This window comes from Sphingobium xenophagum (genome assembly GCF_002288285.1).
GTDB classification, from domain to species: domain Bacteria; phylum Pseudomonadota; class Alphaproteobacteria; order Sphingomonadales; family Sphingomonadaceae; genus Sphingobium; species Sphingobium xenophagum.
The window spans coordinates 2,226,462-2,338,159 of the sequence record NZ_CP022745.1; the positions used below are offsets into that span (position 1 = coordinate 2,226,462).

A 111,698-nucleotide genomic window follows, 5' to 3' on the forward strand; every position below is an offset into this window, starting at 1 on the left:
CGCGCGATGGAGGTGGTCGTGGCGGCGGGCTGTCCCGTCATCCTGATGCACGCACCGTCGGCAGGCGATGATCCGCACGACAATCCTGACGGCTATGGCGATGTGGTGGCGGATGTGTTCGACCATCTGGAGGCGCGCGTCGCGGCCGCACTAGCCGCCGGGATTGCCCGCGACAGGATCATGGTCGATCCGGGGCTGGGCTTTGGCAAGGGGCTGGCGGACAATCTGGCGCTGGTCAACCGCCTTGCGACCTTCCAGGGGCTGGGCGTGCCCGTGCTGTTCGCGGGCAGTCGCAAGCGGCTGATCGGCGCGCTGTCGAACGAAGCGCCGGCGTCCGACCGGCTGGGCGGTTCGATCGCGCTGGCGTTCCGCGCGGCGGAGCAGGGCGCGCAGATGGTGCGGGTGCATGATGTGCGCGAAAGCGTGCAGGCGCTGCACCTGTGGCGCGGGCTGGCCGACGCGGGGTTGAGCGCGATTTAAGTCACAGGTGGGGTTTAAGGCGCGGTCGGCTTCGCTCCGGCGCTGTTGCCCGCTTCCGCTGGAGCCGCTTCCGCTTCGTCCTTGGGCGGGAAGATGCGCATGCTGTCCAGCGTCTTGTCGACGATCGGCAGATATTGTTCGCTCAGCATTTCGGGATAGACGAAGGTGGCGGTCACGATCGAACCGTTGGGCTGCTTGAGCAGGCGGACCGCGACATTATTGCCTTCGCCGTCATTGGCGGTGCCGCGATATTCATTTTCGCCGATATAATCGCCATCGACGCCTTCGGCCCCGCTGCTGACCGCTTCGACGATCTGCTTGAGCGTTTCGTCATTGTCATTCTTTTGCCAGAATACGCGCACGTCCGCGCCCGCACCCTTATCTTCATAGATTGCGCCGTCGGCGGTGCTGCCCTCCGCATTTTTCGTCCAGCCTTCAGGGAAGCTGATCGAAAAGCCGCGTTCCAGATTGACGTAATTGCGCGGCTCCGCCTCTTCAGCGGCCTGTTGGCTGGCCAGCGCGCTGGCAGCGGCGGCATTGGCGGCGGCGGCCAGCTCCTCCTGGCTTGGCATGTCGGCCACCGGTTCGGTGCGGCCGCAGGCGGCGAGGAGCAGGATGGGCAGGCAGGCGGTGAGGGCGGCGTGTTTCATGCGCCGATCCAAAGCATAGGCAGCATGAGAATACAACGGTCGAGCGATGGGGAGCAGGCGATGGCGCGTCGGTTTACGCCGCGCTGTCGATGCCCAGTTCGGCAAGCTTGCGGTAGAGGGTCGATCGCCCGATGCCCAGGCGACGGGCCACTTCGGTCATGCGGCCGCGATAATGACCGATGGCGAGGCGAATGACGTCGGCTTCGATCTCGGCGAGCTGGCGCACATGGCCATCGCCTTCGAACAGGGTGATGCCTGCGCCGTCGCGGTGCGGCTGGCTGGCGGCGCGCGGGCGGATGGTGAGGCGGTCGATCGGCTCGCCGGTCCTGATCTGGGCCGCGATCTGCGGAAAATCCTGCGGCGTCAGCGCGTCGCCATCGCACAGGACGGCGGCGCGGAAGAGCGCGTTCTGCAACTGGCGGACATTGCCCGGCCAGCCATGCTGCATCAGCAGCGCCAGCGCATCGTCGGTCAGGCCCAGGCTGCGCAGACCCGGCTGGGTCGCGATTCGCGCGAGCAGATGGCGGCAGAGCGCGGGAATATCCCCCATCCGTTCGCGCAGCGGCGGGATGGTCAACTGAACGACGTTCAGGCGGTAATAGAGATCCTCGCGGAAGCGACCGGCCTCTATTTCCTCGATCAGGCGCTTATTGGTGGCGGCGATGACGCGGACGTCGACATGGATCGGGCGGCGCGCGCCGATCGGCTGCATTTCGCCATCCTGCAGCACCCGCAACAGCTTGACCTGTGCGTCGAGCGGCATTTCGCTGACTTCATCCAGAAAGATGGTGCCGGTGTCGGCGCTGGCGAATTTGCCGACATGGCGGTCGAACGCGCCGGTAAAGGCGCCGCGTTCATGGCCGAACAGTTCGGATTCGACCAGATTGGCCGGAATCGCGCCGCAATTGACCGTGACCATCGCCTGTTTGTGGCGGGGGGATGCCGCATGGATGGCGCGCGCGATCACATCCTTGCCGACGCCGCTTTCGCCCTCGATGAGGACCGGCACGCGGGCGCGCGCCGCCTTGGCCGCGATGGCGAGCGCGGCGCGGAATTGCGGGGCGGAGCCGACCACATCCTCGAAAGAGAGGGGGGCGGTGATCTTTTCGGTGAGCGGGCGCAGCTCGCCATGGGACGCGCCTTCGCTGATCGTCGCGTTGAGCGCCGCGAGCAGCCGTTCGGGCGCGATCGGCTTCGACAGATAATCGGTCGCCCCCGCGCGCATCGCCTCTACGGCAACGGCGACATTATTGTGGGCGGTGAGAATCAGGATGGGCAAGGCAGGGCGACGTTCGCGAATCTCGCGGATCAGACCCGCGGGTTCATAGTCGGGGCTCCACTGGTCAAGAATGATTGCATCTAGCTGCATCCCGTCCTGGGTGCCCAATGTGGCTATTGCGGTTTCGCCGTCGCCCGCAAAGATCGTCCGCCATCCGGCACGCGCGGCCAGCGCCGAAACCAGCCGTCTTTGCGCCGGTTCGTCGTCGATCAGCATCAGCATCGGTATGCCGTCGCGCGCCATCTATACCCCTCAATAGAAACAGGTGACCTATGGTAAGGACGGGGGGTAAAGGCGGCCTTAACCGCGAAAGATTTTCTTGTGCCCGTGCGGGTTGAGGGGGTGCGCGGGACAGGATAAGAGGTTCGCCACAACCGCCACAGAAGGGGACCGGACATGGCGTCTGACGGAAATATTAAGAAAGCGACCGAAACCTATGCCGGATTTGTCGGCGTGATGAAGTGGGGCACGATCGCATCGATCGCGGTGGCCGCGCTCGTGGTGCTGCTGATCTCCAGCTAGGCCGATCACGCACGAACAGGAGGGGATGCCATAATAATGAAGATAGCGGTACTGAAGGAGCAAGCATCGGGCGAGCAGCGCGTTGCGGCGACACCGGAGACGGTGAAGAAATTTATTGGTCTTGGCGCGCAGGTTGCGGTGGAGGCAGGGGCTGGCGTGACGGCGTCTGTGGCCGATGCGGACTATGCCGCTGCCGGGGCAAGCGTTGGGGATCGGGCCGCGACGGTGGCGGGCGCGGACATTGTGCTGGGCGTGCAGGGGCCGGACGTGACCAGCATTGCCGGCGCCGGTACGGGTGCCTGGATCGTGGCGGGGCTCAACCCCTTTGGCGAGCGGGCGCGGGTCGATGCCTATGCGGCGGCGGGCTATGAAGCGCTGGCGATGGAATTCATGCCGCGCATCACCCGCGCGCAGTCGATGGACATATTGTCGTCCCAGTCGAACCTGTCGGGCTATAAGGCGGTGCTGGATGCCGCCAGCGAATATGGCAAGGCCTTTCCGATGATGATGACGGCGGCGGGCACGGTGTCTGCCGCGCGCGCCTTCATCATGGGCGTGGGCGTGGCGGGCCTTCAGGCGATCGCCACCGCGCGCCGCCTGGGCGCGCAGGTGAGCGCGACCGACGTGCGGGCCGCGACCAGGGAACAGATCGAATCGCTGGGCGCCAAGGCGATCTTCGTGGAGAAGGTCGCGGGCATCGAGGGCGAAGGGTCCGGCGGCTATGCGACGGAAATGTCGGATGAATATAAGGCGGCCCAGGCCGAGCTCATATCCTCGCACATTGCCAAGCAGGACATCGTCATCACCACCGCACTCATTCCGGGCCGCCCCGCGCCGCGCCTGATCAGCGACGCGCAGATCGCGTCGATGAAGCCGGGCAGCGTGATCGTCGATCTGGCGGTCGAGCAGGGCGGCAATGTCGAGGGCGCAGTGGCGGGTGAAGTGGTGATGCGCCACGGCGTCAAGATTGTGGGCCATCGCAACGTGCCTTCGCGGCTGGCCACCGATGCCTCGGCCCTGTTCTCGCGCAACCTGTTCAACTTTCTGTCTGCCTTCTGGGACAAGGACAAGGGCGCGCCGGTGCTGGACGAGGAAATCGGCAACGCCATCCGCCTGACGCAGGGCGGCAAGGTCGTGAACGAGCGATTGTTGGCCAGTTGATGGCGGATTTGGTCCCTGTCCTCCCCTGCAAGGGGAGGGGGACCGCCAGCTTGCTGGTGGTGGAGGGGTGTCACCCTCTCGATAGCGTGACACCCCTCCGTCTGGCTGCGCCAGCCACCTCCCCTTGCAGGGGAGGATGAGGGTGCTGCAAGGGCAGGTGAACAAGGCACGGCAGCTTCGCAAGGCCATGTCCTTGCCCGAAGTGAAGCTATGGCAGGGGCTTCGCGGACGTCCTGAAGGTTTCAAGTTTCGCCGCCAGCACCCCTCTGGTCCCTATGTCGCTGATTTTTATTGTCACGAAGCGCGGCTGGTGGTCGAGGTAGATGGCGAGGCACATGGCCGGGGCGATGCGCCGGTAAAGGATAAACAGCGTGATAGCTGGTTTGCGGCAAAAGGACTGACAGTCCTTCGCATACCGGCCATCGCAATTTTGAACGATCTTGACACAGCTGTCGCCGGGGTAGTCGCGATGGCGCAAGAGAGGATAGGGGAGGACTAGAATGGACTTTATTTCCATCCTGTCGGTTTTCGTGCTGGCATGTTTTGTCGGCTATTATGTGGTGTGGTCGGTGACGCCGGCGCTCCATACGCCGTTGATGGCGGTTACCAACGCCATTTCGTCGGTCATCATCGTGGGCGCGCTGGTCGCGTCGGCGGAGGCGGGGAGCGCTGCGGCCAAATATCTGGGCCTGCTGGCGGTCGTCTTTGCATCGGTCAACATCTTCGGCGGCTTTGCGGTCACCGAGCGGATGCTGGCGATGTACAAGAAGAAGGAGCGCAAGTGATGCATGAGATCGCACAGATCCCATGGGGCGTGAGCCTGGCCTATCTGGCCGCGGGCGTCCTGTTCATCCTGGCGCTGCGCGGGCTGTCCAGCCCGGCGACGAGCCGTCGTGGCAATCGCATGGGCATGATCGGCATGGCGATTGCGGTCGCCACCACACTCTACACCCATGATGTGGTGAGCCTGCCCGAAATCATCGGTGCCATCGTCATCGGCGGCGGCATCGGCTTCATCATCGCGCGGCGGATCGCGATGACGGACATGCCGCAGCTGGTGGCGGCGTTCCACAGCCTCGTCGGCATGGCCGCCGTCCTGGTCGGCGCGGCCGCCTTCCTCAATCCCGGTGCCTTCGGGATTTTGGACGTAGTGACCGGCGAAATCCACAATGCCAGCCGCATCGAAATGGGGCTGGGCGTGGCGATCGGCGCGATCACCTTCTCCGGCTCGGTCATCGCCTTCCTCAAGCTCAACGGCAATATGTCGGGCAAGCCGATCATGCTGCCCGCCCGCCACCTCATCAACCTTGGCACGCTGGCCGCGATCCTGGGGCTGATCGGCTATTTCGTGACCGACCAGAGCTCGTGGATATTCTGGACGGTGACGGCGCTGAGCTTCATCATCGGTTTCCTGCTGATCATCCCGATCGGCGGGGCAGACATGCCGGTCGTTGTGTCGATGCTCAACAGCTATTCGGGCTGGGCCGCCGCGGCGATGGGCTTTACGCTGGGCAACAGTGCGATGATCATCACCGGCGCGCTGGTGGGCTCTTCGGGTGCGATCCTGTCCTACATCATGTGCAAGGCGATGAACCGCAGCTTCATCAGCGTCATCGCGGGCGGCTTTGGCGCCGATGCGGGACCGGCGGGCGCAGGCGGGCCAGTGATCGACCGCGCCTACAAGCGTGGATCGGCCGAGGACGCCGCGTTCCTGATGAAGCAGGCCGACAGCGTCATCATCGTGCCGGGATACGGCATGGCGGTGAGCCAGGCGCAGCATGCGCTGCGCGAGATGGGCGACCTGCTGAAGGCCGAAGGGGTGAAGGTCAAATATGCGATCCACCCCGTCGCGGGCCGTATGCCGGGCCATATGAACGTGCTGCTGGCCGAAGCGAATGTCTCCTATGACGAGGTATTCGAACTGGAGGACATCAACAGCGAGTTCGCCCAGGCCGACGTCGCCTTCGTCATCGGCGCGAACGACGTCACCAACCCGGCGGCCAAGACCGACAAATCGTCGCCCATCTACGGCATGCCCATTCTGGACGTCGCCAACGCCAAGTCGGTGCTGTTCGTCAAGCGATCCATGGGCGGGGCTGGCTATGCCGGCGTCGACAATGAAGTCTTCTACATGGACAACACCATGATGCTGCTCGCCGACGCCAAGAAAATGGTCGAGGAAATCGTCAAGGGGCTGGCGCACTGATAGCGACCTTATTTCCCGTCATTCCAGCGAAGGCTGGAATCTCTCTTTTCTTTCGCTATCAGGCAGAAGAGAATTGAGATCCCGGTTTTCGCCGGGATGACGGGATAGGGGTGACAATGCACAAACTTGGCCTGATCGGCGGTCTTAGCTGGACGTCAACCGCCCGCTATTATGAGATCATCAACCAGGCGGTGCATCGTGCGCGTGGCGGGCAGCATAGCGCGCCGCTGCTGATCGAGAGCCTGGACTTTGCGACCGTTGCGGCCTGCACCAGCGATGAGGAATGGGACAGCGCGGCGGACGTGCTGATCGCGGCGGCGCGGCGGCTGGAGACGGCAGGCGCGGGCGCGCTGCTGATCTGCGCCAATTCGATGCACCGCGTCTATGACCGGGTGCAGGGCGCGGTGCATGTGCCCATCCTGCATATCGCCGAGCGCGTCGGCAAGAAGATGCAGGCCGACGGCGTCGAAAAAGCCGCGCTGATCGGTACGCGCAACGTGATGACCGAGAAATTCTACCGCCAGCGGCTGGTTGCGCATGGCGTGTCGCTGCTGCCCCCGACATGGAACTGGCCGACCGGATCGACCGCATCGTCTATGACGAGCTGACTGTCGGCAAGATCAGCCGCGAATCCGAACGCTATATGAAGTCGGAAATGACCGACATCGCCAAGCAGGATGTGCAGGCGGTGGTGCTGGCCTGCACCGAGCTGGAACTGATCGTCGACGTAAAGGCCAATGTGCTACCGATCTACGACTGCACGTCGATCCATGCCATGGCCGGGGTCGAGTTCATCCTGGGCTAGAGGGACAGCCTTCAGTCAGGCTGCCATCCTCCAACAGTCAGATCATCGCTGCGTCGGGATCGGTAAAGACCTGGACATGAGGGTGGGGCAAGGCGCTCCCTGTTGCCAGGGAGGCGCGCCGGCACTGCCTTAGCGAACCGCCGTCCATGTCTGCGTCTTGCAGAAGAAGGCGATGCAGCCCTGGACTTTCAGGGTGCCATCGGCGTTGCGGCTGATTTTGGACGTGTAGCTTTTGCCGCTTTCCGGGTCGTAGATCGTGCCTTTCCAATGACTGCCGGCGTCGCCAAAGCCGGTCAGCAGGGGCAGGCCCACCAGCGGGCGGGAGCGCAGCGCCGGGTCGGCATTTTCGACATCGGTATTCGGGCGGCCCGGCGTGGGTTTTAGGATTTTTTCGATTTTGCCGCAGAGGCTTTTGCCGCACTGGGCGATGTGGACGATGGCTTTGGCCTCGACCGTGGCCCAGCGACCTATGACGGGCTGCGCGGCATAAGCGGGCAGGGTGATGGCCGTGGTCAGGGCGGCAAGGGCGATGGTGGCAGCTTTCATGCGATCCGTTTCTCCATATCTTTTGCCCGAAGATATGCCGCAAATCGCGACGCCCGCCACCGCCTTTTTTGGCGGAAGCGGGCGTTTTGGTTGGGAACGCTACGGCAGCGGGCCGCGGCGCGCCTGAATTTTCAGAAGGCCGTGCTGATCGAGCAGGCCGCCGGACCCAGGATGACGACGAACAGGGTCGGCAGAATGAAGAGAATCAGCGGCACGGTCATGATCGCGGGCAGGCGCGCGGCCTTTTCTTCGGCGCGCATCATGCGCTCATGACGGAATTCGGCGGACAGCACGCGCAGCGCCGAAGCGAGCGGGGTGCCGTATTTTTCCGTTTGGATCATGGTGGTCACCACGCCCTTGACCGCGTCCAGCTTGACGCGGGTGGCGAGATTTTCGAACGCCATGCGCCGTTCGGTCAGGAAGCTGAGTTCAATCGCGGTCAACTGAAACTCGTCGCCAAGTTCAGGATAGGCCTTGCCCAGTTCGCGCGCCACGCGGTTGAAGGAGGCATCGACGGTCAGACCGGCTTCGGCGCAGATGACCAGGAGGTCGAGTGCGTCGGGCAACCCCTTGCGGATCGCGGCGGAGCGCTTCTGCACCTTGTTGTCGATGAAGATGTCAGGGGCTTTGTAGGAAAGCAGCAGCGCGATCGCGAAGGCGAAGAACCGCTTCACCGGCCCCCATTCCGGCTGGATGCCGACGCCATAGAGCAGCAAGGCCGCTGCGCCGCCGATGACGATCGGCATGATCATGCGGCCAAAGATGACGGCGACGGCCATGTCCTTTGACCGGATACCGGCCTGCGCCAGACGGATTTGCGCGTCCTTGAGCTGGTCGTCCTGCAGAACCTTCAGGCTCGACAGGAAGGAGCGCATATGGTCCGTCGTCTGGTTGCGCTGGACAAGCTTTGCGCGACGCTTGGCGGTCGATGCGGTGATGCCAGCCTTCAACTGTTCGCGGCGATCGTTAAGCGCCTTGACCCGCTTGGCCATCGGATCGCGCACGGTCATGATCGCATAAAGGGCGAACAGCATCGCAAGCGTCGCCAGCGCGGCGAGCAAGGTGCCAAAATCGGTGGCGGTCATGCCGAAAAGTGTGCCGGCAGGGGTAGGGGCGTCCATGTCTCTTATCCCCGATCAGATTTCAAAATTGACCATCTGGGCCATGATGAAGGCGCCAATCGCCATCCAGCACATGCCCCGATGCCGATCACCTGCATCAGCGAAAGCCCGAAAATGCCCGCCGGATCGGGCGTGAAGAAGGGGCTCATATAGTTGAAGTTGATGTAGCAGATCATGAAGAATACGAGGAAGGGCAGGCAGCCGATAATGTAGGCGGACGCCTTTGATTCCGACGACATGGCGCGGATCTTGAGCTTCATCTGCGCGCGCTGGCGCAGCACGGTGGCAAGGTTCGACAGGGTTTCAGCCAGGTTGCCGCCGGTTTCCCGCTGGATCGCGAGCGTGATGACGAAGAACTGGAATTCGGGCGTGCCGAGGCGATCGGCGGTTTCCTGAAGCGCCTGCTCCATCGTCTTGCCGATCTTGATCCGTTCCGTGATGAGCTTGAATTCCTCGCCTACTGGCCCAGGAATTTCGCTCGACACGATGCCCAGCGTTTCGGCGATGGGGAGACCGGAGCGCAGGCCGCGCGTCAGCAGTTCAAGCGCGTCGGGGAATTTGGCGTTGAAGCGGTTGATCCGCTGCTTGATCAGGCGGCTGACCCACCAGTGAGGCAGGAACAGAGCGGCGGCCATGCCGACCATGACAGCCATGAGGAACGGAAAGCCGCGCACCATAAGGAACGCCGACAGTACCAGGAATATGCCCGCGCTGGCGGTCATATACTGGCTGAGCGTCCATTTCTTGCCGGTCATCCTGATCCGCTTGGTCAGATTTTCCGGATTGGGGATCAGCGACACCAGCATCTTGGCTTCGGCGCCAGTCGAACGGTTCGAAATGGCCTTGCGCATCCGCGCTTCCAGCAGTGCTTCTGCCGAATCGCTGTGACGGCCGCGGATCATCGCGACCCGGCGCTTGCGCGCCTTTTCCGGCGACGGACCGGCGAACGCTATGATGGCCATGCCCAACATGGTTGCCACCAAAACCGTTATCAGGATGAAATTGCCGTCCATCTGTTCGCCTATTCCCCAGTCATCGCCGCCGCCCGGTCAGGCGGCAGACGCGATCAATCTTCCAGTGCGGCCGTCTTGGCCTTGCGGCGAGAGGGCATCATGTTGCGGAAGTCGCCGATCTTGCCGAGCAGGGAGTCGCCCTTCTTGCGCGGTGCCGCAGCGCCGGTGGCGCCATCGCCCGCATCGCCCGCGCCAAGCACCTGGTCGAGCAGGGCGGTGCAGGCTGCGCCGACCTTGCTGCCCTTGGCAGCTTCGGCCAATGTCTTGCCGAGCTTTGCCGCCTGCGCGCCGACCCGCAGGTCGAACGGGATGAGGACATCGACCTTGCGTTCGATCGAGGTTTCGAAATCCTTGCGGCTGATTTCGGGCGAGCCGGGATGGACGCGGTTGGCGACCACTAGCACGCGCGATTGCGGTGCGTTGCTCTTGAGCCAGGACAGGATGCGGATCGTGTCGCGTGCCGCCGCCAGCGTCAGTTCGGTCACGACCAGCGTGACTTGCGCGTCGGTCATGAGATGCGGATGCTGGATCAGCATGTTGCGCGGCAGATCGACGACGCTGCATTCAAACACCTGCCGGAATTCTTCCAGCAGTTGATAGAAGGCGCCGCCATCGGTCATCATCGGCTGGCTGATGGGGGCTTCGGCAGACAGGATCGCCAGCGTGTCGCTCGCCCGCACCATGGCGCGTTCGATGAACAGGCCGTCGATGCGGCTGGGATTGTCGATCGCGTCGGTCAGGCCACGCCCCGGTTCCAGGTCCATCGCCAGCGCATTGGTGCCGAAATGGACGTCGAGGTCGAGCAAGGCGGTCGGACGCTTCTTCTTGTCCGAGAGCATCCATGCCAGCGAGGTGGCGATGCTGGACGCGCCCACGCCGCCGCGCGTGCCGATGACCGCAACGGTCATGTGCGGGCGTTCGGGCGCAGCGTCGCGCGGGGCCATGAACACGGCCTGCGCATTGGCCAGCGCGTCGCGCAACTGGTCGGCGCCAAATGGCTTGAGCAGATAATCCTGAATGCCGCTGGCCACCAGATCGCGATAGAGGCGCACGTCATTGACCTGGCCCGCCGCGATCACGACGGTGCCGGGTTCGCACACTTCCGCCAGGCTGTTGATGTCGTTGAGCGGATCACCGCTTTCGGACATATCGACGAATAGGATTTGCGGCGATGCAGTGATCGACAGGCTCTGGACTGCGTTGCGCATCCCGCCCTTGTTCACCTTTTCCGGTGCCCAGCCCAGTTCGGCGCACACCGAACGGATCAGATCATAGCTGTGATCGTCGCAGACGAAGGCGTGAAACGGATCACGCTGACCAGTGAAACCGGGTTTCCATGGGGCGTTCATGTTACTGGCCTCCTGCTGACATCTGCTTGAGATCGCCAGCGCCCGTTGGCGGCTTGTCGCGATAGGTGGAAATGGCGCGGTTCGACGTGGCCGTACGCAGATTGCTGTCGGTGCCCTGACCCCGGACGAGGTCTTCGGGATTGGCGACCATCGCGGCCAGATTGCTGTTGGTGCCGCAGCCGAAATTGGACGTGGTGCCCAGATTCATGTCGGTTTCCTGCTTGCTGCTCCAGTCGGGGCAGCCAGGGACGCTGGCGGTGGCGCGGCGCACGATCAGGCGGACGCTGCCCTGGGGCGCATCGCCAGCGGCGGCGGAACTATCCTCTGCGACCAGCAGGCCGTGACGGGCGACGACATCGGCGATGCCCTCGCGAATGCCGGGACTGTAATAGCCAGCATCCGTGACGATCGCGACCTGATCGCCATAGCCAAGCCCGATCGAGGCGAACCAGTCGTTGAGACGACCTGCTTCATAGGCGGACAGCGAGTCGCCGCTGGCCTGCACGTCGAACGTGTAGGCGGCATAGCTGACAACCGGCTGATGCACCGATTCGACGCTGCGATTGGGGCTGTCAGTGACACATCCGGCGAGCGGCAGCGCCAATATGGCGAGGGCGGTGAGAGTCTTGGCGGACAGATAGGTCATGTCTTTGGTCCTTCCGTCAGAAGCTGAAACCGGGGGCAGCTTTGCCGGGCTTGCCCGGCTTTGCGACCGGCGCGGCGGCGGATGCCTGCGGGCCGGGGGTAACCGGCGTGGGCGATCCGGGCGCGCGGCGCGGCATTTCGCCCTGCTTGCCACTGATCCCGTCATTGCCCTGCTGGAGCAGCAGCCCCTGACCGATATTGGCGTTGCGGAAGCCGTCGGTCGGCAGGCGCACGTCCGATGCGTTCATCGGCTTCACCAGATAGGGGGTGACGACGATGACCAGTTCGGTTTCGCTGCGCTGGAACTGGCGCGACTTGAACAGGCTGCCCAGGATTGGCAGGTTGCCGATGCCCGGCACCTTGTTGATGCCGTTGCTGGTTTCATTGTTGAGCAGGCCCGCAATCATGAAGGCCTGACCCGAACCCAGCTCCACCGTGGTTTCGGCGGTGCGGCTTTTCAGCGCAGGGACGTTGGCGTTCAGCGTGAAATCCAGGCTCGACACCGTCGGGCGGACCCGCAGCGAAATGCGGCCGTCGGCCAGCACGGTCGGCGTGAAGGCCAACTGTACGCCATATTGCTTGAATTCGATGCTGTTGCCCTGCGTGCCATTGCTGACCGTGTAGGGATATTCGCCGCCCGCCAGGAAGCTGGCGGTTTCACCCGATAGCGCGGTCAGGTTGGGCTGCGCCAGCGTGGTGGCAAGGCCGCTCGATTCGGCGAGGTCCAGCGCACCGGCGATGTCCATGCCCAATATGCGAGCAACGCCGCCAAGGCTGTAGCTGCCGTCGCTAGGGTTGTTGAAAGTCCAGGTCTGGCCTGCAGCTGTCGTGGACTGAGTAACGAAGTTGCGTGTGCCGCCTCCGATACTGCCCAGCACCTTGCCACCAGACGTATCCAGGCTGGAGAAATTCGTGCCGATCTTGTGACCCACATCCTTGGCGACTTCGGAAATCTTGACCTGGAGCATCACCTGCAACGGCGTAGCCATGCGCAGGCGGCTGACCACGGTGGTTTCCTTGCCGACGAAGGCCTGCGTCAGCCGTTCGGCTTCGGCGGCATCTTCGGGCGCCTGGATGGTGCCGGTCAGCAGGACCATGCCGTTCATCTTGTTGACCGCGATGTTCGCGCCGGGCATCGCCAGGCGGAGCATGTCATCGATGCTGGTCAGGTTGTTGCCGACGCGAACCGTGCCGGAAAACAGCACCTTGCCGTTTGGGGCGGTGGCGAACACAGTGGTTTCGCCTGCCTTCTTGGCAATCAGGTAAAGCTGGTTCTGCGAGCGGACATGGACGTCGACCACTTCGGGATTGCCGATCACCACGTCGGACATCTTGGCGCCCAGGTTGACGACACGGCTGCCGCCGACCGACATGAGGATCGCATTGTCCTGTGCGCTGGACGGTGCGGCGTTGACGGCCGTTCCGGGCACGGCGGTCATGGCTACGGCCAGGCCGAGCGCGATCGCGGGTCCGGCGACCTTGCGCCCGGACATCTGGAGCATCGACTTCATCTTACTTCCCCCGACCGGAACTTCGGTCACGTTGGTGCCGCGGGCGACGCGGATGACCGGGCCGCTGACGGCAGCCGGTGCGGTAATCTGGGCGCCGGTGCCAGCCATTGCCGCGCCGTTTTCGGCCTTGGCCGGGACCGAGCTGCGCTGGTAGCGCGACACGTCGGCGCCGGTCGAATAGGTGGAGCCGCGATCAATGGGGCGCGACGCGATCTTGGCGATGATCGCCTTTTCCGCGTTCGGGCTGGCGCCATCGGGCAGATCGACATCGGCACCGGCGATGGCAGCGTCCAGATCAGACGCGGTATCGGCGATCGAGCGCAGCGACATCGACAGGGAGCCGATGGTCTGGGCAACCGCGATCTTTTCCGCGATCTTGGGCGTCACTTCGATCGTGACGTTGGAATAGGTACGTACTTCCGGCTTGCCGTCCGCGCCCATCGCATCCATCCGCTGGTCAGTGGCAAGGACGCGCAGGTTGCGCAGGATGGTTTCGGAGACTTTGAGCGCTTCGCCATCGCCACCGCCCGCAACGCTTTGCGTCAGGACCAGGTCGATGCGGTCGCCAGGAAACACGAAGCCCGCGACCGAGCTTTGCGCCGAGACGGGAACGGTGACCGCGCGCATCCCTGCGCCAAGCGCTGCGGCCAGGAAGCCGCGATCGCCGGGCTTGACCAGGCCGCCCTGGGTCAGCGGCTGTCCGGCGGAAATGGCGGTGCGCACGACGCTGCCTGCCAGTTTCGCCGGATCGGCCTGACCTTTGAGATAATAGGCCTGTTCGATCAGATCCTTGGGCCAGGGCTGGAAGCGGAAGCTTTCAGCGTCCAGAATGGTGCCAACCGGCAAAGCCTTGGTCGCGACCAGCACATGGGGCTGATCGGCCTCAACGGGCATCGACGCAGCATTGACCTGCGGTGCGCTGGAGGAGCTCAACATGCTGCGGGCAAGCAAGGCCGTAGTGACCGCTATGATAAGCGCTCCTACCAGCAGCACGATTTTCTTGGCATCCATGACGAAATTCGCCTCCCTGTAATGGGAGCACTGCCCCAGTGCTTCACTCATCACGTAAATTGGTTAAAATATCGTTGGCCACGGCAGCAGCCACAGCGCCGCGAGGGAAATCGCCACGCCATAGGGAATTTCAGGTTGTCCCAGCCTGTGGGTCATCTTGTGGTGGATGACGGTGACCAGCGTGACCACGCCGCCCAGCAGCGCCATGAGCACGACCAGCGACAATATCGCCTGCCACGGGAACCACAGCGCCAGCGCGGTCAGCAGCTTCACGTCGCCGCCGCCCATCATGCCTAGCGCGAACAGCGCGGCGAACAGGGTGAAGATGGCTGCGCCGACCAGCAGTTGCACCGCCATGTCGGGCCAGAGCGCATAGCCGTTTGCCAGCCACCAGAGCGGCGCGAGGGCCGCGACCGCCAGGTTGAGCCGGTTGGAGATGATGCGCGCACGCAAATCGGTAATCGCCGCAGCGATCAGCAGTGCGCCAAGGGCGCAGAGCAGTATGATTTTGAAATATTCCCCCGTCATGGGATTTGACCCTAGACCCGATGGCTTACCAAACCGTAACCATGGCCCGCATGGATTCGCCCCGCTTCACCTCGCCATCCTTTGACCGCCGCGCCTGGCCGATGGGCGGGCGGCTGGACTATTGGAGCGCGCCCGACGGCTGGCCGATCCGCCGCTATCAACTGGGCGATGGAACGCGGGGCCGGATGCTGGTGCTGGGCGGGCGCGGCGACATGATCGAAAAATATCTTGAGGTGGTCCTCCATTGGGCCGAACGCGGATGGGCGGTCACCACATTCGACTGGCGCGGGCAGGGTGGGTCGGGTCGGCTGACCGACGATCCGATGACTGGCCATATCGGCGATTTTGCCGACTGGATCACGGACCTGAAGGCGCTGGCGGTCGACTGGCGCGCGGAGGGAGATGGGCCATATGCGATGGTGGCGCACAGCATGGGCGGGCATTTGCTGCTGCGCGCGCTGGCCGAAGGGATGCCGGCGCCCGATGCGGCGGTGGCGGTCGCGCCGATGCTGGACGTGCATAGCGCGCCCTTGCCGCGATGGCTGGCCGTGGCCGTGGCGCGGGCGATGCTGTGTCTGGGCCAGGGCGCGCGGCAGGCCTGGACGCAGAAGGAAGGGTCCGAACGGCAGCGACGGATACGGCAGAAGCGGCTGACCCATGACCCGGACCGCTATGCCGACGAACTATGGTGGCGTGACCATAGCCGTGACATTGCGCTGGGGCCGCCAAGCTGGACCTGGGTCAGTCAGGCGCTGGAATCGACGCGGGCATTGGCCGAGAGTGATGCATTGGCGCGGCTTGCCGTGCCGCTGCTCATATTGGCGACTCGCGCCGACCAACTGGTGTCCACCCCGGCGATCCGACGCGTCGCCGCGCGGATTCCCGGTGCGCGACTGCATGTCTATGGGCGAGAGGCCGCGCATGAGATATTGCGCGAACTCGATCCTGTCCGGTTGGATGCGCTGCGGCGGATCGACGCCTTTCTGGACGAGATGGCGGCGTGAGCCATCCCGATATCGTTATTGTGGGTGGTGGCATGGCCGGGGCCAGCCTGGGCGCGGAACTGGCGGGAGAGGCGCGTGTCCTGCTGCTGGAGATGGAGGAGCGGGCCGGCTATCACGCCACTGGCCGATCCGTGGCGTTTTGGGAAGAAACCTATGGCGGCGCGGCGGTACAGCCTTTGACGACCGCGTCGGGGCCGTTGCTGAGCGTTCCCGACCCTGATTTTCATGACGGCAGCTTCCTGTCGCCGCGACGCACATTGCATGTCGGACGGGCCGGGGATGAAGGGCATCGCGATGCGCTGATGGCGGAATTTGCGGGCAAGGTGGTGCTGGAGCCTGTCGATCCTGCCGCGCTGGTGCCGGGGTTGCGGCCGGACTGGACCATGGGCGTCATGGAGGCGAGTTGTCAGGATATTGACGTGGCTGCGCTGCATCAGGCCTATTTGCGCCAGTTCCGGCGGCGCGGCGGCGAAGTGCGGCTGGCGACGCGGCTGAACGCGGCGCGCGCCGTGGGTGGTGGCTGGCAGGTGGAGACGCCGGACGGAGTGATCGCCTGCGCGATCCTGATCAATGCGGCGGGAGCATGGGCGGACGATGTAGCGCGCGCCAGCGGCGTCGCGCCGATCGGCTTGACGCCGTTGCGGCGGACGGTGGTGCAATTGGGCGTGCCATCCATGCCATCGCCCGACCTGCCGCTGATCATGGATCTGGCCGGGCAATTCTACTTCAAGCCGGAAGGGCAGGGGCGCGTCTGGCTGACCCCGCATGACGAGGCGCCATCGCCCCCGTGCGACGCTGCACCTGAAGAACTGGCGGTGGCGGAAGCGATCGCGCGGTTCGAAAAGGCGGTCGACTGGCCGATCGCGCGGGTCGAGCATGTCTGGGCGGGCCTGCGCAGCTTCGCGCCCGATCGTGCCCCGGTATATGGGTTCGACCCCGATAGGTCGGGCTTTTTCTGGTTCGCCGGGCAGGGCGGTTTCGGCATCCAGACCGCGCCCGCCGCCGCGTTGCTGGCGGCCGCCCGGCTGCGCGGGGAAGCCCCGCCGGAAAGCGTTGCAGGCATTGATGCGGATGCCTATTCTCCGACCCGGTTTCGCTGACGAAACGAATCTGGAGAACGGTACATGGCGCACAAGTTCGTGATCGAGAAGAACAAGGCCGGCGAGTTTGTCGCCAAGTTCAAATATAATAGCGAAACGATCTTCTGGACCGAAGGCTATAGCAGCAAGGCCGGCGCGAAAAACGCGATCGAGTCCGTGCTGAAGAACGGACCGGGCGCGCCGGTCGAAGAGGCGGAATAAGGCGGCTTTCGATTAGCCAGCAAGAGCGGTCATGCGCTTTGTCATTCCTCCCCTGCAAGGGGAGGGGGACCGCTGGCGTAGCCAGTGGTGGAGGGGTCTCTCTCTCGATAGCATGACACCCCTCCGTCTGGCCTGCGGCCAGCCACCTCCCCTGCAAGGGGAGGATCAGCTTCGGTCATCGCGCCAATATCCGGTCTGCAACTGGCGCGACCGCAACAAAAAAGCCGCCCGTTACGGGGCGGCTTTTCTGTTTGATCTCTGACGAAAGCTCAGGCTTCTTCTTCGGCCGGGGCTTCTTCGGTGAGCGCGGCGAGATCGCCGGGTTCAGCGTTGGGATCATAATCTTCGGTGAAGCCGGCTTCGTCCTTTTCGAACAGGTCGGCCATGACGTCGACGCCTTGGCTTTGCAGGTCGGCCTCTTCAGGCGAACGCGCCACGTTCACCTTGATGGTGACGGCGACTTCGGGGTGCAGCGCGACCTTGACGTCGAACACGCCGAGCGTCTTGATCGGGCGTTCCAGAACGACCATCGCCTTGGTGACGTTGGTGATGCCCTGTGCCTGCAGTGCTTCGATGATGTCGCGAACCGCAACCGAACCATAGAGCGCGCCAGCGTTGGATGACTGGCGGATCAGGATGATCTGCGTGCCATCAACGTTGCCGGCGGCTGCTTCGGCGTCCGAACGGCGAGCGGCGTTGTCGGCCTCGATCTTGGCGCGGTTGGCTTCGAACAGCTTCTTGTTGGCGCTGTTGGAACGCAGCGCCTTCTTGTTGGGCAGCAGGAAGTTGCGGGCGTAGCCGTCCTTGACGGTTACGACGTCGCCGATGGCGCCGAGCTTCTCGACACGTTCGAGCAGAATGATTTCCATGGGGCTTACTCCCTTACTTCACGATGTAGGGCAGCAGGCCCAGATGACGGGCGCGCTTGATGGCCTGGGACAGTTCGCGCTGCTTCTTGGCCGAAACGGCCGTGATGCGGCTGGGGACGATCTTGCCGCGTTCGGACACGAAGCCCTGGAGCAGACGAACGTCCTTATAGTCAATCTTCGGCGCATCCTTCGCAGCGAAGGGGCAGCTCTTGCGGCGGCGGAAAAATGGGCGTGCCATGATCTAGATCTCCTTATTCGCCAGCGGCTTCTTCGCGGCGCGGGCCACGGTCGCCACGATCTTCGCGCGGACCACGATCGCCGCGGTCACCACGGGGGCCGCGATCGCCACGGTCGGGGCGGTCCTGCTTGCGCATCATGACCGACTGGCCAGCTTCCAGCTCATCGACCTTGACGGTCATGTAGCGGATGATGTCTTCGTTGATCTGCGTCTGGCGCTCCAGTTCCGCGATCACGCCGCCGGGGGCGTCGATGTTCAGCATCACATAGTGAGCCTTGCGGTTCTTGGCGATCTTGTAGGCGAGCGAACGCAGGCCCCAAGTTTCGATCTTGGTAACCTTGCCGTTATTTTCTTCCACGATCTTGGTGGCGTTTTCCGCCAGAGCGTCCACCTGCGCCTGTGCCAGATCCTGGCGCGCAAGGAACACATGCTCGTAAAGAGCCATGATGCTACCTTCTTCTGTTGGCCGATTGCTGACGCCCACCCCATGTGGAACGCCCCTCCGGCTATCGTCTTTCATGCTCCGCAAGCGGGCCGAGTCACCTCTGGTCCGATGCGAAGGCGCGCCTATGGCGGAAAGGCGGGGGAAAGGCAAGGGCGTGTGAGGTAAATCCATCCGTTCGGGCTGAGCTTGTCGAAGCCTTGTCCTTTCTTCTATCCCCGTAGAGAAGAACGACAGCACTTCGACAGGCTCAGTGCGAACGGTTGAGAGGTTAGCTTATGGCGGTCGGAATTGCAGCACTATCCCTGATCCTGCTGATGATCGCCGCCTATCGGGGGATGAGCGTCATCATCATGGCGCCATTGCTGGCGATGCTGGCGGTGTTGCTGACCGATCCCGCGGCTGTCCCCGCCGCCTTTTCCGGGCTGTTCATGGAAAAGGTGGCGAGTTTCCTCAAACTCTATTTTCCCGTGTTTCTGCTGGGCGCCTTGTTCGGCAAGCTGGTCGAGATTTCTGGCTTTTCCCGCGCGATCGTGACGGCGGTGATCGGCATTGTCGGGGCGGGGCGGGCGATTCCGGCGATCATGGCGGTCACCGCGCTGCTGACCTATGGCGGGGTGTCGGTGTTCGTCGCGGTGTTCGCCGTCTATCCCTTCGCCGCCGAAATGTTCCGCCGGGCTGACATCCCCAAGCGGCTGGTCCCGGCGACGATCGGGCTGGGGGCGATTACTTTCACCATGGATGCGCTGCCCGGCACGCCGCAGATCCAGAATATCATTCCGACCAGCTTTTTTGGCACAACGTCCTGGGCCGCGCCGGTGCTGGGGCTGATCGGGTCGGCCTGTATCGCGGCGATGGGGCTGACATATCTGGGCTGGCGGCGGCGCGCGATGATGGCGGCGGGGGAGGGCTATGGCGCACCGGAAACGCTGGTGAACGAGCCGGAGCCGGTTGACGCTTCGGTCACGGTGCATCCGCTGGTCGCGCTGCTCCCGTTGCTGGTTGTGGGGGTCGGCAATCTGCTGCTGACCATGGCGATTCCGCGCTGGGTGAGCGGTGACGTCATCACCCTGTCGCTGGTCGGCATGGCCGAGCCGGTCGAGGTCAAGGTGGCGCAGGTGTCGGCGCTCTGGGCCGTCGAGGGCGCGTTGCTGATGGGCATCGCAACGATATTGGCGTTTGCCTATCGGACGGTGGCGAAGCGTTTTGCCGAAGGATCGAAGGCGGCGGTCGGCGGCGCCCTGCTGGCGGGGATGAACACGGCGGTCGAATATGGTTTTGGCGCAGTGATCGCGGCGCTGCCCGGTTTCCTGATCGTCAAGGAAGCCTTGCGCGCCATCCCCGATCCCCTGATCAACGAAGCGATTACCGTCACGTCGCTGGCGGGGATTACCGGGTCGGCGTCCGGCGGACTGTCGATCGCGCTGGCGGCGATGGCGGACCAGTTCATCGCTGCGGGCGATGCCGCGGGCATATCGCGCGAAGTGCTGCACAGGGTCGCGTCGATGGCGTCGGGGGGATGGACAGCCTGCCGCACAATGGCGCGGTCATCACCTTGCTGGCGGTGACGGGCCTGACCCATAGGCAGGCCTATAAGGATATTTTCGCGCTGACGCTGATCAAGACTGTGACGGTGTTCATCGTCATTGCGGTCTATTATCTGACCGGACTGGTCTGAAAGGACTGGTCTGGCCGGATCAGGCGGCCGGGCGATGCAGTTCGGCCGATCCCAGGAAATGGGCGCTGGTCGATGGCCCGGCGCTCGTCAGCAAGGCGGCGACCATATCCTTCAGGTTGCCGGACGGGCGGCAAGGGTCATCATAGGCCATGGCCCATTGCCCAAATTCGCGCGCCACGATCGCGCCTTCGCGCAGCTTGACTACGCCGCGATGACGGCTGTCGTCATAGATGCGGGCAAAAATGCGCTCTACCGCGTCCTTTGGACCTTCCAGTACCTGAAGGAAGCGGCGCGAGTTGAACAATAGCAGGCCGGTCACATTGTCCCGCCGATTGCGGACGGCGGCTTCGCGCGCGATGGTGGCGCAGTCGTCGGGCGTTACCGTCCCGGTGACGGTGCTGATATACATGATCTGATATAATGACATGGCCGTTCCCGATCCGCCCTCCACCCAGGGACTTGTGCCGGGCAAGCCGTTAATTTGGGGTATTTAACCTGTGTCAGGGAAGCGGGCACGCAAAAATGCCCCAGGGGAGGAGAGATCCCTGGGGCATGAAGGGGATGGATCGGCTTAGCGGATCGCGTTGCCGATGACCGCGCCGATCAGGCCGCTGGTGATGGCGATCAGCACCGCGTCGTTACCCGACTGGACCCACTGATAGCCGCGCGGCGGGGCGTTCAGGCGATAGCCGCGATAATTGTTGATAACGCGATAGTTGGTCGCCTGGCGCCGGTCGAAACGCTGGCCCTTCGCCCAGCGATGGTGGGAGGCGGCGTAGCGGTTGTTGCGCACATCCTTGCGAACCACCGTGCGCTGCTTGACCACGGTGCGGCCATTGGGCTTCTGCTTGACGACCGTGCGGGTCTGTTCCTGACGATGCGGCTGGCCATAGGCCTGCGCCTGTGCCTGGCTGCTGATGATCGGGCTGGCGACCAGGGTGGTGGTGGCCAGCGTCATGAGGATCTTCTTGAACATGTCTTGCTCCTTTGCCGTGTTCGGGCGCCCTCTGCGGCGTCGAGAACAGAGATAGGCGGCGCTTGTCGCAGCCATGTGTCGCGGAAGGGCAAAGAGTGTCGGAAATTGTAACAGATTGAGATTAAAGATGAATGTCCGTTCATCTTTGCAGCCCGCGGCGCTCTTTTTACAGGTGGGCGCCGGTCGGGCCGGTCAGCGCTATTCGTGGCGCAGCGCGTCGATGGGGTTGAGTGCGGCGGCGCGGCGGGCAGGGAAATAGCCGAACACCACGCCAATGACGGCGGAAAAGACGAAGGCGATCAGATTGACCTTCACGTCGAACATGAAGGGCACCTGCATCAGCGGCGCTATGGACCAGGAGGCGATGAGGGCGAGGAAGAGGCCGATCACCCCGCCAAGGCAGGACAGCACGATCGCTTCGACCAGAAACTGCATCAGCACTTCGCCCGCGACCGCCCCGATGGCCAGCCGGATGCCGATTTCGCGGGTGCGTTCGGTCACGGAGACCAGCATGATGTTCATGATGCCGATACCGCCGACCAGCAGGGATATGGCCGCCACTGCGCCAACAATTTGCGTGAGGATGGTGGTGGTACCGGTCAGCGTGTCGCTGATCTGCTTGGTGTCGAATACGTTGAAATTATCCTCGCTGCCTGCCTTGATCTGGCGTCGTTCGCGCATCAGGTCTTCCAGGCTGTTCTGCACGGTCGACGTGTCATAGGCATCGTCCACCGCGATCATGATCTGGCTGATGTCGCGATTGCCGGTGAAGCGGCGCTGGACGAATTTGATCGGCATGACGACGACGTCGTCCTGATCGCCAAAGCCGCCCTGGCCGCGCGTCGCGAGTGCGCCGATCACCTGGCAGGACACGCCCTTGATCCGCATCCGCTGGCCGATGGGATCGGCATTCTGGAACAGGTTGGTGCGTACCGTATTGCCAATGATGCAGACCGGGCGACCGGCTTGTTCCTCTTCCGGCATGAACAGGCGACCGCTGGTCAGCTTCCAGCTTTGCACCTCGAAATAGGCGGCGGTGGTGCCATAGATGGTGGTGGACCAGTTATTGCCTTCATAAATGGCGGTGCCGCTCGACTGGGCCATGGGCGCAACCGCGCGGACGCCGGTCAGCTGGTTTTCGATCGCGGTCAGATCGGCAGGCTTGAAGTCGGGCGGGCGTGGCCCGCCGCCGCCGCGGCCAAAGCCCTGGCCGGGGCGCAATTGCAGCACATTGGCGCCCAGCGAACTAATCTGTTCGCGCACGGCCGCGGTCGCGCCATTGCCCAGAGTCACCATGGTGACGACGGCGGCGACCCCGATGATGATGCCCAGCGTCGTCAGGAAGCTGCGCAGCTTGTGCCGGTTGATCGCCCGGAAGGCGAGGATGACGGTGGTGCCTAGCATGACGATCCTTTCCTCTCCCCAGCGGGGAGAGGGATGCGGAGACTTGGCAGCTTGCTGCCTAGTCGTAGCTGGGAGAGGGGAAGAGCCAAAGGCTGCGTCCGGTTCCCTCTTCCAACTTCGCCTAACCCGCTGCGCGGGCAAGGCTGTGTATCCTTCTCCCCCCGGGGAGAAGGTTTGACCTGTGCGCAACTCACGCCGCCAGCCCCTTTTCGATCCGTTCGACCAGCCCGTCTCGAAAATGCACGATGGTGCGGGCAAAGGCTGCCATGTCGGGTTCGTGGGTCACCATCAGCACGGTGATGCCGCTGTTCCGGTTGAGATCGGTTAGCAATTCCATGATTTCGACCGATCGTTCGGAATCGAGATTGCCGGTCGGTTCGTCGGCCAGCAGCACGTCGGGGCTGGTGACGATGGCACGGGCGATGGCGACGCGCTGTTGCTGGCCGCCTGACAGTTCGGCGGGTGTATGATCCCACCATTGTTTGAGGCCGACCTTGTCTAGCGCGGCCATCCCCAGTTCGTAACGGGTCTTTTTGTCCTCGCCACGATAGAGCAGGGGCAGTTCGACATTTTCGAGCGCGCTGGTGCGGGACAGCAGGTTGAACCCCTGAAACACGAAGCCGAGATAGCGGCGGCGGAGCAGCGCGCGCTGGTCGCGGTCGAGCCGTTCGACATGATGGCCCTTGAACAGGAATTCGCCGCCCGATGGCACGTCGAGGCAGCCAAGGATGTTCATCGTCGTCGATTTGCCGGAACCGGACGGCCCCATGACCGCGACGAAATCGCCCTGCGCGATGTCGAGGTCGATGCCCTTCAACGCCTGAAATTCGGTCGCACCGCTGCCGTAGATTTTGGTGACGCCGCGCAGGGTGATGATGGGGTCCGCAGGCATGGCGATCAGGGCTTGGCCGTCACGGGGGCGGTTTGCGGCGCGGCGTCGCCCGAATTGCCGAGCTTGCCCACGGTCGCGGGCGTGCCGTCGGTCGCCGGGTTGCGCGGCGCGCTGTCCTTGCGTGGCGCGCGCTGGTCCGCGCCGGTGCGCGCCTGATCTTCGGCTGGCGGTTCCTGGCCCGCCGCCAATTGCCCGGTGATGACGCGCATGCCCGGTTTCAGGTCGCCCCCGGTGATGACGGTGCGCGACCCGTCGCTGGCGCCGACGACGACCTGTATCGCCTTGGGCTTGCCGTCTTCGCCCACGACATAGACAGTCTGGCTGCTGCCCGCGCCGAAGCTGACTTCGCGGGTGGGGCGATTGCCGCGGCGGCGGGGGATGAGCGTGCTGGTGATGCCGCCACCCCGGCCTGCGCCCGCGCTTGGCTTGAAACGCAACGCGGCGTTGGGGACGAGCAGCACGTTGCGCAATTCCTGCGTCACGATGTCGGCGGTTGCCGTCATGCCGGGGCGCAGCGTTTCATCGCTGTTGTTGACGCTCAGCACGGCTGTGTAGGCGACGACGGTGCCGGACGAGCTGCTGGCCGTGCTGGTCGTGGATGACGACGCGGTGCTGGCGCTGTTCGACCCGACATTGACCCGCGTAACCTTCGCCGGGAAATTGCGGCCAGGGAAAGCGTCGACCGCGAAGGTCGCGCTCTGGCCTTCCTTCACCTGACCCACATCAGCCTCATCGACCGAGACTTCGACCTCCATCTGGGTCAGGTCTTCGGCCAGGGTGAAGAGGACCGGGGCGTTGAGCGAGGCGGCGACGGTCTGGCCCGGTTCGATGTCGCGCGACAGGACGACGCCGTTCACTGGCGACACGATCTGGGCGATGGTCAGGTTGGTTTGCGCCGACGACAGCTGCGCGCGGGATACGTCCACCTGAGCCAGCGCCGATCGCAGCGTGGCCAGCGCGCCCTCATAATTGGCGCGGGCTGAATCGATTTCGGTTTTCGCGGGCACCTTGCCGCCCGACAGCTGGAACACGTTCAGCTGACGGTCCAGCGTCGCCTTGGCCAGCGCGACCTGCGCCTGCGCCTGCGAGACCTGCGCCTGCGCCGCCGCGACTTGTGCCCGGTTCTGGTTCACCGCGTCGACCAGGCGCCGCGTATCGAGTTCAGCGAGACGCTGGCCCTTCACGACCCGGTCATTCACATCGACATAGACGGCGGTGATCTTGCCCGATTGTTCCGACCCGACATCGACCTGATTGACGGGACGCAGATTGCCGGTGGCCGATACGCTGACGGTCAGGTCGCCCTGGCGCACTTCGCGCGTCGCATAACTGGGCTGATCCTCGCCCGCGAAACAACGGCTGACAAGCAGCACGAGCAGCAGCAGGCCGACGCCGATCGCACCGCGCACGGCCCATTTGCGCCATGGCCTGGCAGGCTTTGCCCCCAGAAATTCGTCCAGCGCCGGATCGGTGGTGGTGTCATTGCTCATCAGGGGCGGCTTTCCATGCTCTGCCAGCCGCCGCCCAGCGCATTGTAGAGCTGGGCGAGGGCAAGGATTTCGTCCGATTGCGCGCCAGCCAGGCTGTTGCGCGCATTCAAAAGGGTGGATTCGCTGTTGGACAAGGTCTGGAAGTCGGTGAGGCCCGCCTGATACTGGCTGCGCGCCAGGATCGCGGCGTTGTTCGACGCATCATAGGCGGTGGTGAACTCCGCCTTGCGCAGCCGTGCGCTGCTGAGCGCCGCCATCGCATTTTCGACATCCTCCAGCGCGCCAAGTACGCTTTGCTTATAGGCCGCGAACGCGCCATCGGTCACTGCCTTCTGCGCCCGCACCTGGGAGGCGAGGCGGCCGCCGTCGAAGATGGTCTGCGCGACATTGGCGAACACGCCGCCCGTGATCAGGCTGAACAGATCTTTGAACGCGTTGGAGGTGGTGCCGATATTGCCGTTGATGCCAAGCGAGGGATACAGCCGCGCCTGCGCCACGCCGATCCGCGCGGTAGCGGCGGCCAGCGTGCGTTCGGCGCTGCGCACGTCGGGTCGCTGGCGCAGCGTGTCGGCGGGAATGCCGGTGGCGATGTCGATCGCGGCGGTCGGAATGGGCGCGGGCGTTTCAAGCGCGCGGGTGGCGGCGCCCGGCGCCTGCCCGGTCAGCACCGCGATGCGATTGAGGCTGCCGCGCAGGCTGGCTTCGATCTGCGGGATCGACGCGCTGGTCTGCGCCAGTTGCGCGCGCGCCTGCTGCTCGTCGAGCGAGGAGACGAGGCCCGCCTGCAACCGCCAGCGGGCAATGTCATAATTGTCCTGCTGCACCTGCCGACTGTCGCGGGCGATGCGCAGCTGTTCCTGCGCCAGCCGCGCCTGCACATAATTCGTCACCAGTTCGGAAATGATCGTCATCCGCACCGTTGCCAGATCATAGCCCGATGCCGCCAGGTCCGCGCGCGCCGCTTGCGCACTGCGCGACAGTTCGCCGAACAGGTCGATCTGCCAACTGGCGTTCGCACCAGCCGAATAGCTGCTCGACCAGTTGCTGGACCCAAGGCTGATGACATTGCCGCTGCTGTCGGTGCGGGTGCCGCCTGCCTGACTGCGGTAATTCTTGCCGCCGCTGGCCGATCCGCTGAGCTGAGGCAGGAAGGACGCATTGGCCTGGACCAGCGATTCCCGCGCCTGCCGCAACCGGGCCTGCGCCTGCACTATGTCGAGATTGGCGGTGACGGCGGTATCGATCAGCGTGGACAAGGCGGGATCGTTCAGGCGCGTCCACCATTGGGCGAGGTCCGCGTCGCTGATGGGGGCGCCGCTGCCCTGATCATAGGTGGCGGGGATGCCGAGCGCGGCAGGTTGCGGCGCGCGATAGTCCGGTCCCGCCGCGCAGGCGGAGAGGGCAAGCGCCGTTCCCGTGATCCAGACAATGCGATATCGCACCTTTTCCTAGCACTCCGTCATCGTTAAAGGGGCCGTCGTCAGTCCCCCGTGAAGGGGGCAGGGTGTCGTATGCCTGCCTGCCGCAGACATGTGTATGCCTCAATGCTATTTATGTCACAAAGTGTAACACCATTGGAATTACGCGCTTTTTTTGCAGCGCTTGGGTCAGGGGATGATGAATGCGGGCTTTTCTATTTCCAGGGCAGGGCAGCCAGTCGGTCGGCATGGGCAAGGCGCTGGCCGATGCCAGCCCTGCCGCGCTTGAGCTGTTTCAGGAAGTCGATGACGCGCTGTCGCAGCATTTGTTCCGCATCATGGTCGAAGGTCCGGAAAGCGACCTGACCCTTACCGAAAACGCCCAGCCCGCGATCATGGCCAACGCGCTTGCGACGCTGCGGGTGATGCAGCGGGAGGGCGGCTTTTCGCTGAGCGACAAGGGCGATTATGTCGCGGGTCACAGCCTAGGCGAATATAGCGCGCTGTGCGCGGCGGAGGCGTTCGATATCGGCACCACCGCGCGGCTGCTCAAGCTGCGCGGTCAGGCCATGCAGGCGGCCGTGCCGGTGGGCGAAGGCGCGATGGCCGCATTGCTGGGGGCGGATATGGAAAAGGCGCAGGCGCTGGCCGACGCCGCGGCGCAGGGTGAGGTCTGCACCGTCGCCAATGACAATGATCCCTCGCAGGTGGTCATTTCCGGTCATCGCGGCGCGATCGAGCGGGCGGTGGCGATGGTCAAGGATCATGGCATCAAGCGCGGTGTGCTGCTGCCGGTATCCGCGCCCTTCCATTGCCCGCTGATGCAGCCCGCGGCCGACGCCATGCAGGACGCGCTGGCCGGGGCGGTGATCAATGCGCCGCTGCTGCCGGTCTATGCCAATGTGCTGGCCGCGCCGATCGCCGACCCGGACGAGATTCGCGCGCGGCTGGTCGAGCAGGTGACGGGCCGGGTGCGCTGGCGCGAATCCGTTGCCGCCATGTGGGAAGCGGGCGTCACCGAATTTGTCGAACTGGGCGGCAAGGTGCTGGGACCGATGGTCAAGCGCATCGCACCGGACGCCACCGTACGCAGCGTCGTGACGATGGATGACATAGAGGCCGCGCTGGCATCGCTATGAGCGCGGTCCTCACCCAGCGTGACGGGGCGGTGCTGACGGTCACGCTGAACCAGCCCGACCGGCGCAACCCGATTTCCGACCCGGCGATGGTCGACGCGCTGTGCGATCTGTTCGAAGCGGCGGATCGCGACATTTCCATCCATGTCGCAATCCTGACCGGGGCGGGCAGTGCCTTTTCGTCGGGCGGTGACCTGAACGCGATGCGGCCGGACGCTGGCGGACTGCGCGCCGGGTTGCCCGCGCAGACGCGGCGCAACTATCGCGCGGGCATCCAGCGCCTGCCCTTGCTGTTCCAGGCGATCGAACTGCCGGTGATCGCGGCGGTCAACGGCCCGGCGATCGGCGCTGGAATGGACCTGGCCTGCATGTGCGACGTGCGGATTGCTGGCCAGTCGGCGCGCTTTGCGGAAAGTTTCGTGAAACTCGGCCTGGTATCGGGCGATGGCGGCGCATGGTTGCTGCCGCGCATTGTGGGCATTTCAAAGGCATCGCAATTGTCGTTGACGGGCGAGATGATCGACGCCGCCGAAGCATTGCGCATCGGCCTGGTGAGCGAAGTCGTGCCGGACGAGGATTTGATGGCGACCGCGCGCCGACAGGCCGATGCCATCGCCGTCAACCCGCCCCATGCGACCCGCATGACCAAGCGCCTGCTGCGCGCGGCGCAGACGGCGGAGCTTTCACATATATTGGAAATGGCAGGCGCCATGCAGGCGCTGGCCCATGCGACGGCGGATCATGACGAGGCAATCGACGCCTTCTTCGACCGCCGCCCGCCGACATTCAAGGGAGACTGACATGTTCGATCTGACAGGCATGACCGCGCTGGTGACCGGCGCTTCGGGGGGATTGGCTCTTCCATTGCCAAGGCGCTCGCCGCGCAGGGGGCGACGCTCGCGCTTTCGGGCAGCAATGAGGATAAGCTGAAGGCATTTGCGGCGGAACTGGGCGGCGATCACAAGACGATCGTCTGCAACCTCAGCGACCCGGCATCGGTCGATGCGCTGGTGCCGCAGGCTGTGGAAGCGTTGGGCGGCAAGATCGACATTCTGGTCAACAATGCCGGTGTCACCCGCGACAACCTCATCCTGCGGATGAAGGATGAGGAATGGTCGAGCGTGATCGCGATCAATCTGGAGGCCGCGTTTCGCCTCTGCCGCGCGGCGGCCAAGCCGATGATGAAGGCGCGCTTTGGCCGCATCATTTCGATCACGTCGGTCGTCGGCGTCACCGGCAATCCGGGCCAGTCCAACTATTGCGCGTCGAAGGCGGGCATTATCGGCATGTCCAAGTCGCTGGGTCAGGAACTGGCCAGCCGCGGCATCACCGTCAACTGCGTCGCGCCGGGCTTCATCCGGTCAGCGATGACCGACGCGCTCAATGATGCGCAGAAGGGCGCGATCCTCCAGAAGATACCGGCGGGCGATCTGGGCGATGGCGACGATATTGGCGCGGCGGTGGTCTATCTGGCTAGCCGTGAGGCGGGCTACGTTAATGGACAAACTCTTCATGTGAACGGCGGAATGGCCATGATCTGACGTTTGCGAGCGCGCCGTCCAGCAGGATGGCGCGCCGCGTTGCCAGAGCCAGCACGGCGATGGCGGCGATCAGGTCGACCGGGATCAGCGTCATTTCAGAGACGGCCCGGCCAAACAGCGGTGCGATCCAGGCATAGGCAAGCCATGTCGGCTCCCAGCGCAGCGGGCCGCGCTTGGCCATGTCCGCCATCATGAAGGCGATGGCCACGCCCAGCAGCACGAAATCATAATCCAGCACATAAGGCGTGCAAAGCAGAGCCGCGCTCAAGGCCGCAGCGCCGCGCACTGCCATCGACCCGCGCCGCGCCGCCAGTGCGGCCGCCGCGATCGCGATGGCGGAGACGATCGCCTGCGCGCCATAGGCGGCGGGAATCGACCCGCCCCACTGGCGCACGGCGGCGAACGGGCTCTGGATCTTTTCCCAGCCCGTCGCGCCTGCCTCTATGATGATGTGGCGTGTCAGCGGCAGGGACTCGATGAAGGCGTGCCATACCGGCCACCCCCATATCGCCAGCGTCAGCAGGCACAGGGCCGTCGTGGTCAACCCCGCCGACAGGAAGGCGCGCAGATTGCCGCGCGCCAGGATCAGCACGGGGATCAGCACGGCAAATTGCGGCTTGTAGACCAGCGCGCCGAGCAGCATCCCAGCGATCCATGGCCGCCGATCCAGCAGCAGCATCCCTGCGCCAAGCAGGCTGGCGGTCAGAAAGGCGTTCTGCCCATGGCCCAGGCACACCAGCACCACCGGCGCGCCCAGCGCGACCAGCACCGCGTCGCGATCATCGGGCAGGATGCGCCGCACCAGCGCCAGGCACAAGGTCAGGCTCAAACCCTGCCAGATCAGCAGCGCCGCGACATAGGGAAATTGCGCGAGCAGCGTGGCGATGATCAGGAAGGGCGGGGGATAGTGCCAGCCGTAAAAGGGGATGGCGTCATCATGATGCACCTTTTTCTGTACCGCGTGCTGGGTTGGCCAGTCCCATGCCTCTGGCGCGCGGCCCTGATCGGCCATCTGCCCGGCGGTCCAGACGTTGGAAAAGTCGGTCCCCAGCGGCCGCCCCAGCGAATCCACCGTGCCATGGGCGGTCGCAAACAGGGTGCAAAGGCCGATGATCGTGGCGGCCAGAACCAGCGCCGCCGTCAGCCGGACGCGCGCGCGCGTAATGAAATGGTCGGGAGCTGACGGCATGATCATGGCCCAATCCCTCCCACAAGCCGCTGAAATTTTGGTAAATGAAGCGTTGCCAGGGCGCGATGAGCGCGAATTTATTGCGGAATCATGGCCAAGCGCGAATGTGGGGGCTTGGCGGCCTTGCCTCTTGCCTGTATCGGCGCTTGGCACTAGGGCTGCCTTAACAGTTATTCAGACCCACTAACGATACCAGTCAAGAAGGACCACTCATGAGTGAGACCGCGGATCGCGTAAAGAAAATCGTCGTCGAGCATCTGGGCGTTGAAGCCGAAAAGGTGACCGAGGATGCCAGCTTCATCGACGATCTGGGCGCAGACAGCCTCGACATCGTTGAGCTGGTCATGGCGTTCGAAGAAGAATTCGGCGTCGAAATCCCGGACGATGCGGCTGAGAAGATCGGCACCGTCAAGGATGCGATCGACTATATCGACAGCAAGCAGTAAGGCGTCTTGCGGCTTGCCCCCACGGGGCGGCGGGCCGGTAATGCGTTGAGAGAAATGGCTCCTCCTGTCCGGTGATGCCGGGGTGCGGGGAGCCTTTTCGTATCTGGCGCGTCGTTCACAACTGTCGCAATTGCCGCTACAGGAACGTCAGGCGCCAACAAGGAATTTCGGAGCTAGCATATGCGTCGTGTCGTCGTAACCGGTCTTGGCATGGTGACTCCGCTTGGCGGAAATGTCGAAACCACCTGGAAGAACATCATCGCGTCCAAATCCGGCGCGGCGACGATAACCCGGTTCGACCCGACCGATTATAAGTGCCGCATCGCGTGCGAAGTGAAGCCCAAGGACCATGAATATGGCTTCGACGCCAATCTGGACGTGGACCACAAGGTCCAGCGCCAGGTCGACCTGTTCATCGTGTTCGGCATCGCGGCGGCCAGCGAGGCGCTGCGGGATGCCGGCCTGCTCGACATGAGCGAGGAAGAAAGGCTGCGCGCGGGGTGTTCGATCGGATCGGGCATTGGCGGCCTGCCGGGCATCGAAAGCGAATCGCTGGTGCTGGCGAACAAGGGGCCGGGCCGGGTCAGCCCGCATTTTGTCCATGGCCGCCTGATCAACCTGATCTCCGGCCAGGTCAGCATCAAATATGGCCTGATGGGGCCGAACCATGCCGTCGTCACCGCCTGTTCGACCGGCGCCCATTCGATCGGCGACGCGGCGCGGATGATCGCGATGGACGACGCAGACGTCATGCTGGCGGGCGGCGCGGAAAGCGCGATCTGCCCGATCGGAATCGCCGGCTTCTCGCAGGCGCGCGCGCTCAGCACCGGCTTCAACGACGATCCGACCCGCGCGAGCCGCCCCTATGACGTCAACCGCGACGGTTTCGTCATGGGCGAAGGCGCTGGCGTGGTCGTGCTGGAGGAATATGAGCGGGCCAAGGCGCGCGGCGCGAAAATCTACGCCGAAGTGGTGGGCTATGGCCTGTCGGGCGACGCCTATCACGTCACCGCGCCCCATCCCGAAGGCTCCGGCGCGTTCCGCTCCATGGCGATGGCGCTCAAAAAGTCGGGCCTCAGCCTTGAAGATATCGACTATGTGAACGCGCATGGCACGTCGACGCCGCTGGGTGACGAGCTGGAACTGGGGGCGGTCCGTCGCCTGTTTGGCGACCAGATCAGCGCCATGTCGATGAGCTCGACCAAATCGGCGATCGGTCATTTGCTGGGCGGCGCGGGCGCGGTGGAAAGCATTTTCTGCATCCTGGCGATGCGCGATGGCATCGTGCCGCCGACGCTGAACCTGGATGAGCCGAGCGAGAGCTGCAAGGGCGTCGATCTGGTTCCCCATGTCGCCAAGCAGCGCAAGGTGCGCGCGGTGCTGAACAATTCGTTCGGCTTTGGCGGCACCAATGCCTCGCTCATCATGAAGGCGCTCTGAGGCGGTTTTGAAATCCTCCCCTTGTAGGCAGGGGAATTGCATCTGACTTTGCGTTATCTCTTCAACGTCATCCTGAACTTGTTTCAGGATCCATCGCGCCCCAAGAGCCGCCGCTCGTGACGAGAAATGGATTCTGAAACAAGTTCAGCATGACGAAGTAGAATGAGGTGCGTTCCATATGCGATAGTCCTCTCCTCGCAGGAGAGAATTTGGCGGTAATGGATATTCTCTTACTGCGGATTGGGCGGTTGTAATGATGGCGAGACGATCCGGCGCAAATCCGATGCAGAAGTTCGGCTGTATCATTCTGCTGATCGGCCTGGCCGTCGCTGCCTTTATCGCCTTCCGCTTCGTTGCGGGCTGGACCGAGCAAGGCCCGGCGAAGCAGGACATCAGCATCGTGGTGCCGGAGGGGGCGACGCTGTCCGACGCGGCAGTGCTGCTCAAGCGGTCTGGCGCGGTGCTGTCCGCAGACGCCTTTCTGACGCGGGCCAAGATATTTGGCGGCGGCAAGTCGATCAAGGCGGGCGAATTCATCATCCCCGCCGGTGCCAGCAACAGCGACATTCTATCGATCCTGCAAGGCGGCAAGACGCTGACCCGCCTGATCACCATCCCCGAAGGGATGCCGTCCATCCTGGTGCATGAGCGGCTGATGGCCAACGACCAGCTGACCGGCGATATAAAGGTGCCGGACGAAGGCAGCGTGCTGCCCGACAGCTATGCCTTCGACAAGGGCGAGAGCCGCGCGGCGGTGCTGGCGCGGATGCAGGCGGCGATGGACAAGGAACTGGCGAAGCTATGGGCCGAACGGGCGCCGAACACGGTCGCCAAAAGCCCGCGAGAGGCCATCATCCTGGCCAGCATCGTCGAAAAGGAAACCGCCCTGCCGTCCGAACGGCAGATGGTGGCCGGCGTCTACAGCAACCGGCTGCGCACCAACATGATGTTGCAGGCCGACCCCACGATCATCTACCCGATCACGCGCGGCAAGCCGTTGGGCCGCCGCATCCGCAAATCGGAGATTGCGGCGGTCAACGATTACAATACCTATGCGATGGTTGGCCTGCCTAAGGGACCGATCGCCAATCCGGGGCGCCTGTCGATCGCCGCCGTGCTGCATCCGGCGGAGACCAAGGCGCTCTATTTCGTCGCGGATGGCAAGGGCGGGCACATCTTCGCCGATACCTATCAGCAGCATAATGAAAATGTGCGCAAATGGTTTGAGATCAGGCGGTCCAGAGGCGAATTGTAACCCTGTCCGCATCCCGGATCGTGGCCGGGATGCGGTTGGCATGTCCATAATCTTTATCGCCTGCGCGTGGCGCCAATGGGCGATCCGGCGCTGCTGATCAGCGCAGCACGCCCTTGCCCACCAGATTGCGAGCATAGAGCAGTTGGATGATGGCCATCACCACGATGAACGCTGGAAATGCGATGACCGATGGTCCCTTCAATGCCAGCAGATCGGTGCCAAGGAAGGTATAGCCAAACTGGACGACGACAGCGATCAGCGAGAGCAGGAACAGGCTCGCGGCGGTCGCCTTCTTCATCAGCAGCAGAACAGCCCCCAGCGTGCCTGCACCCACGGCGATGGCATAGGCGATCCAAACCCAGGCCGGCATGGCGGCGAACGCCTGTGCGGTAACCGGATCGGACTTGGCCAATTCGGTCAGGTCAGCGGTATATTGCATGGCAAAGGCAGCCAGTCCCATCAGGTTCCACAACAAAAGGACGATGGCGATGACGATAAAATATCGCGGCATATTCATGATCCAATCCCCTCCCTCTATGACGTGTCCCGTTGCAGGGGCGTCATGGACTGATCATATACGTGTGAAGGGCCGCGCGGAAGCGGCGAGACATGGAAGGACATGAACCATGCTGGGACGATCCGTACCGAATATAACCCTCAAGACCCGCGTGCGCGACGAGAGCGTCGAGGGACCGAACCCGTTTCGCTGGGAGGATGTGCATACCGGCGACCTTTTCGCCGGCAAGCGGGCGGTGGTGTTTTCTCTGCCCGGCGCGTTCACGCCCACCTGTTCGACCGAACAATGCCCCGCCTTCGAACGCTATTATGATGATTTCAAGGCGCTGGGCGTGGATGATGTCTATTGCGTGTCGGTCAACGATGCCTTCGTCATGTTCCAGTGGGGCAAGCATCTGGGCGTCAGCAATGTGAAGCTGCTGCCGGACGGATCGGGTGATTTCACGCGCCGCATGGGCATGTTGATCAAGAAAAATCATCTGGGTTTTGGTGACCGCAGTTGGCGCTATGCGATGGTCGTGGACGACGGCAAGGTCGTCGCCTGGTTCGAGGAGCCGGGGATCAACGATATGGGCGAAGATGACGACCCCTATGGCGAAACCCGGCCAGAACCCGTGCTGGACTGGCTGAAGGCGCATCCCGCCGGGTGAGCGCCCCGATTATCGTCAGCGCCCTGATGGGCGCGGCGGACTTTGCCTGGGCGGATGGATTGCGCCGCGCGCATTTTCCGCCCGACCGCAATGTCCTGTCCGCGCACATCACCCTGTTCCATCATCTGCCGCCTTCCGCGCTGGCGGAGGTAAGCGCGCGCATCAAGGCGCTATGCCGTGGCCCCGCGCCAGCCGCGCGACTGAGCGAGGTGATGCTGCTGGGGCAGGGGGTGGCCTTTCGGATCGACAGTCCGCAACTGTCGGCGATGCGCGACGAACTGGCCGACGCCTTCACTGGCCTGCTGACGCCGCAGGACCAGGCCCGACCGCGCCTGCATGTGACGGTGCAGAATAAAGTGAAGCCGGCAGAGGCCAAAGCGCTGGCGGAGGCCCTGCGCGCGGATTTCCAGCCGCGCCCGTTCGTCATCGCGGGCCTTGCCGCCTGGCATTATCGCGGCGGTCCGTGGGAACTGGCCATGAAGGCAAGTTTCCGCGGGTAGGGGACTTATCGCCCAATCCGTTCGGGCTGAGCCTGTCGAAGCCCAGCCCTTCTTCGCCAGGAAGAACGCCCCTTCGGCACGCTCAGGGCGAACGGATCGTTATTTCGGTAGCTGGCGTTTCAGGCCAACCCGACTTCCTTCAACGGCACACTCGCATCCGCCAGTTGCTCCGGATCGAGCGCCGCGCCAGCCAGCACATGCGCGCGGCCCTGGACATAATCCTTGACCATATTGACGCAATCCAGCGCGATCACCTTGCCGCCCTTGAGATATACTATCGAGAAGCTGCGCGCAGCCGGATCGCCACGCAGGATCGTCTGGTCATAACCGGTCGAAAGGCCGACGGTCTGGAGTTTCAGATCATATTGGTTCGACCAGAACCATGGCACCGCGTTATAGGCTTCTTCCTTGCCCATGATGTGCGCCACGGCGGTCTTGGCCTGGTCATTGGCGTTCTGCACCGATTCCACGCGCATCTGCGCGCCGCCCGCAAAGCGGTTGGCATGGGCGGCGCAATCGCCCACGGCATAAATGTCGGGCAGGCTGGTGCGGCAATATTCGTCGACATCCACGCCATTGCCCCCCGCAGCGCCCGCCGCGATCAGCGGGCCGGTTTCGGGGATGATGCCAATGCCCACGATGACCATGTCGGTGACGATCCGCTCACCATCGGCCATCAGCACGGCCGTTGCCTTGCCGTCTGTGACTTCGATGCAATCCATCCGCGCGCCGGTGCGCAGGTCGACGCCATGGGCGCGATGTTCCGCTTCGTAAAAGCGCGACAGTTCCTCGCCCGCGACCCGCGCCAGCACCCGGTCGAGCGCTTCCAGAAGCACGACCTTCTTGCCGAATTTGGACAGGACGGCGGCGGCTTCCAGCCCGATATAACCACCGCCGATGATGGTCACATGATTGATGCTGTCGATCTTCGCCATCATCGCATCGACATCGTCGCGACGGCGCACGGCATGGACATTGGCCGCATCCGCCCCGTTGCAGGTCAACATCCGGGGATTGCCGCCGGTGCACCAGATCAGCTTGTTATAGCCGATTTCCTGATCCCCTACGGTCACGAACTTGCCAACGGGATCGACGCTCTTCACGCGGCGGCCCAGCAGCATGTCGACATTGCGCTCACCCCAGAAGGCGGCGGGACGGATCAGGATGCGGTCGAAGCTCTTGTCGCCTGCGAAATATTCCTTCGACAGCGGCGGACGTTCGTAGGGCGGGTCCTTTTCGTCGCCGATCATCGCGACGGAGCCTTCAAAGCCCGACTGACGCAGGGAAATCGCCGCCTGTGCTCCCGCATGGCCTGCGCCCACAATCAATACGTCATAATAGCTCATTGGCCCGCTATCCTCTTTATCCCCATTGCGCCGATGATTGGCGCGCTTTGCCGGTGGTGGCAAGGGCGATGTGCGGCAATTGCGGTCAAAAGAGCGACGTCCGTGCTGCGCCCCCGCGCTGTTCCGACTCCGAATTGTGGCGCTTTGATCGCTCCGTAAGGGCGCTAAGGCGTCGAAAATGTCGGCAGGCCAGACCCGCGCAGGAAGCAGGTCATCGCGCCGATACAGAACATCGGTCGATTCGCGTTTCCACGCCTGCGGGGATCGCTCGCGGGTTGCTTTCCCGCTTAACGCGCGGCGGCGAGCATGACCCGCTGCGCCAGGTCCGATCCTTCGGGCAACTGCGCGACCAGCGCCAGGCTGCCATCGGCTTCGCGCCGTGCGACGACAATCGCCAGCCCGTCTGTGTCCGTGGCCAGGGCCTGCGGATCGATGGCAGCGGCGGCTTTCATCGCGTTTCGCGCCGTTTCGCGCTTGTCGGGGCGCGGCGGCGCCTCGGCTCGGCGCAACGCCCGCTCGTCGCGCACCAGCGCCTTGAGCCCGCCTGCATAGTTTGACAGATGGTCGGCCAGCATGCCCACGCCCAGGCCCAGGGCACGGCCATGGTCCAGAACAGTCGCATATTCGGTGATCCGCGTCTTGTCATATCCGGCGCCGAAAACCAGCTTGATGATCGCGGTCATCGGGCTGCGCGCCTGCACCTTGATGCCGCAATCGGCCAGCAGTTCGGCATAGTCGTCGGGCCGCGCCTGCGCCACCAGCGCAAAATCATAGGCCAGGCCGATCGCGCGATAGAGCGCGGCATGGCTGCGCGCTTCGCTGGTACGGAACTGGTCGGCACCGTCGCGAGCCAGCGCCAGCCAGTCGGCGAGCGGCGCGTCATCGGTCGGGCTTTCCATGCCGGACAGGTCCAGCGGCTCTTCATCGAGCGAAGCGACGGGCATGGGGGCGGAAGGAGCAGCGGAAGGGGGGAGGGGGGCAGCATCGACCGCGTCATCGACCGTGTCGCCGCCCGCCGGGCCATCTGCCCATACGGGCACGTTCGTCGGCGCTGGCATGATGCTGGACAGCGCCGCGCTGACTTCCAGTTCCAGCGCCTGCCGCTCGTCGCGGCTGGCCAGTTCCTTCCAGTTGATCACGCCGAACACGAAATCGATCGTCTCGTCATCGGACGAAAAGGGCATCAATATGCCGCGATATAATATCTCTGCATCGCGCTGGTTGACGAATTCGGCTTCGAATCCGATGGGCGCGGCATTGGCGATAATCTGGAGATAATGATCGGTCAGCCGCGACAGCAGCGACCGGGCGGGTACATCATTGATATAGCTGATGGACCCGTCAATTTCGCACTCCTGCCGCAAGGCGGAGCCGAGATATACGATGGCGGGATTGTCGAGCCCGGTGGAAAAATCCAGCAATACGCTGTGCGGGCCGAAATCTTCCAACTGGTCAGGCGACAGATCCTCGATCGATGGCAGGGTGCGATCCCCCAGCAGCGACGCCCAGTAATTATAGGCGCGCACCTGCATCCGCCGCTCGTCCGATACCACCGTCAACGGTGCGTCGATCGCCGCATCATCGGCATAATCGAAATCGTCCTGGTCGTTGGCGACGTCATGCCCCCGCAGAGTGTCCATCCGGTCCGTCCCTATTTCAGGCAAAATTCTGCCTCTTTGGGACTCGACAGTGGCATCGGATGGTAAATTTGCCGTAAAGATGGCAGCGCCGAACGGCCATATGCCGTGCCGCCTGCAAAAAGACCGACCCGACAATGCAATTGCCCGCTTGTCCTAAGGCCCAACCACTGTTATCTGCCCGCCGCAACGCCGCTTTAGCTCAGTTGGTAGAGCATCGCATTCGTAATGCGGGGGTCACAGGTTCGAGTCCTGTAAGCGGCACCAGAACCGCCCTTTTCGAGGGGCCTGAAACCTCGAAAAACCCCTGAAAAACTGGTATAATTGGGCATCGGCTTTCCGGTGTCGTTTGCTCCTGTCCACCCTTATCCGGGTGATTTGGGGGCCTCGAATTGGGGGCCTTTTTGACATTTTTGAGTCGAGGCCCCCAGATGCTTACAACGGTTCAGATCAATGCCCTCAAACCCAGGGAGAAGCCCTACAAGGTTGCTGACGAGAAGGGTCTGTACCTGTTGGTCTCGCCATCGGGCTCCTATCTGTGGCGGGTGAAGTTCCGGTTTCACGGCATTGAGAAGAAGATGGCGCTCGGGCGCTATCCCGATGTGAGCCTGAAGGAGGCGCGCAAGAAGTGTGATGAAGCGCGCGAGCAGTTGAGCGGAGGGCAGGACCCTTTGGCGGTTCGTTTGCAGGCGAAGGTGGAGGCCGAATTGGCGGCCCGCACCACATTCCGAGTAGTGGCAGACGAGTTCATCGAAAAGATGGAGCGGGAGGCGAAGGCCCCTGCCACTCTCAAGAAGGCGCGATGGTTTCGCGACCTGCTTGATCCCTCCATCGGACATCGGCCGATAGCCGACATTACCGCCCATGAGCTTCTCCAGTCGCTCAAGCGCTTGGAGCGGAAAGGTCATCATGAATCGGCTATCCGTCTCCGTTCATTTTCCGGGCGCATTTTCCGCTATGCGGTTGCCACGCTGCGGGCTCAGCACAATCCGGCAGACATCCTGCGAGGCGCGCTCACCACGCCGAAGGTAAAGCATCACGCCGCATTGCTCGATCCGGTGAAGGTCGGCGAACTTCTCCGCGCGATCGACGGCTATGGCGGCAAGATCGAAACTCGGATTGCTCTGCAGCTTGCTCCTCATGTCTATTTGAGGCCGGGCGAGTTGCGGAAGGGAGAATGGTGCGAAATTGATTTCGAAGCCAAGGTGTGGCGCGTGCCGGGCGAGAGAACGAAGATGCGCGTGCCTCACGCCGTGCCGCTGTCCACGCAGGCGATCACCCTGCTGAAGGAGCTCAAGGCACTGGATAATCCGGGCACATTCCTGTTTCCGGCAAACAAGACGTTTCTCAAACCGATTTGCGAGAACACGCTCAATATAGCCCTTCGGCGCTTGGGCTTCACGAATGAGGAAATGACCTCGCACGGCTTCAGGTCGATCGCCAGTACGCTGCTCAACGAAAGTGGCCTCTGGCATCCCGACGCCATTGAACGGTCGCTGGCTCACCGTGAGCGCGACAGTGTCAGGGTGGCGTATCATCGCGGCGCGCATTGGGAAGAGCGGGTGCGGATGGCACAATGGTGGTCCGATCATCTTGTCAGGCTGCGTGATGGCGCGGAGGTAATCCGTCCGAAGTTGAGGATCAGCGTGCAATAGGCACCCCCTTCGTGGGGTGATCGGCGTGCAAAAAGGACCCCTTCATCCCGGGGATTTAGTCGGCCGACTGGTTTTGATCAGTTGGCGAGAACGGGATGTTGATCGTGGAGACAGTGGTTCGGATTCGGCGTGAGCATGCAGCGGGTAAGGCGATCAAGGCGATCGCTCGTGACCTTCGTTTGTCGCGGAAGGTCGTCCGCAAAGCGATCCGGTCGCCGGAGGCGGCGTTCAACTATCAGCGCAAAGTCCAGCCGCTGCCGCGGATCGGTCCTTATCAGGATCGTCTCGATGCGCTGCTTGAGGAGAACGAAGGTCGCGGCCGCCGCGATCGGCTACGGATGACGCGTATCCATGACCTGCTGGTGCGCGAGGGGTTCGATGGATCCTATGATGCGGTGCGCCGCTATGCGGCGCGCTGGCGTGCTGCGCGGCGGAAGGATGCTGGCGAAGGCGCACCGGCGTTCATCCCGATGACCTTCCAGCCGGGTGAGGCCTACCAGTTCGACTGGAGCCACGAGGATGTGGAGATCGCCGGCAAGCCGATGCGGGTGAAGGTGGCGCATATGCGTCTCTGCGACTCGCGCGCACCCTATGTCCGGGCCTATCCGCGCGAGGGCCAGGAGATGCTGTTCGATGCCCATGCCCGGGCGTTCGCGTTCTTCGGCGGTGTGCCGCGACGCGGTATCTACGATAATATGAAGACGGCGGTGACGGCCGTGTTCACCGGCAAGGAGCGTGTGTTCAACCGCCGCTTCCTGATCATGACCGATCATTACATGGTCGAGCCGACCGCCTGCTCGCCGGCGGCGGGATGGGAGAAGGGCCAGGTCGAGCAGCAGGTCCAGACAATCCGAGGCCGCTTCTTCCAGCCGCGGCTCCGGTTCGCCAGCCTGGCCGAGCTCAACGGGTGGCTGGAGGCCGAGTGCCGGCGCTGGGCCGAGCATCATGCCCATCCCGAACGCGGGGATATTACCGTCGCCGAGGCGCTGGATATGGAGCGACCGGCCCTGCAGCCGATCCTGGCACCGTTCGACGGCTTCCATGAGAGCGAGCATGCCGTCACCGGCACCTGCCTCATCAGCTTCGATCGCAACCGCTACTCGGTCATGTCGACGGCCGCACGCCGGACCGTTCAGGTGCGCTCCTATGCCGATCGCATCGTCATACGCTGCGGCGATGCGATCGTCGGGGAGCATGAGCGCCACTTCGGTCGGAACCGCACGATATACGATCCCTGGCATTATCTGCCGGTCCTCGCGCACAAGCCCGGCGCGCTGCGTAACGGCGCACCGTTCCAGGACTGGGATCTGCCGCCCGCCCTGCACCGATTACGGCGAAGGCTCGGCACCGGGGACGAGGCCGATCGCAGGTTCGTGCGGGTCCTCTCGGCGGTGCTCACCGATGGCCTGGAGCCGGTAGAGGCTGCCGTGCGCGAAGCGTTGGCGAACGGAACGGCCAGCGACGAGCTGATCCTCAACATCCTCTCCCGGCGCCGCGAGCCGGCGACACCCCACAGCATCGTCACTTCGGAAGACCGGATGCTGCAGCATCCTCCGCTCGCCGACTGTGCCCGCTATGATCTGCTGCGAGGCTATGATGCAGCGGCATGATATGATCGACACGATGCGCGGCCTCGGACTCAAGGGCATGGCGGCGGCGTTCGACGAGGCGGTCACCACCGGCCTCCAGCGCAAGCGCACCACCATGGAGATACTGACCGACCTGCTCCGTGCTGAGGCGACCCACCGGGATGCAGCCTCCATCCGCTATCGGATGACGGCTGCGAGGCTGCCCGTGGTGAAGGACCTGGAGCGGTTCAGCTTCGAGGGCACACCGATCAATGAGGAGATGATCCGCTCCCTTCACGATGGCTCCTTCCTCCCGCCTCGCCGCAATATCGTGCTGGTCGGCGGCACGGGGACAGGCAAGACCCACCTCGCCATCGCGATCACCGCCAATGTCGTGCGAAGGGGCGCTCGCGCCCGCTACTTCAACACCGTCGATCTGGTGACACGCCTCGAAGAGGAGACCCGGATCGGCAAAGGCGGGACCCTGGCGGCGCAGCTGTCGCGGCTCGACCTGATCGTTCTCGACGAGCTCGGTTATCTGCCGTTCGCCCGCTCGGGAGGGCAGTTGCTGTTCCACCTCATCAGCAAGCTTTATGAGCGGACCAGCGTCATCATCACCACGAACCTCGCCTTCGGCGAATGGCCGACCGTGTTCGGCGATCCCAAGATGACCACGGCGCTGCTCGACCGCGTCACCCACCACTGCGATATCGTCGAGACGGGCAACGACAGCTGGCGCTTCAAAAACCGCAGCTGACAGCCACCTTCGGCGCCTTCAAAAATCTATCTTGCGCTGCGCGCGCCTCCGGTCGGGCTACGCCCGCCCTCCGCCGCACGCAGCGCAAGGCCATCTTCAACAAACCAGCATCATATTATCTGAAAAGGGGGTCCCTCTTCGACGCCGATCGGGGGTCCCTTTTGAACGCCGTTTGACATCGTTAGCCGCAAAGGGCTGCGCTGGCGGGATGCGCCGAAGGATTCCGGGCCACACAAGACGCTCTACAAGCGGTGGAGCGATAAGGGCGTGTTCCTGCGGATGATGGAAGGGCTGGTTGCGCCCCAGGCTTCCGAGCGCAACACGGTGATGATCGACGCGACCTATCTCAACCCGCAACGCACTACATCGGGCCTGGTGGTAAAAAGGGAATGCGAGCCGCCTGATCGGACGCACGAAAGGCGGCATGAACACCAAGCTTCATGCCGTGACGGACGCGAATGGTCGCCCGTTCAGCTTCTTTATGACCGCGGGCCAAGTCAGGGATCACGCCCTGCATCCTGGGCCGCAAATCCCGGAACACGGCCATCAAATATGACAAGCGCCGAAACCGCATAGAGATCATGTTCGGCCGCCTGAAGGACTGGCGGCGGGTCGCTACCTGCTACGATCGATGCCCAACCGCGTTCTTATCCGCCATCGCCCTCACCGCAACCGTCATTTTCTGGCTCTGATCGGTGAGTCCTGACCGCTAACTCCTTCGTCGTCCAAAATAACAGGGATTTTGGACCATTCAGAAGGGGCAGATCAAATTTCCTTCCCAGATATTTCCCGTGACAGCCAACCATTCTCAGGTTGATCAAGCTTTGCGACATAACCTATTTGTTAACCAAGTCATATTAGCAGCCATAAACCATAATTGCCCCGCCGACAGTAAGCTGCGGTGGGAAAAGCAGGCAGGAACGGGGCGAATATTAATGCAGGTAGCTCTTTTGTGCGGCGGTCTGGGGACACGATTGGGCGAGGAAACGGTAAACCGCCCCAAACCCATGGTCGAAATCGGTGGCAAGCCGATCCTGTGGCACATCATGCGCTTCTATCGGCAATTCGGACATGACAGTTTCGTCCTGTGCGCTGGTTACAAGCAGGAAGTCATCAAGGATTTCTTCCTCAATTACGACAATTATTCCAATGACTTGCTGATCGATTTCGCCAGTTCCTCGGTTTCGTTGCTGGGCGGCGAGCGAGACAGGATCGACTGGAAAGTTGTGATCCAGGATACCGGCGAAGCGACGTTGACTGCGGCGCGCCTCAAACGGGCATTGCGCCATATTGAGGGTGATATCTTCATGGCCACCTATGGCGACGGGCTGTGCGATGTCGACCTTGATCAGCTACGCACTCATCACGAAACGTCGGGTAAACTCGCCACGGTAACCGCGGTGCGCCCCTCTTCCCGTTTCGGTGAACTGGGGCTCGACGGCGATTCTGTCACCTCGTTCGAAGAGAAACCGCAGACCGGCAAGGGCTGGATCAACGGGGGTTTTTTCGTCCTGCACCGTTCGATCTTTGAACGCCTGCCCGATGATCCCAATCTCACTTTGGAGGCCGACGTGCTCCAGCCGCTTGCGCGCGAAGGGCAGTTGTCCGTTTTTCGCCATGACGGATTTTGGCAGTGTATGGATACGCCGCGGGAAAAGCACTTGCTTGAGAATTACTGGAAAGCCGGGCGGGCACCTTGGAAAGTCTGGGCGTGAGCAAGAATTTCTGGAGCGGGCGATCAGTTTTCCTGACCGGACATACCGGCTTCATGGGCGGCTGGCTGGCTGCCTATCTGATCCATTGTGGCGCCCACGTGCACGGCTATGCGCTCGCGCCCAATACCGAACCGGCCTTCTTCGATGCGACCGGTCTTCCGAGCAGGCTTGCCTCGTCCGTTCTGGCTGACATCGGCGACCTTGATCAGCTTTGCCGTGTGCTCGACCAAGCCGCTCCTTCGGTCGTGTTCCATTTGGCGGCGCAACCGCTGGTGCGCTATGCTCATGCCCACCCGATCGAGACTGTCAGGTCCAACGTCATGGGGACAGCCAATTTGCTCGAGGCGGTTCGTCGCAACCCTGGGGTGAAGGCCGTTGCCGTAGTCACTACCGACAAGGTATATCGTAATCTTGAGCGCGCCGAACCCTATACAGAGGACGACGAACTTGGCGGGCGCGAACTGTATAGCGCCAGCAAGGCCGCCAGTGAATTCATCGTTGATGCCTGGCAGCACTCTTATCTGAACGAACAGGGCAAGGGCGTCGCCACTATCCGCGCCGGCAACATTTTCGGGGGCGGTGATTGGGCGGCGGACAGGCTGGTGCCAGATGCCATCCGCACTTTCTCGACCGGCCAGCCGCTGGTTCTGCGCAATCCGGCTTCGACCCGACCGTGGCAGCACGTCCTTGACCCGCTGCGCGGCTATCTTGTTCTTGCGGAAGGACTGGTGAACCAACCAAAGCAATATTCCGGCAAGTGGAATTTCGGTCCCGACGTGCAGGACTGTCGCCCAGTCGGCGATCTTGCCCACCTGCTCGCCGCTAGTTGGTCGGACGACGCGCGCGTCGAGACGCAAGCCAGTGACAGCGTTTTTGAAGAACGGTTGCTCGCGCTGGACTCGTCAAAGGCCGCCGACCGGCTGGGCTGGATCCCGCATTGGCCGCTGGAAACCGGAGTTGAAAAAGCCGTGCAATGGTATCGAGCCTATGCCGCTGGAGCGGACATGTGGGACGTGACGATCCGCCAGATCGAAGCCATGGAACAGGGGGGCGCGAGCGCATGACCGAGACTTGCCGCTTCTGCGCGACCAAGCTGACCACCACCGTTGCGGATCTCGGGTTGACGCCGGTATCAAACGAACTTCGCAATATTCGCGACGCTGCCGGGCGCGGGCAGACCTTCTATCCGCTCAAGGCGATGGTGTGCGAGGCGTGCTGGCTGGTCCAGCTCACCCGTGTCGAGATGCCCGCACACTTTACCGAGGACTATGTCTATTTTTCGTCGTTCTCAGAAAGCTGGCTGCGCCATGCGCGGGATTACGCCCATACCATGATTGCAGCACAGGCCCTAAACGGCGATTCCCTCGTTGTCGAACTGGCCAGCAATGATGGCTATCTGCTGCAATATTTCAAACAGGCCGGAATACCCGTGCTTGGCATTGATCCGACCGCAAACACTGCGCGCGCCGCGAAGGAAAAGCACGGTATTGAAACCGTGGTCGATTTCTTCGGTATCTCACTGGCAGCAAGGCTGGCCTCGCAAGGGATTGCGGCAGACCTGATCGCGGCCAACAATGTCTTGGCGCACGTTCCTGATCCCAAGGATTTCATTGGCGGCATCCCGGCCATCTTGAAGCCAGGGGGCACCTTCACCATCGAATTTCCGCACATCTTGCGTATGCTTGAGAGCTGCCAGTTCGACACAATCTACCATGAGCATTTTTCCTACCTTTCACTGCTCACCGTTGAGCGGATGCTGGGCGCGTACGGCCTAGAGGTTTACGGCGTGGAGGAGTTGCCGACGCATGGCGGCTCGCTTCGCGTATATGCCAGCCACGAGGGGGCCGGGCTTGGCAGTGTTGAATTGGCCGTTGGTCTTGACCGGGTCCGGTTGGCCGAGAAGCGCGCGGGGCTCGACAGTGCGGCTACCTATCGGGGCTTTGCGAATGAAGTTGAGCAGCGCAAGATCGAACTTCTCGATTTCCTCATCAAGACGAAGCGCGCAGGCAAGAAGGTGCTCGGCTACGGCGCGCCGGCCAAGGGCAGTACCATGCTCAACTATTGCGGGGTGGGTCCCGAACTGCTGCCATTCACCGTCGATCGCAGCCCGCACAAACAGGGGCACTATTTACCGGGCGTCAACATCCCGATTCTCGCACCTGAGGAATTGATCGAGGCACGGCCAGACTATGTCCTGATCCTGCCCTGGAACCTGCGCGACGAGATTGCGGCGCAGTTATGCCAGTTGCGCGACTGGGGCGGTCGCTTCGTTGTCGCTATTCCTCGGATAGAGATATTCTGATGCAGTTCACCGCGACCCCGATCGGTGGAGTTTTTGCCTTTTCCGGCGGGGTTCATACCGATGCGCGCGGCAGCTTCCAGCGCACCTATTGCAGTGCCGCGTTTGCTGAGCATGGTCTTGAGTTGGTGGAGGCTCAGGCGGCGATTTCGCGCAACACTGCAACTGGCACTTTGCGCGGTCTGCATTTCATTCCCGAGGCTGACGGCGAGGCGAAGCTTGTCCGCTGCATCGCTGGCCGGATATTCGATGTCGCGGTTGACCTCCGTCCCGCGTCGCCAACATACCTCCAGCATATCAGCGTCGAACTTGATGCCGCACGAGGTAATGCGCTTTACCTGCCGCGCGGTGTGGCGCACGGCTTCATCACCCTTCAGGATGACTGCGACGTCCTCTACCAGTTCAGCAGAGCGCATCGGCCAGGCGTTGAAATGGGCGTGCGTTGGGATGATCCCGATCTGGCGATCAATTGGCCGATGCCGCCCGTCGTTCTTTCCGATCGCGACCGGACGCTACCCTTCGTCAAAGACTTGACCGGTGACTGACACGCGCTCCGACCGTATCCTTCTAACCGGCGCCACAGGTTTCATCGGGCGCCAGGTATTGAGAAATCTGCCCTCCGATGCGGATATCCACTGTACCACGCGCGAAACAGGCGGCGCTGATGTCGGAACCTGGCACAATATCGACCTGCGTAGTTCCGGCGCTTGCGCTGCGCTGATCGATACGCTCAAACCTGACATCCTGATCCACTGCGCCTGGACCACCGCACATGGTGCCTTCTGGCACGATCCCCAAAATGCCGCATGGCTCGAAGCGGGCATGGCCTTGTTCGATGCCTTCGTGCGACAAGGGGGCAGGCGGATCGTTGCCTGCGGCACCTGCGCTGAATATTCAGGTCATAGCACCGCTCCGCGCCGTGAGGATGAAACGATTGAGCCGGGGCAGATTCCCTTTCCCTATGGCCGCGCAAAATTCGCTCTGCTTCAACACCTGCGCAGCCTTGATGTAAGCCATGCCTGGGTGCGCATTTTCAACGCCTATGGTGAAAGCGAAGACCCGCGTCGACTGGTGCCGAGCGTGCTGCGCGCTCTCACTGCGGGCGAACCGGCCTTATGCTCCTCTGGCACGCAAATCCGTGATTTCCTCGACGTACGCGACCTTGGCACTGCCATTGCTCGCCTTGGCGCCTCCGATCTGGAGGGCGTCGTCAATCTTGGCTCTGGTGAGCACAAGACTATTGCGGAAATAGTCGAAACGCTTGGCGGCATTGTCAAACGCCCAGACCTTGTCCGGCTAGGCGCCCTGCGCGACCGCGAAGGCGAACCACATCTGCTGGTTCCCGACATTACGCGCCAGACCAAGGAACTCGGCTTCGTGCCCCGGATCACGCTGCCCCGTGGACTGGTGGATGCCGCAAAGGCTTCGTTAGAGAAAAATTAACCATAATTTTACCAATCCCGCGCAAGGAGTTTATATGACTAGCACCGACATAGCCTTCGCGCAGCAACGCAGCGAACTCGTTGCCGAACTCGGCTCGAACGAGACAATGGCAGATCTTACCAATCACTGGCTGGGGAAGGCGCAGGAACTCGGCTATTCCTATAACTTCGACTGGCTCGGCCTGCCGATTATTCAGTACCCGCAAGACATTGTTGCCATGCAGGAACTGATATGGAAACTGCGCCCTGAAGTTGTGGTGGAAACTGGTGTTGCGCGGGGCGGATCGCTGATTTTCTACGCCTCGATGCTCGAACTGCTGCAGACCTGCACCGCAACAAGCGGCGGGCGCGTGATCGGTATCGATATTGATATCCGCGAGCCTAATCGCAAAGCGATCGAGGCCCATCCGCTCTCGCGCCGCATCGACCTCGTCCAGGGATCGAGCATTGATCCCGCCGTGATCGCTCAGGTCGGCAAATTGGTTGGCGATGCCAAGCGCGTGTTGGTCTGTCTCGACAGCAACCACACCCACGATCATGTTCTTGAAGAACTGCGTGCCTATGCCCCGATGACCAGTCTGGGCAGCTATTGCGTTGTTTTCGATACCCTTGTCGAACATCTGCCCGATGAAGCCATTGGGGATCGCCCCTGGGGCCACGGCAATAATCCTTTGACCGCGGTGAAGGCATATCTGGCGGAAACCGATATGTTCGAAACCGACAACGCGCTGCACGACAAGCTGCAGATTTCGGTTGCCCGCGAAGGCTACCTCCGGCGCTGCAAGTAAGAGCAGGCAGGTGGCCGCCTTCACCGTAGCCATACCCGTCTACAACGGCGAACGATTCCTTGCAGAGGCACTGCGTTCGATCGCGGTGCAAAACCTTGATGGTGTGGAAGTGCTCGTCAGCGACAACGCCTCGACCGATGGCACCGCCGCTATCCTGGCTGAGTGGCAGGACCGCTTGCCCCTGCGCGTGATCCGCCGAACACAGACCCTGCCAATGCGCGATCACTTCAACGCGCTGCTGGATGACGTGACCAGCGAAGCATACATGCTGCTTTGCCATGACGACTATCTGGCCGACCCCGCTGCACTGGACCTCGCCCAGGCAGCGCTAAGCGACAATCCCGATGTTGCCAGCGTCTATTGCGATCTCGTTTACGTCGACGATCAGCGCCGTACACTGGCGCATCGTCGATTCTCCCGATCGGGCCGGTTCGATCCGGATGCCACGGGCAGAAAATGCCTTGCGAGCGGGCGCAACCTGTTCGGCATTCCAATCGCCATCAGGCGCAGCGCGCTTGGCGAAACGCGCTATGGTGACGATTTTCTCTATGCAATGGACATCGACCTGTCATGGTCACTGGCGTCCAAAGGCGGCGCTTTTCACATTGATCGGCCGCTGATCGCCAACCGCTATTCCAACGACAACATGACATGGAAGCTGCTCGGTACGACGCTGAGTGAATATCTGGGCCTCGCGCGCAAGCACGATAGTGCTCCCGGCGCCATTGGCCGGGCCCGTTTAGCGGCGGTCTGCCAGTTCGTCACGGCGCAGAAATTAGCCTTCCGCTATTATGCCAGGGCCAGAGCGTGGCTAGGCTAAGCGCACGGACCAATCTGGCCCGTGAGAGCGGCCAATTGCTGCGTTTCATCATTGTAGGAGCGGCAAACACAGCCATCGCCTTCGCGATCTACGCGGCGGGTATCGCGCTTGGCCTCGGCTATCAGTTTGCCAGCCTCGCAGCGCTGGTTGCCGGGATCTGCAGCGGCTTCGTGGCTCAGGGCAAGGTCGCCTTCCGTTCGCAACTGGATAGTCGCTTCGTGCCGTTCGTGGCACTGTGGGCGCTGCTCTATCTCACCAATATCCTGCTCATCGGCGCGCTCGCTTTCTTCGGGATCGATCTCTATCTGGCCGGCCTGCTTGCCGCCGTCCCGGTGAATGCGGTTTCCTTTCTGGCCTTGCGCACAGTGATCTTTGCGCCGCAACCGATTTCTCTCCAGCGCACGGCCCTGCTATGGCTGATAGGTCTTTTGTTCGTGGCGCGGCTCTACGTGGTCACGCATCTGGCGTTGAACTGGGACGAGTTCCTCAACCTCTCGATGCTCTACGATTTTCGCCGCGGCGAAATGACCGAAATCTTCCAGACTGCTTTCGTCCACCTGTTCCACTGCCTGCCGCTGGTCTCGACCAATGAGGTCGACCAACTCATCGCCGCCCGCTTCTTCACTCTCGGCTGCGCCGCTTTCACCAGTCTTGCCATTTTTCATGCCGCTCGCCGGTTCATGGCCATCGATCCGGCGCTTGTTGCAGTTATCGCTTACAACTGCTTCGGCGCGTCCTTACTCTATGGCACCGATTTCAGGACTGACACGTTAGCAAGTGCGGCAATGATCGGCGCGATTGCGCTGGCAACGCATCGGATCATGACCTGGCCACAAATGGTAGCCATGGGCATACTCATCGCCATCGGCGGCGCGCTGACGATCAAATCGGTATTCTTTCTTCCTTCCATCGGCCTGTTGGTGCTGGTCAACGTCTGGGCGTCGCGCGACTTTGTCCGAACCGCTAAAATCATCGCCGTCAGTGCGGCGATCAGTGTGGCCGTGCTTGGCCTTATCCTCGGCCTTCACGCTGCCAGCCTGGAGAAGACAGCATCGGCCGCCAGCTTTCTTGGACGCACCGGCGGTGCAACGCTGCTGACAGGCGATTACTCCGTCCTGTCCGTCTTTTGGCCTGCGGCAGTGCTAGGCAATCTCGGCTTTTGGGTGCTTGTGCTGTGTGGGGCCGTCGCGCTTGCCCGCAATGACCAGTACGACGCGAAGTTGGGCGGGAGCGATCGTCTGGCGCTCGCTGCCTTTGCGATTCCCGCGCTCGTCCCTTTGATCTACAGCGAGGTCTATCCCTACTTTCACCCATTCCTGATCGCGCCGATTTCAGTCCTGGCCGGTTTCGGTTATGCACGTCTGCGCTGCGTGACACGGACGGCCCTGCTGGTCCTGCTGCTCTTTGGCGCCGCCAGTGCGGTCTGGCACCGGATCGACAACGGGCTTGCCCAGCAGCGCGCGACGCTGGCGCTGGTGCACAGCCTGTTCCCCCATCCCGTGCCCTATATTGATCATACCTCGATGGTCTCATCTTTTCCCAAGAAGGGCTTCTTCATGAGCCGCTGGGGCGTGACCGATTATCGCAAGAGCGGACACCCGGTGATGGCCGCCACTGTGCGGAACGATCAGCCCGCCTTCATGCTCCAGACGCGTGCGCTCCTGGCGGTTGATCGGATCACGCCGGAAGACTCGCAGCGATCCGAATACGGCTTGTTCGGCGCCGACCTCGATGTCCTGCGCGACAATTATATCCGTTACTGGGGGCCGCTGTTCCTGCCCGGCAAAATGCTGACGGGCAGCGGGCGGACGCGGATCGAGATCGGCGGCGCTTACCGCGTGGAAGGCCAAGGTCGCCTGGTCGCAAATGGCAGATCCTATTCGGACGGCGAGATAGTCCGTCTGAACCCCGGCGAATATGCCTATGCCGCCGATGGTCCGCTTCGTCTCTTCTGGGCAGCTCCACCGCCGCCTGCAACACCGCCCCCAGCTAGCCTGTTTTCGGGCTGGTGATCCTCGAGAAGGCTTCCTTGGGGGGAATCCGGCTCGGGATCGACAAAATATAGTGGCCTGCGCTTCACCTCGTTGTGGATGCGACCGATATACAGGCCCACGATACCCAGCATCAGCAGTTGCAGACCGCCGAGCAAGGTCAGCACCAGCACGGTCGAGGTCCAGCCCTGCACAACATGATCGTTGAAGAACCAGCTCGTCAGGATGTATAGGCCGAACAGCAAGGCCAGGACCGAGATCGTCATTCCGAACCACAAGGCCAACCGCAACGGTACGTCGGAAAATCCAACCACCCCGTTTACGGCCAGCCGAATCATCGCGCGTAACGGATACTTGCTCTCGCCCGCGACGCGTTCGTCACGCTGGAACGGAACTTCTGTAGTACTGAAGCCCAGCCAGCTGATCATGCCGCGCAGGTACCGGTCCTGCTCCGGCATTCGTGCCAGAGCGTTGACGACCTTGCGATCGATCAGGCGGAAATCTCCTACGTCGAGCGGCATATCGACCGATGAGAGCCGCCGGATGAAGCGATAGAAAAGCGCCGCAGTGGTACGCTTGAACAAGCTTTCACCTGACCGAGCCACGCGCCGGGCAAGGACGATATCATATCCCTCGCACCATTTGCCGAGCAATTGCAACGCCACCTCTGGAGGGTCCTGCAAGTCAGCGTCCATCACTATTACCGCATCGCCGTTCGCGGCATCGATGCCGGCAGTAACCGCCGTCTGATGGCCAAAATTGCGGGACAGATTGACAATCCTGAACCGGTCATCCTGCGCCCGCATTTCACGCATGATCTTCAGCGAGCCGTCCTTGCTTCCATCGTTTACGAGAATGACTTCCGCCTTTCCCGCGACCTGATCAAGGATGCTCACCATACGTTGGTGGAGCAATGGCAGGGTGTCTTCTTCGCAATAGACAGGAATAACAAAGCTTACCAGACGTGCGTGCCTCACCAGTTTGCTTCCCCATCCTGTGTCCACTTCTCGGCCCTTACAGCCTTTGCCCTGCTGTACCAACAGGTCCAGAACATGGGGTCCAGATGATTGTTTCGAAAACCATCGACATCGGCCCTTCGCTTGATTTCCTTGTTTACCCTTTCCAGCGAATTGGTGGACGCGACCTGCGCCCAGTGGTCCTTCAGCAACGCCATGTAGGCAAGCACATCCTCGCCCGATCCGTCAGCAAAGGCAGGAGGGCTTTCCAGGAGGGCTCCGTCTCCGAAGGGTCGATAGATGCCCGGCACTTCGCGGCGGCCATCGGTGTTGACGCCAACGGCGACTATCGCCGCCGTCGAGACGATCCGCCCGCGTTCGCGGACCTCCTCAATCTCCAGATCCATCATACGCTCACCCGCGCCGGCGCATCTTGCACCGGCGCGGGTTGGGGCGTCGTCAGAATTTGTAGCCCAGCGTCATGCCATAGGTGCGCGGCGGCAGGTAGGTGACGCCGATGATGCGGCCGGTGGAGATCGCAAAGGTGCTGCTTTCGCGCAGCGTGTTGTTGATATTCTTGATCCACAGCGACGCCGTCACCGTTTCGGTCCGGTCGATCCAGCGCAATGATGCGTCGAACATCGTATAGGCGCGTGTGCCCTCCACCAGTCGCTTGAACTCGGTGAAATAGACATTGCTCTTGCCCGACATATCGCCGCTCAGCGTCATCGTCCCGGTTTCGGTCAGGATCGGCAAGTCGACCTCTATCCCGGCGCTATAGGCCCATGTGGGCGAATTGCGCGTGGGATTGCCGGCCAACTGGATGTTGCACGGCGCATTAGCGTTGAGGGCGCCGGGGCCGCACGGCGCGCCAAAGGCGGTCGGATCGGGATTGGTGACCGGGTTATAGGCGGGCTGCCCCGCCTGCGCGACGTTGACGGGGTTGAGCGGGTCGACCGTGATGAAATCGTCATATTTGCTGTCGGTGTAGGACAGGGAGCCGCGCAGGCGCACGCCATCCACCGGACGGGCCATCATGTCGGCTTCCACGCCGGTCGCCGACGTCTTGGCGGCATTTTCAAAGATGGTGGTAAAACCAGCAGGTCCGCCGCCGATCGTCTTGTTGATCTGCAAATCGTCCAGCTTGTAATGATAGGCGGCCAGATTGATCTGCAAGCGCCGGTCGAGCAGTTCCGCCTTTATCCCCAGTTCGTGGTTCTTCATCTTTTCCGGGCGCACGATCGTGGTGCTGCCCGCCGCATTTTCGCCCGACCCGGCCTTGAAGCCTTCGGAATAGGTATAGTAGAGCAGCAGGTCACGATTGGGCTGCCATTGCAGGCCGATTTCCGGGGTGAAGTCCTTGAACGTCTTTTCGCGGTAAGTGCCTTCGACCGTCGTCTTGCGCACCTGCGCCACGGCGGGGTTGCCATTGGCGGTCAGGATGATCGACGGGTTGGCGCTGTCGACCTTTTCATGGCTGTAGCGGCCGCCCAGCTTCAGCGACACGCCGTTCAGCCCAAATGCCTCCCCCATGTCGAAATTGAGCTGCCCGAAAGCGGCATAGGCGCGGGTGCCAAGGCTGGATTTCAGGCAGACGCGGTTGGGCGACGTGCCGGCCGGGAAGTTGCACATGGCCAGCGCTTCGGCCAGCGTCACGGAACCCACGGGCGCAGCGACATTGTCGACGAAGGTCGGCCGCGTCGCCAGCACGGTGATGTTGGACGCCAGATCGTTGGTCGAACTCAGGCCCACCTGATCGCGCGGGCGCTGCCGTTCGTGAAAATAATAAAGGCCGACCACGCCCTTCACGATGGCGCTGTCATATTTGAATTGCAATTCGTTGCTGAACTGCTGCGCGTCGATGGTGCGGGTCTGGATCGACGTCGAGTTGGGCAGGGTGGCGACCAGCGCCGACCCGTCGAGATCCTGGATCAGTTGCGTCCTGAAATCGCGATAATTGGTGATATTGCCAATGCTCAACGCATCGCTCAGCTCAATATTGAGCGTGCCGGTGACCGAATAGCTTTTGGTGTCGACCGAGGGCGGCTCGTCGCTGCCCAGATCGCGCGGTTTGCTTGCAAAGCCGCCCGTACCCGTCGGGGCCAGCCGGGGGACACCGGGAAAGGCGGGGCCGCGATAATGCACCGCGCCGCTATTGTCGTTCTGACGGAAATACTCACCCGACAGCAGGAAATCGACCTTGTCCGACGCGATCAACTGGATCTGCCCGCGGACCATATAGCGGAACAGGTCGTCGACATCGCTGCCGCCCTTGAACGGATTTCCGCCAAAGCCGTCCCGCGCCTCCACCTTGCCTGCCAGGCGGAAGCGAATCGCGTCGATGATCGGGCCGCCGACCGCGGCTTCGGCAATCATCGCGCTATAATTGCCATAGCCGATCCGGGCATAGCCGGTGAAATCGGCGGTCGGCTTGGCCGTGATGAGGTTGATCGAGCCGCCGACCGCGTTGCGGCCATACAGGCTGCCCTGCGGGCCGCGCAGCACTTCCACCCGCTCCAGATCGAACAAGGATGTCAGTTGCGCTTCTGCCCGCGCGACATAGGCGCCATCGACATGCAGCGCGACGCCGGTGCTGGACCCGGTGGTGGACGTATTGGCCCCCACGCCGCGGATGAACACCTTGGCCTGGTTGAAATCATTGCCGAAGGTGACGGATGGCACCAGCTGCTGGATGTCCTGCAGATTGTTCACCCCGGCATTGGCGAGTGCATCGCCGCTAACTGCCGACACGGCCAGGCTGACATCCTGCAAGGACTGGCTGCGCTTTTGCGCGGTGACGATGATGTCCATGCCGTCGGTCTGCGCCTGCGCTACGGGCATCAGCCCGATGCTGGAAACCGATGCGAACAAAGCGCACATCGCGCGTGCATTGATGGATGCCTTCAAAGCGTCTCTCCCTGGAACCGGACATCGTTGATTTGTGTCCCAGGAATACAATTAGCATGGTCGATATTGTCATACAATCGGCCCCATTACCTGTCTTTTGGGGAATGTGGCTTTTCGGCAACAATCGCTTCCAGCGCCGTCAGGATGGTCGGCATCGCTTGGCTTAACCCCTGTACGCGCGCGCTGAACAACAGGCCGATCGTGCGTCGTGCGCCAAAATCGGCCAGCGCAGCGCGCACCATGCCCGGCCAGCTATAGGCCATTGGCATGACTGTCACGCCCAGGCCCGCCGCAACCATCTGCATCACTCGCTCGTCGTTGGTCGCGCGAAAGGCGAAATGCGGACGTACGCCACGATCGACGAAATAGCGACTTGTGACGGACAGCGCCTCGCAATGTCGCCGCACGATCATCACTTCGCCTGCCAGTTCCTCCGCCGCGACACACGCCCGACCGGCCAGATTGTGGCTGGAGGGCAGGGCCAGCCCATAGCCTTCCTGCATGATCGGTCGCGCGGCATAGCGATCCGCCCCGTCGCGCACCACCGTCAGCGCAACGTCGATCCGCTCCGCATCCAGCCGCGCCAGCAGTTCGCGCTCCGTCCCCGGCACCAGTTCCAGCGCCTGCGCGTCGCCGGGGCTGCAAGCGGCCACCGCCTGCGCCACCAGGGCGCCGGGAATGCTGGTCAGCAACCCGATCCGCAGCGGCGCGCCCTGCGTCGATCGCGCGCCCGCCTGTTCGGCCAGGTTGAATTCCCGCTCGATCCGCCGTGCATGACCCAGTAGCCGCGCGCCTGCCTCGGTCAGTTCCACTCGCTGGTTGCTGCGCAGGAACAGCGGCGCGCCGACCGTCTGTTCCAGCTTCGCGATGCCCACGGACAGGGTAGGCTGCGACACATGGCAATGCGCCGCCGCGCGGGAAAAATTGCCCTGGTCGACCACGGCCAGGAAATAGCGCAGCAGATAGCGTTCGATCATAGACAGAAACTATACACTAAGCACCGTCCTTTCAATTTTTCTCTTGGGCACGCTGGCGCTAGGATAGGGGTAATGGAGAGACGCCAATGACCGATTTCGATTTCGCCCTGGGTGAGACTGCGGACATGATCCGCGACAGCAGCCGCCGCTTCGCCAATGACCGCATCGCCCCTCTGGCCGCCCGGATCGACGCGGAGGACTGGTTCCCGCGCGCGCTGTGGCCGGAAATGGGCGAACTGGGCCTGCACGGCATTACGGTGGAAGAGGCCGATGGCGGCCTGGGCCTGGGCTATCTGGAGCATGTCGTCGCGCAGGAGGAAGTTGCCCGCGCGTCCGCGTCCATAGGGCTGAGCTATGGCGCGCACTCCAACCTCTGCGTCAACCAGATCCGCCGCTGGGGCAATGCCGAACAGAAGGCGCGCTACCTGCCCAAGCTTATTTCGGGCGAGCATGTCGGTTCGCTCGCCATGTCGGAAGCGGGGGCCGGTTCTGACGTCATGGCGATGAAGCTGCGCGCCGACAAAAAGGGCGACCGCTACGTCTTGAACGGCACCAAATATTGGATCACCAACGCGGCCGAAGCCGACACGCTGGTCGTCTATGCCCGCACCGGGGACGGCACGAAGGGGATCACCACCTTCCTCATCGAAAAATCCATGCCCGGCTTTTCGATCGGGCAAAAAATCGACAAGGTCGGCATGCGCGGATCGCCCACAGCCGAACTGGTGTTCGACGATTGTGAAGTGCCCGAAGAGAATATCATGGGCCCGCTCAACGGCGGGGCTGGCGTGCTGATGTCGGGGCTGGACTATGAACGCACTGTGCTTGCGGGCATCCAGCTTGGCGTCATGCAAGCCTGCCTCGACGTCGTGCTGCCCTATGTCCGCGAACGCCAGCAGTTCGGCAAGCCGATCGGCGCGTTCCAGCTGATGCAGGCCAAGATCGCCGACATGTATGTCGCCCTCAACAGCGCCCGCGCCTATGTCTATGCCGTCGCCAAAGCGTGCGACGCAGGCCGCACCACCCGCTACGACGCGGCGGGCGCGATCCTGCTGGCCAGCGAAAATGCGGTGAAGGTCGCGCTTGAAGCGGTGCAGGCGCTGGGCGGCGCGGGCTATACGAAGGACTGGCCGGTCGAACGCTTCATGCGTGACGCCAAGCTGCTCGACATTGGTGCAGGCACCAATGAAATCCGCCGCATGCTGATCGGGCGAGAGCTGGTCGGGGCATAGAATATGGTCGGGTCATGCTGTGACAACCTCGTCCGTTCGTTTCGAGCGAAGGTTGGTTTGACGGATCAGTTCTTGCCCACGAACAGGAACGCGACCCCCGCCATGATGCAGGCGAAGGCGGCGAAATGGCGCCAGTGCAGCGGTTCGCCCAGCACCGTCACCATGAACCCGCCGAAGATCAGCAGCGCGATCGCCTCCTGCGCGATCTTGAGCTGCCCTGCGGACCAGCCATGGGCAAATCCGATGCGATTGGCAGGGACCGCAAAACAATATTCGACCAGCGCGATGCCCCAGCTGATCAGGATGACCACAACGAGCGGCTTGGTCATTCCGCCTTTCAGGTGCCAATACCAGGCGACGGTCATGAAGAGGTTTGAAATGACAAGGAGAGCGATGGTGGGCATGAACGGCCTCGAACAGGGCAGGGGGAACCGCACTGCCACCACCGGGCGCGGGAGCGCAAGGGCATGAGCGCGCCGGTCCTCGACACCAAATTGTTCCCCGACAGCGAAGCCTTCCGCAATAACGCTGCGCATAACCGCGCGCTGGCGCAGGAATTGCGCGCCAAGGTTGCGGCGGCCTCAGCCGGCGGGTCCGCCAGCTCTCGCGACAAACATGTGGCGCGCGGCAAACTCCTACCCCGCGACCGCGTCGAGCGGCTGCTCGATCCCGGTTCGCCTTTTCTGGAAATCGGCCAGCTGGCCGCCAACGGCCTCTATGGCGATGATGTCCCCGGCGCGAGCCTGATCGCAGGCATTGGCCGCGTCGCCGGTCGGCAGGTCATGATCGGGTGCAACGACGCCACGGTAAAGGGCGGCACCTATTATCCCGTCACCGTGAAGAAGCATCTGCGTGCGCAGGAAATCGCGCTCGAAAACCGGCTGCCCTGCATCTATCTGGTCGACAGCGGCGGCGCGAACCTGCCCAATCAGGCGGAGGTATTCCCAGACCGCGACCATTTCGGCCGCATCTTCTATAACCAGGCCAACCTGTCGGCGCAGGGCATACCCCAGATCGCCTGCGTCATGGGCAGTTGTACGGCGGGCGGCGCTTATGTCCCCGCCATGTCCGACGAAACCGTCATCGTCCGCAACCAGGGCACGATCTTCCTGGCAGGGCCGCCGCTGGTGCAGGCGGCGACCGGCGAAGTCATCTCTGCGGAAGATCTGGGTGGTGGTGACCTGCATGGTCGCAAATCGGGCGTGGTCGATCATGTTGCCGATAATGACGATCATGCGCTCACCATCGTCCGCGACATTGTTTCGACCCTGCAATCAGACCGCAAGCCGGACCTCAATCTGCGCGAACCCCGCCCGCCCAAATATGACGCGAGCGACCTTTACGGCATCATTCCCGATGATGTCCGCGCGCCCTATGATGTGCGCGAAGTCATCGCCCGCATCGTCGACGCCTCCGAATTTCATGAATTCAAGCCGCTCTATGGCACCACGCTCGTCTGTGGTTTCGCCCATATCTGGGGCATGCCCGTCGCCATCCTCGCCAATAACGGCGTCCTGTTCAGCGAAAGCGCACAAAAGGGCGCGCATTTCATCGAACTCGCCTGCCAGCGACGGATACCCTTGCTCTTCCTCCAGAATATTTCCGGCTTCATGGTCGGCGGCAAATATGAGGCGGAGGGGATCGCCAAGCATGGCGCGAAACTCGTCACCGCCGTCGCCACCGCGCAGGTGCCCAAAATCACCGTGCTGATCGGCGGCAGCTTTGGCGCGGGCAATTACGGCATGTGCGGCCGGGCCTATCAGCCCCGTTTCCTCTTCACCTGGCCCAATGCCCGCATTAGCGTGATGGGCGGCGAACAGGCCGCATCCGTCCTCGCCACCGTCCACCGCGACGCAGGCAAATGGTCGCCGGAAGACGCCGAAGCCTTCAAGGCGCCGGTCCGCCAGAAATATGAAGAGGAAGGCAATCCCTACTACGCCACCGCGCGGCTATGGGACGATGGCATTATCGACCCCGCGCAAACCCGCGACGTGCTGGGCCTGGCCTTCGCCGCAACGCTGAACGCGCCGGTGGCTGAGAGGGCGCAATTCGGCGTGTTCCGGATGTGATGGGGGTGAGGCAGGACAACGCCATACCTCCCCGGAACGGGGAGGGGGACCGCCCGAAGGGTGGTGGAGGGGCATTCAACACCACCTCCGCGACGATCAGGATGGCAAGGCGCGAACGACGCTCCGGCAATCTTCCTGAGGTGATATTGTGGCGCGCGTTGCGCCAGCGCCCCGGCGGCTTCAAGTTCCGCCGCCAACACCCGATCGGCCCATACAGTCTGGATTTCGCCTGCCTGTCCGCACGGCTTGCCATCGAAATCGACGGCGAAGTTCATAATCGCGGCGATCAACCGGAAAGCGACTCCGTCCGCGATGCTCATATGCGCGGGCGCGGGTTCGACACAATTCGCATTCCCGCGAGAGAAGTGCTGCAATCGGTCGACATGGTCGTCATCGCCATTGTCTCCGCCTGCCGTGAGCGCCAACCCCTCCACCAGCCTTCGGCTGGTCCCCCTCCCCGTTTCGGGGAGGTAGAAGGACGCCTGCCATGATCCAATCCCTCCTCATCGCCAATCGCGGCGAAATCGCCTGCCGTATCATCCGCACCGCGCGTGCGATGGGCATCCGCACGGTCGCCGTTTACTCCGACGCCGACGCGACGGCGCTCCACGTCCGCTCCGCCGACGAAGCCGTCCATATCGGCCCGGCCCCGGTGCGCGAATCCTATCTGCTGGGTGACCGGATCATCGCCGCCGCCCTGCAGACCGGGGCGCAGGCGATCCACCCCGGCTACGGCTTCCTGTCCGAAAACGCCGAATTTGCGCAGGCTGTCATCGACGCGGGGCTGATCTGGGTCGGCCCCAACCCGTCCTCCATCACCGCCATGGGCCTCAAGGACGCGGCCAAGCAATTGATGCAGGACGCCGGCGTCCCCACCACGCCCGGCTATCTGGGCGCGGACCAGTCGCCCGCTCATCTGGCCGCGCAGGCCGACGCCATCGGCTACCCCGTCCTCATAAAGGCAGTCGCGGGCGGCGGTGGCAAGGGGATGCGCAAGGTCGACAGTCCCGCCGATTTCGCCGACGCACTCGCCTCCTGCCAGCGCGAAGCGGCGTCCAGCTTTGGCAACGACCACGTCCTGCTCGAAAAATGGGTCACCAACCCGCGCCATATCGAGGTGCAGGTGTTTGGCGACACGCACGGCAATGTCGTCCACCTGTTCGAACGCGACTGCTCGCTCCAGCGCCGCCACCAGAAGGTGATCGAGGAAGCACCCGCACCGGGCATGGACGCCGCCACCCGCGAAGCCATCTGCCAAGCCGCGGTCCGCGCCGCCAAGGCGGTCGACTATGTCGGCGCAGGCACGATCGAATTCATCGCCGACGGATCGGAAGGGCTGCGCGCCGACCGCATCTGGTTCATGGAAATGAACACCCGGCTTCAGGTCGAACATCCCGTGACCGAGGAAATCACCGGCGTCGATCTGGTCGAATGGCAACTCCGCGTAGCATCGGGCGAACCGCTGCCGAAGCGGCAGGAGGAACTGAGCATCAACGGCCACGCCATGGAAGCGCGGCTTTATGCTGAAAATCCGGCGACCGGATTTTTGCCCAGCACAGGGCGGCTGGAACATTTTTCCATCCCCCGTAGCCTTGATCCATACAGTTATATCGCGCCTTCTACTGGCAGTCTGGAAACGCTCAATTATTGCGGCTATCCGCGCATCGAAACGGGCGTCGAACAAGGCAGCGACATCTCTCCCTTTTATGACCCGATGATCGCCAAGCTGATATGGTGGGCCGATAGTCGCCGTGATGCGGCGCGCGGATTGTCTAACCTCGTCCGCCGCGTAGAGGCATGGCCTGTGCGAACCAATGCCACGTTTCTGCACGCCTTGCTGGTCGATCCCAACTTCACGTCAGGGGCGGTTCACACCGGGCTGATCGAGCAACTAGGTGAGGATGTGGTGTATGATCTGGAGCCGCCAGAGGGTCTGCTGGAGCTTGTCGCTGACGCTCTGGTTGATAGGTCTCTGCCAACGGAATTGAGGGGATTTCGTCTCAATGGGGTGCCTCAGTTGGCTGTTCGCCTCAAGGACCGGCAGAATGTCTTCAATGCGACAACCGGAGTCGGACGGGATGTAGTGCAGAGATTGCAGGACGCGGATTGGTTCTCGCTCACGCCGTCGGATGGCGCGATCTTGGCGGCAACTCAAGGGCAGACTTGGAAATTTGAGGTGGCCCGCACCGATGGCGCGGCCGCAGGCGCAGCCTCCGACGGCGCGATCCTCTCGCCGATGCCGGGCCGCATCATTTCCGTGTCGGTCGCGGCGGGTGACGCAGTGGTCAAGGGGCAGAAACTGCTGACGCTGGAAGCCATGAAGATGGAACACAGCCTCATCGCCCCCTTCGACGGCACCGTGGCCGAACTCAACGCCAGCGAAGGCGGGCAGGTGAGCGAAGGCGTGCTGCTGGCAAAGATCGAGAAGGCGGAAGGGTAAGGCGCGCATCACGCCCTCCCGCCGTTCGTTTCGAGCGAAGTCGAGAAACCCATGCGCGCCGTTTCTCGACTTCGCTCGAAACGAACGGGCCGTATGTCCTATTGGGCAGAGAGACGGGCAGCCCGCTGTCCTACCGGACTTCCATCTGCTATAACCAACTGTAATCGCTAAACTTTCGATTAAATCCCATCGTTCATATGGGCGAAGATCGAAAAGTTAGACCCAAAAAGGGGGCAAAAATGGCCGGACGCTATTTCGACCAGTGGACCATCGGCGACAGAATCGCTCATGACATCCGCCGCACCGTGACGGAGACGGACAATCTCCTCTTCACGACGATGACCCATAATCCCCAGCCGCTCCACCTCGACGCGGAAGCCGCCAAAGCCTCGGAATTTGGCCAGATTCTCGTCAACGGCACCTTCACCTTCGCGCTGATGATCGGCCTGTCGGTGGGCGACACGACGCTCGGTACGCTGGTCGCGAACCTGGGCTATGACAAGCTCGTCATGCCAAAGCCGGTATTCATCGGCGACACCATGCGCTGCGAATCCGAAGTCACGGACCTGAAGGAAAGCCGGTCCCGCCCGGACGCGGGAATCGTCACTTTCACCCATCGCCTGATCAATCAGCGCGACGAAATCACCTGCCAATGCCTGCGCATGGCGCTGCTCAAGAAGGCGACGGCCTGAGCGATGATCGGGCGGGTCATGGCCAATATTTTGCGCAAAAGACCGTTGCCAGCCCGATTTCCCTCGCCTATAGCCGCGCACATCGGGGCCTTAGCTCAGCTGGGAGAGCGCGTCGTTCGCAATGACGAGGTCAGCGGTTCGATCCCGCTAGGCTCCACCAATATTCCCGAAAAGCCGGATTTCGCGCAGCAGCGAAGTCCGGCTTTTCCCGTTTGTCCCCGGCTCCATTCTGGCGGCAATGGCCCTTCTCCGGTCGGCCCTGCCGCACTAGATCGGCAGCAATAGGGGGATCAGTCCATGTCCAACGCATCTTTCGCCATCACCGCCCATGACGTCGCCGATGCCGCCCGCATCATCGCGCCCGCCGCCATCATCACGCCCTTGCTTGAAAATGCGGCACTCAACGCATTGGCTGGCCGCCGGGTTTTCCTGAAGTTCGAGGGCGCACAGCATACCGGATCGTTCAAATTTCGCGGGGCCTATAACCGGCTGGCCCGGCTAAATGCGGTAGAACGTGCCGCTGGCGTCGTTGCCTGGTCATCGGGCAATCATGCGCAGGGCGTGGCCGCCGCCGCCCGGTTGCTGGGCATCCCCGCGACCATCGTGATGCCCGTGGACGCGCCCGCGATCAAGCTGGCCAACACCCGCGCGCTGGGCGCAGACGTCGTGACCTATGACCGCCATCGCGAGAGCCGCGAAGCGATAGCGACCCAATTGGCGAATGATCGGGGCGCGACGATCGTGCCCTCCTTCGATGATCCTCATATCATCGCAGGGCAGGGGACAGCCGGACTGGAAATATTGGCGCAGGCGGATGCGGCGGGCGCGTCGGTCGGCCAGATATTGGTGTGTTGCGGCGGTGGTGGGCTGACCGCCGGGATCGCGACCGCCGTGAAGGCGCAGTCGCCCGCCACCGCCATCTACAGCGTCGAGCCGAGCGATTTTGACGATACCGCCCGGTCGCTGATCAGTGGCGTGCGCGAACAGGTCGGGCCCGGTGCGCGTTCCATATGCGACGCCTTGCTCTCGCCCAGCCCCGGTGCATTGACCCTGCCGATCATGCGGGCGCTGGTGACCGCTGGGCTGACCGTCAGCGACGATCAGGTGCGCGATGCGATGCGCTTTGCCTTTTCGACGCTCAAGCTGGTGGTCGAACCGGGTGGCGCGGTGGCGCTGGCGGCGATGCTCGCAGGCCTCGCACCGCCATGCGACGGTGCGAGCGTTGTCGTCATGTCGGGCAGCAATGTCGATCCAGCCATGTTTGCGGAGATCATCGCCGGATGATCGAAGGACTGTCAGTGCGGTGCAGCCTCGCCACGCGCGGGCGGACGCTTCACCTTCCTGATCTGCCGGACGCCCAGCCATACCGTGACCAATGTGGCCGGCAACAGCGCGATGTTGATCCAGCCGGGCAGATGCGCGCCCTGGCGTTCCAGCGCTGCTTCAAGATGATGCCACAGGCCCAGCGCATAATAGCTGATCGCGACGACCGACAGTCCCTCGACCGTATGCTGCAAGCGCAGTTGCAGGCCAGTGCGCCGGTCCATCGACGCCAGCAAATCGCGATTGCGCCGCGCCAGCGCGGTGTCGACGCGCGTACGAAGCATGGCGCTGGTCCAGGCGGTGCGTTGCGACAGGTCCTCCAGCCGCCGGGTGAAGGCGTCGCAGGTACGCATCGCCGGGAGCAGCCGCCGTTCGGTAAAATCGTCGAGCGATCGGAACCCCCGCACCGTCGCCATGTCGAGCCGCCGGATGCGGTCGAAGCAGAGTTCGGCATAGGCGTGCGTCGCGCTCATGCGATAACGGGTGTGGGCGACGATCTGCGCCAGTTCGGCGCTGAGCGCGGACAGTTGCGCCAGCACGCTGTCGGCGTCCGCGTCCTTTTCCGCGACGCGCGCCGTGATATTGGTCAGCCGCTGCTCCAGCGCGGTGACGACCGGCGTCGCCCGCTGCGCTTCGGGCAGGCCCAGCAGCGCCATCTTGCGATAATTGCCCAGTTCCTGAAGCCGCTGAATCAACTGCGAAGGCTCCGCACCGGCCAGCCCATTGTCGCGGATCAACAGGCGACCAAAGCCATTGGCGTGCAGGCGAAAGTCGCTCCAGATGCGGGCGCGGCCCTGCGCCACGTCGGAAATGATAAGGTCATCGGTCGCAAAATGGCTGGCGATCATGGCGTCGGACGGGGGCGTCCTGACCAGCGCGATCTGGGTCGATCGGATGATCCGCCCCGGCAGGCCAGCGATCCACTGTGCCGTCGCGGCAAAGGGCGTCAGGTCGAAAGGGTCGCCATCGCCGTCCGCGATGAAGCTGTACGTCATGAATTCGGTGTGACGTTCGCAGGAAAATTCCAGCATGCCAAGGCGGCAGGTCAGGAAGCGGTCGCCAGTATCGGCGGTGACGCCATGGGCCGCGAGCAGCGCGGCCAGCGCCCCGCTGCTCTCGCGCGCTTCGTCCTCATCCACCAGCAGGACGAATTGCAGCAGGCGGGCCGGGGCGGACAGCCGGGGCATGGTACGCACATGCATTTCCTGCGACAGGGGCGCGCGCAGGGGATGATCGCGCAGTTGAAGCGCCGTGAAAGGATCGTCCCGGTGCTGCGCGTCGTCGGTCATGTTTTTGCTCCCCCTGATCGGCTTCTAGTCTGACAAAAGGCGCCCGCGCAATTGGATCATGCCAAAGGATGAGAGGCGATGGCCAGCGCCGTCAGACGCGCCGGGCAATGGCGCCCGCGGCCCAGCCCATGCCGACTGCCAGCGCGATGGCGGTCAGTCCGTAGAGGAAGGACCATTTTTCCGCCGCAACGGCCATGAACTGTTCAAAGCCGGATTTGCGCACCGTAATGTCGCGGACGGCGGCGGCGACCACGCGCCCGTCCTGCACCAGAAAAGTCTCCGCAGTATAATCGCCCACGATCACACGCGCCGATAGCGGCAGGCGCGCCCGGTACAGCACGCCGTCACTGATTTCGACCGTGCCCGGCCGTTCGACGAACAGGCCGGATCGTTCGCGCAGATCGACCAGCCCTTCCTGGAACCGGCTGATTTCCGCGCTGTCGTTGAGCGAAGATGGCGACAATTGCAGCTTGTCGACGCCCAGTTCATATATCGCGGCGGTGCGCTCGTCGACGATGCGGTCGATCGGGCGGGACGATGCCATCGCGTAGAAACTGGGCGCTGACCGGAAGCTGGCGCGATCGGCATTGACCCAGATGCCGGCCACCTTCTGTTTTTCGCGCATGGTGATCGACTGTTCCGGCCCCTTGAGCACCACGACGATATCGGCAGGCTTTTCCGGACGGTTGCCATCGGGATAGACGATCGCGCCGAACAGCAGCAGGTCAGCGCCGGTGAAACTATACTGGATATCGATGTCGCGCTGCGACACGTCTGGCACCAGTTGCGGCGCAGTGGCCGCGCCGAGCAACAGGACCGGCGCCAGCCGCCAAAGGTCACGCCGCCGCATCAGTTCAACTCTATCGTGAAGATTTCATCGGGCCGCCAGCCCAGCCCCAGCGCCATGCGCGCAGCGACCAGCAACACGATCAGCGCCAGCAACACGCGCAGATATTCGGGCCGGATCGTCATCGACAGCCGCGTGCCGACCTGCGCGCCCGTGACGCTGCCGATCAGCAGCAGCATCGCCAGCACCAGATCGACGGCCTTGGTCGTCATTGCGTGCATCATCGTCGTCGCCATGGTGACGAACAGGATCTGGAACAGCGATGTGCCCACCACGGACTGGGTAGTCATGCCCAGCAGATAGAGCATGGCTGGGACAAGGATGAAACCGCCGCCCACGCCCAGCAGCATCGTCAGGATGCCGGTTGCCATCCCCAGCAGCAACGGGGCGAGCGGCGAGATATAGAGGCCGGAACGATAGAAGCGCCAGCGCATCGGCAGCGCCGCGACGAGCGGGTGGTGCCGCCGCTTGCGCGCCTGCGGACGCCTGCCGGTCTTGAGCGCGATCAGCGCCTGAATCGATTCCTTGGCCATCAACAGGCCGATGCCGCCCAGCATCAGCACATAGAGGATGCCGATGACCGTATCGATCTGCCCCAGATATTGCAGCAGGCGAAAGATCAGCACGCCAAGCCCGGCGCCGACCACGCCGCCGGCGATCAGGACGCCGCCCATGCGAAAATCGACAGTGCCGCGCGATATATGGGTGAAAACACCCGATACGCTGGCACCGGTCACCTGCGACGCGGCGGATGCGGCGGCGACGGTGGGGGGGATGCCGTAAAAGATGAGCAGGGGCGTCGTCAGAAAACCGCCGCCGACGCCGAACATGCCCGACAGCAGACCCACGATCCCGCCCAGGCCAACAATGACCAGCGCGTTCACCGAAAGATTGGCGATGGGCAGGTAAAGATCCATGGCCCGACCGGGGTAGTGGCAAAATGTGTCGAGTGAAAGCGCGCGATGCGCCCAGCGTCAAAAATCCGCAGCCAGGGTGATCGCAAGGCCGGACGAGGGCGCGGCGCGACCGGCAATGCGTTCCCGCCATTCGACCGCAATGCGGGCGGGGATGTTGGGCAATGGCAATCGAATCTGCATTTCCGGGCCAATGTCGACACGCTCGACGCCCGGCTGCGCTCCGCCGGACAGGGCCGCACCGATTCGCAGCCTTGTCGTGTCGATCGGGGCTAGCAGTGAGAGTTTGCCGTCGATGAAAGCGTCGCGCTGGTTCAGCCCGACCATGCCTGCCTGCGCATAGGCTTCCGCCTCCAGCCCGCCTCCGACCCGCGTGGGGCCAAAGCCGCCCACGGCCATGATCGCCATCGCGTTGCGCGCTCGCTTGTCCAGCGCGATCCGGCGTTCGACAGCCAGGCTGACAGGGACGGTGCGCGCCGGCTGGATCGCAAAGCCGATTGCTGCTTCCGGGGCAGCCGGGCGCTGGAGCGCACTGGTCGCGCGGGCATAGGCGACGGTGCGGATCGGGGCCGAAGGGGTCAGGTCATAATCGACGCGCAGGCCAGCCTGCGACGCGCCCAGCCGACCAAGGGCGGCATCAGTCGGTGACGTGCCATTGTCCCGCCACAGCATCCATGCGCTGCCATGCCAGCGATCCGGCCGTGTCGACGCCGAGCGCAACAGCGGCGCGGGGGAGGGAGTGCCGTAATTAGCATCCGAATCGCTCGCATAGTGGCGGTTGGCAAAGGCCATGGAAAAGGCGATGAAATTCAGCAGGTCGACCGGCATGGCGTCTTGGACGCGGGCGTAGGTCGGGGCTGGACCCTTGGCCAGGACCGGGTGGAGACGGGCATTTGCCATGACCGCGACGGCCGGCGGGGGCACAAGGGACGCCATCTGGACTGTCCAGGTCTTGTGCGGTGAAGGCATGGTCAATTCGGGGGCATTATTCCCCGACCTTATGGGTTGCGACGCTGGCAGGCGCGTGGTTGCCGATGCCGCGAATTTCTGGTGGGCTATCAATGGCAGTGGTGGTTCCGGCTGGCTCCACAGCCGGATCGCGATCCAGCCGACCATCAATAGCCCAAAGAAACGGAGTGGACGGCCACTGGCGGTTGCGATCATGGATCGGACTGCATGTCGGGAAAGCGATGCTGGGTCTTGTCCCAGGCAAGCGGACGGCCCAGCAAGGACCGCACATATTGGAAGATGGCGCGCCGCGCCGCGAGTATGGCGATGAGATTGGCGATGAAGGTGCGCGGCACTGCACCAAAGCCGTGACGCCAGCCATAAGCCTGCCCCACGAACAGCACGCGCATCAGGCCGCGCCAACTCATCAGCCCGACATTGATCCACAGGAGCGCCACGATCATGGGGGACAGCGGCCGCGGCGGGATTGGCAGGACGAGGCTGATGAGCCAGAGCATCCCCCATAGAGCGATCGTCAGATAGGCGGCGAACAGGACAAAGGCGGACAGGGCTGCGCGCCGATCGCGCAGGCGCATCCACCATTCGAACGGTCCGCCGCGCCAACCCATCCGGTCCCATCCCGCCAGAGAAATGCCCACGATCCAGCGGGCTTTCTGTCTGACGGCGCTGTCGATCGTGTCCGGGAAATATTCGCGGGTCGCAACCAGTTCGCCGTCTGCGTCGCGCATCCGGACGAATATGCCGCGCCCGCCATTGTCGCGAATCCGCAAGCCGGCTTCATAATCCTCCGTCAGCGATGACGGATCGAACGGACCATGGCCTGGATCGCGGGCGAGCGCTGCAAGCGTGTCCCGCTCGAACGCGCAGGCGACCCCGGCGGATGGCACGGACGCGCCCAGCGCTTCGCGTATGGTCAGATATTTCCCATGGCTTTCCGCACATCGGCTGTTAGCGGAATTACACAAATCGTCGCGAATTAACCGATTGCGGATTGCCGAGTTTGAAATGGCTGAGAAGCCCAACGAAATTCGATATGGCCCTCAATTCTTCGTCAGCCAATCAGGTCGAGGGTCGTGATCGGAACAATTGCTTGATCTTCGGTGTCGCGTACATCTTGCATATAAGCAGCGCCATTCGCGCACACGCCAATCACAGTGTTTTCGTGGGACACAGCTGGCCCCCCGCTCATACCAGCCACAATTCCTGCATTTGTTAGTAGCCGCCGAATGCCGCCCTTTGATGGCCGAATAGCAACTACCAGTCCGGGAGAAATACTACACGTCTGACCCGGTCGAAAATTCGGAAAACCACAGACTGCCACATGGCTCATGACCCGAAATTCTTTGTCTTGCGACAACTTCAGGATATATTCGGGTGCGACCGAAGATCGAAACATTGCAATATCGAGTATTTTATTTGATCGTACGTCATCGATCTCGTATCGCTCACTCGGTTTGTTGGGTTGAAAGATTACTAGATCAGAAAACGGTTCACCATCAGGACCGTGCAGAACATGGTGGCAAGTTACAAACCTTCCTCCATCGATTGCAAAAGCAGTTCCTTGTGAGCATCCTTCCTCACTTTCAACGACCCAACAAGAATTTGCGATTGTTTCAACATCCCAAGTTGGCGGCTGCGGCACTGCATATTTCACACGCTGCCTATTATGATCTTGGGCAACACTCCATGGTTTATCAGCTAGCCAAGCAACTACGTCGGAACTCCAACTATCTACGTCAATCTGATCATCAACAATTTCGAGCAATAACAACAATCGCCGAAGGCCAAAATAGGGAGCAATGAGCGCGTTTCCTTTCAGGTCATGATATCGACGATGAGAACCGGCAGCATTTATCAAGAAATTAACTTCATCTTCAGGCATTGTACCTGTCACATTCACAAAAGATGCGCCGAGCTCTGCCCAAGTTAGCAAGATAAGATTTCCGCGCCTGGCATACTTAATCGACCAAGGAGCGTTTCCAGGAAGATCGCTGGAAAACGGTGCAAACGAACCAGCCACGGCCTGATTGATTATGGATTTCGTGTGGCTGCCGTAGGCGAAAATTTCTGTGGGCACATTGGAAGTTGTCATGACGGCAGTCTATCAGTTCACCGCGAAGGTCGCTACATAAAGCAGCTAATCCCGATGCCGAAATATCTGCCTTCAGCTATCACTTATTGGAAGTAGTAGCACCGTCCACGTCGAATTTGCGAAGTGGTACCAGACGTTCGATTGACACATCACGACTGTTTGTAATGATGAGTTCTCGTGCATCTACCGGTGATCCATTGCCAACGCTATATTGCAGGTCGACCGCCGCCATCGCAAAACCGGAGAATGTCTCACGAATTTCCGGCACATCGTTGATGCTCAAAAGGAACTGCCCCTCGATCCTGCGTAGCTGATCAGCCATGCGGGAGAATTCCGAGCGATCAAACATGCCAGCACCATAGTCGCCCTCGCTACCGTGATACGGCGGATCGAGGTAGAAAAGCATTTCGGGCCGGTCATATCGACGAATGAAATCCGACCAGGGTAGCCGTTCGATCGTAACGCCCGCGAGCCGCTCGTGCAGTTGTTCCAGCATTGGCTGCAGCTTCGTCACATCAAACCCGCCGGAGTTAGCCGCGTCGACGCCGAAGCTGCGCCCTGAGACCTTCCCGCCGAATGCGAGACGCTGGAGATAAAGGAACCGGGCGGCCCGCTCCAAATCGGTCTGTGTACATGGATCAACTCGTATCAGCCGCTCGAAATTACTACGCGTCGTAAGCTGGTACCGAAGCATATCGAGAAACGCGACATAATGGCGCTGGAGGATGCGAAAGAATGTCGCCACATCTTCTGACCAGTCGTTTACATATTCAGCGCGTGGTCGCCGCCCGCGCCGAAGAAAGACGCCGCCCATGCCCATAAAAACTTCGCCATAGCTTTGGTGCGGAATCATATCGATGGCGCGGGTGAGACGCCGCGCCAGTCTGCGCTTGCCTCCGATATAAGCAGCCGGCGGAGACACCGGCTCTATAAAATCGTCAAATAGCGGACTCGACTCAAACATATCTGTTCCATATCTGTTCACTCACCCGGCGTCGGGTGGCGGGATGGATTCGGCAGGCATGCCGATGATATGGCGGGTCGAGTCCGCCGGTTTGAAGCGCTGGAACGCTTCAGACCCCCGCCCATTATATGGTTGGGAATTTCTGTTTTTTTGCAATGGAAGGGCGACCGATATGTCGATCGAAGCGATTATGATGTCTCGTTTCCGCCAGTTCGCAGATAGCTGGAATGACGATGACGTTATCGATGATAGCGGCCTGACCGGTGCGGACCTCAAGCTGATCGCCGACACGATCGAACAAGTGGAGTTTGTGCCCCGTATCAACCTTGACTGATCAAAGCAGCGAAGGGTCGTCGCTCCCCTTTTTCTAAAACCATCACACCCCGAAGCTATCCGGCGGTTGGTCCGATCAATCCTGAAAGCCGATTGACAGCCCGTCTCGCCGAAATTTCCGTTTCAACTAGCTGTGCGATGGCGTTCCGCAAATCGATTTCGGCCGGCATTGTCGTGCCGTCGCACGCAATAATTTCGTCGATATAGAGCAGCACCGATGCGCACTGCGGTTCACCATCCTCTATCAAATTGCCCAATGCATCCCACAATTCTTCAGTGGTGGGAAACAATCCCCTTGCGATTCTCTGGCATCCCTTGATTTTCAATTCCACATCGCGCGCGCGGGGCTTCCGAAAATATTGATCAATGTAGCGGTCGACGACCGCTGTCTCCGCGGCATGCAACGTGCCGTCATAGCGAGCCAAGAACATCAAAATTTGAACGGCCGACTTCACTTTGCGGAAGGCAAATCTGACAGTATTCTGACTGCGCTGATCATCGCCCAATTCATCCAGTCTGTTTGACGATTCGAGCCAAAGACGGGCGTCTTCGAACACCTCTCCCGTCCCCATGACAATCAGTGATTGAACGCGATCTAGGCGAAACTCACGCAACGCTTGCCGTTCAAGGCAGAAGCCTTGCAGATAGATCAGCGCATTCTCTGTGAAGCAGCGTCCGCAACGAACACGCCTATGTGTCGGCGCACTGTTAGCGTCCAAGTAATCAATTTCGATCATCTGCCCTTCCAGATAATAGGGCAGGAAGTTGCGCTGATCCGGCACGGGATAATCATGCTCTGAAACAGGTAGGCTGGCGGGCATCGATGGAATTGGGGGCGCAACCGACAAAGCCGCGAGTTTTTTGTCCCAGCGCCGACGATCCTCGTCCGTAATGACGATTTGAAAACTCATTGTCTGGCCCCTTCGAGATCAAGCCGCCACGCAATCTCGATGCTGCAATTGATTTCTCGCGTCAAACTCGATCGTGGTTGGTCAAAGCAGCGAAGGGCCTTCTGTCCCCTTCTTCCGAAACCACGGCGCATCCGTGTGATCAACCGATATCCGCTCCGCCGGATAGGGCCGATCGAACTGATATAGGTCCTCCAGCGGCGCGGTGAGCCAGGTGTTCCAATCCTGCGGATCGAGGATGACCGGCGACCGATCGTGAATGTCGGCGAGCTCCGGCGCATTGTCGGTCATCACGCCGGTATAGACCGCGCCCCATTCGTCGCTCTGCGTCCAAAGCCCTGCCCAGGCAAAGATCGGCTGATCCTTCACGCTGAGCCATGTTTCTGTCATGCGGCCCGGCTCGCCCACAGCCTCCGCGAATCGCGCAGTCGGGATCAGGCAGCGCTGGCGCGGTTCCGCCGACCAGCGCTTCCAGAATGATCCCAGCTTGTCGAAGCGCGCATTATTGACCGGCTTGGGCTTGAGCGGCTGACCGCTCTTGCCGCGCAGCGAGACCGGGAAGCCCCATGTCATCTGCTCCAATACCAGGCCGTCGCCATCCATGCGCACGACGCTGCCCGGCGATTTGGGATGGACCTCCAATGGCCCTTCATTGAACCGCGCGCCGATCCTTGCGCCGAACAGTTGCAGCACCTTCTGCGTGTCGCCGCGCTCAGCCCGATTGCACATGGTCGGGAAGGTGGTTTGCGACAGGCCGCCTGTCAACGCGCTTGACCCGAATCGCGCCGATGTTCTCATTACGTTCTTATGGAACAGGTCGATCAAACACGCCTTGCCCTTTGGCGGAACAACCACTGCATCGCTTTTACGACAGAGTTTGAAAGCCGTGGCACCCTTTGGTGTTGCTGGATCACTGCGGTGCAAAAAGGCACCCTGTTAGGCCAAGGCACTTCAATCCAGGTATATGGTAAGCAAGCCGCGTTCGACAAAGCACTGGCCGATCTTGCCGCCGCGCTGCGTCGAAAGGGTCATGAAATGAGAGAGCAGGAATGAAAGGCCGCGGGCGTATTGCGGTTATCCATAGACCTCGACCAGCCGCGCCATCTGCCCCTTGGCGCGCTTTGAAGTGGCCAGCCGGTTATCGCGCAGCAGCTGCGCCACGTCCGCATCCGCGCCCTTGGCCAGCGCGATCGGGTTGCCGGTGACCGATATGTCATTATTGACGATCGTGATTCGCTCAGCGCTGCGATCGGTCCATGGAGCCTGCCAGCGCGGCGCGGTTTTCTCGCCATAGTGGATGCCATCGACGCAATTGCGGATATCATTGGCCCTGATTTCGATTGCCTGTGAGCCGCCCTTGCAGGTGATAGCACAGGTCGCGCCCGAAAACTTGGACCGCCGGATGCTCCCGCGCCGGATACCCAGAAAGTCGACAATCTGATCACGCCCGCCGCGCCCCGAACACAGGTTCATGTGCGCCTCGCTGCCTCCGTTGAACTTGAAGCAGTCATCCAGCGGGTCGATCGCATGACAGTCGACCAGATAGATCTGCTCGATCACCTTGGCCGGATCGTAATCGTCGCCATTTTGCCCGAAGTGAAAGCCATTCAGGCCGCCAACCGTCTTGATCCCGCGCAGCAGCATCCACTTGCAGCCACCGCCGCCGATCGCCGCGGCCCGGTTGTCGGTCCCGAAAACACGCGTGTTCTTGCCTCCCTTTATGGTAATCGGCTTGCCTTTCGCCCCGGACAGCGCGCGCGGTAGGGTGATATTGCCGATGATATCCCCGTCGGGCAGCACGAACGTGTCACCCGGCCTTAGCGCCGCCAGCCGGCGGGACAGGGATGCGGCGATGGTCACAGCGGAATCCACGGGACCGGCTGCTGGAGCATGGTCGAATAATAGGCCGATCCATCCGCATGTCCCAACGGCGCGGGATGGATCAAATCGGCGTTGAACTGGGCCGGATTTGCAATTCTCCCTGGCTCTCCGGGGATCGAAAAGACGCTGTTCACATCATAGTAGCCAGCAATATTGGCGACGCCGCCTGCCTTGACGAGGCCAACAAAGTCGGAGATGCGCTGCTGTGTCGTAGTCAGCGCCCCGACATTCGCGCCGCGAGGAAGGGGCAACGCGATCAGAACCCGGCAGGGAATTATGCCGCCATTCGGTCCCGCTTGATATGCGGCGATATAGTCGGCCGCTTCGGCCTCGGAAATGACCCTCATCTGCTCGACGGTCTTGTTGCCACCGCTCGTGTCGAAGTCGTTGGTAAAAGGTTGCAGGATGAGGGTGTTAAAAAACGGGTATTTCTGCCGCCGCGCTGCATTGTTGGCGCGATAGACTGACAGTTGCGCAGACGGCCTGCCCATCATGATGAGTGGCGTTTCGATGCCCGTAGCCAGCGCCGCCGCTCGAAAACCACGCCGCAACATACCGCCGCCCTCAGCAGTGCGGCCTTCAGCACCGATCAGTCCGCCATCGCCAAGGGCGGCATCGGTATTGTTATAGTAAATGCTGTCGGCGAGCGCGCCGAATGTGTAGGTAGGATGCTCACCATAGGCGAGCCATATTCCTCCCTCCAATGTACCGGCCGATAGGCCCGATGGGTTGGCAGTCCCAAGCGCGCTGGCCCCGGACCCGTCGTCTGCCCTGCGCCCGACGCCAGGGGGCAAGGTGCCTGCTGCATAGGGAATGGTCTGCACGGATTGCTGGCCAGATGTCAGCACCCGCTCTTTTTGCAGGTCCAACACCGCGCCAGCCGACAATGAAAGGCCGGTGATCTCCGTTACCAGCGTCGCGCCGGAACCATTGGGGATGACTACCGGCGTGGGTGACATGCCCAGCAAAGTCGAACCGTGTAGTGCGGCCGCACGGGTTGGGACGTCATTGCCGACGCCGATTTCCAGCCCGCCCGATCCGCCGACATAATAGGCCTGCCCGTAGCAGCGAAGCGCCGTGACATTGTTGGCAGCCAGCTTGGCTCGCTGCGTCGTCAACGCACGGACGGTGATGCTATTCGTGACCTGCGGGCCAATACCCGTATCATTATATTGGCCGATGATCTGCCAGGACTTGGCCGGCGTGGAGGCGCCGCCTGCGATGACCGCCCCACCGGGCAACACGGCGACTCCAGCGGCAAGGGCAAGCGCAGCCACGGCTGACGGCACGACAACACGACGAACGAGTTGGGCCACTCCCGACCAGATCACGATCTCGGTCGGGTTCGCAGGGTCGATCGGCGCGCCAGCGCCGAGGGCACCGGCTTCCGCAGGGTCCGCAGCGGTCGCCACTCCGGCACGGACGCATGCGGACGCGATGGCATCGTCGATTTCGAGGCGCGCCGGGTTGGAGCCGGGCTGACGCATATCCCAAAGCAGGATCTTCTTCATTCGCCATTATCCTTTAGCAGTGGCGACAGGCAGACACGGTCCATGACACGCTCGGCGAGCGCCAGGGCGGCCTTCGCGTTGGGGCAGTTGGCGTAGGGGCGGACCGTGGTGCAGCCGCCCAGCAACAGCAGCAGGGGGAGGAGGCGGGTCACCAGTCCACCCCCCGCCGAACCGCACGAATGACGATGGGCGCGGCGCCCGCGATGATCGCCAGCGGAAAGCTGACGAAGCCCGCGATGAAGAAACCGATGCTGGCCATCACTTCTGTGCCAGCTTGCGCGTGATGATCTGCCCCCAGACCAGCGGCACGACGACCAGCGCGACAGCGCCCAGCATCTCGACCGTGTCGGCGCCTAGCCAGCCCTTGCCGATGGCATAGCCGCCCACGATCAGCACGACCTGGCGCACCCCGGCCGCGATTTGTGTAGTGGTGACGTCGTTCATTTCATCCTCCGCGCAAAGGCCGCAGCCAGTTTTTCGTCATATTTATTTTCGCGATAGGCGGTGCCGTTGTAGCCCCGCGCAAAGGCCGCCCAGTCGCCGCGCCGCAGCGCGCCGGTCAGCCCGCGTCCCTCGATAAATCGGATGAAGGCGTCCAGCTGGTCGCCCTCCGTCTGCGCCTGCCGCCAGGCGAACGACCATGGATCAGGCGCGCCGCACACGGCGTAATTTTCGCCCAATATCTGGAACGCACCGTAGCTGGCCGACATGAACCCCGCGTCGACGTCCAGCGCGACGGCGCTCAGCAGCTGCTCCCACCGGCCGCCCTGCGATCGGGAATAGAGCTTGCGGTTCCATGTCCGCGACGACAGGGCAGGGTGGCTTCTGTCGAAACGATGGTCCGTCGATTTGCTGAACCGGTGTGGCTCGAACAGGATCGTCGGTCGACCACCGATAAAGGCATCGCCCGACGATTCGACGTCATAGACGGCCCATACCTTGGCCTCTTCCACCCGCAGGATCGATGCGGCCACAGCGATGTCCCGCGTATCCACCGGATAGTCGGGACCATCTGTCAGGCAGGCGAGAATCGCGGCCTTGCTTTGCGGGCCGATACGGCCATCGATCTGGCCATGATAAAAACCAAGCGATGACAGCCGCCGTTGAAGATCAACGTGGTTCATATATTCCTCCGGAATTTGGATGATGCTATTCGCCGCCGATCGGGCGCTTGCCCGCGACAATGTCGGAAAGGGTGCGTTCCGCGCTCAATTCCGTCTGCATCTCTTCGCGAATGGCCGACTTGCGGCGCACCGCCTCATCGATCATCAGGTCGCTCACCCCGCGCACGAAGCGATCGGTATAGAGCTTGACGATACGGTCCGCGCCCACCGTCGCCCCGGCCGTGATCAGCGCGGCGCCCTCGCCACGCACACCTGCCTGACTGACCAGCCAATAGGCTATCAGCGCCACCATCGGCAGGATGAGAATGTCCGCCAGCACCAAAGCAGGCTTGATCCGCACCCCGCGCTTGATCAGCAGCGCGTATTTGGCGGCAAAGCCGAAGGTCAGCCCGACCCAAATCCACCCATATTTGACGACAAGCGCCTCACCCCATGGCGACATCGCCGTTGCTCCCTGCTGTGGACTCATATCGATCCTCCTCACCTGCGGTTGCTATGTTCCGCGATCAGGGCGTTACGCGCAGTCTGAGCGCGGTTCAGGTGCATGGCTGACCAGCATCGAAAAGCATGCCCAGGATGACTGCTGTCAGGACGCAGCCGTTTTGCGCCTCTCAAAACTCAAGCGCGCGGGTGACGAGCGACATGTTCATGATGCCGCCAGGTGTTGCCGATGCCTTTGCCACCATCACTTCGTAATTGATGGTTGTGTCGGTGACAGAAGCGACGCGCCAAAAGTCTAAGCCGTAGTCACTCACGGTGCTGCCGGACGGGAAGGAGAAAGTCACATCGTCGGGCTCTGGCGTGACAGCCAATTGATGCGTGATGGAGCCGATTACGAGACCCACAGATCCGACGGGGATCTGCACAAGACGCTTCGACCGGCTTGTAATGCCGACGACCTTGCCCAACGTCGTGCCGGTCCCCAAGTTAGTAAAATTCTTGACCAGCGCGCCGAAGCACTCGCCATTGACGCGCGTGTTAGTACAGCCCTCACTGATCCACAGATTATAATCATTACTGACAAGTGCGCTGTCGATCGTCGCATTATCGACGCTTTCGAGGTACAGGCCATAGACATTATTGCGCGCGACCACCCGGATACGGGGTTGATCCGCCTCTGCCCCGACCTCTGAAAAGCTGTCCTGCCAGAAATAGGCACCTATATAGTTGTTGAGCAGGATTGGTTCAGAAAGGAAGCAATCCGGGTTTGCCACGTCATTGCCATGGTTCCACCCGGTGAACTCGCCCCCCGATACCCGCGCCCAGCGCGTCTTTGCACGCACGCCGGCATTGCCGCTGATGGTCGTTGTCTTGCTTCGTCCGCCAAAGCCTTTGCAATCCCTGATAACCGTTCCCTGCTTGGGCGTCGGATCAGGATCGAGGCCGCTGTCCTGCACCCGGAAACCGTCGCGCGCATAGGTGATCGGATCGTCCGGCAGGATCTCGCAGACGCAGTTGAATACCAGCCACCCACAGCGCATGTCGAATGCAGCCGATGTTGTCTCTGGCTCCGCAAGGCCCCATTCTCTGCCGCGACAGCCTTCAAGCACGTTGCCAGTATTCCTGCTGCCGTCACCTTTTCCGTCAACCAGATCGGAGCCGGTACGCAAAAGGGTGAGATCGCGCAGGATGATATTGTGGAAGTCATCGCGCTGGACGCCGATGCCGTACCACTGGCATTCCTTGATAGTCGCCCGTTCGCCCAGGAAGTCCGTGCAGCCGGTCGAAATATCCACGCCGGAATTGCAGAAAAGCGCATCCTGATCAGCCGCCGTCTGATTGTCGCGATTGCCGTCAATCGTCAGGTCGCTGAAACCGCAACCTTTGACTGCGATCGACGCGCCGACGCGCTGACCGAATTTGAGAACGTGGGCGTCCTGGCCATCGGCCAGCTGAAGGATCGTTACATTCTCGCCTGCACCTTTCAGGCGGATATTGTCATGCTTCACCCACAGCCCGGCCTGGTTATCCCAGTTGCCGCCGATGCGGGTTGTATCGCTGTTGGTGTTGCCGACCCGGAACAAGCCAGCTGTAAAATGCAGCGTGCCGCCGCCGAGCGAATGGAGATAGGCGAAGGCGCTGGTCGTCAGCTTGAGCGTATCTTCGCGCGTTCCGACGCCCACAAATCCGAAATGCCCCGCATAGACATCGCCCGCTGGCAGCCAGCCGGGCAGATCGGGGATCGCTGTCGCGCCGCTCTGGCGGATATAGCTCAAGTCCGCAGCGCTTACAGACTGGCCGTCGCTTGTGATCAACGAAATTACGGGCAACGCTTCGAGGAGCGCGTCGCGGCTCGGGAAGCCAAATCTTGCGAAAACACTGTCATCCCGCGCAACCTCTGCGGCGTCCCTGGCTGTGTAAGCTTCATCGCGCGCAATCTCCGCTAGCGATGCGGCTTCGGCGGCCCCTGCGGCTCCAGCGGTGAGATAGCGCTCATCCATCGCCGCGACGGTCGGCTCATCGATCAGGCCCGCGTCATACAGCCGCCGCTCTGCACCAAAGCCGGGCCGCCCGCGCTCGACGACCAGCTTGCGCTGGGCCGCCACGGTGACGCTCAGCATGGGCAAATCCATATATTGCGGAACCAGGTCGCCGGGAATCTCTGATCCCGGCTGCACCGCTACCCGCTCGGTCAGCCGACTTGCCGTCGCACCGCCGGTCAATTCCATGAAATCATAGGACAGGGACCGGGTGACGCCCGCCGCGTAGATCTGGCTTGCCTGTTCCGCCGTCCCGAGCGCCACGGCATTGACTGCCTGCCCATCCAGTTCGGCATTGATTGTCAGCAATGGCGCCGTCTGGTCGGTATAGCGGATCGCCAGCGCGAACAGGCGACCCGTCAGGTCCTGAAGGTCGCCGTTTTCATCGACATATCCGACCTGCAATGCAAAGGGTTCGCCGGCACGCACAATCAGCGCACCGGCGGGGGAAAGGCCCGCCAGGGTCATCAGCTTCACCTCAGTTGAAGAAAATCAGTTCCAGGTCACCGCTTCATAGGCGGCTTGCTTCGCGCTGGCCGTGGATGCCGCGCGGATCGCACGCTTGGCCTTGGTAGCAATCGCCTCGACCTTGGCGATTTTGGTGCGCGATGATGCCATGCCCGCCTCGAAACGGCTTATGACCGTCGCTAGGCTCTCGCCCGTTGCGGTGACTTCAGCCATCGCGAAGGGGTATCGGGCAGCGCGCTGCGGTACGGTCAGAGTGGCGAGCATCGAGCCGATCACATTACGATAGTCGTACACCTCCTGCGCCTTCTGCGCATAGGCATAGGATTGCCCCACCCCCTGCGTCATGACAGCGGCGCGTTGGGCCTCCCGTTCCCTGTCTACAGCCGCGATCAGCCGTTCTTCTGCACTCGCCAGGTCGCGCGCGTTGTAATAGTTGGCGGGTAGCGGCTCTATGGCGCTGTCCGGATAACCGTCTGGATAGACGAGCGATCCATCTGCTTTCAGGCGATGCGTGGGCCTTTCGCTCATACGGTCCAGCCCACCGACATTGCTGTTTCGCCCGAAATGGCGGCAAGCGTTCCTGCGCCACTATAGCGGCGTGTGAGCAACTGATACTCCCAGGTTGCGGCGGAGGTTGGGCCGGAGACGGATGCCGAAAAGCTCAGAACCGATGGTTCGCCCGCAGTGGCGCCGTAAGGATCTTGTGTCTCCGGCGCCATATCTGTCCAGGCGCCGCTACCGGGCGTTGCGCGATATTGGAGCTTGCCCGCCAGCATCCCCGATCCGCTCGATGCCTGATAGCCCAGATTCACGTTGGCCGTGATCATCCCGTCTGGCCCGGCGTTCAGCGTCAGCGGCCCGCCATTCGCACTGCCATAGCTGCTACTGTTATTGACGCTCAACGTGTTATCGGTGACGCTGTTGACCGCATCGCCATCCCGCACCTTCGTCATCTGGACGTCGGCAACAGCTATAATAGTGCCGTTATAGCTGATGGAAATCTTTGCCTGCGCCCGGTCGGCAGTGATGGCGTCGACGGTGAGCGTCTGATTATTCGCGCCGCCGAGAGAGGCTATCATGTTGCTGGTGCTCGTCAGAGCATAGGTCGTTAGTGGATCGGCGGTGATGTCGGTTGACCCCTGATAGACCAGATAGTCGACGGAGATCGGGAATTGCCCGGCCTTCGGTGTCCCGGCATAGGTACTGGCAACGGCCCTCACCCAGCTTGCGGGCGCAATCGAAAAACCGTCGGCGCCGCGCACGATTTCCGTGGCGATGTCGTCGCGATCCTCGCCGGTCGTCAGCGCGGGCGTCGGCGGCGCGGTACCGGTGCGGCCCAGCGCGAAATCATGCTTGGCCCCGCGTTCCGACATGAATGTAAAGGTAACGACCATCCGCGCCGGATCGATCTGGCGCTTGAGGATGATCGCGTCGATGCCTCCCAGGCCATGGTCCGGCAGGTCCAGGGTCAGCATGTCGCCCGGCCCGAAATGCCGCATATGCGGCTTGCAGGGTACGACGATCGGCGCGAGTTCGCGGCCGTTCAGCAGCTTGTAGGCTGCGATCTGCGCCGCCTGGTCCTTCTGCTGGATCAGGTCATATTGCTGTTCCTCGATCTTCTCCTCGCCATCTTCCGTGACGTAGCTGGAAATGCTGACAAGGTCAGACTGCACATATTCCCACTTGTTCGCCTCCGACCGATATTTCGGCCGAATGCCGTTCAGCCGGGCGGCCCATGTCTGCTGCGCCGTGACGTCGACATCCTCATCGGCCAGATCGTCGGCGGTCAACGTGTAGAGCGACAGGCGCGGCGCGTTGAACCGCAGCCCCAGCTTGCCCCCGCGCCACATCGGTTCCGCTGCGCCGGCTTCCAGGATGCGCTTCAGATTGGCCCAGCGGTCGCCCGGCTCATAGAGAACGCCGCCGACCTTCCACCCGTTTGCGTCGCAGATATTCGACAGGGTGACGAAATCCTGCACGATGATGCCATCGGGCGGCATTCCGACGCCAAACACCTTCTTGCCGTTGCGGAACCGGCCCAGCACATAGGCCAGCGCGTGCTGTCCGGGGCACTGCGAATATGCCCACGTCGTTTCGTCCGCGATCCGGTGTGCGCCCGATCCACCGGGATAACTGCTGTCCTGGCGGGCGTCATAGGTCATGACACCCTCCCACACCGCGCCCGACGTGGGCCATCCCGACGCGAACCGCTTGCCATCCTTGTCGAACTTGCCGTTCCACAGGATTGCGGCCTTGCTCGACAGCTTGTGCGCCGACGACCAGTTCGGCATCCCGGCAAAATGCGGTGTCAGCGCCGTTTCGCTAGCCAGGCCGTTGCGCACGTCGCGATAGAGGAAGCCGCTATAATAGCCGGTCGCCGCGCCCCCGCTGAAAGGAATGGCGGCATAGTCCATATAGCAGGCCTCCAGGCCCAGCAGCGGACCAGCGACCGAAGAGACCAGCACCATGCCCCGATAGGGGTTCTTCACCTTCTTCAGCGTCGCGCCATAGCCGACATCGTGGCGCAGGACACCGCCGCTATAGGTGCGGCCGATGACATAGGGCGAAGGCGGTTCCGCGGCGATGATGACCTGATTGATGGTGCCGCGCGCCGGCGGCTTCTTGGCGGTCAGCTGCGCACCGATCGAGGCGAGGGTGGACGCCACCGATGCAACGGTTGCGACCGTGGTGAGTGTCGCCGCAGAGACGCCGGCCAGTGTGGCTGTCCCTGCCATGCCAGCGGGCGCAAGTGCCGCGAGTGCGGCACCGCCGGTCGCCGCGACCAGCGCTACAGCGCCCGCTATCACCGCGACGGTGCGCAGGGTCTTAGACACGCCAGGCCCCGATCACATGATCAAGGGATAGGACAAGCTGCGGCTTCACGCCGCTCGAATCATCCTGATGCCAGCCCACCAGCTTGCCGACCGTGTCGCTGATGCAGATCGAATCGAAAAGATCGTCGCCGGGCAACAGCGCCAGGTCGCCGACCCACATCTGCGCGGGGCTGATGCGCGGCAACAGACTGTCGAGCAGATCGGCCACAGTCGCGAACCCTGCCTTTTTCAGGGCCGTGCGCGCGCCAAGTGCTGACCGGAAATCAGGGATGGACGGGGGGCGGTGCCCCATGTTGCGCATCTGTGTCCGCGCCATATGAAGGCATGTCGCGCGCCCGCGCCAGCTGAACGGGCGCGCATATTTGCTCAGCGTCTTGCGGGTCGCCTCTACGCGCCGTGTCATCTCAGGCAAGTTGCGTCCTCACCAGGTTAGCGTAATTGGACCAGCCGGCGCTGGGATAGATGACCGAACCCGCGCCATTGGAGCCGGGCTGGGCCTCGGTGCCCCATGCGACGGCGGAGGTCAGGCCGGTCGCATTGTCCTCGCCCAGCTCGCCGGGGAAAACAGATTTATGGAAGGCCGACGACAAGGTGTTGCCGTCGTTCGAGTTGAAGAAGCGTTCACCGCGCGGAACGAACGTCATCGGCAGTTCCCGCTTTGCCCGTCCAGTGACAAGCCGCACCTGATCCATCTGCCCGTCAAACTGCTGATCCGGCGTTCCGATGATTTGCCCGGTCATATCGTCCAGTTCTGCGATCCAGATCCGCAGCCGCGATCCCTGCATTCCCGGTGCAGCCAGGTCGACCGCAGCGGTGGTACTGGCAGGCAGGAAGGTGAGCGAGAAGGCAGGAACCTCGTCGCCAACCCCTTCTTCAAATGCCTCCATCGACCCGATGATGCCGAAGGTCGGATCACGCGCGATATATTTTTCCGACGCCCATGGCACCCAGCCGCCGTCACACAGTCGGATCGTCCGGCCGTCGCGCAATTCCAGCTTCAGCAGGCCGCTCAGCCGCACGCGCCTCATGGATCGGCGGCTTACTTCGACGCCACGCCGCTCAGGGCGAAGCCGCAGCCGGCGATGAACGCTGCCAGTGCCAGGATCGCGCAAAGCATCGCCGCCATTTGCGCGATCGACCCGGCCTTGTACGGCGGCATAGGGTCATGGCTTGCGTCCTTATCCGCCATCGCATCCTGCGCATTCCAGGCCAGATATTGCGCCACGATGTAAAAGCGGTCCTGGGACAGGTGCGCGCCCAGATAGGCGCAAATGTTAAAGACCAGTCCTGCCGCGAAAATGCCAAAGGCCCACCACAGCGCCGCGAGATCGAATGTCACGGCACTGGACGACCCCACGAAGCTGAACAAGGCTACCAGCGCGCCGCCGTTGATCAGGGTCAGCGCCTGTAAACCGCTCTGCGCAAAGCCGATCGAATAGCTCAGCCGCGCTGTCGCTTCCGCCTCCTGCGATGCACATTCTCGCTCCATGCGCATTATATCCTGCTTTGCCATCAGCCCATTTCCTCGATCGTGAACTGGATGCCGGTCACCCGGTTGGCGCGTGTCAGTTGCCAGCTCTGTTCATTGCCCGCTATGTCGCCCTCGATCATGGGCTGGTCCAGATGCACGGTCGCGCCATCGGCGAAAGGGACGCGCAGATGTTCGCCCAGCGTGACGGTCACCTTGCCGTCGCCCGCTACGATGCCGCCCACAAACACATTGTGCAGATAATGCTGGCCCGTCGCATCCTCGATCGACATCCAGAAGCCCTTGGCCAGATCATAGCCCGGCGTCAGGCCGCGCAGTGACAGGACGCGCCCCGCCTGGTCCGCGCCATCGACCACGGGCGAACCCGAACCGCTCTGATCGACGCCCTGCAAAGGGTAGGCAGTGCGCAGCCCTTCCTGCTTTCCGCGCACCAGGTCAGCAATCAGGGCGGATCGCTGGGCAGCGGTCCCTATCCCCATGCTGATGGCGGCGCGATAATGGCCGCCGGGCCGGTCGATCCGCACACCCACCGCATTGGTCGCGCCGCGCACTGTGCCGCCGACATCGACGAAAGCAGGCGTGACCGATGCGGGCAGGTCGCTGGCGGACAGTTCGATCATGCGAGCCTCCGGCTGTTGCGTCGCGACACCGCCTTTTGCGCCCCATTGCTGGCGCCAGACGCGATGATCGGCGCAGCCGCCCCCACGGTCTCCGCGCTCACCCCGGCACTGATCCGTGTCACCTCGACATCGAACAGGTCGCCCTTGATGACGCGGACCTGAAGCCCGTTATCGTTGCTGGCCATGGCCCGGCGTGTGTCGCTGGCGGTCATGACCTGCGCGCCGCGCGGCATGTTGACGATTTCCGGCCCATTTTCGCCGACCAGCATGGCGCCGGCGGGCGTGTACATATTGCCGATCGCGCTGCCGGGAACGCTCTTCTTGCCCAGCAGCCCAAACAGACTGCCGATCGTGGGCAGGTTGCCGCCGCTGATCTGATTCTGAATCGGGTTGATGACCGCCAGTTTCCACATGGCTGAAACGACATCGTTGATGGCGCTCATCGCCACATTCTTCCAGCTGCTCCAGTTGCTGGGGTTCAGCACCGTATCGACGACATTGGACCCGATATCCCGCATCGCCATCATCCGCGCATTGCTGTCGTCCAGCGCATTGGTGAAGGCGATCTGTGCGGCCTTGGCCTTCATCAGATCTTCGACCTGTTGGGCGGTCAGGTTTTTGCCGTCGCGCTCCAGTTCCAGCTGATAGCGGCGCAATTCGACCGCCGCCTCAATCTCGCGCCGACTCTTGCCCCGCAATTCCCATTCGAGGTTAAGCAGGGCATTACCAGCGCTGATGTCGTCATTCGCGGCGCGGAACGCCTTCTGACGCTCGGTGATCTTGTCGCCTTCTTCCGCCAATTTCGCGCGCGACGCGCCACCGATGTCTTGGTTGTTCGCCCAGCCATTGCGCTGTGTCGTCAGCGCCATATCCGCTTTAGCGGCCGCTTCCGCTTCGCGCTGCCGCTCTCGCTCGGCAGCGCGGGCGGCGCGCTTTGCTTCACTCTCCGCAGACTTCGCCGCCTTGGCATTTGCCTTGTCGGCCACGCCCATGGCGTCAAGCTTAAGACGGTTGTCCCAAGCCATCTGCGCGCCGGCGACTGTCGCCTCTGCCGACCCGAGTTCGTTCGCCAAACCGGCACGTTGTTGCTCCAGCTGGCGGCGGCGCTGCATGGCCGCGCGCGTGCCCGTGCTGTTGGCGATTTCCTGATCGAGCGCCTGTAATTGACCGCGAAGCTGCTCCACGCGGACTTTGCCCATGCCAAGGTCATTGGCCGTCACACGGCCCTGCGCGGTCGCCAGGCGATTGAGTGCGGATGTGAGGGAGTCGACCTTTTTCGAAGCGGATTCCGCATCGTCGCCGGCGGCGAAAAACTTTTCGCCCAGCATTACCGCCAACGGAATGGCAACGCCGATCGCGACACCGACCGGACCTGCTAATATGCTCGCAAACCGAGCGAACTTGCTGGCTCCGCCTTCTGCCCCACCCGACATTAATTGCAGCGCCCCGATCGCCTGTGGCGCCTGCATCGCGAATGCCCTGATCGCGTCCGTCCCGCCGATCACCTGGACGGCGAAATCCTGCGCCTGAAAGCCCAGCTGCTGCATGCCGGCACGCATCGCACCCGATGTCGCGACGTGACGCGTCTGCGATGTGCTGGCACTTTCCAGCGCGGCTTCTTCCATCCGAAGCTTCGCGCAATATTCATCCAGTGTGATCGACCCTGCCGCGATCAACGTTTTGGCCTGCGCCATTTCATTGTTGAACCGTTGCTGCGCCGCCCAGGTAGGATCGAGTTGCGCGCGCAGGGCAGCTGCGCCGGCTGTCAGCCGCTCCTGTTCAGCAAACAATTCGCGAAAGGCGGCGGCAGAAACGCGGGCCGACCCTTCCTGCAACGACGAACCCGTGCCAACCGCATCGTTGATCCGCATCTGCATCGCTGTTTGCGGCATGATCGCGGCTATCTTTTCCGCACTGGCTGCCATGCGACGACGCGCCGACTCTGCGTCATCGGCAGCCTTGTCAAACCCGCGTGACCAGCGGGCGGCAGCGGCCTCACCCGCCTCGCCAGTTTCGCGGAAGTCGCGTTTGACATCTTCCTTGCCCTCCGTCCCAAGGCGGATAGCGACTTTAGGCGCTGTCATTGTCCGGTCGATCCTCGGTCATCTGGTCGAGCAGGATGCGCTCGATCGGTGGCAGAACCTGTGCAAGCAGGGGCATGTCGGCATGTTGGGCTGCGCCCAGCGCCAGGACGGCCCCGAAATCGAGACCATAGGGAGCGCCCATGCCAGCGCGGAGCTGGCGGCCGCAGCCCGATATCACGTCCCAGACGGAGACCCCGGCGTCGGTGCGCAGTTCGTTTTCGCGATAGGGGCAGCTTTTCTCGCGCCCTTTTTCCGGGTCCGCTTCGCACCGGCCGTGACGCTGCGCCTGGCAGACCGATTGGCAATATCCACTTCCTGCGTCGCCCCCGCTGAAATGCCATTCGGCAAGGGCGATGATCCGTTTTTTTCCAGTTCCTTCATGACGAACGGACGGACATAGGCTTCGTCCAATCGTTCGAACCGGATCGGATCGGCCAGGAAAATGGCAAGGCGCTCGGGCGTCACCGTGACCGGATTGCCATCGCCGTCGCCAACGCCGCGCCAATCGTCGATCCCCGCCATCAGCAGGCTTTCGGACAATATATCGCCTGCCTGTTCGACCAGTTCGTTGGGCAGGGGAGCATCGTCATCGTCGGGCAGGCCGCTTCCGATCGCGGATGCAGCCGCGCGACGGGCATTGCGCAGCGCGACGCGACCGATGGGCACGAAGTGCACCTCGACCGCCGGCAGGTCGCCGATGGCGGCCTGCACCGTAAACCACCACGGCTCCAGCCTTTGCTTTTCCGCGTCCAGGTTCAGCATCAGAAACTGTCTTTCTGCTTGCCAGTGCGCCACTCGATGCGAATCTTGCGCTCTTCCTCGATCAACTTCATCCGGTCGCCCTCGCGTACCAGATTGCCGCTCTCGACGGCGTAGCGCACGACGCGGCCGGTTTCGGCATCCGCTTCGATCACCTTGGCGATCAGGTCGCCCGTTTCAGCGTCCACCACGCGCAACCGTGCACACACGTCCATCGGGGTTACGCCGATTTTGGCATAGGTGGGTGGAGCCTCTTCCTCGGCGGGACTTGCTGCCTCAACGGGTGCGTCCTGAGACGTCGCGACGGGTTTGGACTTCATGGGATACTCCATCAGTAGCTCGAAACAGCATTGACCAGTGTTGCCGTGACCTTGTGGCCTCCCGGCGCAGCTGCGGCCTGGCAGTTGAAATCCGCAGTGATGCCGCCCGGGCCGTTGATGGTGCGCTTGGTGCGCGGCAGGAACACGCGAGGCATGGCGAATTTCAAGCCACTCGGACCACGATCCCACCCGATGCCGGTCAAGTTGACCGGCGTGCCATCCGTCGCCACCGTCAGCAGGTCCAGACTGTTGAACCGGGCAGTGAAGCGCAGCTGCGCCTGGACGACTCCGGGAACGACGCCGCCAATTCGACCGTCCTGGCGAATGACCTCCACCTTCTCCAGCGAATTGGATAGCGACAGGTCCGCCGACACGATATTGCCGAGCGGCGTGCCATCGCGCTCGATCAATCCCGTCGCATGGGCAAATCGCGCTCCTTGCTGCACCGTTGGCGTGCCCGCCACTGATGCGGGAACGGCGGCGGTTTCGCCTTGGGCGATGAGCGACACGGTCGCGTTGAGCATGCCCGATCGTCCCATGCCGATCCGCAGCTGATTGACGACAGCACCATAATGGACCGAGAAGGACGGCACGTCAGGGTTGCCAACCTCGATCGACAGCGATGGCAGCGCGGCCGCGCCCGACGAAAAGCCGTGTACATATGGCCCGGTGCCTGACACCGTTCCCGGCCCGAAAAAGGCCTTCAGCCAGAAGCCTATGGCCGCAATGTCTACGGGCACGACGATATCGCCGTCATTCGTCGCCACGTCATAGGCCGGGTCAAGCCCTTCACGCCCGAAGCCGAGCTGATCATCCTCGATCAGCGGTCGTTCCTCGCCCATGGAGCTGCTAACGAAGGGCAGCTTTTTGAACCCGCTGGCCGGGGTCACGCCATAGGTCGCTTCCGCGACGGCGTGCAGCACGGCGTTGATGCCCATCGCAAAACCCATAATAGGTCTCCGTTCTTAAAGAGGATTGTCTGTCGAATATTGAGCGATGATGTCGAACATCCCGCCCTTCTGCGTCTGGCCGCCGGTGACATTGATGTTCACAAGATCCAGCGCCGTGACGTCGATATAATTGACCAGGCCGCCCAGAAAGCGGTCGGCCTTGATCGGGGCCGCGATCATGGTCGCCATCCGATCCAGCACCAGCCGCAGCGGCTCGGACGACGTATAGGCTGCAATCTCCACCGGGATGCGGTGCGTGTAATGATAGGTCGGCGGCGACAGGTCGATGTCCGGCTCGCCCAGTTCACCGTCACGAAGCCAGACTGTGCCACGCGGATCTATGCGTCGCGGCCGATCGCCACCATCATCGTCGAGCGAGATGATCAGATAATCGGGCACCGCCAGGCGGATCAGATTGGAGACCGCCTGATCCACCGCATAACTTTTCGCCATATCAGCCCCACTCGGATGCGATGCGCCGCGCGACATTGGCGGCGCGCTTCTGTGCCGGCCCGTCCAGATCGAACAGCCGCGGCATCCGCACCCCGCGCACCAGATTGAACATCAGCACCGGCTTCTGCTTGCGTGGTGCCATGCCGCGCCGTCCCTGCGTCCTGCCGGCCGTCGCGCGGCGATAGCCCCCGGACAGTCCCGACACGACGTCGATGAAGGCCGATCCCTTACTGCCCTCGATCACGACCTGAAGCTCCGCATTGAAATGCAGTTCAACCTCTTCGGGTGACATCCGCGTTCCATTGGAGCGCTTGACCGATGACACATAGGCGCCACCGCGCCGTCGGGCAGGGACGTTGCGGGTCGGTATCCACAGCCATTTCGCACCGTTGACCGGGCGAATATGTGCGCCGCGCGCAAACGCGTCGATGATGGCTGGCGCATTCGACCAGATATAGCCCGCCGGGTTGAGTGACCGCCCGCCCTTTGGATAGACTTCCGCACGCCATGTGTTGGCGAGGCGATTGCCCATGCCCGCGTCACGAACCTGCTGGCGATAATCCATGGTGAGATCGCGCGTCTCTTCGCGCATGATCTGCGTGACATCGTCGGCGATCTCGCCTTCGATGACGCCTAGCAGTTTGGTGAGAGATCCGGGCCGATATTCAGCGCTGATCCTCATCGCGATGCATCGACCGGCTCTGCGCCGATCGTCCATGTCAGATTTTCGGTATCTCCCACGGGTTCCCCGGTCAAAACCAGTTCCTCCACCGGGGTGAAGATATCATTTTCTCCGATCTGCCCGACGATGATCGTATCGCCTTCGCGCAGCTCCGGCAGCTGGGATTTGCGGACTTCGATCAGGTGCGAGCCGGTGATAATGGGTGCATCGCCGAGCCGCGCCATCTGGTCGTTGCGCGACCGTATGATGCGGACACCAGATGTATGCACACCGAAAATGGAGGTGTGCTCCGCCGCTTCGGAGCCGGGTGCCGTGAATATGGCGTCCAGCGCCGAAGCGAACGGATCGGGCATTATGCTGGAGTACCGTTGAGCTTGACGCGCCCGACGGTATCGGCAGATGCGGCGGCCTGGACCGATACGCCGACATAGGTGTTGCCGGCGGAAGTGGTGGTCAGGCGCTTATTGGTATTGTCCCAGTATACCTTGGCGAACGCGGTCCAGGCTTCGCCAGTCGCCTTGGCCAGATCCCAGACGTCCCTCACGCGACCCTCGACCGAAGCGCCGTTGGCGGCATCGGTCAGGGCAACGGCGAATTGGGCGCCAACCAGAAAGCCGCCACCGGCGGCGACAGCGTAGGGTGCGGTGAAGGTCAGGGTTTCCCCCGGCTGAACATAATTGCGTGCCATCGCGGCTTACTCCTTTGCGGTATCGGCCGCAGGCTTGGCAGCGCGCCGGCTTGGCGCACCCCTGTCGGCATCGGTGGTGATGGATTCTGCAGGTGCCTGCGCATCCTGCAGGTCGGAAAAGTCGTCCGTTACGTCCAGCGCGGCATCATTCTCGATGACACGCTTCGCCTCTTCGTCGGTGACGTGCAGGACACCCTCGTGGGGGTGACGCAACACGCCGTTGACGTGAGCGGCAGTGGCAAGTTTGATGAATTTCATGGATGGTCTCCTGGAATAGCCGGCGCGACCGAAACCGCGCCCGCTATCGCCTCAATGTCCCCCGACGGTTATGCCCCCGGCTGCTTGTAAGCGGAGCGGTAGTTCACCGCGCCGACGCCGTAATCGTGCCGCACCTTCCATTCGACGCCATCGACCCGCCAGCCGTCCTGGCTATCGGTGAATGGCTCCGTGACGCCGTTGAGGAACACAACCTCAATCGCAGGCGCGACATTCGGATCGGCAAAAGCGTAATAAGCCGTGCCGGTGATCCGCTGCGTCGCCACGATGTCGCTGAACATGCCCTTCACGATATTCGGCTTCTGGAGCTTGTTGACGGCATCGGGGTCATATTCGCTGCCATTGATCGTCAATGCAGCGCCACGAAGGCCACGCGGGACCAGCAGCACGCTCGGCGTGATTTCAAGATACTCGTTTCCGCTTATATCCTTCTGCGCGCCCATCGCTGCATCGATAGCATCAAATGCCGCCATGCTGGGCGCAGCGCCCGGGCTGGCAAGATTGCCATGGTTCGCGTGAAACAGGGCCACCCCGTCGTTCATGACCGGGTTGGAGTTGAGCAGCGCGTAGACATCGATTTCGATCGTCAGCTTTGCGGCACGCCCCAGATCGACGGCGAGGCCGGAAAACACTTCCATATCGTCATTGACGATCGCCTGGCGCGACAGGTTGATGATGTTGCCCTTCGTGGTCGCGCGGATCTTCTCCTTGGCCAGGTCGGGGATCGGCTTATTCTTGAACTCGCCAGCCTCATTGACATTGTCGAGCGCGCCGAAGCTGCCACGCAGGTAGCGGCTGTGATCACGGAAGTCCGTTACCGTACCGGTGCCGCAGAAGCGTGACCATGTGTCCGGTGTGATTGCATAGGCCGCCTGCAGGGTGCGATGGATCGCATTTTCGAACAGGACGGGGAAGTCGCTTGTCGTCTGCGTGATCACCGCGCCCCGTGCAGTCATGGCTTCGCGCACGATTGCATCGGGGTCACGCGAGGCGATGTTGATGCCCATGTTCGACAGGGCTTCACGCGCCAGATCGACGTTGCGCACGCCGCGGAACTCGCCGGGATCGATGCGCAGGGTTTCGCCGCGCGCGGCGGCGGCCTGCTCGATCATGGGCGCGACGCCAGCTTTCACGAGAATCCAGTTGGTCGCGCCTTCGATGAACTTTTCGCGCTGATCGGTGGTGACCCGAGCGGGACTGTTATGACCGATATTGGCGGCGTCACCCTGTTCAGCGAGCTTGTCGAGGATCTTCTCGCGCGCGACGGCAAGGGTCGTGTCGGAATTGATCAATTCATCGATGAACGCGGCCTCCATCCCATGCTTGGCACCGAGATTGCGGATGCCGGCGACACGCGCGCGTTCGGTGGCGACGGCGCTCTGGACATCTGCGGCGGTCAGGGCGGTAACCGAGGTGTCGGCAGGCGACGTTCCGGGCGCTAAAGCAAGCGCGCCGGTGGCGGGCAGGGCATCCTTGGCGTCGAGCGCGATGGCGGAATTGCGAATCTTGTCAATCTCTTCCTGGGTGCCGCCGTCCTTCTGGAACTTGGCGATCGCGGCAACCAGCGCCGCGCGGGTCTGATAAAGGTTCATGGAATTGTCCTTGGTCTTTGGCGCGGGCGCCGTCGGGGTGGTGCGCGCCATCGCCATTGCGGAGATGAGCGGGCTATCGGGCACATGCTTGAACCCGAATGCTTTGACGTCGCAGGCGGAAGCGCTCGACGCTTCCGAGACGGACGTTATGAAATTCTGCTCGAGGGCCTGCTCGGATGTGAGCCAGGTCTCCGCATCGAGCATCGCGATCAGATCATCGGCAGAAATGCCGGTCTGACCCGAATAAATGCGCACGAGTTGATCGCGGATGATGTCGAGCTTGTCTGCGGCGGCGCGCAGTTCACGCGCATCGCCGATCGCGACATCCCAGGGATTATGGATCATCATCAGCGCGTTGTCGGCCATGATGATCTCATCGCCCGCCATGGCGATCACGGACGCCATCGAGGCGGCAAGGCCGTCGATATGAACAGTGACCTTCCGGCCCGCCGCCTTCGCGCCGACAATGGCGTTGAAGATGGCGAGGCCTTCCATGACGTAGCCGCCGGGCGAGTTGATGCGAACGACGATATCCCCGTCGCCGCCAGCGATCAGTGCGAAGATGGTTTTGGCGTCCAGGCCGTCCCATTCATCGCCGACGATCCCATAAATCAGGATTTCGATCATTTCGCAGGGTTCCTCTGATCCGCGTTTGGTATCTGCACTGAGTTGCCGACCTGAGTGACGCGGCGGGGGTCGCTATCGAGAATGATGCCCAGGTCATCGAGCCGCTTCATGTCGGCCGCCAGCTCAGCGAAGAAGGTGTCGGGGTCATCGCCATTCTCGCGGATGACCTGGCTGTGAGTCTTCTGGCCTGACCGCACAGCATCCCGGTTGGCCGGAACCTCGCTGGCCGGGTCGAGCATCTCATGTTTTGGAGGCGTCCAGCGCATGGAAACGCCGGTTACGTCGTGGCCTTCCATCTCCGCAGCTTCGATAAACCAACGTTCGACCGAGGCACAAAATTGCCGGATGAACATGAGCCATTGCCACGTATCCACCGAACGCTTGAACGTCAGTCGACCAAGCCTGCCTGAGATGAAACTGACCTTGGATAGATCGCCAGTCAGTATTTCCACTGGCACCCCAAGCCCCGCGGCAATCGCAAGATGCGACACGCGGGAGTAGTCCATGTAACCGTCGACAGTAGGCGGCGATGGGAAGGTTATCTCTTCACCCGGGCGAAGATATTGGACCGTGCCGCTTTCAACAAAATCGAGCGGTTCGCGGTCAGCGGGATATTCCCCACCATCCCCGTCATTGCCGATGCCCGGGAACTGGCCGTCATCATCACCGCTGACAAAGCCGGCGAAGGCAGAGGCAATTTTCTGACGCGTCAGTTGCGCGTCCTCATAATCCCCGAAGTCCTTCAGCCGCAGGATGACCGGCGCGAACCACGTCGCACCATGCTCTTGCTCGGGCCGGTCAGCACGGAAGACGTGGGCAACGTCACGATCGAGAACATAGGTAGACGTGCTATCGCTGGGCCGTGTTGAACCCGGATGCGTATTATAGAGCCAGTAGCCTTCGCGACGCCCGAGCGGGCTGAATTGGATGCCATGGACGTAATACCCGGCCGTGGTGCCGGGCGACGCCGCCATCGGGCCATGGCGCGAGCCGTCGATATAGTCAGGCTCCAGCAGCTGAAGCTGCATAGGCAGGGGGAGGCGGTCACTCTTTCGACGCCACCGGCGGCGCAACAGGACACTGCCACTGACTACGATGGTGCGCGCCGCCTGCAGCTGGATGCCATAGAGGTCGTGCCGTCCGGCTGCATCGCAATTGGTGGTATCGAAATGCTTGCGCGCCAGGTCATTCAGAACGGCGTCAACCACACCATTGCGATAGACCTGAAACGTGATGCCCGTGCCGACAATATGCTCGGCAATTTTGTTTGCACCCGACGTGGCCCAGGGATTGTTGCGATCGAGATCACGGGCAATCCCGCGCAGCGCCATCTGGGTGGCAGGGGTCAGTTCGCCATTTGCGTCCAGCCGGGTACGGCGCCATCCCGCAGCGCGACGACCGACAGTCGCGCCGTCATATTCTGCACGTTGAGCCGTTCGAATGCGTTGGCGGACGGGCTTTGCTTTGCCCGCATCCACACCTTCCTTGCCGCCGCGACCCAGTAGGCGGTCGATAAACTTCGGCATTACAGCCCGTTCCGATAGTAGGGCGTCCGCCGGCGCAAAACGCCACTCACCGCCTGAGCCTGCATCTTGAGCGCCGCTTCAATGACCTGCTCCGCCGCGATCAACTGGTCGAGCGACTGATATTCCGTTTTGCGCCCATCCGCGAAGGTGACGGAACGGATGCCGGAGGCGATTGCCGAGCGGACGGTCGCAAGGTCGGACGTGGTCCAGGTCGTCATGCTACCGCCTCCTGCTAGTATAGGGATTACGTCGGCGCGCATGAGCTTGCCGATTAGTTGTTTGTGTCGATGACAGCTTCTTGACTTCAGAATTCTCGACCGCATCGGATGCTGCAAAGTCGATCGATTGGAGTGTCAGGCGATCATCCAAACCGACTTCCCTCTGTCTGGTCGCCGCTGTTTCAATGTAACTGTCATTGTCTTTCGCCAGGCGCGCAGTCGCCACTTTGTTAGACGATGGCGATCTCATATCTGGCGTTGGCCATTGCACCCGGAATGTTTTCGGCACCCACCGCATATCGGTGCGTGACTGGGCAAAGGGCGGCTTCAAGATCGCCGCTTCGCCATAGACCAGAATATCCAGCGTCTCGTTCCGTGGCCGCAGCTTGACCCATTTGCCCTTTTTGAGCTCTTCCGCCGTCAATTCATCGACATGATCATCGTCCAGATTTTCGGGCAGATGGATATAGCCCGGCCCTGGCAAGTCACGGCGCAGCTTCGCGTCGATGATATTCTTGATCTTATGGACATTGGGTATCCACAACCGCGCACTGCCACGTCGCGCACCGCCCTTTGCCTTCTGGTCGGCAAACTCGCCTGGTGGCATCAGCTTACCTTTCGGGTTCGACCCGCCCTTGACAAGCGTGATGCGCGACGAATGAATCCCCAGCGCCCGTGCCGCATTCCAGAACCATTTAGCCCCAGCCGTGGCCTGGTCACCTTTCTGGTCGCTGCCGCCGGTGTCAATCGTGACCGACAGTATCGGTGCATAGCCAACCGGCTTGCCGTCCGGGCCCTGTTCCGCGAGCGGATATTTGCGATCGAACAGCGGAAGCAGCACCTTCCAATGTTCGTGATGGATGAAGGGGGACACTTGCGTCAGCCCATCGTCCAGCACGTCGATCGCAAAGCGGTCGATCAGCCAGCGTTCGCCATCTTTGCCATAACCGACCGCGCCGCCCTCGAACCGGTCATGCTGAACGTCGATGATGATATTGACGACCATGGGGCCGCGCGGCACCTTGCCCAGCTTCCAACCTGCCCGCCGCCGCTTCTTCAGCACGTCGACCGCGATCGGCTTCTCGCCGCTTGCCTGAGACCGGTAATTCTTGCCCGCCTTGGTATTGATGAACGTCCGCAGGTCGCTTTCATCCTGCCGCGTCTCCCAGGCAATCTGGGCCGCGCGCCAGATCCGCGCCAGGCGGGGCCAGCTGGTCAGCGCCATCAGCCCATCAACCCGAAACGTCCGCCGCCTTTTGCTGGCCGTTGGATTGGCGGCGACAAAACCCCTGTTCGGCAGGTCGATCAGGCTGTCGAGCACCGCGCGCCTGTCCTGCGGCGTCAGAACACAACCGTTACCGGTCCCGCACACGACATGCGCAGTATGTTCGGCGTCATCGGCGTTGCCTGTGCGATCAAACTGCAAATCGCGCAATATGTCGATTTCCCAGCGTTCGCCGCAGGACGGGCAGACAGGATGGATGCGTTCATCCGTACCTTCCGCCACGAACGCCTCGACGCCGCCGCCATCTTCCCGCGCCGGCGACGACGATATGAACTTCTTTTCGCGGCCTTCATGCGATGTGCCGCGCCCTTCCAGCAGGCCAATCCCCGAGCCCTGACCGCCTTTATCCTTCGACGATCCGATATCTTCGTCATACTGGTCGTAATCGTCCAGCCAGCCATAGCGCACGGGGCGCTGGGTGAACTGCGCTGGCACCGGCCAGACTGACGCTAGCGACATGCCCCGAAACAGTTTCAGGTGGATGGCGTTGGCATCAGGCGACGGCATCAGCTTTTGTTTGACCGCCGGCGTTTCGTCGATCAGCGGATTGAGCCGCGTCTTGGAAAATATCCCGGCCATTGCCTGGTCGGGCTGGCAGACCAGCGAATCGGACGGGTCCGTGTCGATGATCCAACCCATCCAGGCCAGACCGATTTCTGTGCCGCCGCACTGCGATGGCTTGATCATGCCCACTTCCGCGACTTCCGCGTCGGACAGGCAATCCATGATTTCAGGCTGCCAGGGCAGCGTCGTCGGGTCATAGCCGCGATGCACGACCGCCCAGTGGCTGACACTGGTTTTCAGTTTGGGGCGGACATTATGCGCCTGTCGGCGCAATATATCACCGCCCGTCGTTGGGGGCGGGAGCCTCCAGCGCGGCGGCGGGATTGTCGCGCCGGTCAACAATATCCTTACCCCAATTCTCCATCTGATCGGCAAACCAGTTCTGGTCCGCGGCACGCAACGCCTCGATAGCCACCAGCTGCTCGCGGGTCAGGTCGATCTTCTTGGCAAGCCGCGCGCTGAACGTTGCCGCCCGCTGGGCATAGCGCGCCAATATGTCACCCACCGCACCATCGACCGATACCACCGGCACCAGTTCCTTGCGCAGATGCGCCAGCTTCATGGCTGAAATCTCTTCATCGACCAGCGCCTTGCGGTCAGCGATCGATAATGTCGGCCCGGCAGGTGCGACCAATCCCAGCTCCAGGGCCAGCTGGCCCAGTGCTTCGGACTTCTGTCTTTCGACTTCCGCCTTGTCGCCCTCTTTCGCCTTCCATGCCGCAATCGCGCCGGGAATGTCGATTTCATAGGCGTCGCCATTCGACCCACGCTTTTTCAGCCAGTCGCAATCGGGCTGCTCTTTCAGCCACTTCCGCAAGGTCGGCTCAGACGCCAGCCCCGTGGCGGCAAGGTCGGCAAGATTACCTAGCATCGCGCACGACCGAAACCGAAAGAACAAGAGTAACCGATTGAAAAATATGGCGCGCTGTCAGACACAACGACTTCGTCCCCCGTACTCTCTGCCTCTCTGGGAAGGACCCAAAGGGGGGAGGGGGCGCCGCCCGGCTGTCCCCGGCGACCCAATGGCCGCTCTGCCCACCCCAAAACGGCAGCACCCCGCAGGGCAAGGGCCATGCGGGGTGCTGCAAGGTCAGGAGAGGTTCGAAGCGCGCCAGTGCCGCAGCCATAAGCCGTGCACCAGCGTATCCACCGGATAGCCGATTTTGCCGAAAAGACGAACAAACTATATTTCATCATGGCAACATTCTACCCCTTGCGCCGTGTCTATGCGCGCGTTTCTGCGGTGTTGAGCGATGCACAAATGCAGGTCACTGCGCGCCCGTAGCGCATCCGCAAGCCGTCTGCCCCGCGCGCCATGCCCATGGGCCGCAGCAGCGCCCGCCACGGCACCACCTTGCGCCCCGCTGCCAGCGCCGTCACGGCCAGCACCACCAGCCTGCGGTCCCGCTCGGGTGCCAGCGCCAACCATCCCGACGCCTCTTCCATCCGCGCCATCTGTTCACGCGACAGAGGGATACGCGGCACCGGCTTATCCTCATGCGCTGCCCAGTCCCACCAATCCCGCACGATCAGGTGCCACGGCCCATCGCTGGCAAAGCCCCATGTCCCGCTTTCCGTCCGCCACTGAAACTGCATCGCCTCGACCAGACGCGCCTCGACGTCGGCAAAGCTCCAGAAAATCGACCCTTCCGCCACCGGAACCATCATGTTCAACCCTTCCGACATATAAAACACTGATTTAACTAACTATTTTCTTCTATTTGGAAGCTTTGGAAGGATTGGAAGGATATATGTATATTTTCATCGCGCCTGCGCATGCGCGCGCACGCATGTGTGACGGCAACATAGCGAAAACCCTTCCAACCCTTCCAAAGGCGCACAAATCCGCGCTTTCTCCCTTCCGATGAAGCTTCCACCACCCTTCCAGACCGGAAGCATTTTTGAACCTAGCGCACCGCCGCCGATCAGAAGTCGGGCACATAGTCGTCGCCGATGCCGGGCGGCGGCTCCCCATCGTCCACCATGCCCAGCACGGCGTCAGGCCGGGCCGCCATCTCCGACCGCACCTTCCCATGCTCATCGACAAAGTCGGACGCATCACGGACCAGGCGCATGCCCAGCCACTGCATTCCGTCGCTCTGCTTCTTGCTGAACCCCTTGTCGGCCATCGCCTTGCTGAAGCCCTTCTGGCTCCACTCCCGTTCGCCCGCCGCCTTGCACCAAGCGACGAACACCTCGTGGAGCTTCGACGACTGGATGCGCCCTTGCGGGTCCGCCTCGGTGCACAGGCGCAGGAATCGGCCCAGCGGGTCGCTGCTGTCGCGATATTCGGCCGTTGCCTCCCGCACCGCATCCGGCTCGATCAGGCCATGGTCCAGCCAGTCGATCATGCCCGCGACGATATGGTTCAGCACGCCGGCGGCTTCCGCCCGCAACTTGGCGGGCAACTCTTCGTCCCGATCGGCATCGGCGACATGGGCGTTCCACGGCACCAGCTTCATGCGCCGCCATATGCCTTCGTCGGTGCCGGGAATGTCCGGCTTGTAATTGCCGCCGATCGTCAGCTTGAACAGCGGCATCAGGTCGAAGAAGCCCCGATGCAGCGCGCGCACCGCCATCGGCTCCCCGCCCGTCGCGGCCTTGATCAGCGCTTCGTTGAGCTTGGCCCCGCGTTCCGGCTCCGACGCGCGCAACATGCGCACGCCGCCCAGGCGCGCCAGATCCGGTGACGCCTGCTCACCCCGCTTCTTGATGCCCTGGTCGAGGAACGTCTCGATGCCGATCGTGCCGCTATAGTCGCCCACGACATACGCCCACAGGTCTATGGCGGTCGACTTGCCGTTCGCGCCCAGCCCATACCAGAAATGCAGCTTCTGCTCCGATATGTCGCCACTGGCGCTATAGCCCGCCCACTGGTGCAGATAGCGGCGCATCGCCGGGTCAGGCTGCGCCCACGCCAGGAAACCGTCATAGATTGGCGACTGGGCCGTTGCGTCATAGTCCACCGGGGCCAGCTTGGTGTTCAGATCCTCGCGCCGGTGCGGCTCCAGCGTCACGGTGGCGCCATTCTTCTTGTCGCGCATGAAGCGCAGCGTGCCGTTCAGCACGTTGATGGCCAGCGGATCACGGTCGAAATCCTCGATCGGCGCGGTGACCCAGCGCTTGGCAAGGCCCGCGATGCAGCCCAGCTTGCCCGATGCCTCCGACGCGCGGCCCCATTTGGCGATCTGTTCGGACAGGATCACCGGCCCGCTGCTTTTCAGCTCGATCACCCGGTCCATCGCCGACACTTTTTGACCACTCTCGCGATGCAGCTGCCAGCGGAGCACCAGCACCAGCGGCGGCTTGCCCTCCAGCGGTAAATCCTCATCCGGCTCGACAAAGCCAGATGCCGCGACGAACGCGCTTTCGCGCTGGATCGCCCGCACCGTGTCGAACACGGCGGCCTGCACCTCCGCCGGCAGCGTATCCTTGTCCTGGTCCAGCACCTTCCAGCGCCGCCCGTCCCATCCCAGCCAGCCCTTGGCCGTGGTGAAGCGGAACGCCCCGCCATAGCGCGCATGGAACCGCTCGGCATTGCCCAGGTCGGTGCGCTGGCATCCGGCGCACCGCATGTCCATCAGCATCGGCGCAACATCGTAACCGCGCGCCACGCCAGCGTCGAAACTCTTGTCCAGCGCTTCGGGGTCGATCCCCTCGACATCGGCCGCCACCGCCGTGATCGCTTCGTCGGCCACATCCCGGTCCAGCAGGCCCGCCCCGACGCGCCGACCCATGCCCCAGGCGAACAGGCCCACCGCCTCGGCATCCCGTCCGGACTTGTCGATCGCCGCCGCAATCGCACCAGGCAGGCGCGCCAATGCCGCCGCGCGCAGCCGTTCCTGCACCGCCGCCGTCTGGTCGCAGAAGAGCGCTTCCACACTTCCAATTGGAAGCTTTTGATCCTCCACCACCCAAAGAGGTGCGGGGGGAATTCTTCGTCGAACAGCCGCCGCCAATAGGCCAGATATTGCGCCCGCGTCTCTTCATGCGGCACCGTGGCAGCCAGCCCGGCCAGTTCCGCCCAGATCGCGGCCCTACCTTCCGGCGTGGCGCGGTCACCGGCGGCCAGCACCCCGGACCAGATATAGCTGGACAGCGACAGCGCCGCCTCGACCAGATCGTCAATCGCGTCCCGGCCGCACGCCCGCACCAGATCGTCCGGGTCGGAACCCTCCGGAAGCATGGCGATCTTCAGCGAACGCCCGGGTCCGATCAGCGGCAGCGCGCGCACACAGGCCCGCTCGGCCGCCTTGCGCCCTGCTGCGTCCCCGTCCAGCAGCAGCACCGGGCAATGATGCACGCGCCAGGCGCGCTCCAGCTGCTCAGGCGTGATCGCGGTGCCCATGGGCGCGACCGCTTCGCTGATGCCCGCCTGGTCCAGTGCGATGACATCGAAATAGCCCTCGACCAGGATCAGCCGCTTGGCCGCGCGCGATGCCGGCGCTGCCCGGTGCAGGTTGAACAGAACGCGGCCCTTGTCGAAATGGTCGGACTGCGCGCTGTTCAGATATTTGGGAAGATTCTCCCCGATCGCGCGCCCGCCAAAGCCGATCGGCCGTCCCCGCCCGTCATGGATCGGCACCATGATGCGGTTGCGGAACTGGTCGCGCCGGCCATCATCCCCTTCGACGATCAGCCCCGCGGCGATCAGCTGGTCGACCGCAAATCCGATCGCGGCGATTGACCCGCGCGCGGGCGCATAGCCGATGCCGAAGCGCGCGATCGCCGCATCATCGACGCCGCGCGCCGCCAGCGCTTCCATGATCGCCCCGGCAGGCTCCAGCGACCGCGCGAAATAGTCGGCCGCCTCGCCCAGCACATCGCTGACATGCGCCGCCCGCCGCGCCCGTGCCGCCTGTTCGAGCGATTGTGCCGGCATGTCCAGCCCGGCGGCCTGCGCCAGCTGCTTGACCGCATCCATGAAATCCATGCCCTCATGGATCGTCAGCCAGCTGATCGCGTCGCCATGCGCGCCACAGCCGAAGCAATGGTAGAATTCCTTGTCGTCATTGACCGTGAAGCTGGGCGTTTTTTCGCTGTGGAAGGGGCAGCAGCCCTTATGTTCCTTGCCCTTATGCTCCAGCTTGACGGCTTTGCCGATCAGCGCGGACAGCGACGTGCGGGCGCGGATTTCGTCCAGGAACGCAGTTGATAGAGACACGAAAACCCACCCCGAAAATCAGGCTAAAAATTGCAGCGATGCGGTGATGCTGACCTACTGGTCGGCCTCGCCGAGTAGATCCGGCGCACGAAAGGGCGTCAGTATGTCATACAGGCACGGTCCGGCGCTGGCGGCGTCCCATACGCACCAGATCACCTCCATCGTCGGCGCGCCGCCATCCAGGAAGTCGGGTCGCCAGTTGAGCGCATGGATGCGCGATGGCGGTCGCCAGCGCCAAAGGCCGGTACGCTTTTCCGCGTGCCAGAATGTCGATTTAAGCAGCAGCGCGACATAGCGGCAGTCCAGATCGCCCAGCAGGTGCCGGATCATCTCGCCCGCCAGTGCGAAGGGCGGATTGGTGACGGCCACCGGCGACAGCGCGCGGCGGCACGTCAGCAGATTCTGTTGGGTCACCCGGTGCGCCGGATCGGCGACCAGGTCCGTGGCGATCGTCATGAACCCCGCCGCCTCCAGCTCCGCCGCAATCGCGCCACCGCGCCCGCACGGTTCCCAGACCGGATGCTCCAGATCGACCGCGTCGCACAATGCCCGCCGCTCTGCCGCGATAAGCGCGCGCGTGACCGTGGGCGGCGTGGGATAAAAGTCATTGCCCTGCCGCTCGACCTTGCCGGCGCCGCCGGTCATCATCCGGCCCAGCCCCTTGGGCGACGCCGCCGCGATCGGCGGTTCCGGGAACAGGCCGGTCATTGTTCAAGATCCGGCGCATGTTCACCATGAAAATCGTCATGGGTATCGTTTCCGATTTGCGCATAGTGCGACCAGCAGAGATTGAACCGATCAAACCCGCCGCGCGCGACAGGTGCTAAGACATAAAACGCCTCACCCGGATTGCACCGGGACAAGCGCTCCGCCTCGGCCCGAGCCGAATGATAGCTTTCATGTTCATATACCGGTTGACGTCCTCGCCGACACCAGACCAGCCAGAAGGGAGGCGCTGCATCGTTCGCCATCGCCTAAACCCTCATCGGCATTAGGACATACAGCCGAGCGGCATCATCGCTCTGCTGCCACAGCGACGGCGCGGCAGCGTCCGCCAGCAGCACGCGGGCCTTCGTCCCTTCAGCGTCCGTGCCTTTCAGATGCGCCAGTACGTCCAGCAGGAAGCGCCCGTTGAACCCGATCGTCAGCGGCGCGCCATCATAGTCGCACGGCACATCCTCGCTGGCCGTGCCATTCTCCGGGCTCGCAACGCGCAGCGTCACCAACTCGGCCGTGAAATCCATCGCGATCAGCCGCGTCTTGTCGCTGCTGATCGTCAGCACCCGCTCGACCGCCTCGGCCAGCGCCGCCGGGTCGAACCATGCCGCCTTATTATTGCCTACCGGGATGACCCGCGTATAATCGGGAAATGTGCCGTCGATCGTCTTGCCGGTCAGCACGCACTGGCCCAGCGCAAAGCGGAACTTGCCCTTGCTCACCGCCACGTCGACCGGGCCAGCCCCTTCCGCGTCGATCAGCGCATCGAGCGCCGCGACTGCCTTGCGCGGCAGGATGATGCCCGGCATCGCCTCCGCCCCGTCAGGCACATCGCCATGGAAGCGCGCCAACCGGCTGCCATCGGTCGCGGCGGCGAACTGGCAAGTCGAGCCGTCCGGCACATGCAGATAGATGCCATTGAGATAATAGCGCGTTTCTTCGGTCGATATCGCAAAGCGCACGCTGTCGATCATCGCTGTCAAATCGCTGCCCGGCTGTTCCCACTGCGCATCCCAATCGCCCAGCGCGATCACCGGGAAATCATCGGTCGGCAGCGTCGGCAGTTTGAACCGCGCGCGCCCGCACCGGATGCTGATCCCGTTCTTGTCGTCCCGCTCGATCGTCGCGATACCGTCGGTCGACAGCTTGCCCGCGATCGACTTGATCAGGTCGGCCGCCACGCAAAACGCCTCTGTGCTGTTCGCGCCCGCATCCTCCAGCGCGATCGTCTGTTCGACCATCAGGTCCAGGTCGGTCGCGGTGAGCATCATCTGCCCCGGCGTGGTGCGGATCAGCACCTGGGTCAGGATCGGCACCGTCGCCTTTTTCTCGACCACCGTCCCGATCGCCGCCAGCGCCCCGCGCAGCGCCTTCACATTCACCTGGATCATGCCGCAGCCCCTTCATCCAAAGCACTGTCCAGCAGCGCGATCATCGCCACGACGGGCCGTTGGCCGCTGCGCTCGGCATGGCGGCACAGCCGGTCCCATGTCGTCGCCCACCGGTCGCGCACGATGCCCGCCGCCAGCAGAGGCGCGCCCTCCAGCGCCTTTTCCTGCAACGCCGACCCTATCGACGGCTTGCCGATCGGTCGGTTCAGGCCGGTGGCACGGGCCGCCTGCCGATTCGCAGCCGCTTCCATCGCCTCCGTCGCGACCTGTTCGGCCAGATCGGGCACCGGGTCCGGCGCAGCATCCACCGGCCACATGCTGCGCGCCAGCGCCAGGTCATAGGGATGCACCTTGCCCTCGCGGCGCAGCTGCACGATCGCAGCGGCAAAACTGCCGACCGACACCCCGGCGACCCGGCGCAGGTCGGGCATGGACCATCCACCGGCAGGGGCGGGGTGATCTCGCAGCGCGGCGACGATCGCCTCCATCGCGTCATGCATCGCCCGTTCCTCCCATCGCCTCGGCAATGGCCCGGCCGATCGCCAGTACCGCGGCATCCCGCATGTTGAGATTGGGCTGTTCCGCCTTGGCCCGGTTGATGGCGTCGCGCCATTCGCTCTGGTCGCAACTGCCAACGACCATGCCGATCAGGTCGCCCTGCGCCACGCCATGGGTCGAAACGCCCGCCGCGATGCCCGGAAAGATCGTCCCGAAATAGCGCAGCACCTGCCCATGAAACGCTACTGCCGCCGCCAGCAGGCTTGTGCGCAGGATCTTCTCGCCATGCTGGCGCACGCAATATTCCAGCCCGCCGATATTGCTGACCTGACCCGGCTTCCAGCTTTCTGGATTGGTGGTGGTCGCAACCGACAGGCCCGCCTGCGTCAGCGCCCCATGGATCACGGTCGCCTCGGTCTCCCCGGCGGCCAGCGCCGCCTTGAACAGTTCCAGCTTGCTCAATGGCCGCCGTTGCTGGTTGAGCGCGACGAACGCCGCCGCCTCATCATCGGCGCTGCGCGATGCCACCACCACGCACGGCAGGTCGAATATGTCGCCCCGCAACCGCGCCGCCGCCAGTCTGTGCTGGCCGTCGATCACATAGAGCGCGCCATCGTCCCGCTTGGCGACGTTGAGCGGTTGGCACAGCCCCCAGTCCCATGCCCGCGCAATCCGCTTGACCAGCGCCTGGCTGGCCCCGCTGTCGATCGACCGCTGGTAACTGTCGTCGATCAGCAGGTCGCCAAGCGGACGAAACTCCAGACTCGGCCGTCGCCCCGCCTGCGGCTGCATCTTGGCCACGCCGCTCACGCCGCTTCCTCCACGCTGTCGTCGGCCCAGCCGACATGATCGACATCGTCTGCCTCGGGCGCGGCGTTGTCGCCATGCGGATGTGCGTCATAGGCTTCTACCGAGGCCCAGCTAAGACCGATCGTGTCGGCATGTTCGAACAATTCCGTCAGATCATCATAGAGCGAACATTCATCAGCATCGGGACTGTTTTCCCGTGCATCTGCATAGGCACCGCTCTCCCAGCGAAAGCACGCGCAGCCGTCGACCAGAATGACCGCAGGCGGCGGCTCTATCGCCAGCACTTCATCGCGCCGCGCAGCCAACGCTTCAGCGCGCGCTGCCTTTGCCCGGTCCGCCTCTTCGCGAGCAGCAGCCTTCTCGACCTCCTGCCGGTCATATTCGATTTCGGCCGCAACCAGCTGCGCGTCGATATCCGCCGGGGTCACAAGTACGTCGATGCCAACGGCATAGGTCGGCCCGATGCCCTGAACTTCGTTGGCCCGCCATAAATCCGGCCGAGTGGTGCGCCAGAAAGACCGGCCCTCGACCTTGTCATCGCGGATCTTCTTGGCGGCCAGAAAGGCCGCGACGGATCGCACCGATTTAGCGCGCTGCTCCGCCGCGATTTCCTCTTGTGTCTTTGGCGGTGGTCCGCTGCCTTGGGCGGGCATCACATCGTCCAGGCGACCCGCCGGAACGAAAAACCTGTCCTCGATCGAGAATTCGCCATTCTGGTCGACGCTGGCAATGGCAACGATATCGATGCCTTTTGCTGCCGCGTCTTTGCGCATCTCATCATAGCTGGGCAAATTGTAGCGGTAGCCCCTGTCGACAAGCTTGAACCCTTTAGGGGCCTTCGGCAGCGCGCCACGTCGGATCCCAGGCGGGATCAATACGTCGGACGTGGTGGAAGCCAGCTTCTGCGATTGCCCCAACAATCGCTTCTTCTGAAAATCGGCCACCGCCCTCGCAATCGACAGGACAATAGGACTGTCGATGACCTTGCGATTGCCATAGCGCTCGGCATCGGCGAACAGATTATCTTCATACCGGCCGCCCTGTTCCTCATAGCGACTGGCACCGGCAAGCTTGAACAATGGGTCGGACGTCGTCATCTGCGCCGACTGATAGGCAAAGCGAATATTCCACGCCTTGTGCGGCTCATAGGACTTCTTTGCTTCTGCCGTGAACACGCGCAGCTGCAACTTGTGGTCCTGACTTTCTGCATAGGCCATCGCCGCATCGATTGTCAGCTGCCCCGCCCGCATCGCGTCCAGTATCTCCGGGGCCAGCGCTGCCAGGCGCAGCCGCTGCTTCACATAGCGCTCCGAAAATCCGAACTTCCTGGCCAGGTCTGCGGGCGACAGCAGCCCCGGCTTCATCAGCGCCTCAAACGCCAGAAATTCATCGGCCGGGTTCATGTCGCGCTTGGCCAGATTTTCCGATAGCGACAGGGCCACGGCGTCATCGGCGGGGCGCAGCAGCACCGGCACCGCGAAATCAGCGTCCAGCACGCCCCGTTCGCGCAGCAGCGAAAGCGCCTGCAACCGGCGTCCGCCGCCCACGATATAGACCGCAGCGGCATCGATCGACGTGTCGCCGCGATAGCCGATCAGATTCTGCAACAGGCCATGCGCTGCAATGTCGTCGGCCAGGCTGTCGACATCCACGGCCTTGTCGGTATGCCGCACATTTTCCGGTGCGCGCATCAGGCGTCCTAGCGGGATCATGTCGATCCCGCTCACCACCTCTGACACTGGTGTTTCTTCGATCGGCGCAACCGGCGCCGCTTTTTTCGCAACCCGCTTGGTAGCTGTGGGCATGGGACGTCCTTCTCTCTGATGCGCCGATATCGGCTTATGATTGGGGGTGCGCGGGGGTGGCAGTAGTCGCGAAAGCCACCCCCGCTATGCCGCCGCCCTGCGAGAGGGGGAGCCGAACGGCGGCAATCTGCAATTCCGTTTCCCGGTCGATCGCGTCGGCCCAATTTTCGGCGACATCGACGTCCAGGCCATACATGTCGGCCAGTGTGGCCAGCATCGCGCGACCGACATTGGCATAGCGCGCGGCGAACTGGCGGCGGGTGATTTCCATGTCGACAAAGCTCACAGCATCGCTCTCCGCGTCTTTTTGCCGGTGGCGACGATCGTCACGACCCGCCGCTCGATCGGCGACGGCTCTTCCACGACGATCGCGCCATCCTTCACCAGGCGGCGCATGCGGTAGGACGCTGCCACCGCATCCTTCAGCCCGACAGCGCGCGCCAGCTCCGCATTGGTCGGGCAGGGCTCCCCGCGCCCGGCCGCGCGCGTCAGCTGGCGCAGGACCATGCGCGTGGTGCGCTTCGCATCGTCGGACGCTACCGTGAACCGGCCGCGCGGTACCGGCTTGCGCAGCTGCTGGCTCGGCCGCGGCTCGGGCAGGCGTTGCACGATATGGCGCAACCGCCCGTCCATCCGCTTGGATGTCATCGTGACCAGTCCCGCCGCATGCAGCTGCCGCACCGCCGCGCCGATCGCATCGCCGGGACGGGCGCCGGTCGAATAGACAACATCCTCGCCCGGCAGCGCCCGCGCGGCCCAATGGTCCAGCTGCTCCGGTTTCATCATTGCTTGCGCGCCTCCTGCCATGGTCATTCCGCCTCTGCGCGCAGCTGGGCCAGCAATTGGACAGCGAGCGCCACCAGCTGCTCGGCATCGCCGATCAGCGCATGCTTGCGGATATCCTGCTTGCAGACCTCGCCGTCGTCGGCGATCGCCGCGCAAATCTTCGTCGTGATTTCGGCGACTTCAGTTGACAGCAGCCCGACCTGCGTCAGCCAGTTGGCCGCTTCCGTGTCGATTTCGGGCAGATGGAACAGTTCGAAACCCTGCATCCGCGCAAGGGCGCGCGTGATGTGCGGCCATCCATCCTGCCCGGTAGCCATCTTCTCCAGCTCCGGCACCAGCCGCAGCGGAATGAATTCTGCCGCTTCCTCATTGCACCAGGCCATCAGCGTGGACCGGCTACGCCCCAGCATATGGCTGACATAGACCTGCTTGCCCGCTGCATGCACGGCATCGCCGGTGGCTTCGCTGATCGCGATGTCTGTTGGTTTCAGATTATCCGCCCCCCGCGCCATGTCAGAGCGCCTGCCCGACATTTTGGGCTGAAGTGTCGGATGACGCGGGGGCGGGGGTGGCGGTATCTCGCTCTCTCATGAAAGCACGAACCTTCATCACACTCTCTGGACGCAGACAGCGATCACCGCGAATATCGCGCATGAAATGCGGATCATTCATGGCAAGTCGGCCGAATGTGGTGGCCGAAACCTCATGACGGGCGAGAAAGGTCTCGATCTCATCGAGCAGGTCAGGGTGATAGCGGGACATGCGGACGTGACTAACGTAGGACACGTCCTACCGTCAAGCCCATTAAGTAGGACATCTCCTAATATAGCGCCGCGCAGAGTTCCGTGGGATAAATCCCACATGTCCGAAGCGTCCGAAACACCCCTTCAAACCTTCATTCGTAAGGCCATCGCCAACGCGCCTCGTGCACGCGATTTTTACGACAAGAGAATTCAGGAGGCGACTGGCACCTCAGGCAAACCGATCTACGATCTGCAACGCGGCAAAAGCACCGCCCCAAACGCCGCAACACTTGGTCATATCGCCAAAGCTTTGGGGCAGCCCCTGCACCTATTGGCAAGCGCTGCGAATGGCGAGCATGTCGAACCAATCCCGGCTAAGCTTCTTCCACCGGATGCGCCTGAAGGGCATGTCACGTCTGACCACCATCCCACAATAAAGGCGGATGATGGCTCGGTTGCATTGCGTCATCTCGATATGAGCCTGTCGATGGGGGACGGGTCGAACATAGACGACTATTTTGAGGAAGGGACGTTTGAGTTCGACGCCAACCTTCTCCGTACGATTAGTCGCGCCCCTGCTGATCGTTTGATTGTCGGCCATGGCGTTGGCGACAGCATGAACCCGACCTTGCATGATCGCGATCTAGTGATTTTCGACACGACCCAGACCATATTGAACACGACCGATAAAATCTGGGCAATCAGCCTGTTCGGCGCTGGAGGCATCAAACGCTTGCGCCCCATCGCGCGAGATAGGGTGCTAGTGATTTCGGATAATCCAGCTTTGGAAAATCAAGAGGTCAGCACCGAGGATTTGCGCATCATGGGAAGGGTCATTTGGTCCGCGCGGCGGCATTAAATGATCTGGAGAAGCGCCTTCATAAGAAGCATGCTCGCAATCACCATTTTGCTTGAAGCATGCGGCACCTCCTCGGGTGAAAGCGGGCAGGTAACGCCGACTGGCAATTCTCTCTCGGAAAATCGCCAAGAAGAAGAACGTTCGATTAGGGAATTGCAAAAAGCCAAGGAACAACTCAAAAGTGAAATTGAAGCACTAAAAACTGAGAGAAACAATTACGCGAAGTCTTCCGGAACGGTATCAGAGACCTCCCCGGCGCCACCGCAAAATATGTGCTATAAAGACTATTGCCCATGTGAGGGTGAGCAAGGCGGACCTGACATGACGCTATGCGATCAACTGGAGCAAGGGATTGCTGTTGATGTTCGCATGATGATTGCAGGTCGTTCAATGCGAGAGGTACGGCGCCAACTTGCTACTGGCGATTACTGATCCTCGTGCGGAAACTGTCACTCGCCGTCGTCGGCGCCGACCATCCCAACCGTAAGGGGCCAACCCGGCGTTTTGAAATCGCGATGTGCCTCCCGGGTGAACCTGTCCATTTGGTGCCTGAACCCCACAACCCCTCGGACCCGCGCGCTATCGCGGTCTACTCGGCACGAAATATTCAAATTGGCTATGTCCGGGCCGAACGCGCGCAGTTCATCGGCTCCATGCTCAATCGGGGCACCTTGTCTGCAATCTTCCAGTCACCGGCAAAATGGGGCGCGACTGTTCGCGTTCATTTGGACGGAACAGAAGCGGTGCTGCCTTTGCCATCTGATTCGCGAACGGCTGACTGGCCGCCACCAGGCTCAGAGGATGCGGAGTGGTGGCCCGATTTTGAACCTGGGTGGGATTGATAGGACTGGCCCTACTTTCCGATTGACAATGTAGGATTGGTCCTACTATCCATCTCCCGTCACCAACGGGAGGCCATTATGCTTCAAGTCGAAACTCCATTCCCCTTTCCCGGTAGCATCGCCTTGTTTCTGGGACTGCGCTGGCGCGTACACCAGCATGTCGGCAACCAGGCGGTCATCACCCGCGAAGGCATCGCCGCCAGCCTGACCCGCCGCGCGCCGATCGACGATCTGGTCGATCCGACCGAGGCCGACGCCAACGCGCTCATTGCCCTGACCGACGTTAGCGAAGCGACTGCGCGCATCGCGCTTTATACCGCCGCCCTGCTGCGCGACACGAATGAGGTCGCCCTGCACGATCTGGGCGGGCGGCTTCATACCGCCGCACAGGAAGGCCGCATTCCCCGCTACCAGGACAACAGCCATCTCGTCCGCATCATGCGCCGCCTTGGCTGGCGCAAGCAGGGCTGGACGGGGGAGGAGGGCATGACCCGCTCTCCCCTCTACCGTCGCGTCGCTACCCAGGACGTCCCCAATACGGCCAGCGCCGCGCAGGCCGCCTGACCATGACGCCAGAACCGCCCGCCGCGCCCAGATTCCATCCGGCAGCCCCGTTCATCATCGGACTGGCCTCGGCGATCCTCTGGACCTTCCTTTTTCCTTTGCTGGCATGGCTGTTGCCGATGGCCGACGACCTGATCGACTGGATTTTCCATTGAGCGACGGAACCCACATCGAATGGACCGATGCGACCGTGAACGCCATCAACGGCTGCACCGTCCTCTCTCCCGGCTGCATCAACTGCTATGCCATGCGCCTTGCCGGCACCCGCCTGCGCGACCATCCGTCCCGCAAGGGGCTGACCAGCGACAGCAAGGCGGGGCCGGTCTGGAACGGCACCGTTCGCCTGAACGAAAGCGCGCTGCTTCAGCCGCTCCGCTGGAAACGCCCGCGCCGGATCTTCTGGAACGCCCATGGCGACATCTTTCACCCGGCGGTTCCCGACGAGTGGATCGATCGCTGCTTTGCCGTCATGGCGCTGACCCCGCACCATATCCATCAGGTGCTGACCAAGCGCGCGGGCAGGATGCGGGCATATTTCACGACACCACTGAACAGCCTGTTCAATACCCGGTTGAGCCTAATGCAGGATGCTGCTTACCGGATCATGGCGACTTTTAGCGGCGCATGGAACGAAGCGCGTGCCATGCAGGCGCGTGATGCCGTGACGGCGGCGCTGAAATGGACCGACGACCGCACGAATGTCGGCTTCCATAATGTCTGGCTCGGCGTGTCGGTCGAGGATCAAAAGCGCGCGCTGGAACGCATCCCGGATCTACTGGCCACGCCGGCTGCTGTCCGCTGGCTGTCCTGCGAACCGCTGCTGGGGCCCATCTACCTGACGGACATAGCTGATGGCGGATCGACTGTACTTGACCCGGAATGCTGGGGCGATTGCGATTGCAGCGGCCTGTTCGGCCCAGACCCCGGTTGCCGCCGTCTGGGCGGC

General features: G+C 62.5%; 114 protein-coding genes, 2 tRNA genes and 10 pseudogenes (2 of these 126 cut by a window edge). 47 read left to right on the plus strand and 79 right to left on the minus strand.

Annotated elements, in window-relative coordinates; genetic code table 11:
* A protein-coding gene (gene folP / locus CJD35_RS10980; protein WP_017182052.1) for a dihydropteroate synthase crosses the window boundary here: on the plus strand, window positions 1-480 show its end. The gene continues 642 nt to the left of window position 1, outside the view; only the last 480 of its 1,122 coding nucleotides appear in the window; its start codon lies beyond the left edge, outside the window; its stop codon occupies window positions 478-480.
* 14 nt (window positions 481-494) lie between these two features.
* On the opposite strand, the gene CJD35_RS10985 is transcribed toward folP, so the two are convergent.
* Window positions 495-1,130, minus strand: a complete 636-nt coding sequence (locus CJD35_RS10985; RefSeq protein ID WP_017182053.1) for a hypothetical protein — start codon at window positions 1,128-1,130, stop codon at window positions 495-497.
* A gap of 73 nt (window positions 1,131-1,203) precedes the next feature.
* Window positions 1,204-2,652, minus strand: a complete 1,449-nt coding sequence (locus CJD35_RS10990; protein WP_017182054.1) for a sigma-54-dependent transcriptional regulator — start codon at window positions 2,650-2,652, stop codon at window positions 1,204-1,206.
* A 153-nt stretch (window positions 2,653-2,805) separates the two neighbouring features.
* Between CJD35_RS10990 and CJD35_RS10995 the strand changes: the two genes are divergently transcribed.
* From CJD35_RS10995 to CJD35_RS11020, 6 genes and pseudogenes are all read left to right on the plus strand, one after another.
* Window positions 2,806-2,931, plus strand: a complete 126-nt coding sequence (locus tag CJD35_RS10995; RefSeq protein ID WP_017182055.1) for an aa3-type cytochrome c oxidase subunit IV — start codon at window positions 2,806-2,808, stop codon at window positions 2,929-2,931.
* Between the two features lie 36 nt (window positions 2,932-2,967).
* Window positions 2,968-4,092, plus strand: coding sequence for an NAD(P) transhydrogenase subunit alpha (locus CJD35_RS11000; protein WP_017182056.1), 1,125 nt, complete (start codon window positions 2,968-2,970; stop codon window positions 4,090-4,092).
* Window positions 4,093-4,228: 136 nt separating this feature from the next.
* On the plus strand, window positions 4,229-4,591 hold the full coding sequence (locus tag CJD35_RS11005) for an endonuclease domain-containing protein (RefSeq protein ID WP_017182057.1): 363 nt from the start codon (window positions 4,229-4,231) through the stop codon (window positions 4,589-4,591).
* 1 nt (window position 4,592) lies between these two features.
* Window positions 4,593-4,877 carry a proton-translocating transhydrogenase family protein gene (locus CJD35_RS11010; protein ID WP_006950157.1) on the plus strand — a complete coding sequence of 95 codons (285 nt, stop codon included), beginning with the start codon at window positions 4,593-4,595 and terminating at the stop codon, window positions 4,875-4,877.
* Window positions 4,877-6,298: an NAD(P)(+) transhydrogenase (Re/Si-specific) subunit beta gene (locus CJD35_RS11015; RefSeq protein WP_017182058.1), complete on the plus strand. Its 1,422-nt coding sequence runs from the start codon at window positions 4,877-4,879 to the stop codon at window positions 6,296-6,298. The genes CJD35_RS11010 and CJD35_RS11015 overlap by 1 nt, the downstream gene beginning before the upstream one ends.
* Before the next feature lie 116 nt (window positions 6,299-6,414).
* Window positions 6,415-7,103, plus strand: a pseudogene (locus CJD35_RS11020) (aspartate/glutamate racemase family protein).
* Window positions 7,104-7,232: 129 nt separating this feature from the next.
* Here the strand turns inward: CJD35_RS11020 and CJD35_RS11025 are convergent.
* From CJD35_RS11025 to CJD35_RS11060, 8 genes and pseudogenes are all read right to left on the minus strand, one after another.
* On the minus strand, window positions 7,233-7,649 hold the full coding sequence (locus tag CJD35_RS11025; protein ID WP_017182060.1) for a DUF2147 domain-containing protein: 417 nt from the start codon (window positions 7,647-7,649) through the stop codon (window positions 7,233-7,235).
* A gap of 131 nt (window positions 7,650-7,780) precedes the next feature.
* Complete coding sequence (locus CJD35_RS11030) at window positions 7,781-8,770, minus strand: type II secretion system F family protein (protein WP_026002207.1); 990 nt, start codon at window positions 8,768-8,770, stop codon at window positions 7,781-7,783.
* 15 nt (window positions 8,771-8,785) lie between these two features.
* Window positions 8,786-9,783 (minus strand): annotated as a pseudogene (locus tag CJD35_RS11035) (type II secretion system F family protein).
* Window positions 9,784-9,836: 53 nt separating this feature from the next.
* On the minus strand, window positions 9,837-11,132 hold the full coding sequence (locus CJD35_RS11040; RefSeq protein WP_017182064.1) for a Flp pilus assembly protein ATPase CpaE: 1,296 nt from the start codon (window positions 11,130-11,132) through the stop codon (window positions 9,837-9,839).
* A gap of 1 nt (window position 11,133) precedes the next feature.
* A complete protein-coding gene (locus tag CJD35_RS11045; protein ID WP_017182065.1) occupies window positions 11,134-11,778 on the minus strand; it encodes a CpaD family pilus assembly protein in 645 nt (214 codons plus the stop codon).
* Window positions 11,779-11,794: 16 nt separating this feature from the next.
* Window positions 11,795-13,288: a type II and III secretion system protein family protein gene (locus CJD35_RS11050; RefSeq protein WP_019051439.1), complete on the minus strand. Its 1,494-nt coding sequence runs from the start codon at window positions 13,286-13,288 to the stop codon at window positions 11,795-11,797.
* A 6-nt stretch (window positions 13,289-13,294) separates the two neighbouring features.
* Window positions 13,295-14,299 (minus strand): annotated as a pseudogene (gene cpaB, locus CJD35_RS11055) (Flp pilus assembly protein CpaB); the annotation flags it as partial.
* A gap of 50 nt (window positions 14,300-14,349) precedes the next feature.
* Window positions 14,350-14,827, minus strand: a pseudogene (locus CJD35_RS11060) (A24 family peptidase).
* A gap of 41 nt (window positions 14,828-14,868) precedes the next feature.
* On the opposite strand from CJD35_RS11060, the gene CJD35_RS11065 reads away from it, so the two are divergent.
* Genes CJD35_RS11065 through CJD35_RS11075 form a run of 3 tightly spaced genes read left to right on the plus strand, consistent with a single transcriptional unit; the run spans window position 14,869 to window position 17,132 of the window.
* A complete protein-coding gene (locus CJD35_RS11065) occupies window positions 14,869-15,831 on the plus strand; it encodes an alpha/beta hydrolase (protein ID WP_026002209.1) in 963 nt (320 codons plus the stop codon).
* Complete coding sequence (locus tag CJD35_RS11070) at window positions 15,828-16,931, plus strand: NAD(P)/FAD-dependent oxidoreductase (RefSeq protein WP_017182069.1); 1,104 nt, start codon at window positions 15,828-15,830, stop codon at window positions 16,929-16,931. Before CJD35_RS11065 ends, CJD35_RS11070 begins: the two co-directional genes overlap by 4 nt.
* A gap of 24 nt (window positions 16,932-16,955) precedes the next feature.
* Entirely contained in the window at window positions 16,956-17,132 is a 177-nt protein-coding gene (locus CJD35_RS11075) for a YegP family protein (protein ID WP_017182070.1), read from the plus strand.
* 269 nt (window positions 17,133-17,401) lie between these two features.
* Here the strand turns inward: CJD35_RS11075 and rplI are convergent, their stop codons facing one another.
* From rplI to rpsF, 3 genes are read right to left on the minus strand one after another with little or no spacing between them, the layout of a single operon-like run.
* Window positions 17,402-18,001: a 50S ribosomal protein L9 gene (gene rplI / locus CJD35_RS11080; RefSeq protein WP_017182071.1), complete on the minus strand. Its 600-nt coding sequence runs from the start codon at window positions 17,999-18,001 to the stop codon at window positions 17,402-17,404.
* 13 nt (window positions 18,002-18,014) lie between these two features.
* Window positions 18,015-18,239: a 30S ribosomal protein S18 gene (rpsR, locus tag CJD35_RS11085; protein ID WP_006950194.1), complete on the minus strand. Its 225-nt coding sequence runs from the start codon at window positions 18,237-18,239 to the stop codon at window positions 18,015-18,017.
* Between the two features lie 13 nt (window positions 18,240-18,252).
* Window positions 18,253-18,684: a 30S ribosomal protein S6 gene (gene rpsF, locus CJD35_RS11090; RefSeq protein WP_017182072.1), complete on the minus strand. Its 432-nt coding sequence runs from the start codon at window positions 18,682-18,684 to the stop codon at window positions 18,253-18,255.
* 275 nt (window positions 18,685-18,959) lie between these two features.
* Between rpsF and CJD35_RS11095 the strand changes: the two are divergent.
* Window positions 18,960-20,359 (plus strand): annotated as a pseudogene (locus CJD35_RS11095) (GntP family permease).
* Window positions 20,360-20,378: 19 nt separating this feature from the next.
* Here CJD35_RS11095 and CJD35_RS11100 read toward each other — a convergent pair.
* The 6 genes from CJD35_RS11100 to CJD35_RS11125 all read right to left on the minus strand — a co-directional run bounded on the left by CJD35_RS11100 (window position 20,379) and on the right by CJD35_RS11125 (window position 26,563).
* Entirely contained in the window at window positions 20,379-20,786 is a 408-nt protein-coding gene (locus CJD35_RS11100) for a BLUF domain-containing protein (protein WP_241763600.1), read from the minus strand.
* Window positions 20,787-20,930: 144 nt separating this feature from the next.
* On the minus strand, window positions 20,931-21,335 hold the full coding sequence (locus CJD35_RS11105) for an RcnB family protein (protein WP_017182075.1): 405 nt from the start codon (window positions 21,333-21,335) through the stop codon (window positions 20,931-20,933).
* A gap of 198 nt (window positions 21,336-21,533) precedes the next feature.
* Window positions 21,534-22,739, minus strand: a complete 1,206-nt coding sequence (locus tag CJD35_RS11110; protein ID WP_017182076.1) for an ABC transporter permease — start codon at window positions 22,737-22,739, stop codon at window positions 21,534-21,536.
* A 190-nt stretch (window positions 22,740-22,929) separates the two neighbouring features.
* Entirely contained in the window at window positions 22,930-23,631 is a 702-nt protein-coding gene (locus tag CJD35_RS11115) for an ABC transporter ATP-binding protein (RefSeq protein WP_017182077.1), read from the minus strand.
* Between the two features lie 5 nt (window positions 23,632-23,636).
* A complete protein-coding gene (locus tag CJD35_RS11120; protein ID WP_017182078.1) occupies window positions 23,637-25,121 on the minus strand; it encodes an efflux RND transporter periplasmic adaptor subunit in 1,485 nt (494 codons plus the stop codon).
* Complete coding sequence (locus CJD35_RS11125) at window positions 25,121-26,563, minus strand: efflux transporter outer membrane subunit (protein ID WP_086485437.1); 1,443 nt, start codon at window positions 26,561-26,563, stop codon at window positions 25,121-25,123. The genes CJD35_RS11120 and CJD35_RS11125 overlap by 1 nt, the downstream gene beginning before the upstream one ends.
* Before the next feature lie 179 nt (window positions 26,564-26,742).
* Between CJD35_RS11125 and fabD the strand changes: the two genes are divergently transcribed.
* The 3 genes and pseudogenes from fabD (at window position 26,743) to fabG (ending at window position 29,216) form a co-directional block, all read left to right on the plus strand.
* Window positions 26,743-27,678 (plus strand): ACP S-malonyltransferase, encoded by a 936-nt coding sequence (gene fabD / locus CJD35_RS11130; RefSeq protein ID WP_017182080.1) that lies wholly within the window; start codon window positions 26,743-26,745, stop codon window positions 27,676-27,678.
* Window positions 27,675-28,475: a crotonase/enoyl-CoA hydratase family protein gene (locus tag CJD35_RS11135; protein ID WP_017182081.1), complete on the plus strand. Its 801-nt coding sequence runs from the start codon at window positions 27,675-27,677 to the stop codon at window positions 28,473-28,475. Before fabD ends, CJD35_RS11135 begins: the two co-directional genes overlap by 4 nt.
* Before the next feature lies 1 nt (window position 28,476).
* Window positions 28,477-29,216, plus strand: a pseudogene (fabG, locus tag CJD35_RS11140) (3-oxoacyl-[acyl-carrier-protein] reductase).
* Here the strand turns inward: fabG and CJD35_RS11145 are convergent.
* Window positions 29,170-30,411, minus strand: a complete 1,242-nt coding sequence (locus CJD35_RS11145; protein WP_017182083.1) for a glycosyltransferase family 87 protein — start codon at window positions 30,409-30,411, stop codon at window positions 29,170-29,172. The pseudogene fabG and the gene CJD35_RS11145 overlap by 47 nt on opposite strands.
* Window positions 30,412-30,617: 206 nt before the next feature.
* Here CJD35_RS11145 and CJD35_RS11150 point away from each other — a divergent pair, with 206 nt between their 5' ends.
* The 3 genes from CJD35_RS11150 to mltG all read left to right on the plus strand — a co-directional run bounded on the left by CJD35_RS11150 (window position 30,618) and on the right by mltG (window position 33,546).
* Window positions 30,618-30,851: an acyl carrier protein gene (locus tag CJD35_RS11150; protein ID WP_006950224.1), complete on the plus strand. Its 234-nt coding sequence runs from the start codon at window positions 30,618-30,620 to the stop codon at window positions 30,849-30,851.
* Between the two features lie 180 nt (window positions 30,852-31,031).
* On the plus strand, window positions 31,032-32,291 hold the full coding sequence (gene fabF / locus CJD35_RS11155; RefSeq protein ID WP_017182084.1) for a beta-ketoacyl-ACP synthase II: 1,260 nt from the start codon (window positions 31,032-31,034) through the stop codon (window positions 32,289-32,291).
* A 283-nt stretch (window positions 32,292-32,574) separates the two neighbouring features.
* Window positions 32,575-33,546, plus strand: a complete 972-nt coding sequence (gene mltG / locus CJD35_RS11160) for an endolytic transglycosylase MltG (protein WP_017182085.1) — start codon at window positions 32,575-32,577, stop codon at window positions 33,544-33,546.
* 97 nt (window positions 33,547-33,643) lie between these two features.
* Here the strand turns inward: mltG and CJD35_RS11165 are convergent, their stop codons facing one another.
* The gene (locus CJD35_RS11165; protein ID WP_017182086.1) at window positions 33,644-34,063 is read right to left on the minus strand and encodes a hypothetical protein; all 420 of its coding nucleotides are present in this window, start codon (window positions 34,061-34,063) and stop codon (window positions 33,644-33,646) included.
* A 109-nt stretch (window positions 34,064-34,172) separates the two neighbouring features.
* Between CJD35_RS11165 and CJD35_RS11170 the strand changes: the two genes are divergently transcribed.
* Window positions 34,173-34,712: a peroxiredoxin gene (locus tag CJD35_RS11170; protein WP_086485438.1), complete on the plus strand. Its 540-nt coding sequence runs from the start codon at window positions 34,173-34,175 to the stop codon at window positions 34,710-34,712.
* Window positions 34,709-35,212 carry a 2'-5' RNA ligase family protein gene (locus CJD35_RS11175; RefSeq protein ID WP_017182088.1) on the plus strand — a complete coding sequence of 168 codons (504 nt, stop codon included), beginning with the start codon at window positions 34,709-34,711 and terminating at the stop codon, window positions 35,210-35,212. Before CJD35_RS11170 ends, CJD35_RS11175 begins: the two co-directional genes overlap by 4 nt.
* 119 nt (window positions 35,213-35,331) lie before the next feature.
* Here the strand turns inward: CJD35_RS11175 and CJD35_RS11180 are convergent, their stop codons facing one another.
* The gene (locus CJD35_RS11180; protein WP_017182089.1) at window positions 35,332-36,558 is read right to left on the minus strand and encodes an NAD(P)/FAD-dependent oxidoreductase; all 1,227 of its coding nucleotides are present in this window, start codon (window positions 36,556-36,558) and stop codon (window positions 35,332-35,334) included.
* A 287-nt stretch (window positions 36,559-36,845) separates the two neighbouring features.
* Window positions 36,846-38,198 (minus strand): PAS domain-containing protein, encoded by a 1,353-nt coding sequence (locus CJD35_RS11185; protein WP_017182090.1) that lies wholly within the window; start codon window positions 38,196-38,198, stop codon window positions 36,846-36,848.
* Window positions 38,199-38,386: 188 nt separating this feature from the next.
* On the opposite strand from CJD35_RS11185, the gene CJD35_RS11190 reads away from it, so the two are divergent.
* From CJD35_RS11190 to CJD35_RS11250, 13 genes and pseudogenes are all read left to right on the plus strand, one after another.
* Window positions 38,387-38,462: transfer RNA gene (locus tag CJD35_RS11190), tRNA-Thr, on the plus strand.
* A 164-nt stretch (window positions 38,463-38,626) separates the two neighbouring features.
* Entirely contained in the window at window positions 38,627-39,850 is a 1,224-nt protein-coding gene (locus CJD35_RS11195) for a tyrosine-type recombinase/integrase (protein ID WP_095687029.1), read from the plus strand.
* 95 nt (window positions 39,851-39,945) lie between these two features.
* A complete protein-coding gene (gene istA, locus CJD35_RS11200) occupies window positions 39,946-41,460 on the plus strand; it encodes an IS21 family transposase (RefSeq protein WP_021238707.1) in 1,515 nt (504 codons plus the stop codon).
* Window positions 41,447-42,175, plus strand: coding sequence for an IS21-like element helper ATPase IstB (gene istB, locus CJD35_RS11205; protein ID WP_031304487.1), 729 nt, complete (start codon window positions 41,447-41,449; stop codon window positions 42,173-42,175). The genes istA and istB overlap by 14 nt, the downstream gene beginning before the upstream one ends.
* 180 nt (window positions 42,176-42,355) lie before the next feature.
* Window positions 42,356-42,864 (plus strand): annotated as a pseudogene (locus CJD35_RS11210) (transposase family protein); the annotation flags it as partial.
* A gap of 102 nt (window positions 42,865-42,966) precedes the next feature.
* Entirely contained in the window at window positions 42,967-43,890 is a 924-nt protein-coding gene (gene rfbF / locus CJD35_RS11215; RefSeq protein ID WP_216628941.1) for a glucose-1-phosphate cytidylyltransferase, read from the plus strand.
* Window positions 43,887-44,954, plus strand: coding sequence for a CDP-glucose 4,6-dehydratase (gene rfbG / locus CJD35_RS11220; protein WP_017182554.1), 1,068 nt, complete (start codon window positions 43,887-43,889; stop codon window positions 44,952-44,954). The genes rfbF and rfbG overlap by 4 nt, the downstream gene beginning before the upstream one ends.
* Window positions 44,951-46,192 carry a class I SAM-dependent methyltransferase gene (locus CJD35_RS11225; protein ID WP_095687030.1) on the plus strand — a complete coding sequence of 414 codons (1,242 nt, stop codon included), beginning with the start codon at window positions 44,951-44,953 and terminating at the stop codon, window positions 46,190-46,192. Before rfbG ends, CJD35_RS11225 begins: the two co-directional genes overlap by 4 nt.
* Window positions 46,192-46,734, plus strand: a complete 543-nt coding sequence (locus CJD35_RS11230; RefSeq protein ID WP_017182556.1) for a dTDP-4-dehydrorhamnose 3,5-epimerase family protein — start codon at window positions 46,192-46,194, stop codon at window positions 46,732-46,734. Before CJD35_RS11225 ends, CJD35_RS11230 begins: the two co-directional genes overlap by 1 nt.
* A 58-nt stretch (window positions 46,735-46,792) precedes the next feature.
* Window positions 46,793-47,632, plus strand: a complete 840-nt coding sequence (locus tag CJD35_RS11235; RefSeq protein WP_017182557.1) for an NAD-dependent epimerase/dehydratase family protein — start codon at window positions 46,793-46,795, stop codon at window positions 47,630-47,632.
* Between the two features lie 34 nt (window positions 47,633-47,666).
* Window positions 47,667-48,419 (plus strand): cephalosporin hydroxylase family protein, encoded by a 753-nt coding sequence (locus CJD35_RS11240; protein ID WP_017182558.1) that lies wholly within the window; start codon window positions 47,667-47,669, stop codon window positions 48,417-48,419.
* Window positions 48,420-48,429: 10 nt separating this feature from the next.
* Window positions 48,430-49,239: a glycosyltransferase gene (locus CJD35_RS11245; RefSeq protein WP_017182559.1), complete on the plus strand. Its 810-nt coding sequence runs from the start codon at window positions 48,430-48,432 to the stop codon at window positions 49,237-49,239.
* A gap of 35 nt (window positions 49,240-49,274) precedes the next feature.
* On the plus strand, window positions 49,275-51,251 hold the full coding sequence (locus CJD35_RS11250) for a GtrA family protein (RefSeq protein ID WP_017182560.1): 1,977 nt from the start codon (window positions 49,275-49,277) through the stop codon (window positions 51,249-51,251).
* Here CJD35_RS11250 and CJD35_RS11255 read toward each other — a convergent pair.
* From CJD35_RS11255 to CJD35_RS11270, 5 genes and pseudogenes are all read right to left on the minus strand, one after another.
* A complete protein-coding gene (locus CJD35_RS11255) occupies window positions 51,161-52,129 on the minus strand; it encodes a glycosyltransferase family 2 protein (RefSeq protein ID WP_017182561.1) in 969 nt (322 codons plus the stop codon). The two genes, CJD35_RS11250 and CJD35_RS11255, sit on opposite strands and share 91 nt — an antisense overlap.
* A 167-nt stretch (window positions 52,130-52,296) precedes the next feature.
* Window positions 52,297-52,464 (minus strand): annotated as a pseudogene (locus tag CJD35_RS23580) (transposase); the annotation flags it as partial.
* A gap of 72 nt (window positions 52,465-52,536) precedes the next feature.
* Window positions 52,537-52,596 (minus strand): annotated as a pseudogene (locus CJD35_RS23585) (hypothetical protein); the annotation flags it as partial.
* Between the two features lie 49 nt (window positions 52,597-52,645).
* Complete coding sequence (locus CJD35_RS11265; RefSeq protein WP_017182563.1) at window positions 52,646-55,093, minus strand: TonB-dependent receptor; 2,448 nt, start codon at window positions 55,091-55,093, stop codon at window positions 52,646-52,648.
* Window positions 55,094-55,179: 86 nt separating this feature from the next.
* Window positions 55,180-56,070 (minus strand): LysR family transcriptional regulator, encoded by an 891-nt coding sequence (locus tag CJD35_RS11270; RefSeq protein WP_095687031.1) that lies wholly within the window; start codon window positions 56,068-56,070, stop codon window positions 55,180-55,182.
* 86 nt (window positions 56,071-56,156) lie between these two features.
* Between CJD35_RS11270 and CJD35_RS11275 the strand changes: the two genes are divergently transcribed.
* Window positions 56,157-57,302: an isovaleryl-CoA dehydrogenase gene (locus tag CJD35_RS11275; protein WP_095687032.1), complete on the plus strand. Its 1,146-nt coding sequence runs from the start codon at window positions 56,157-56,159 to the stop codon at window positions 57,300-57,302.
* A gap of 65 nt (window positions 57,303-57,367) precedes the next feature.
* Here the strand turns inward: CJD35_RS11275 and CJD35_RS11280 are convergent, their stop codons facing one another.
* Complete coding sequence (locus tag CJD35_RS11280) at window positions 57,368-57,706, minus strand: DMT family protein (protein ID WP_017182566.1); 339 nt, start codon at window positions 57,704-57,706, stop codon at window positions 57,368-57,370.
* Window positions 57,707-57,769: 63 nt separating this feature from the next.
* On the opposite strand from CJD35_RS11280, the gene CJD35_RS11285 reads away from it, so the two are divergent.
* From CJD35_RS11285 to CJD35_RS11310, 6 genes are all read left to right on the plus strand, one after another.
* Window positions 57,770-59,371, plus strand: coding sequence for a carboxyl transferase domain-containing protein (locus tag CJD35_RS11285; protein ID WP_017182567.1), 1,602 nt, complete (start codon window positions 57,770-57,772; stop codon window positions 59,369-59,371).
* A gap of 101 nt (window positions 59,372-59,472) precedes the next feature.
* Complete coding sequence (locus CJD35_RS11290) at window positions 59,473-59,862, plus strand: endonuclease domain-containing protein (RefSeq protein WP_026002292.1); 390 nt, start codon at window positions 59,473-59,475, stop codon at window positions 59,860-59,862.
* Window positions 59,859-61,811, plus strand: a complete 1,953-nt coding sequence (locus CJD35_RS11295; RefSeq protein WP_017182569.1) for an acetyl/propionyl/methylcrotonyl-CoA carboxylase subunit alpha — start codon at window positions 59,859-59,861, stop codon at window positions 61,809-61,811. The genes CJD35_RS11290 and CJD35_RS11295 overlap by 4 nt, the downstream gene beginning before the upstream one ends.
* A gap of 239 nt (window positions 61,812-62,050) precedes the next feature.
* Window positions 62,051-62,503: a MaoC family dehydratase gene (locus tag CJD35_RS11300; protein ID WP_017182570.1), complete on the plus strand. Its 453-nt coding sequence runs from the start codon at window positions 62,051-62,053 to the stop codon at window positions 62,501-62,503.
* A gap of 84 nt (window positions 62,504-62,587) precedes the next feature.
* Window positions 62,588-62,663: transfer RNA gene (locus tag CJD35_RS11305), tRNA-Ala, on the plus strand.
* 137 nt (window positions 62,664-62,800) lie between these two features.
* Window positions 62,801-63,787 carry a threonine ammonia-lyase gene (locus CJD35_RS11310; RefSeq protein WP_017182571.1) on the plus strand — a complete coding sequence of 329 codons (987 nt, stop codon included), beginning with the start codon at window positions 62,801-62,803 and terminating at the stop codon, window positions 63,785-63,787.
* Between the two features lie 11 nt (window positions 63,788-63,798).
* Here CJD35_RS11310 and CJD35_RS11315 read toward each other — a convergent pair whose 3' ends face one another.
* From CJD35_RS11315 to CJD35_RS11345, 7 genes and pseudogenes are all read right to left on the minus strand, one after another.
* Window positions 63,799-65,115, minus strand: a complete 1,317-nt coding sequence (locus CJD35_RS11315; protein WP_017182572.1) for a DUF3422 domain-containing protein — start codon at window positions 65,113-65,115, stop codon at window positions 63,799-63,801.
* A 91-nt stretch (window positions 65,116-65,206) separates the two neighbouring features.
* Complete coding sequence (locus CJD35_RS11320) at window positions 65,207-65,965, minus strand: TIGR02186 family protein (RefSeq protein WP_017182573.1); 759 nt, start codon at window positions 65,963-65,965, stop codon at window positions 65,207-65,209.
* Entirely contained in the window at window positions 65,965-66,879 is a 915-nt protein-coding gene (locus tag CJD35_RS11325) for a sulfite exporter TauE/SafE family protein (RefSeq protein WP_017182574.1), read from the minus strand. Before CJD35_RS11325 ends, CJD35_RS11320 begins: the two co-directional genes overlap by 1 nt.
* A gap of 57 nt (window positions 66,880-66,936) precedes the next feature.
* Window positions 66,937-68,040 carry a hypothetical protein gene (locus CJD35_RS11330; RefSeq protein ID WP_095687033.1) on the minus strand — a complete coding sequence of 368 codons (1,104 nt, stop codon included), beginning with the start codon at window positions 68,038-68,040 and terminating at the stop codon, window positions 66,937-66,939.
* A pseudogene (locus tag CJD35_RS11335) lies at window positions 68,037-68,798 on the minus strand (glycosyltransferase family 2 protein); the annotation flags it as partial. The pseudogene CJD35_RS11335 and the gene CJD35_RS11330, both read right to left, overlap by 4 nt.
* A 98-nt stretch (window positions 68,799-68,896) precedes the next feature.
* On the minus strand, window positions 68,897-69,937 hold the full coding sequence (locus CJD35_RS11340; RefSeq protein ID WP_095687034.1) for a S1 family peptidase: 1,041 nt from the start codon (window positions 69,935-69,937) through the stop codon (window positions 68,897-68,899).
* A gap of 79 nt (window positions 69,938-70,016) precedes the next feature.
* On the minus strand, window positions 70,017-70,901 hold the full coding sequence (locus CJD35_RS11345) for a DNA adenine methylase (RefSeq protein WP_095687035.1): 885 nt from the start codon (window positions 70,899-70,901) through the stop codon (window positions 70,017-70,019).
* 58 nt (window positions 70,902-70,959) lie between these two features.
* Between CJD35_RS11345 and CJD35_RS22730 the strand changes: the two genes are divergently transcribed.
* Window positions 70,960-71,235 carry a hypothetical protein gene (locus CJD35_RS22730; RefSeq protein ID WP_167383150.1) on the plus strand — a complete coding sequence of 92 codons (276 nt, stop codon included), beginning with the start codon at window positions 70,960-70,962 and terminating at the stop codon, window positions 71,233-71,235.
* Between the two features lie 55 nt (window positions 71,236-71,290).
* Here the strand turns inward: CJD35_RS22730 and CJD35_RS11355 are convergent, their stop codons facing one another.
* Both CJD35_RS11355 and CJD35_RS11360 read right to left on the minus strand, forming a co-directional pair.
* Window positions 71,291-72,145, minus strand: coding sequence for a WYL domain-containing protein (locus tag CJD35_RS11355; protein WP_095687037.1), 855 nt, complete (start codon window positions 72,143-72,145; stop codon window positions 71,291-71,293).
* 81 nt (window positions 72,146-72,226) lie between these two features.
* Window positions 72,227-72,871: an SOS response-associated peptidase gene (locus CJD35_RS11360; RefSeq protein WP_095687204.1), complete on the minus strand. Its 645-nt coding sequence runs from the start codon at window positions 72,869-72,871 to the stop codon at window positions 72,227-72,229.
* A 78-nt stretch (window positions 72,872-72,949) separates the two neighbouring features.
* Between CJD35_RS11360 and CJD35_RS22405 the strand changes: the two genes are divergently transcribed.
* Window positions 72,950-73,195 carry a hypothetical protein gene (locus CJD35_RS22405; protein ID WP_157742302.1) on the plus strand — a complete coding sequence of 82 codons (246 nt, stop codon included), beginning with the start codon at window positions 72,950-72,952 and terminating at the stop codon, window positions 73,193-73,195.
* A gap of 21 nt (window positions 73,196-73,216) precedes the next feature.
* On the opposite strand, the gene CJD35_RS11365 is transcribed toward CJD35_RS22405, so the two are convergent.
* The 41 genes from CJD35_RS11365 to CJD35_RS11555 form a co-directional block, all read right to left on the minus strand.
* Window positions 73,217-74,002 (minus strand): hypothetical protein, encoded by a 786-nt coding sequence (locus CJD35_RS11365; RefSeq protein WP_095687205.1) that lies wholly within the window; start codon window positions 74,000-74,002, stop codon window positions 73,217-73,219.
* The gene (locus CJD35_RS11370) at window positions 73,999-75,534 is read right to left on the minus strand and encodes a hypothetical protein (protein ID WP_095687038.1); all 1,536 of its coding nucleotides are present in this window, start codon (window positions 75,532-75,534) and stop codon (window positions 73,999-74,001) included. The genes CJD35_RS11365 and CJD35_RS11370 overlap by 4 nt, the downstream gene beginning before the upstream one ends.
* Entirely contained in the window at window positions 75,531-75,686 is a 156-nt protein-coding gene (locus CJD35_RS22410; protein WP_157742303.1) for a hypothetical protein, read from the minus strand. Before CJD35_RS22410 ends, CJD35_RS11370 begins: the two co-directional genes overlap by 4 nt.
* A gap of 106 nt (window positions 75,687-75,792) precedes the next feature.
* Window positions 75,793-75,978, minus strand: coding sequence for a Pam3-gp28 family putative phage holin (locus CJD35_RS11375; protein ID WP_095687039.1), 186 nt, complete (start codon window positions 75,976-75,978; stop codon window positions 75,793-75,795).
* The gene (locus CJD35_RS11380; protein ID WP_095687206.1) at window positions 75,975-76,658 is read right to left on the minus strand and encodes an N-acetylmuramidase domain-containing protein; all 684 of its coding nucleotides are present in this window, start codon (window positions 76,656-76,658) and stop codon (window positions 75,975-75,977) included. Before CJD35_RS11380 ends, CJD35_RS11375 begins: the two co-directional genes overlap by 4 nt.
* Window positions 76,659-76,683: 25 nt before the next feature.
* Window positions 76,684-77,127 (minus strand): hypothetical protein, encoded by a 444-nt coding sequence (locus tag CJD35_RS11385; protein WP_244917184.1) that lies wholly within the window; start codon window positions 77,125-77,127, stop codon window positions 76,684-76,686.
* A 142-nt stretch (window positions 77,128-77,269) separates the two neighbouring features.
* Window positions 77,270-79,615 carry a hypothetical protein gene (locus tag CJD35_RS11390; protein ID WP_095687041.1) on the minus strand — a complete coding sequence of 782 codons (2,346 nt, stop codon included), beginning with the start codon at window positions 79,613-79,615 and terminating at the stop codon, window positions 77,270-77,272.
* A gap of 15 nt (window positions 79,616-79,630) precedes the next feature.
* The gene (locus CJD35_RS11395; RefSeq protein WP_095687042.1) at window positions 79,631-80,134 is read right to left on the minus strand and encodes a hypothetical protein; all 504 of its coding nucleotides are present in this window, start codon (window positions 80,132-80,134) and stop codon (window positions 79,631-79,633) included.
* Entirely contained in the window at window positions 80,131-82,440 is a 2,310-nt protein-coding gene (locus CJD35_RS11400; RefSeq protein ID WP_095687043.1) for a phage tail protein, read from the minus strand. The genes CJD35_RS11395 and CJD35_RS11400 overlap by 4 nt, the downstream gene beginning before the upstream one ends.
* The gene (locus tag CJD35_RS11405; RefSeq protein WP_095687044.1) at window positions 82,433-82,843 is read right to left on the minus strand and encodes a DUF6950 family protein; all 411 of its coding nucleotides are present in this window, start codon (window positions 82,841-82,843) and stop codon (window positions 82,433-82,435) included. Before CJD35_RS11405 ends, CJD35_RS11400 begins: the two co-directional genes overlap by 8 nt.
* A 1-nt stretch (window position 82,844) precedes the next feature.
* A complete protein-coding gene (locus tag CJD35_RS11410; RefSeq protein ID WP_174703645.1) occupies window positions 82,845-83,468 on the minus strand; it encodes a hypothetical protein in 624 nt (207 codons plus the stop codon).
* Window positions 83,469-83,479: 11 nt separating this feature from the next.
* Window positions 83,480-83,953: a hypothetical protein gene (locus CJD35_RS11415; protein ID WP_095687045.1), complete on the minus strand. Its 474-nt coding sequence runs from the start codon at window positions 83,951-83,953 to the stop codon at window positions 83,480-83,482.
* The gene (locus CJD35_RS11420) at window positions 83,953-84,549 is read right to left on the minus strand and encodes a hypothetical protein (RefSeq protein WP_095687046.1); all 597 of its coding nucleotides are present in this window, start codon (window positions 84,547-84,549) and stop codon (window positions 83,953-83,955) included. The genes CJD35_RS11415 and CJD35_RS11420 overlap by 1 nt, the downstream gene beginning before the upstream one ends.
* Window positions 84,546-86,633, minus strand: a complete 2,088-nt coding sequence (locus CJD35_RS11425) for a hypothetical protein (RefSeq protein ID WP_095687047.1) — start codon at window positions 86,631-86,633, stop codon at window positions 84,546-84,548. The genes CJD35_RS11420 and CJD35_RS11425 overlap by 4 nt, the downstream gene beginning before the upstream one ends.
* On the minus strand, window positions 86,620-86,775 hold the full coding sequence (locus CJD35_RS22735; RefSeq protein ID WP_167383151.1) for a DUF7697 family protein: 156 nt from the start codon (window positions 86,773-86,775) through the stop codon (window positions 86,620-86,622). The genes CJD35_RS11425 and CJD35_RS22735 overlap by 14 nt, the downstream gene beginning before the upstream one ends.
* Window positions 86,776-86,807: 32 nt before the next feature.
* Entirely contained in the window at window positions 86,808-87,395 is a 588-nt protein-coding gene (locus CJD35_RS11430; RefSeq protein WP_095687048.1) for a hypothetical protein, read from the minus strand.
* A complete protein-coding gene (locus tag CJD35_RS11435) occupies window positions 87,395-87,712 on the minus strand; it encodes a hypothetical protein (protein WP_157742306.1) in 318 nt (105 codons plus the stop codon). The genes CJD35_RS11430 and CJD35_RS11435 overlap by 1 nt, the downstream gene beginning before the upstream one ends.
* Window positions 87,713-87,723: 11 nt before the next feature.
* Complete coding sequence (locus CJD35_RS11440) at window positions 87,724-88,662, minus strand: phage tail tube protein (RefSeq protein WP_095687050.1); 939 nt, start codon at window positions 88,660-88,662, stop codon at window positions 87,724-87,726.
* A 15-nt stretch (window positions 88,663-88,677) separates the two neighbouring features.
* Complete coding sequence (locus CJD35_RS11445; protein WP_095687051.1) at window positions 88,678-89,115, minus strand: hypothetical protein; 438 nt, start codon at window positions 89,113-89,115, stop codon at window positions 88,678-88,680.
* Window position 89,116: 1 nt separating this feature from the next.
* Window positions 89,117-89,797 carry a DUF6441 family protein gene (locus CJD35_RS11450; RefSeq protein WP_095687052.1) on the minus strand — a complete coding sequence of 227 codons (681 nt, stop codon included), beginning with the start codon at window positions 89,795-89,797 and terminating at the stop codon, window positions 89,117-89,119.
* Window positions 89,794-90,150, minus strand: a complete 357-nt coding sequence (locus CJD35_RS11455) for a head-tail joining protein (RefSeq protein WP_095687053.1) — start codon at window positions 90,148-90,150, stop codon at window positions 89,794-89,796. The genes CJD35_RS11450 and CJD35_RS11455 overlap by 4 nt, the downstream gene beginning before the upstream one ends.
* The gene (locus tag CJD35_RS11460) at window positions 90,150-90,485 is read right to left on the minus strand and encodes a DUF2190 family protein (protein WP_095687054.1); all 336 of its coding nucleotides are present in this window, start codon (window positions 90,483-90,485) and stop codon (window positions 90,150-90,152) included. Before CJD35_RS11460 ends, CJD35_RS11455 begins: the two co-directional genes overlap by 1 nt.
* Before the next feature lie 6 nt (window positions 90,486-90,491).
* Complete coding sequence (locus tag CJD35_RS11465; protein WP_095687055.1) at window positions 90,492-90,743, minus strand: hypothetical protein; 252 nt, start codon at window positions 90,741-90,743, stop codon at window positions 90,492-90,494.
* Window positions 90,744-90,811: 68 nt separating this feature from the next.
* Complete coding sequence (locus tag CJD35_RS11470; RefSeq protein WP_095687056.1) at window positions 90,812-92,980, minus strand: ClpP-like prohead protease/major capsid protein fusion protein; 2,169 nt, start codon at window positions 92,978-92,980, stop codon at window positions 90,812-90,814.
* Entirely contained in the window at window positions 92,977-94,506 is a 1,530-nt protein-coding gene (locus tag CJD35_RS11475) for a phage portal protein (RefSeq protein WP_095687057.1), read from the minus strand. The genes CJD35_RS11470 and CJD35_RS11475 overlap by 4 nt, the downstream gene beginning before the upstream one ends.
* Window positions 94,506-94,724, minus strand: a complete 219-nt coding sequence (locus CJD35_RS11480; protein WP_095687058.1) for a phage head-tail joining protein — start codon at window positions 94,722-94,724, stop codon at window positions 94,506-94,508. Before CJD35_RS11480 ends, CJD35_RS11475 begins: the two co-directional genes overlap by 1 nt.
* Before the next feature lies 1 nt (window position 94,725).
* Window positions 94,726-96,912: a terminase gpA endonuclease subunit gene (locus CJD35_RS11485; RefSeq protein ID WP_095687059.1), complete on the minus strand. Its 2,187-nt coding sequence runs from the start codon at window positions 96,910-96,912 to the stop codon at window positions 94,726-94,728.
* Window positions 96,851-97,444 (minus strand): hypothetical protein, encoded by a 594-nt coding sequence (locus CJD35_RS11490; protein WP_095687060.1) that lies wholly within the window; start codon window positions 97,442-97,444, stop codon window positions 96,851-96,853. Before CJD35_RS11490 ends, CJD35_RS11485 begins: the two co-directional genes overlap by 62 nt.
* A gap of 353 nt (window positions 97,445-97,797) precedes the next feature.
* A complete protein-coding gene (locus CJD35_RS11495) occupies window positions 97,798-98,241 on the minus strand; it encodes a hypothetical protein (protein WP_157742308.1) in 444 nt (147 codons plus the stop codon).
* A 257-nt stretch (window positions 98,242-98,498) separates the two neighbouring features.
* Window positions 98,499-100,160, minus strand: a complete 1,662-nt coding sequence (locus CJD35_RS11500; protein ID WP_338057770.1) for a phage/plasmid primase, P4 family — start codon at window positions 100,158-100,160, stop codon at window positions 98,499-98,501.
* Complete coding sequence (gene dnaG / locus CJD35_RS23025) at window positions 100,154-101,737, minus strand: DNA primase (protein ID WP_095687063.1); 1,584 nt, start codon at window positions 101,735-101,737, stop codon at window positions 100,154-100,156. The genes CJD35_RS11500 and dnaG overlap by 7 nt, the downstream gene beginning before the upstream one ends.
* Window positions 101,738-101,791: 54 nt before the next feature.
* On the minus strand, window positions 101,792-102,445 hold the full coding sequence (locus CJD35_RS11510; RefSeq protein WP_095687064.1) for a hypothetical protein: 654 nt from the start codon (window positions 102,443-102,445) through the stop codon (window positions 101,792-101,794).
* Entirely contained in the window at window positions 102,442-102,708 is a 267-nt protein-coding gene (locus CJD35_RS11515) for a hypothetical protein (RefSeq protein WP_095687065.1), read from the minus strand. Before CJD35_RS11515 ends, CJD35_RS11510 begins: the two co-directional genes overlap by 4 nt.
* A 3-nt stretch (window positions 102,709-102,711) precedes the next feature.
* Window positions 102,712-103,845: a DNA polymerase III subunit beta gene (dnaN, locus tag CJD35_RS11520; RefSeq protein ID WP_095687066.1), complete on the minus strand. Its 1,134-nt coding sequence runs from the start codon at window positions 103,843-103,845 to the stop codon at window positions 102,712-102,714.
* The gene (locus CJD35_RS11525) at window positions 103,842-104,345 is read right to left on the minus strand and encodes a hypothetical protein (protein WP_095687067.1); all 504 of its coding nucleotides are present in this window, start codon (window positions 104,343-104,345) and stop codon (window positions 103,842-103,844) included. Before CJD35_RS11525 ends, dnaN begins: the two co-directional genes overlap by 4 nt.
* Complete coding sequence (locus CJD35_RS11530) at window positions 104,338-105,153, minus strand: DUF6551 family protein (RefSeq protein WP_095687068.1); 816 nt, start codon at window positions 105,151-105,153, stop codon at window positions 104,338-104,340. The genes CJD35_RS11525 and CJD35_RS11530 overlap by 8 nt, the downstream gene beginning before the upstream one ends.
* Window positions 105,150-106,958 carry a ParB/RepB/Spo0J family partition protein gene (locus CJD35_RS11535; RefSeq protein WP_095687069.1) on the minus strand — a complete coding sequence of 603 codons (1,809 nt, stop codon included), beginning with the start codon at window positions 106,956-106,958 and terminating at the stop codon, window positions 105,150-105,152. The genes CJD35_RS11530 and CJD35_RS11535 overlap by 4 nt, the downstream gene beginning before the upstream one ends.
* A 34-nt stretch (window positions 106,959-106,992) precedes the next feature.
* The gene (locus CJD35_RS11540) at window positions 106,993-107,244 is read right to left on the minus strand and encodes a hypothetical protein (RefSeq protein ID WP_095687070.1); all 252 of its coding nucleotides are present in this window, start codon (window positions 107,242-107,244) and stop codon (window positions 106,993-106,995) included.
* On the minus strand, window positions 107,241-107,744 hold the full coding sequence (locus tag CJD35_RS11545) for a winged helix-turn-helix domain-containing protein (protein ID WP_157742310.1): 504 nt from the start codon (window positions 107,742-107,744) through the stop codon (window positions 107,241-107,243). Before CJD35_RS11545 ends, CJD35_RS11540 begins: the two co-directional genes overlap by 4 nt.
* 23 nt (window positions 107,745-107,767) lie before the next feature.
* Complete coding sequence (locus tag CJD35_RS11550) at window positions 107,768-108,256, minus strand: hypothetical protein (RefSeq protein ID WP_095687072.1); 489 nt, start codon at window positions 108,254-108,256, stop codon at window positions 107,768-107,770.
* A 1-nt stretch (window position 108,257) separates the two neighbouring features.
* Window positions 108,258-108,506 carry a hypothetical protein gene (locus tag CJD35_RS11555; RefSeq protein WP_095687073.1) on the minus strand — a complete coding sequence of 83 codons (249 nt, stop codon included), beginning with the start codon at window positions 108,504-108,506 and terminating at the stop codon, window positions 108,258-108,260.
* Between the two features lie 99 nt (window positions 108,507-108,605).
* On the opposite strand from CJD35_RS11555, the gene CJD35_RS11560 reads away from it, so the two are divergent.
* The 6 genes from CJD35_RS11560 to CJD35_RS11575 all read left to right on the plus strand — a co-directional run.
* On the plus strand, window positions 108,606-109,346 hold the full coding sequence (locus CJD35_RS11560; protein WP_095687074.1) for a S24 family peptidase: 741 nt from the start codon (window positions 108,606-108,608) through the stop codon (window positions 109,344-109,346).
* Between the two features lie 30 nt (window positions 109,347-109,376).
* Window positions 109,377-109,778 (plus strand): hypothetical protein, encoded by a 402-nt coding sequence (locus CJD35_RS22415; RefSeq protein ID WP_157742311.1) that lies wholly within the window; start codon window positions 109,377-109,379, stop codon window positions 109,776-109,778.
* A 113-nt stretch (window positions 109,779-109,891) separates the two neighbouring features.
* Window positions 109,892-110,188 carry an HIRAN domain-containing protein gene (locus CJD35_RS11565; RefSeq protein ID WP_244917249.1) on the plus strand — a complete coding sequence of 99 codons (297 nt, stop codon included), beginning with the start codon at window positions 109,892-109,894 and terminating at the stop codon, window positions 110,186-110,188.
* 78 nt (window positions 110,189-110,266) lie between these two features.
* Window positions 110,267-110,752 carry a hypothetical protein gene (locus tag CJD35_RS11570; RefSeq protein ID WP_095687076.1) on the plus strand — a complete coding sequence of 162 codons (486 nt, stop codon included), beginning with the start codon at window positions 110,267-110,269 and terminating at the stop codon, window positions 110,750-110,752.
* Window positions 110,753-110,754: 2 nt separating this feature from the next.
* Window positions 110,755-110,907, plus strand: a complete 153-nt coding sequence (locus CJD35_RS22420; RefSeq protein WP_157742312.1) for a hypothetical protein — start codon at window positions 110,755-110,757, stop codon at window positions 110,905-110,907.
* Window positions 110,904-111,698, plus strand: the 5' portion of a protein-coding gene (locus CJD35_RS11575) for a phage Gp37/Gp68 family protein (protein WP_095687077.1). The gene runs 351 nt beyond the window's last position; only the first 795 of its 1,146 coding nucleotides appear in the window; its start codon is at window positions 110,904-110,906; the stop codon falls past the right edge of the window. The genes CJD35_RS22420 and CJD35_RS11575 overlap by 4 nt, the downstream gene beginning before the upstream one ends.

Coding starts and splice junctions, on each gene's coding strand:
- CJD35_RS11410 (WP_174703645.1), bottom strand. CDS start 83,468: ATGAGGCGCGTGCGGCTGAGCGGCCTGCTGAAGCTGGAATTGCGCGAC.
- CJD35_RS11275 (WP_095687032.1), top strand. CDS start 56,157: ATGACCGATTTCGATTTCGCCCTGGGTGAGACTGCGGACATGATCCGC.
- CJD35_RS11465 (WP_095687055.1), bottom strand. CDS start 90,743: ATGAAATTCATCAAACTTGCCACTGCCGCTCACGTCAACGGCGTGTTG.
- CJD35_RS11320 (WP_017182573.1), bottom strand. CDS start 65,965: ATGCGGCGGCGTGACCTTTGGCGGCTGGCGCCGGTCCTGTTGCTCGGC.
- CJD35_RS11100 (WP_241763600.1), bottom strand. CDS start 20,786: ATGTCATTATATCAGATCATGTATATCAGCACCGTCACCGGGACGGTA.
- CJD35_RS11435 (WP_157742306.1), bottom strand. CDS start 87,712: ATGAAGTCCAAACCCGTCGCGACGTCTCAGGACGCACCCGTTGAGGCA.
- CJD35_RS11280 (WP_017182566.1), bottom strand. CDS start 57,706: ATGCCCACCATCGCTCTCCTTGTCATTTCAAACCTCTTCATGACCGTC.
- CJD35_RS11050 (WP_019051439.1), bottom strand. CDS start 13,288: ATGAAGTCGATGCTCCAGATGTCCGGGCGCAAGGTCGCCGGACCCGCG.
- CJD35_RS11345 (WP_095687035.1), bottom strand. CDS start 70,901: ATGTTTGAGTCGAGTCCGCTATTTGACGATTTTATAGAGCCGGTGTCT.
- CJD35_RS11395 (WP_095687042.1), bottom strand. CDS start 80,134: ATGAGCGAAAGGCCCACGCATCGCCTGAAAGCAGATGGATCGCTCGTC.
- CJD35_RS11240 (WP_017182558.1), top strand. CDS start 47,667: ATGACTAGCACCGACATAGCCTTCGCGCAGCAACGCAGCGAACTCGTT.
- CJD35_RS11480 (WP_095687058.1), bottom strand. CDS start 94,724: ATGACGACCTGGACCACGTCCGACCTTGCGACCGTCCGCTCGGCAATC.
- CJD35_RS11135 (WP_017182081.1), top strand. CDS start 27,675: ATGAGCGCGGTCCTCACCCAGCGTGACGGGGCGGTGCTGACGGTCACG.
- CJD35_RS11330 (WP_095687033.1), bottom strand. CDS start 68,040: ATGATCGCAACCGCCAGTGGCCGTCCACTCCGTTTCTTTGGGCTATTG.
- CJD35_RS11420 (WP_095687046.1), bottom strand. CDS start 84,549: ATGATCGAACTGTCCGCCAGCGACCTGCCCGCATCGGTCACGCCTGCT.
- CJD35_RS11185 (WP_017182090.1), bottom strand. CDS start 38,198: ATGGACACTCTGCGGGGGCATGACGTCGCCAACGACCAGGACGATTTC.
- CJD35_RS11340 (WP_095687034.1), bottom strand. CDS start 69,937: ATGACAACTTCCAATGTGCCCACAGAAATTTTCGCCTACGGCAGCCAC.
- rpsF (WP_017182072.1), bottom strand. CDS start 18,684: ATGGCTCTTTACGAGCATGTGTTCCTTGCGCGCCAGGATCTGGCACAG.
- CJD35_RS22730 (WP_167383150.1), top strand. CDS start 70,960: ATGCCGATGATATGGCGGGTCGAGTCCGCCGGTTTGAAGCGCTGGAAC.
- CJD35_RS11065 (WP_026002209.1), top strand. CDS start 14,869: ATGGCCCGCATGGATTCGCCCCGCTTCACCTCGCCATCCTTTGACCGC.
- CJD35_RS11115 (WP_017182077.1), bottom strand. CDS start 23,631: ATGCCTGCGGACCCCATCATCACCCTGCGCGGCGTCACCAAAATCTAC.
- CJD35_RS11040 (WP_017182064.1), bottom strand. CDS start 11,132: ATGAACGCCCCATGGAAACCCGGTTTCACTGGTCAGCGTGATCCGTTT.
- CJD35_RS11375 (WP_095687039.1), bottom strand. CDS start 75,978: ATGAACGACGTCACCACTACACAAATCGCGGCCGGGGTGCGCCAGGTC.
- CJD35_RS11010 (WP_006950157.1), top strand. CDS start 4,593: ATGGACTTTATTTCCATCCTGTCGGTTTTCGTGCTGGCATGTTTTGTC.
- CJD35_RS22420 (WP_157742312.1), top strand. CDS start 110,755: ATGACGCCAGAACCGCCCGCCGCGCCCAGATTCCATCCGGCAGCCCCG.
- CJD35_RS11560 (WP_095687074.1), top strand. CDS start 108,606: ATGTCCGAAGCGTCCGAAACACCCCTTCAAACCTTCATTCGTAAGGCC.
- CJD35_RS11120 (WP_017182078.1), bottom strand. CDS start 25,121: ATGAGCAATGACACCACCACCGATCCGGCGCTGGACGAATTTCTGGGG.
- CJD35_RS10995 (WP_017182055.1), top strand. CDS start 2,806: ATGGCGTCTGACGGAAATATTAAGAAAGCGACCGAAACCTATGCCGGA.
- CJD35_RS11030 (WP_026002207.1), bottom strand. CDS start 8,770: ATGGACGCCCCTACCCCTGCCGGCACACTTTTCGGCATGACCGCCACC.
- CJD35_RS11230 (WP_017182556.1), top strand. CDS start 46,192: ATGCAGTTCACCGCGACCCCGATCGGTGGAGTTTTTGCCTTTTCCGGC.
- dnaN (WP_095687066.1), bottom strand. CDS start 103,845: ATGATCCAGGTGAATGTGAAGGCGCTGCGCGGGGCGCTGGCGGCGATC.
- CJD35_RS11285 (WP_017182567.1), top strand. CDS start 57,770: ATGAGCGCGCCGGTCCTCGACACCAAATTGTTCCCCGACAGCGAAGCC.
- CJD35_RS11015 (WP_017182058.1), top strand. CDS start 4,877: ATGCATGAGATCGCACAGATCCCATGGGGCGTGAGCCTGGCCTATCTG.
- istB (WP_031304487.1), top strand. CDS start 41,447: ATGCAGCGGCATGATATGATCGACACGATGCGCGGCCTCGGACTCAAG.
- CJD35_RS11310 (WP_017182571.1), top strand. CDS start 62,801: ATGTCCAACGCATCTTTCGCCATCACCGCCCATGACGTCGCCGATGCC.
- CJD35_RS11315 (WP_017182572.1), bottom strand. CDS start 65,115: ATGACCGACGACGCGCAGCACCGGGACGATCCTTTCACGGCGCTTCAA.
- CJD35_RS11385 (WP_244917184.1), bottom strand. CDS start 77,127: ATGAGTCCACAGCAGGGAGCAACGGCGATGTCGCCATGGGGTGAGGCG.
- CJD35_RS11360 (WP_095687204.1), bottom strand. CDS start 72,871: ATGTGCAATCGGGCTGAGCGCGGCGACACGCAGAAGGTGCTGCAACTG.
- CJD35_RS11570 (WP_095687076.1), top strand. CDS start 110,267: ATGCTTCAAGTCGAAACTCCATTCCCCTTTCCCGGTAGCATCGCCTTG.
- CJD35_RS11380 (WP_095687206.1), bottom strand. CDS start 76,658: ATGAACCACGTTGATCTTCAACGGCGGCTGTCATCGCTTGGTTTTTAT.
- CJD35_RS11150 (WP_006950224.1), top strand. CDS start 30,618: ATGAGTGAGACCGCGGATCGCGTAAAGAAAATCGTCGTCGAGCATCTG.
- CJD35_RS11470 (WP_095687056.1), bottom strand. CDS start 92,980: ATGATCGAAATCCTGATTTATGGGATCGTCGGCGATGAATGGGACGGC.
- CJD35_RS11475 (WP_095687057.1), bottom strand. CDS start 94,506: ATGCCGAAGTTTATCGACCGCCTACTGGGTCGCGGCGGCAAGGAAGGT.
- CJD35_RS11170 (WP_086485438.1), top strand. CDS start 34,173: ATGCTGGGACGATCCGTACCGAATATAACCCTCAAGACCCGCGTGCGC.
- CJD35_RS10985 (WP_017182053.1), bottom strand. CDS start 1,130: ATGAAACACGCCGCCCTCACCGCCTGCCTGCCCATCCTGCTCCTCGCC.
- CJD35_RS11535 (WP_095687069.1), bottom strand. CDS start 106,958: ATGCCCACAGCTACCAAGCGGGTTGCGAAAAAAGCGGCGCCGGTTGCG.
- fabD (WP_017182080.1), top strand. CDS start 26,743: ATGCGGGCTTTTCTATTTCCAGGGCAGGGCAGCCAGTCGGTCGGCATG.
- CJD35_RS11145 (WP_017182083.1), bottom strand. CDS start 30,411: ATGATCATGCCGTCAGCTCCCGACCATTTCATTACGCGCGCGCGCGTC.
- CJD35_RS11455 (WP_095687053.1), bottom strand. CDS start 90,150: ATGCCCGATCCGTTCGCTTCGGCGCTGGACGCCATATTCACGGCACCC.
- CJD35_RS11225 (WP_095687030.1), top strand. CDS start 44,951: ATGACCGAGACTTGCCGCTTCTGCGCGACCAAGCTGACCACCACCGTT.
- CJD35_RS11525 (WP_095687067.1), bottom strand. CDS start 104,345: ATGCATGACGCGATGGAGGCGATCGTCGCCGCGCTGCGAGATCACCCC.
- CJD35_RS11430 (WP_095687048.1), bottom strand. CDS start 87,395: ATGCTGAACCTGGACGCGGAAAAGCAAAGGCTGGAGCCGTGGTGGTTT.
- CJD35_RS11255 (WP_017182561.1), bottom strand. CDS start 52,129: ATGGTGAGCATCCTTGATCAGGTCGCGGGAAAGGCGGAAGTCATTCTC.
- CJD35_RS11075 (WP_017182070.1), top strand. CDS start 16,956: ATGGCGCACAAGTTCGTGATCGAGAAGAACAAGGCCGGCGAGTTTGTC.
- CJD35_RS22405 (WP_157742302.1), top strand. CDS start 72,950: ATGGAACAGGTCGATCAAACACGCCTTGCCCTTTGGCGGAACAACCAC.
- CJD35_RS11195 (WP_095687029.1), top strand. CDS start 38,627: ATGCTTACAACGGTTCAGATCAATGCCCTCAAACCCAGGGAGAAGCCC.
- CJD35_RS11405 (WP_095687044.1), bottom strand. CDS start 82,843: ATGACACGGCGCGTAGAGGCGACCCGCAAGACGCTGAGCAAATATGCG.
- CJD35_RS11005 (WP_017182057.1), top strand. CDS start 4,229: ATGAGGGTGCTGCAAGGGCAGGTGAACAAGGCACGGCAGCTTCGCAAG.
- CJD35_RS11550 (WP_095687072.1), bottom strand. CDS start 108,256: ATGGCGCGGGGGGCGGATAATCTGAAACCAACAGACATCGCGATCAGC.
- CJD35_RS22735 (WP_167383151.1), bottom strand. CDS start 86,775: ATGGGCGCTCCCTATGGTCTCGATTTCGGGGCCGTCCTGGCGCTGGGC.
- CJD35_RS11460 (WP_095687054.1), bottom strand. CDS start 90,485: ATGGCACGCAATTATGTTCAGCCGGGGGAAACCCTGACCTTCACCGCA.
- CJD35_RS11510 (WP_095687064.1), bottom strand. CDS start 102,445: ATGACCGGCCTGTTCCCGGAACCGCCGATCGCGGCGGCGTCGCCCAAG.
- CJD35_RS11045 (WP_017182065.1), bottom strand. CDS start 11,778: ATGACCTATCTGTCCGCCAAGACTCTCACCGCCCTCGCCATATTGGCG.
- CJD35_RS11490 (WP_095687060.1), bottom strand. CDS start 97,444: ATGCTAGGTAATCTTGCCGACCTTGCCGCCACGGGGCTGGCGTCTGAG.
- CJD35_RS11180 (WP_017182089.1), bottom strand. CDS start 36,558: ATGAGCTATTATGACGTATTGATTGTGGGCGCAGGCCATGCGGGAGCA.
- rpsR (WP_006950194.1), bottom strand. CDS start 18,239: ATGGCACGCCCATTTTTCCGCCGCCGCAAGAGCTGCCCCTTCGCTGCG.
- CJD35_RS11295 (WP_017182569.1), top strand. CDS start 59,859: ATGATCCAATCCCTCCTCATCGCCAATCGCGGCGAAATCGCCTGCCGT.
- CJD35_RS11415 (WP_095687045.1), bottom strand. CDS start 83,953: ATGGCAAAGCAGGATATAATGCGCATGGAGCGAGAATGTGCATCGCAG.
- CJD35_RS11425 (WP_095687047.1), bottom strand. CDS start 86,633: ATGACAGCGCCTAAAGTCGCTATCCGCCTTGGGACGGAGGGCAAGGAA.
- CJD35_RS11545 (WP_157742310.1), bottom strand. CDS start 107,744: ATGATGAAACCGGAGCAGCTGGACCATTGGGCCGCGCGGGCGCTGCCG.
- CJD35_RS11290 (WP_026002292.1), top strand. CDS start 59,473: ATGGCAAGGCGCGAACGACGCTCCGGCAATCTTCCTGAGGTGATATTG.
- CJD35_RS11440 (WP_095687050.1), bottom strand. CDS start 88,662: ATGGGTTTTGCGATGGGCATCAACGCCGTGCTGCACGCCGTCGCGGAA.
- CJD35_RS11000 (WP_017182056.1), top strand. CDS start 2,968: ATGAAGATAGCGGTACTGAAGGAGCAAGCATCGGGCGAGCAGCGCGTT.
- CJD35_RS11515 (WP_095687065.1), bottom strand. CDS start 102,708: ATGGCGAACGATGCAGCGCCTCCCTTCTGGCTGGTCTGGTGTCGGCGA.
- CJD35_RS11500 (WP_338057770.1), bottom strand. CDS start 100,160: ATGCTGATGGACATGCGGTGCGCCGGATGCCAGCGCACCGACCTGGGC.
- CJD35_RS11270 (WP_095687031.1), bottom strand. CDS start 56,070: ATGATCGAACGCTATCTGCTGCGCTATTTCCTGGCCGTGGTCGACCAG.
- mltG (WP_017182085.1), top strand. CDS start 32,575: ATGCAGAAGTTCGGCTGTATCATTCTGCTGATCGGCCTGGCCGTCGCT.
- CJD35_RS11370 (WP_095687038.1), bottom strand. CDS start 75,534: ATGAAGAAGATCCTGCTTTGGGATATGCGTCAGCCCGGCTCCAACCCG.
- CJD35_RS11105 (WP_017182075.1), bottom strand. CDS start 21,335: ATGTTCAAGAAGATCCTCATGACGCTGGCCACCACCACCCTGGTCGCC.
- CJD35_RS11555 (WP_095687073.1), bottom strand. CDS start 108,506: ATGTCCCGCTATCACCCTGACCTGCTCGATGAGATCGAGACCTTTCTC.
- CJD35_RS11025 (WP_017182060.1), bottom strand. CDS start 7,649: ATGAAAGCTGCCACCATCGCCCTTGCCGCCCTGACCACGGCCATCACC.
- CJD35_RS10990 (WP_017182054.1), bottom strand. CDS start 2,652: ATGGCGCGCGACGGCATACCGATGCTGATGCTGATCGACGACGAACCG.
- CJD35_RS11355 (WP_095687037.1), bottom strand. CDS start 72,145: ATGAGTTTTCAAATCGTCATTACGGACGAGGATCGTCGGCGCTGGGAC.
- CJD35_RS11300 (WP_017182570.1), top strand. CDS start 62,051: ATGGCCGGACGCTATTTCGACCAGTGGACCATCGGCGACAGAATCGCT.
- CJD35_RS11325 (WP_017182574.1), bottom strand. CDS start 66,879: ATGGATCTTTACCTGCCCATCGCCAATCTTTCGGTGAACGCGCTGGTC.
- fabF (WP_017182084.1), top strand. CDS start 31,032: ATGCGTCGTGTCGTCGTAACCGGTCTTGGCATGGTGACTCCGCTTGGC.
- istA (WP_021238707.1), top strand. CDS start 39,946: ATGTTGATCGTGGAGACAGTGGTTCGGATTCGGCGTGAGCATGCAGCG.
- CJD35_RS22415 (WP_157742311.1), top strand. CDS start 109,377: ATGCTCGCAATCACCATTTTGCTTGAAGCATGCGGCACCTCCTCGGGT.
- CJD35_RS11445 (WP_095687051.1), bottom strand. CDS start 89,115: ATGGCGAAAAGTTATGCGGTGGATCAGGCGGTCTCCAATCTGATCCGC.
- rplI (WP_017182071.1), bottom strand. CDS start 18,001: ATGGAAATCATTCTGCTCGAACGTGTCGAGAAGCTCGGCGCCATCGGC.
- CJD35_RS11450 (WP_095687052.1), bottom strand. CDS start 89,797: ATGAGGATCAGCGCTGAATATCGGCCCGGATCTCTCACCAAACTGCTA.
- CJD35_RS11110 (WP_017182076.1), bottom strand. CDS start 22,739: ATGCTAGGCACCACCGTCATCCTCGCCTTCCGGGCGATCAACCGGCAC.
- CJD35_RS11495 (WP_157742308.1), bottom strand. CDS start 98,241: ATGATGGTTCCGGTGGCGGAAGGGTCGATTTTCTGGAGCTTTGCCGAC.
- CJD35_RS11165 (WP_017182086.1), bottom strand. CDS start 34,063: ATGAATATGCCGCGATATTTTATCGTCATCGCCATCGTCCTTTTGTTG.